Origin of the sequence: Mesorhizobium sp. M0676 (assembly GCF_040320535.1) — a bacterium.
In the GTDB taxonomy this organism is placed as follows: Bacteria; Pseudomonadota; Alphaproteobacteria; order Rhizobiales; family Rhizobiaceae; genus Mesorhizobium.
In genome coordinates, this window is sequence record NZ_JAMYPU010000020.1 from 1 (window position 1) to 114,667 (window position 114,667).

A 114,667-nucleotide genomic window follows, 5' to 3' on the forward strand; every position below is an offset into this window, starting at 1 on the left:
CCCGGCGGGCGTGGGGTTTGGTTTGGGCCCGGCCGCCCCCGTTGGACAAGTCCGGGCGTATTTCCGCTGTTGGGGGGGGGTGGCGGCGTACGCTTACTGCCCCGGCGGGGGCGACTTTCGCCAGCACGCCGCAACCCACCCCGCAATAGGGGCAGGTGGTCCTCACCTCGCGCGCTTCGCCCAGTTCCATGCTTCAGGCCGCGCGGCTGGCCAGCGCTTTCAGCGCAATGAACAGGAGCTCGCCCTCGATCCGCACAGGAATGGTGCGCACGGCGCCCTCGTCGGCGCCGAGCGCCTTGCCCGTCTCCAGCGAGATGACCCAATTGTGCAAGGGACAGGTGACGGCGGTGCCGTGGACGATGCCTTGGCTCAGCGGCCCACCTCTGTGCGGGCAATGATCGTCGATGGCGTAGACCTGATCGTCCTGCGTGCGGAAGACGGCGATCTTACCCTCGGGTGTGTCGACGCAGCGCGCGCCACGCCGCGGGATGTCGGAGAGTGAGCCGATCGATATCCAGTCCATTTTGATCACTCCGCCGCCTGCGCAAACCCGACAGAAGCCATTGGCCGGAACTCGTGCTTGTCCTTGCCGGAGACGCGTTCCGACCACGGGTCGACCTGGGCGAATTTCTGGCTGAAGACGAAGCGCTCGTAATAGGCCTTGCGCTTTGCACCGTCGTCCATGATCTGGCGCTTGATCTCGGGGATGCCGATGCGCTTGGCCCATTTGTAGATGCGCTCGAGATAGCGGCCCTGCTCGCGATACATCTGCGTCAGCGCCACGATATGCTCCAGCGCCTCGTCCTCGGTCTTGACCAGGCCAAGCACTTCGGTGCCCTTGATGTCGAGGCCGGCGGCGCCGGCGAAATGGATCTCGTAGCCACTGTCGACACAGATCACGCCGACATCCTTGCAGGTCGCCTCGGCGCAGTTGCGCGGACAGCCCGACACCGCCATCTTAACCTTGGCCGGGGTCCACGAGCCCCACATGAATTTCTCGATGCGAATGCCGAGGCCGGTCGAATCCTGCGTGCCGAAGCGGCACCAGTCGGAGCCGACACAGGTCTTCACCGTGCGCAGGCCCTTGGCGTAAGCATGGCCTGAGACGAAGCCGGCCTGGCCGAGATCGGCCCACACCGCCGGCAGATCCTCCTTGCGGATGCCCAGCATGTCGATGCGCTGGCCGCCGGTGACCTTGACCACCGGTATCTCGAACTTGTCGACGACGTCGGCGATGGCGCGCAGTTCGGCGGCGTTGGTGACGCCGCCCCACATGCGCGGCACCACCGAGTACGTGCCGTCCTTCTGGATGTTGGCGTGGACGCGCTCATTGATGAAGCGCGACTGGTAGTCGTCGGCATAATCGTTCGGCCAGTCGCAGACGAGGTAGTAGTTGAGCGCCGGCCGGCATTTGGCGCAGCCGCAGGACGTCGTCCATTCCAGCTCCTGCATGACGGCGGGAATGGTCTTCAGGCTTTTGGCGATGATCAGCCGGCGCACCTCGTCGTGACCGAGCGTGGTGCAGCCGCACATCGGTTGCACGGCGGCCGGGTTGTACTTGTCGCCGATGGTCAGCACCATCAGCTTCTCGACCAGCCCGGTGCACGAGCCGCAGGAAGCCGATGCCTTGGTGTGCGCGCGCACGTCGTCGAGCGAAGCCAGGCCCTTGGCCGTGATCGCGCCGGTGATCTTTCCCTTGCAAACGCCGTTGCAGCCGCAGATTTCCGCATCATCCGGCAAGGCTGCAACGGCCGCCATAGGGTCCAGCGGGGCACCTCCCTGGTAGGACTGGCCGAAGATGAGCGTGTCGCGCATCTCCGATATGTCGGTCTGCTTCTTCTTGAGGTCGTTGAACCAGGCGCCGTCAGCCGTCTCGCCATAAAGCACGGTGCCGATGATGCGGTCGTCTTTCAGGACAAGGCGCTTGTAGACGCCGGCGGCGGCATCGCGCAGCACGATCTCCTGGCGGTCCTCGCCTTCGGCGAAGTCGCCAAGCGAGAACAGGTCGATGCCGGTGACCTTGAGCTTGGTCGGCGTGTCCATGTGGACGAAGGCCGCTGCCTCGTTGCCGGCCAACTGGTTCGCGGCAACGCGCGCCATCTCGTAGAGCGGCGCGACTAGCCCGTAGACCTGGCCGTAGACCTCGGCGCATTCGCCGAGCGCGTAGATGTCGGGGTCGTTGCTGCGCATGCCGGCATCGACGACAATACCACGATTGACGGCTATGCCGGCCTCCCTGGCCAGCGCCGCATTCGGCCGGATGCCGACCGCCATCACCACCAGCGTTGCCGGGATAATAGTGCCGTCGGCAAGCTCCACCTGCCCGACCTTGCCGTTGCCGGTGATCGCCTGGGTGTTGGCCTTGGTGATGACCTTGATGCCGCGCTGTTCCACCGCGCGCTGCAGGAGATAGCCGGCGGCTGGATCGAGCTGACGCTCCATCAATGTCGGCATGACATGCAGCACGGTGACGTCCATGCCTTGGGCGTTCAAACCTGCTGCCGCCTCCAGCCCGAGCAGGCCGCCGCCGATGACCACGGCCTTGGCGCGCGACTGGGCGGCAAGCATCATGGCCTGAACATCGTCGAGGTCGCGATAGGTCAGCACCCCCGGAAGATCATGGCCGGGCACCGGAATGATAAAGGGCACCGATCCGGTGGCGATGACGAGCTTGTCGTAAGGCTCGGTGACGCCGTGATCGGAGGTGACTGTCTTGGCCGCCCGGTCGATGGCGACGATCTTGTGACCTTTGTAGAGGGTGATGTTGTTGGCGATGTACCAGCCGTCGCCGTGGATGATGATTTCCTCATAGGCCTTTTCGCCGGAGAGAACCGGCGACAGCATGATGCGGTCGTAGTTCACCCGCGGCTCGGCGTTGAAAATGGTCACGGTGTAGCGGCCCGGCGCCTGTTCGAGTAGATGCTCCAGCATGCGCCCGGGGGCCATGCCGTTGCCGATGATGACGAGTTTTTCGGTCATGGCGTTACTCCGCGGCTTCGACGAAGCGGTGGCGTTCATAGAGGAACTTCAGCACCGCTTCGCGGCAGCGCAGGAAGGTGCGGTCGGAAGAGAGTTCGACGCGTCGACGCGGCCGCGCCAGCGGCACCGCAAGCACCTCGCCGATGGTCGCCGCTGGACCGTTGGTCATCATGACGATGCGGTCGGACAACAGCACCGCCTCGTCGACATCGTGGGTGATCATGATCGTCGTCGAGCCGAGCCGGGAATGGATGTCCATAACCGCATCCTGCAGATGGGCGCGCGTCAGCGCGTCGAGTGCCCCGAACGGCTCGTCGAGCAACAGGATCTTCGGCTCCATGGCAAGCGCCCGGGCAATGCCGACGCGCTGCTTCATGCCGCCCGATATTTCGGCCGGCCGCTTGTCCTTGGCATGGGCCATCTGCACGAGATCGAGATTGCGCATGATCCAGTCATGTCGCTCGGTCCTGCTCTTGGAACGACCAAAGACTTTCGATACCGCCAGGCTGATGTTTTCGTAGACGGTGAGCCATGGCAGCAGGCTGTGGTTCTGGAACACCACGGCGCGCTCGGGTCCGGGGCTGTCGACCTCCTTGTTTTCGAGCAGCACGGCGCCGGCGGAAACCTTGGTCAGCCCGGCGATCAGATTGAGCAAGGTCGACTTGCCACAGCCGGAATGGCCGATGATGGAGACGAATTCGCCCTTGTCGATGGTCAGCCTGATGTCCTTGAGCACCTCGCTGACCTGACCGCCGCGGGCAAAGGATTTGTCGATATGGTCGAGCTTCAGATAGGCCGTCATCGCCCTTCTCCTCACTTTGCCGTTGTGCCGCGGGTGACGAAAGAGCCGACTGCCGCGACCAGGCGGTCGAGGCAGAAGCCGGTGACGCCGATATAGGCGAGCGCGACGATGATGTCGGGCAGCCGCGACGAGTTCCAGGCGTCCCAGATGAAGAAGCCGATGCCGACGCCGCCGGTCAGCATTTCGGCGGCGACGATGGCGAGCCAGGACAGGCCGATGCCGATCCTTAAGCCGGTGAAGATGTAAGGTGCAGCCGCCGGAACCATGATCTTGACGAAGAATTCGAACTGGTTGAGCCGCAGGATGCGCGAGACGTTGCGGTAGTCTTCGGGAATGTTGCGCACGCCGACGGCGGTGTTGATGATGATCGGCCAGATCGAGGTGATGAAGATAACGAACAGCGCCGACGGGCTGGAATCGCGGAAAGCAGCCAGCGACAGCGGCAACCAGGCCAGCGGCGGCACGGTGCGCAGTATCTGGAACACCGGATCGAGGCCACGCATGGCCCAGATCGACTGGCCGACCAGGGCGCCGAGCGCGACGCCGACGATCGCCGCCAGGCCGAAGCCGATGGCGACGCGCTGCAGAGAGATCAGCACCCGCCACGCAAGGCCGATATCCTGCGGGCCGTTGTTGAAGAACGGATGCGCGATCAGGTCATAGGCCTCGTTCCACACCTGGCTGGGCGGCGGCAGGCTGGCGGTCGGCGACGAGCAGGCGATCTGCCACACAACCAGCATGAAGGCGATAACGATGACCGGCGGCACCAGGGCGGTGGCCAGCCTGCCGGCGATCGCGATCGGGTCGAAGCGGCGCCGCGCTTTGGCGGTGAAAGCGATGACCGCGGCAGGCTTCGCGGGGAACGCCTTCACCGTGGTTTCCTCAATGGCTTGGATGGACATGTCTGAGTATAACTCCGGGGTCGATGCGGGCGACAAGCGGCGAAGCGCCGTTGCGCTGGGGGCGACAAACGGCGCAACGCGCCGTTTGCGCCGGTCAAGCCGATGCCTTGATCTTCAGGCTGTCGAGATAGGCCGACGGGTTGGCCGGGTCGAAAATCTTGCCGTCGAAGAATGTCTCGACGCCACGCGACGACGAGGCCGGAATATCGGCTGCGGCAACGCCGAGATCCTTCGCCGCCTCGCGCCAGATATCCTCGCGATTGACCTGATCGACCAGCGTCTTGATGTCGGTGGTCGGCGCGAATTTTCCCCAACGGATGTTTTCGGCGAGGAACCAGCTGTCGTGGCTCTTGTAGGGATAGGAGACGCCACCCTTCCAGAATTTCATGTAGAGGTCAGTGCCGATGGCCACGCGGCCATTGCCGTAGTTGATGTCGCCCTTGAGGCGGCCGACAATGTCGGCGACAGGCACGTTCATCCATTGCCGCTTGCCGATGATGGCGGCCATCTCGTCCTTGTTCTCCGCGGCCTCACACCATTGCTGGGCCTCCATGACGGCCATCACGATCGCCTTGGTGGCGTTCGGGTATTTGTCGATGAATTCGGCGCGGAGGCCGAGCGCCTTTTCGGGATGACCCTTCCACAGTTCGCCGGTGGTGGCGGCGGTGAAACCAACGCCCTGGTGGACGAGCTGTTCGTTCCACGGTTCGCCAACGCAGAACACGTCCATGTTGCCGACTTTCATGTTGGCGACCATCTGCGGCGGCGGCACGACAATGGTCGAGACGTCCTTGTCGGGATCGATGCCGCCGGCGGCCAGCCAGTAACGGAGCCACAAATCATGGGTCCCGCCCGGGAACGTCATGGCGGCCTTGATTTCCTTGCCGGCCGCCTTCTTGGCGGCGAAGGCGTCCTTCAGCTTGGAGGCGTCGAGGCCGACACCGGTGCCGGCGTATTCCTGCGCAACCGAAATGCCCTGGCAGTCGTAGTTGAGCCGCGCCACGATAGCCATCGGCATCGGCTGGTTGTTCTGCGTCACCTTGCCGGTGTGCATGAGATAGGGCAGCGGCGTCAGGATGTGAGCGCCGTCGATGCCGTTGGCTGCGCCGCCGAGCATCAGATTGTCGCGCGTCGCGCCCCAGGAGGCCTGCTTGAGCACCTCGACGTCGGGCATGCCGAACTTGACGAACAGCCCCTTCTCCTTGGCGATCATCAGCGGCGCCGCGTCGGTCAGCGCGATGAAGCCGAGCTTGGCGCCGGTGACCTCCGGAGCGGTCGTGGCGGCATAGGCGCCCGAGGGGAAGAGCTTGCGGGCCGCCACGAACAGGCCGGCCGTCATGGCGCTGCTGACAAGAAAATCGCGGCGCGTCACATCCTTGAGCGATGTTCCCGTCCCGATCCATTTCCCTATTTTTTCTTCCATCGTGATCTCCGGTTGAACGCTTCGTCGAGTGGCCCAAAACAAAAAAGCCGCCGTCCAGGCCTCGCGCGTCCGTACATCCGGGATCGCGTCGTTGACCTGAGCGGCAGCTTTGCCTGTGGCGCCCGCCATTGGACGCCTGTTCCGTGACCCGCGAAGGGCCTGGCTAATTCAAAGCAGGAACCGTGCCAGTTTTGGGTGAAACGAAAAACCTAAATGAAATCAACATTACGCGCCAGACGCCGGCACGCGAGGCGACATCGCAAGCAGATCAAAGATTGTTCACTACAGCAATCGCACGCACATTTTTTGTGCAATGCACAAGAATGGCGCGAGAATGATCAGGCTTCCGCGCGAGCGTTCTGGCGCGCTATATAGCCGTCGATCTCGTCGGGGTCGAAGGTCTGACCGTCGAAGAAGCCGTCTGGCCCAAGCACCAAGCCTGCCCCGGTCGCACCGACAGCCGTGGCGACCTTAAGCGCGCCCTCGACCTTCGCATTGGCGCCGGGAAGTGCAACGCCAAGCGGCTTTAGCGCCGAGCGGTAGAGGTCGGGACGGTAGCAGTCACGGGCGATAGTAAGGTTTTCCGGCGTGTGCTCGACATGCCCCCAGCGCACCATCTGCGTATAGAACCACAGCGCATGGCTCTTCCACGGAAAGTTCGCCGCCTTGTCGAAGGGCAGGAAGAAGTCGTCGACATCCAGTTCGGCGCCGCCGCCCAGTTCAAGATGGCCGGTCAGGATCGGCATCTGGACAGCTGGTGGCAGGCCGAGGAAGCCAGCTTGAGCCATCACACCAGCCAGTTCGGCGTGGTTGCCCCGATCCTGGCACCAGCGCGCCGAATGATGCAGCGCGCGCAGCAATGCTGCCAGCGCGACCGGGTTCTCCTGCGACCAGGCCTTGCGCACGCCGATCACCTTCTCCGGACTGTTGCGCCACAGCAGCGCCTTGACGGTGACGATATGGCCGGTGCCGGCAGCGACCGAGGCGCTGTTCCAGGGCTCGCCGACGCAGTAGCCGTCGATCCGCCCAGCGGCCAGCGCATCGGCCATGAAGGGCGGCGGCACGATGACGATCTCGATCTCGCGCTCCGGATCGATGCCGCATCCGGCAAGCCAGTAGCGCAGTTCGTAATTATGCCCCGAATGCGGGTGCACCACTGCAAAGCGCAGCGGATCGCCGCCAGCCCCGGCGCGCTCGCGAATGAAGGCACGAAGGGCTGCGCCCGCGCGCGCGGGCTCGAGATCGGGTATGGCGCCGTGTGCCGCCATGCCTTCCCAGACGGCGTTGGAGATGGTGACGCAATTGCCGCCAAGCCCGAGCGAAAACGGCACGATGGTCTCGGAAGCAAGCGGCGTTAGCCCGAGATTGCAGGCGAGCGGCATCGGCCCCAGCATGTGCGCCAGGTGGAAATGGCCGATGGCGATGCGGTCGCGGATGTTGGCCCAGGAGGTCTCGCGGTGCAGTGTGAGATCGATGCCCTCGCGCGCGGCAAATCCAAGCTCACCCGCCGCAACCAGCACGGCACTGTCGAAGAGCGGCATGAAGCCGGCGGTGATCTGGTGCTCGGCGCTCATGCTCATTCGTCCTCCGACGGCCCGAGCAGCCCGGCGGCAGTCACCAGGCTCTGGGCAATGTCGCCGATCTTGCGGTTCTGGTTCATCGCCGTCTTGCGCAGCAGCGTGTAGGCGGCCTCTTCGGTCAGGCCGCGCGACTTCATCAGGATGCCCTTGGCACGGTCGATCACCTTGCGGCTCTCAAGCTCCCCTCGAACCTCTTCCAGCTCGCGCGCCATGCGCGAGAAAGCGTTGAAGCGGCTGACCGCCATGTCCAGGATCGGCTTGACGCGCTCTTGCCTGAGGCCGTCGACGACATAGGCCGAAACGCCGGCATCGACCGCCGCTTCGATCGATGCCTGGTCCGATCGGTCGACGAACATGGCGATCGGCCGCTTCACCGCACGCGACAGCTGGAACATGTTTTCCAGCATGTCGCGGTTCGGGTTTTCCAGGTCGATGACGATGACGTCCGGCTCGATCTCCGCGATGCGCCGCGCAATGCCGGTCACGTCGTGGATGACGGTGACCCGCTCATGGCCGGCCTCGCGCAAACCTGCCTCGATGATCGCGGCGCGGATACGGTTTTCGTCGATGACCAGGACGGCGAGTGAGCTGCGGACCATGCGTGCATTGTGGGCAAGGTCGCAAAATTGTGCAATGCGGCATGGTCACAGGCTCCCGCCGCGGAGCAACCGACGACCGACAACGACCCGGTCTAGGTGGTCGGGACAAGGAACGCAGCGCAACGCTGGCGCTGGTGATGACAGCCTTGCCGGTCGCCTGGTGCCCTACCCAACGGTCTAGGTGCGATGAGACTTGCACCGCAACATCGGCTTGTTAAAGGTGGGGGCAACGACGGACATAGCTGTCCTTGCTCGCCGATCTGACCGGAAGGTTACCGCACGATGCTGCTCATGAAACGACGATTGGGGGCCAGGGAGCCGGCGCGCCCAGCACGGCGTCCCGGGAACCTGACGGCGATGTTCGTCCTGATAGCCGGGCCGCTCGTCCTTGGCATCGCCCTCCTGTTGGCTGGTCCGGCACAGGCCCAGGCACCGGCCGCCGTCACGCCCGACAAGGTCAAACAGCTGTTCGAGCTTCTCGACGATCCGTCGGTGAAGGCCTGGGTGGCCGAGCAACGAAATCAGGGCGCAGGATCGACGGAAGCGCCTGCCGAGACTAGCGCTCCGCCGGCCGACGCCGTGGCCGCACCGGGCCAGATGAATACTATGGCATCCTCGACGCTCGATCGGATCAAGCATCACATCGAAAAGATCGTGCGAACCTTGCCTTCGCTGCCGGACCAGTTCGCGCGCGTCCGGGCCAATACCATGGACGATATGTCCAGCAAGGGCCCCGTCAGCATATTGGTGCTGATTGCGATCTTTATCGCTGCCGGCCTGGCGCTCACCTGGGCAATATACAAGCTCACCCGTCCATTTCGTCTTTGGATCATCGCGCAACCCAGAGATACGCCCATCGGGCGGGCCAAGAAGATCGGCGGCCGCACGCTTTATTCCAGCATGATGATCGGCTCGTTCGCGCTGGGCAGCGCCGGTGCGTTCATGCTGTTCGACTGGCCAGCGCTCATCCGCGAGATTGTGCTGACATTTCTGATGGCTGCGGTCTTTACGTGGGCTGTGCGCCTGTACGTGATGGCCACGCTCGTCCCTTCTTTCATGGAGGTCGAGCACGCCATCGAGGTTCGTGCCCTGCCGATCACCAACGGAGCTGCTGACCATTGGGCTTATTGGCTGCCCCGGATCGTCGGCGTTTTCGCCTTCTTCGCCGCCGCTTTTGTTCTTTTGCCGGGTCTCGGCATCGACCATGACGGAATGATGGTCCTGTCGGTGGGCGCCGATTTCATATTGCTGTTGTTCTTCCTGCTGGCCATCTGGCGTCGGCCAAGACCACAACGTGACGGTGCGCGTCACAGCGGTCACACGGCATTGACATGGGTGTTGACGGCCTATTTCGTTGTCCTGTTCCTCGAACGCATCGCCGGCCTCTACACCTTCTTCTGGTTTACCTTCGCCTCTTTCTTTCTGCCTTTGGCAATCGTGCTGACGGAGCGCGGGGTTAATTTCGTCCTGCGGCCGGGTTCGGAAGATGTCGGCCGGCCGACGATCCCGGCGGTGACGATCGCTGTCATCGATCGCGGTATCCGGATGATTTTCATCCTCGCGGCGGCTTACCTTCTCGCACGCGTACTGGGCCTGGACATGCAATCCATGCGCGGCAGCGATACGACGACCATGCTCATATTGCGCGGCTTGATCAACGTCGTGGTCATTGCCCTTGCTGCCGATTTCGGCTGGTCGATCATCAAAGCCTTGATCGAACGAAAGCTGGGCGTCGCGATACCGCAAGCGGTGGTGAGCGAGGAAGAAATCCTCACCCTCGATCCGCATCAGGCGCGGCTGCACACGCTGTTGCCGATCATCCAGAACATTCTGCTAGCAGTGATCATCGTGATGGCGGTGCTGATGATGCTCGCTTCGATCGGCATCCAGATCGGCCCGCTGATCGCCGGCGCCGGCGTCGTCGGCGTCGCCGTGGGTTTTGGCGCGCAAACCATCGTCAAGGATGTGATCTCTGGCGTGTTTTATCTGCTCGACGATGCTTTCCGTGTCGGCGAATACATTTCATCGGGCAGCTACAGGGGTACGGTGGAGAGCTTTTCGCTGCGCTCGGTGAAGCTGCGCCACCATCGTGGTCCGCTGTTCACGATACCTTTCGGCGAACTCGGCGCCGTGCAGAACCAGAGCCGTGACTGGGTCACCGACAAATTCAACATCACCGTTGGCTATGACACCGATATCGACTTCGCTCGCAAACTGATCAAGCGAATTGGCCTGGAACTGGCGGAAGATCCGGAGTTCAAACACTGGGTGATCGAACCGATCAAGATGCAGGGCGTGCAGGAGTTCGGCGAGTACGGCATCGTCTTGAGGGTCAAGGTTACGACCAGACCTGGAGGCGCCTTCAGCATGAAAGGCAGGTTCTTTTTGCGCCTCCGCCAGGCCTTCAAGGAGCAGGGCATCGAACTCCCATTCCCGACCGTCCACGTCCAGGGGCTGCAAGACCCGCATGGGACAGAGAATGCGCCTTTGGAGATCACACCCGAATTACGAATGGCCGTCGCCCAGTCGCACACCAATCGGCGCAGAAAAAAAGCGAGCACAACGGAGTAGGACGCCATACCGGCCGGCCGCAACACGGCTTTCCGCGCAAAGCCTGGACCCACGACACCACGCAGTCGGAACTGCCGATAGCGGTGACGCGATCGCCGCCAACCAGCACCAGCGTGGCGTTTCTGAGGCCAAGCTTGACGAAAAGAGCAGATACGCTGGCCTTTCCGCAAGGCTCAGAGCGCAATCCAGGCGGTCTTGAGGTCGACAAATTTCTCCAGCCCATGCAGCGACTTGTCACGGCCGAAACCGGACTGTTTGACGCCGCCAAGCGGCACGGTGATATCGGCTCCGCCATAGGTGTTGACGTGGACGACACCGGCGTTGATGGCGCGCACCATGCGATGGGCCGTGGAAAGATTGGCGGTCCACACCGCCGAGGCAAGTCCGTAGACAGTGGAGTTGGCGAGATGCACCGCCTCCTCCTCGGTCTCGAAGCGCATCACGCCGAGCACCGGTCCGAACACCTCCTCGCGCGCCAACTGCATCTCTTGCGTCACGTTCTCGAAGATCGTCGGCGCCATGTAGCTGCCGCCGGTCTCGGTCAGTATCCGTTCGCCGCCGGCGACGAGACGGGCGCCTTCGGCTTGCGCCATGGCGACGAAGCCGAGATTCTTATCCAGCTGTTCGGCGCTCGATACCGCACCGATATCGCTGGCGAGATCGAGCGGGTCGCCGATCTTGAGCCGCGTGGTTGCCGAGACAAGTTCGTCCATGAAAAGATCATAGACCGACGACTGGACGAGCAGACGCGAGCCGGCAACGCAGACCTGGCCTGAATTGCGAAAGATGCCGTTGGCCGAGACGACCGCCGCCTGCTTCAGGTCCGGAGCGTCGGCAAAGACGATGTTGGGCGACTTGCCGCCAAGCTCGAGGAAGACCCGCTTCAAATTGGAACGGGCTGAGTATTCGAGCAGCCGCCGGCCGACCGGCCCCGATCCGGTAAAGGCGATGGCGTCGACATCCATATGGAGGCCAATCGCTTCGCCGGCGACAGCACCATGACCGGTAACGACGTTGAACACGCCTTCGGGAAGTCCAGCCTCGCTTGCGAGTTCGGCCAGCCGCAGCAAGGTCAGCGAGGCGATCTCCGGCGGCTTGACGACGACGCTGTTGCCGGTGGCCAGTGCGGGCGCAATCTTCCAGGCGCCGATCATCAGCGGGAAGTTCCACGGCACGATGACGCCGACGACACCGAGTGGTTCCCTGTGGATCAGCCCGAGCACATTGTCGGCCGTCGGCGCGATCTCGCCATAGACCTTATCGATCGCCTCGGCGTAGTAGCGGATGGTGCCGGCCGCCGACAGCGGCTCGGCCTTGTAGGCCATGCCGATCTCGGTGCCGTTGTCGCGCACGCCAAGCACGGCCAGCTCATCGACATGTTTTTCGATCAGCTCGGCAAATTTCGTCAGCACCTTCTTGCGAAAGGCAGGGGCGGCGCGCGACCATAAACCCTTCTCAAATGCTTTTCGCGCCGATCGGACCGCGCGATCGATGTCGGCGGCATTGCCGTCGGCGATGCTGGAAAAAGGGCGGCCGTCGATCGGCGAAATCACCGCCAGCGTCGCGCCGCTCGTCGCTGCGGCCTGTACGCCATCGATAAACAAGCCCCGATCGCCGATCTCCGTCTTGCGCAGCGCGTCGATGGCATTCTGGCTGATCATTGGTGGCGGACTCCCAGGGAAACATACAACGTGGTTGGCGCTCGGAATTCCCAGCCGCGAAACACCGGCACCTTGCCCGGCACCAGGCTGAGATCGGGGAAGCGCAGGAGCAGCAGCCTTAATGCAAGGCACATCTGCTCGCGCGCGAAAAACCGGCCTGAACAGAAATGATGACCAAAGCCGAAGGCGGCATGATTGCCTTCCCTGCGGTTGATGTCGAACCGGTCTGGATCGGCAAAGCGGCTCTCGTCGCGGCTTGCCGAGGAGACAAGTGCAGCGACCGCGGCGCCGGCAGGGATCGTTACGCCGCCAAGCTCGACCGCCCGCGTCGTCTGCCGCGTCTGGGTGCCGATCGGCGCCACCCAGCGCAAGCCTTCATCGACAGCCCTGGGCACAAAGGTCTCGGGATCGGCGAGCACCTGCCGCAATTGTTCGGGATGCGCAAGCAGGCCGGCGAGGATCGAACCGGCACCATGTCCGGGCTCCTGCATGCCGCCAAGCAGAATGACCTTGATGCTCGGCATCAAGAAATCGATCGGCCGCGTCGTGCCTTCCGGCATGCCGTCATGCAGCATTTGCGACAGCGCCGAGTGGTCGGGAGCGCGCGCCAGTCTATCCAGAGTCGGCCGGATGGCTGCGCCGACCTCGGCGCTGATCGCGTCGGCGATCTCTTGCCGCTTCGGGTCGTTCTCGAAATTGATGGCGCCCTGCGCAAGGCCATAGAACCAGCGGCGCAGCGTCGGCATGTCGATGTCGGCAAGGCCAAGCGACCACGCCAGGCTGAGCGTCGACACCGGCTCGAAATAATCCGCCATCAGCTCGGCGGAGCCTTGTTCGGCGATCCGGTCGAGAAAAGGTTCGGCAATAGACCGCACGAGGTCGCCGGCATAGGCGGCGACGGTGCGCGGCCGGTATTTCGGATCGACGCCTTGGCGCAGCTGTCTATGCGTTTCGCCGTCGGTGGTCAGGATGGTCGGCTTGCCGAACGAGCGTTCGACCGGAGACGTACCGACGACGGCGGAGAAGATGTCGGGTGACTTTGCGACGGTCTCGACGTCCTTCCAGCGGGTGACGAACCAGAGATTGACCGCCGGCACGAAAGCGACAGGCGCGCTGCGCCGCAGTTCCGCATAGATCGGATACGGATCGGCTTCCAGCGCCTCAACGGTGATGCTCTCGGCAAAGCTCAACGCCGGTACTCCCTTTGCGATGGAAAGGGGCGGCGCCGAACGCGCTACCCCCTTGTCCTTTGTCCTAGTCCTTCAGCGGCACGCCGAGATTTTCGAAGGCAACCGGATCCCGGCTCTTCAACGCACCGGCAAGCAGCAGGCCGACCACCGCGGCAATCAGCACCAGTCCCGGCAGGAACACGCCAAGGAAGCCACCGGCCCCTGACAGGCTGCCGAAATTGATGACGATCAGGTAGATGATGACGACGAAAGCGATGAAGGCCAGCCCAGGCAGGATGGTGGTCTTCAGCGCATTCTCCTGCGTCGACGGGTTGGCGCGGAAGTACATCACCACGGCGAGCGAGGCCACCGCCATCATGACGATGACTCCCAGCGTCGCGACATTGGTCAGCCAGGAAAACAGCGCCAGCACCGGATCGAGGCCGAGTACCGCGAACAGTCCGATGACGATCGCGGCCAACACGCTCTGGATGACGGAAGCGACATGCGGGCTCTGGTGCACTGAATGCGTCACGCCGATCGCTTCGGGCAACAGCTTCTCGCGGCCCGAGACGTAGATGTAGCGGGCAACCGCGTTGTGGAACGCCAGCACGCCGGCAAACAGGCTCGACACGAACAGAATGCCCATGGCGTGCGACAGCATGGTTCCGGCGTAGCGGTCGGACAGGCCGAACAGGAAAGTCGTCGGATCCTGAAGCGCCTGCAGTGCGGGCAACAATTTGTCGACGCCGGCGCCGACCGCCATCAGCCAGGCCGTGACCATGTAGAAGACGCCGATCAGCAACACTGAGAAATAGGTGGCGCGCGGAATGGTCACCTTGGGGTCGCGGGCTTCCTCGGCGTAGATCGTCGTCGCCTCGAAACCAATGAAGGCGGCGAAACAGAACAGGATGGCGATGGCGGGCGAGCCGCTGGCGATCTGGCTCCAGCTGAACGGCGCCGCCGAGAGACCACTGTCGCCACCGGTCTTGAGGATGGCGAGGTCTAGCACCAGCACCACGATGTATTCGCACAGCACCAGCACTGTCAGGATCTTGGCCGACAGGTCGACCTGGCGGTAGCCCAACACCGCGACGATGGCGACGGCGATGAAGCTCCACACCCACCAGGGCAGGTCGATGCCCCAGCCGGCGAACAGGCCGGCGGTCGCGGCCCCCAGCAGGCCCATGACCCCGATCTGCATGGCGTTGTAGGACAGGATCGCGATGATTGCGGTTGCGCCGCCGGCAAAACCGCCGAGCCCGCGCGCGGCATAGGCATAGAAGGCGCCGGCATTGCCGACATGGCGCGACATGGCGACGTAGCCGACCGCAAACAGCAGCAGCAACACGGTCACGATAAGATAGGTGCCGGCAAAGCCCGCCCCATTGCCCATAAGCATGCCGAGCGGCGTGCCGCCGGCGACCGCGGTGAGCGGCGCCGCCGCCGAAATCACCATGAAGGTGATAGCGCCGACGCCAAGACTGTTCTTGCGCAGCCTGTTGGCGGGCGCCTGTTCCGAAACTGCTGACATTTGTCCCTCCAGTTTACGAACCCCTGGGTTCGCGGCCGCTCGGCCTGTTCCCTGAATGCCATCGGTTCATTATTTGAACCCTTATTTTGAATAGAGACTTGCAAAGAATGCCGATGCCTGTCAAGTTAATTCACACATTAAGTTTCTATCCGAGCGGGAGGCTGGATGGGTACGGTCGGCAAGGCGATTTCACTTCTGGAGCTGTTCACGGCGGACGGGCCCGAGCTCGGACTTTCCGATCTCGCGCGGCGGTGCGCCTTGGACAAGGCCACGACGCGGCGGCTGCTGATGGCGCTGGGCGGCCATGGCTTCGTCGAGCAGGATGCCGGCACGCGGCACTATCGCCTCGGCGCCGGCCTGTCGCGGCTGGCGCGTATCCGCGAAGCCTGCTTCCCGTTCCTGCAAACGGCAATTCCCGTGGCGCAGGATTTGGCGGGTTCGACAACCGAGACGGTGCATCTGTCGGAATTCGGCGTCGACAGGCTGATCACCGTCCATGTCGAGAATTCAAGCTGGGCAAACCGGGTGAACATCGATGTCGGCCAGCTTCTGCCGCTGCATTCCACCGCCTCCGGCATCGCCTATCTGGCCTTCGCCGACAACGCGACCGTGAAAGCATGCCTGACAGGTTCGCTTGAGGCCTTCACCGATCATACCCTCGTCGAGCCGGCCGCTATTTCAAAGTCGATCGGCGAGGCGCGCGACCGCGGCTATTCGATCTGCGACCGGGGCCATGAGGACGGCGTGATCGGCGTCGCGGCTGCAATCCGCGCCGCCGACGGTCTTGCGCTGGGGACAATTGCGGTGGCAGCCCCGAAGGCCAGGACGACACCGGCTGCGATCGTGGAACGAGGGCTTGCGGTTGTGACCGCGGCACGGGAGATTTCGATGCGCCTCAATGGCGAAAACCTGCAAACCCTGAGGAGGCAGGCCTGATGTCTGCAGATATGGCGACGCCCCGCATCCTGGTCATCGGCACGGGCGACACCAAGACCGACGAACTGCTGTTCATGAAAGCGTGTATCGAGGCATCCAGTGGCCGCGCCGTGATGATGGATGTCAGCGTGCTGGGCGCCCCCGCCTATAGTCCCGATCACGACAAGCATGCCGTTGCGCGGGCCGCTGGCGTGACGATGGCCGAAATCGTCTCGAGCGGCGATGAAAACACCGCCATGACATTGATGGCCGTCGGCGCCGTTCAGCTGGTGCGCCAGCTTCACCAGCGCGGCGAGATCGACGCTTTCATCGCCATCGGTGGTTCGATGGGAACCGATTTGGCGCTCGATGTCGCGCTGTGCCTGCCGCTCGGCGTGCCGAAATTCGTCGTCTCGACCATCGCCTACTCGCATCTCATTCCGCCCGAGCGTGTCGCGCCCGACCTGATGATGATCCTGTGGGCAGGCGGGCTCTACGGCCTCAACACCATCTGCAAGCTGGTCCTTTCCCAGGCCTGCGGCGCGGTCGTCGGTGCGGCGAGGATCGTGCTTGCATCCCGTGCTTCGGCCCCGGCGGTCGGACCGACCATCGGCATGACTTCGCTGGGCAGCAGTTGCCTGCGCTATATGAAGACGCTGAAGCCGGCGTTGGAGCAGCGCGGCTATGATGTCGCGGTCTTTCACACCACCGGGATGGGCGGCCGGGCCTTCGAATCGATCGCCAGCCAGGACCATTTCTGCGCGGTGTTCGACTTCAGCCTGCAGGAGATCACCAATCATCTTGCCGGCTCGGTCGTCAGCTCCGGCGCCGACCGGCTCGAGAATGCCGGCGCCCGCGGCATTCCGCAGATCGCAGCCCCTGGCGCCGTGGACATGGTCGATTTGCCGACCTGGCAGGCGCTGCCGACAAAGTTCGCGCAGCGGCCATTCCATGCTCATAACAGGTTGATCGGCTCGATCACCGTCGATGCCGCCGACCGCCGTGAAGTCGCCAGGACCATCGCCGCCAAGCTCGGTGCGTCGAAGGGGCGCTCCGCTTTCATCCTGCCCTCCGGCGGCATCCAGGAATGGGATGCGCAGGGCGAGCCGCTGTACGAACCCGAAGCCCTCGCGGCGTTCACCGATGAGATGCGCAAGACCATTCCCGCCGGCGTCGAGTTCCACGAGATCGACGCCCACATTAACAGCGACGAGTTCGTCGGCAAGGCGCTCGAAATCTTCGACCGCTGGGTCGAGGAAGGCATCATCCCGCGCGGCATGCCGGCCAAGGGAGTGGCTGCGTGAGCGCTGTTCCTGCCCAGGCGCTCGTCCTCGATTTCGGCGGCGTCGTCACCCGGACCCTTTTCGAGACCCATGCCTTGACCGAACAGGCGCTCGGCCTCGCGCCGGGAACGCTGCAATGGTACGGGCCGTTCGACCCGGATTCAGATCCGCTGTGGCGCTCATTGCAGGCCGACGAGATCAGCGAGCGCGATTATTGGCGCACCCGCACCAGCGAAGTCGGCCGGCTCGTCGGCGAGGACTGGCAGGCGATGGAGACATTCGTCCAGCGTGCACGCGGAGCCGAGCCGGAAAAGATCGTGCGGCCCGAAGCCGTCCGCGCAATCCGGACCGTGCATGCGGCGGGATTTCGCCTGGCGATCCTGTCCAACGAGCTAGATCTGTTCTATGGCGCCGGCTTCCGTCAGCGGCTGCCGCTGCTCGAGCTGTTCGACACCATCGTCGACGCCACCTATACCCGCATCCTCAAGCCCGATCCGCGCGCCTATGCCTTGGTGACCGAGGCGCTCGGCCTGCCTGCCGGCGCCTGTGTGTTCGTTGACGACCAGCAGCGCAATGTCGATGGCGGCCGTGCCGCCGGCATGCGCACCGTTCATTTCGACGTCGCGCGGCCGGCACTTTCCTATGCCGAGGCCCTCGGCCATTTCGACCTCATCCCCTGAGACGTTTGCGGAGCCTTGCGATGCGCGACATCAATTTCCTCACCGAGAAAAACGCCAAGCCGATCTGGCATCCGATGGCACACCCGGCCGAGATGCGGGCCAACCCGCCAAAGGTGATCATGAAAGGCGAAGGCGTGATGGTCACCGACATCAACGGCAACACCGTGCTCGATGCGGCTGGCGGCCTGTGGAACGTCAATCTCGGCTACTCCTGCGACCCGATCAAGAAGGCCATCGCCGACCAGCTCAGCGCCCTGCCCTACTATTCCGGGTTTCGCGGCACGTCGACCGGCCCGTCGATCGAGCTCGCTTACGAACTCGGCGAATGGTTCGAACCGGAAGGCATGGTGCGGACCTTCTTCACCTCGGGCGGCTCGGATTCGGTCGAAACCGCACTGCGGCTCGCCCGCCAATACTGGAAGATCCGCGGCCAGGGCGACCGGACAAAATTCCTCGCGCTGAAGAAGGGCTATCACGGTACCCATTTCGGTGGCGCGTCAGTCAACGGCAACGCCAATTTCCGCCGCAACTATGAGCCGCTTATGCCCGGCGTCTTCCACATTCCCGCACCCTGGACCTTCCGCAATCCGTTCGATGAGACCGATCCGGCGCGGCTGGCCAAACTGTGCGCCAAAGCGCTGGAGGACGAGATCGCCTTCCAGGGCGGCGACACCATTGCCGCCTTCATCATGGAGCCGGTTCTCGGCGCCGGCGGCGTCATCGTTCCGCATGACAGCTTCATGCCGCTGGTCCGCGAGATATGCGACCGCCACGAAATCCTGCTGATCGCCGACGAGGTGGTCACGGGCTTCGGTCGCACCGGCGCCTGGTCGGGTTCGCGGCTATCCGGCGTGAAGCCGGATTTTATGACCATCGCCAAGGCGATCACCTCGGGCTATTTCCCGCTCGGCGCCACCTTGATCGGCGCCAAGGTGGCCGACGTCTTCGAGGCCGACAAGACCAGCTTCGGGGCGATCGGTCATGGCTATACCTATTCCGGCCATCCTGTCGGCTGCGCGGCAGGGCTGGCTGCACTTGCCGAGACCAAGCGGCTTCGCCTGGACGAGAACGCAGCCGCGCGCGGCATCGAGCTCGCGGCGACGCTGGAGGGGCTAAAAGCCAAGCACGCGATCGTCGGCGACATCAGGTACAAGGGCCTGATGGCTGCGCTAGAGCTGGTCTCCGATCGCACGACGAAAAAGCCGGTGGACAAGAAGACCATGGCCGTGGTTTCGGAAGCCACTTATGACGCCGGCGTCATGCTGCGCGTGTCCGGCAACAACATCATCCTGTCGCCGCCGCTGATCATCGGCGCCGCCGACGTGGCAAAGATCGGCGAGGCCATCGATGCAGGTCTGTCGAGGGCCTGATAGACCCGCTGACGCAATGGAGTTTGGTACGCAATGACCCAATCTGAGAAGAACCCGAGCGAGGAAGCGCTCGTCAAGCGGCGTGCCCGCCTGCTCGGCGCGAAATCGCAATTGTTCTACGACGAGCCCGTGCACCTGGTGCGCGGCGAAGGCGTCTGGCTCTACGATGCCGACGGCCGCAAGTATCTCGATGCCTACAACAACGTCGCCCATGTCGGCCATTGCCACCCGCATGTGGTCGAGGCCTTGTGCCGTCAGGCAAGCCTGCTCAACACCCACACACGCTATCTGCACACCGCAATTCTCGACTATGTCGAGCGGCTGACGGCGACCTTCGATGCAAGCCTCGCCACCGCAATCCTGACCTGTACCGGCAGCGAGGCCAACGACATAGCGCTGCGCATGGCGCAGGCCGCCTCCGGCAATATGGGCATCATCGCCACCGACGCCACCTATCATGGCAACACGGCGGCGGTTTCGCAGCTCAGCACGCGCATGCCTCCGATCCGCGGCCGCGCCCCCCATGTCAGGCTGGCGCCGGCCCCCGACAGCTATCGCCATCCCGATGCGATGGCCAATGGCAAGGCCTTCGGCGACGCCGTGCGTCAAGCGATCGCTTCGCTGGCACAGGACGGCATTGGCCTGTCTGGCATCATCTTGTGTCCGCAACTCGCCAATGAAGGTTTCCCGGCTCTGCCCACCGGATTTTTCGACGACGCCTTGGGGGCCGTGCGCGAAGCCGGTGGTCTGGTCATCGCCGACGAAGTGCAGCCCGGCTTCGGCCGCACCGGCAGCCATTTCTGGGGCCATCAGCGCGCCGGCTTCGTCCCCGACATCGTCACCATGGGCAAGCCGATGGGCAATGGCCATCCGATCGCGGCCGTGGTCACCACCAAGGAGATACTGGCGACCTTCCGCGACGCTTTCCGCTACTTCAACACCTTTGGCGGCAACCCGGTCTCCTGCGCAGTCGCCAATGCCGTCCTCGACGTCATCGAACAGGAAAACCTTGTCGCCAACGCGCAAGACGTCGGCGCCTATGCGCTTGGCCTGCTGCGCCCGCTGGCCGATCGGCATGAGTGCATAGGCGAGGTCAGGGGGGCCGGACTGTTCTTCGGCGCCGAGCTGGTCCACGACCGCGACACGCGCGAACCGGCGCCCGACATTGCCGAGCAGGTCGCCAATCGCATGCGCCATCGCGGCGTGCTGATGGGCAAGACCGGCATCCACGGCAATGTGCTCAAGATCCGCCCGCCCATGCCGTTCTCGCGCGACAATGCCGAGTTCCTGATCGGCCTGCTGGACGAGGTGCTGGGCGAAGTCGGCGGAGTGCCGGCGTGAATTCTGTTTCCACCCAATCCGAGCCCGAAACGGCCGCCGATGTCACGGAGCTTGCCAGGCGTGCGCTCGAACATTGGGGCGTCCGCAATTTTGAGCCGGAACTTCTGAAGCACCGCGAGAACGCCGTCTTCCGCGTGCGGCTGCCGGATGGCCAGCCGGCAGCCATGCGCATCCACCGGCTCGGCTACCACACGGACGCCGCGCTGCGTTCGGAACTGCAATGGATGGGCTTCCTGCAATCCGCCGGCGTAGCCACGCCGTCTTGCGTCGCAACACAGGCCGGCGATCCGTTCGTGCTTGTCAGCACGGCCACCTCGGAGCAGCCCCGGCAGGCCGATTGCCTGAGCTGGCTGGAGGGCCGCGCCGTGGGCGCACGCGGCGTGCCACTGGTCTACACGCCCGACCAGTCGGTCCAGATCTTCACGGCGATCGGGCGGACCATTGCCCATATGCACAATGTCACTGCCTCCTGGACGCCGCCCGCGGGCTTCGCGCGCCATGCCTGGGATTTTGGCGGCTTCTTCGGTGCGAACCCGGTCTGGGGCCGGTTCGAGACCTCGCCCTTTCTCGATGGTCCTCGCCGCGCGCTGGTCCTGCAGGCGCGCGAGAAGGCGGTGAAGGCGCTGTCGCAACATGAGCGCAGCGCGCGCAATTTCGGCATCATCCACGCCGATCTGGTGCGCGAAAATGTGCTCATCCATGATGGTGCGGTGCGCATCATCGACTTCGACGATTGCGGCCATGGCTGGCACATGTACGACCTTGCCGTCGCGCTCTACCAGAACCGCGAGGAGGCGATCTACCCGCTGATCGAAACCGCTTTGCTTGACGGCTACCAGCAAGAGCGTGCGCTGACCCCGCAGGACATCGCCGCATTGCCTCTATTCGCCGCCTTGCGTGCCTTCGCGTTTCTTGGCTGGGTGCAAAGCCGCGTCGAAGGCGACATCACCAGGGATGTCGGCTTGCGCATGTCGACCATCGCAGCCGATGTGGTGATTGACTACTTGCGCGGCGAACAGCCCAACTGACGAGCCGATGAGAGCCGTCAGCTCTTGGCGAAATGGATACTGACCGTTCCCGAGCTGCCGAAGTCGGCGACGATCGTATCGCCGGGCCGCGCCTCGACCGGGCGCACGAACGATCCGGACAGCACCACCTCGCCGGCCGCGATGGACATGCCGTGGCGGGCGAGCCTGTCCGCCAGCCAGGCAATGCCCATCGCGGGATGGTTGAGCACGCCGGCGCCAAGCCCGGTCTCCTCGACCTCCGCATTGCGCGAGACGATGGCGCCGATCCAGCGCATATCGGCTTCATCGGGTCGTTGCGGCCGGCCGCCGATGACAATGCCGGCATTGGCGGCGTTGTCGGAAATCGTATCGAAGAAAGTGCGCGCCTTCTTTGTCTCGGCATTGACGCGTTCGATGCGCGTGTCGAGGATTTCGAGCGCCGGCGTGATATAATCGGTGGCGTTGAGCACGTCGAAGATGGTCACGCCTGGACCCTTCAGCGGCGCCTTCATGACGAAGGCTATCTCGGCCTCGACGCGCGGCTGGATGAAGCGGCCGACGGGTATCGTCGCGCCGTCGTTGAAGAACATGTCGTCGAACAGCACGCCCGAATCCGGCGTGTCGATGGCGAGCGCATATTGCATCGCCTTCGATGTCAGGCCGATCTTCCAGCCCTTCGGGGTCAGCCCGGCATCGGTCTTGCGTTTCACCAGCGCTGCCTGGACGCGATAGGCATCCTCCATCGTCGCGTCGGGAAAATCGAGGCTGAGCAGACGGATCTGGCGGCGCGAACGCTCGGCTTCGAACAGCCTTGCCGCGGCATCTTCAACTTGCTCGGGGGTCACGATGCTGCCTCGTCGACGACCCCGTTGCGGAGCACGCCGATGCCGTCGGCTTCGACTTCGATCACGTCGCCCGGCTTCAGCCAGATCGGCGGGTCGAAGCGGGCGCCGGCGCCGGTCGGCGTACCGGTGACGATGATATCGCCTGGCACCAGCGTGGTGAAGGTGGAGACATAGGCGATGATCTTGCGGAACGAGAAGATCATCCGGCTGGTGCGGTCCTGCTGGCGCAATTCGCCATTGACGCGGGTGGTCAGCGCGATGTCGGCAATCTGCGCCTCGTCGGTGAACGGCACCAGCCACGGACCGAGCGAGCCGGTGCGGTCGAAATTCTTGCCCTGCGTGACGTTGAACTTGGCGTGCCGTACCCAATCGCGAATGGTGCCTTCGTTGCACAGGGATAGTGCCGCGATATGGTCAAGCGCATCCCTCTCGGCGATGCGTCGTCCACCCTTGCCGATGACGATGACGATCTCGCCCTCATAGTCCAGCTGCGGCGATTCCGGCGGCCGCACCAGCGGCGCGTCGTGGCCGACGAAGGAGCGGGGGAAGCGGATGAACAGCGACGGGTTGGAAGGCGCGGCCTGGCCGTCCTTGTACTCTTCGTTGCGGTCCGGGTAGTTGACGCCGACGCAGATGATCTTTTCCGGCGACGGCAGAGGGATTTCATAAGCGATGGCGCCGACTGGAAAATCGACGGCGTAGGCTTCGGCCTCTTCCGCCAGCCGCCGTAGCACGCCGGCCTCGATCACTTCGCGCAGCGTCGGCCACTGGCTGTGCCGCGCCGACAGGTCGACGACGCCCTTATCTGTGACCACGCCATAGCGCGTCTTGCCGCCGACGGTGAAGGTGGCGAGCCGCCCAGGTGCAGTCATCCCGGTCTCCGTCAGGTTCGCGTCTGTGGTCACGGTGCGATGATCGGCGACGCCGTCAAATCCGGTTGGCGTGCGGCCGCGCCGGCAAAGGTGCTGCCCTCCTCGAACCAGCTTTTCGGCGCCGGCGCGCCCCACAGCGTCTGGCGCTGCGGGTCCTTGAGGTCCCACTTGATCGGCTCCAGATCCGGATCGACCGTCTGGTAGTCCGAGCAGTAGATCTCGATGCGGTGATTGTCCGGGTCTCTGACATAGAGGAAGAAGGCGTTGGAAATGCCATGCCGGCCGGGGCCGCGCTCGATATTTGCGAGGTAACCCGTCGTCGCCATCAGATCGAGCAGGTCGATGATGTTGAGCGGTGTCGGCACCCAGAAGGCGACGTGATGCAGGCGCGGACCCACACCGTTGGTGAAGGCGATGTCGTGGACGCCGCCCTTGCGGTGCGTCCAGGCCGCCCACAGCTTTCCGCTACTGGCATCCTCGGTGTATTCGGTGACGCGGAAGCCAAGCTCGTTGTAGAAGGCGACGGACTCGTCGACATTGGGCGAGAAGCAGTTGAAGTGGTCGATGCGCAGCGGCTTCACGCCCTTGTAGAGCGCATATTTCTGATGAATCGGCGGCAGCCTTTCCATTTGGGCAAAGAACTCGAGCGGAATGCCGTGCGGGTCGCGGGTGCGGAAGGTGCGCGACTGGTACGGTCGCTCGACCCACTCGACCGGCAGGCCTTTTGCCTTGAAGAAATGCTCGGCCTTGTCGAGATCCTCATCCGAAAAAACCTTGAAGCCGAGATCGCGGGCTTCGGCGCTGCCGGCCTTCTTCAGCACGATGCAGTGGTGTCCGCGCTCTTCCAGGGCCCTTAGATAGATGGCGTCCGATGTCTCGTCGGTAACCTGCAGGCCAAGCGTGTCGACATAGAAGGCGCGGGATTTCGCAAAGTCGGTGACCGCCAGTTCGACATGGCTGAGGCGCACGATGTTGAAGGCGGGATAGAGGTTTGGTTTGGGCAGTGGCATGCGATGTCCTCCGGTCAGCCGCCGAGCTTCTGGATCGTGTGCGCTGAAGTGGCGAAGGCGATGTTCTTCGTGTCCATGTAGAAATCGAAGGAATGGTCGCCGCCGTCGCGGCCGATGCCGGAATTCTTGACGCCGCCGAACGGCGTCGGCAAATGCCGCACATTCTCCGAATTGACCCAGATCATGCCGGCGTCCAGCGCATCGGTGAAGCGGAAGGCGCGGGTAACATCCGACGTCCAGAGATAGCCGGTCAGGCCGTATTGGGTGTCGTTGGCCAGCGCCAGCGCTTCGGCCTCGTCCTTGAAGGAAATGGCGGTCAGCACCGGCCCGAAAATCTCTTCCTGGGCAATGCGCATCCTGTTGGTGGCGCCGGTAAACAGCGTCGGGCTGACATAGCAGCCACCGCCCGGACCGGCGAACTTGCCGCCGCCGGCGGCTACCACCGCGCCTTCCGATTTGCCGATCTCGATATAGGACAGCACCTTTTCCTCGTGCACCGGATGGATCAGCGGACCGACCACCGTTTTGGGATCGAGCGGATGGCCAACCTTGATGCGCTTTGCCTTCTCCGCGACCAGATCCGTGAATGTGTCGTAGACCGAGGCTTCGACCAGCAGCCGCGACGATGAGGTGCAGCGTTCGCCGTTGAGCGAGTAGATCATGAACACGGCCGCATCCGCCGCACGTTCGAGATCGGCGTCGGCGAAGACGATCACCGGGTTCTTCCCGCCCAGTTCGAAATGCACGCGCTTCAGCGTATCGGCGCCCTGTTTCATGATCATCGAGCCGGTGCGGCTCTCACCGACAAAACCGATCGCCTTGATGTCAGGGTGCTCGGTCAGCGCCTTGCCGGCGTGCTCGCCGAGGCCGTTGACCAGGTTCCACACGCCTTTCGGCAGGCCGGCCTCCTCGGCGATCTCGACCAGCAGGCGAGCGGTCAGCGGCGAAAATTCGGCCGGCTTGTGGACGACGGTGCAGCCTGCCGCCAGCGCCGGCGCGATCTTCCATGTCGACAGCATGAACGGCGTGTTCCACGGCGTGATGATGCCGACCGGGCCGATCGGCACGCGCGTGGTGATGTTGACCTGGCCTGTCGTGCGCAGCGTCTCGCCGTCGCGCGCTTCCGGCGCGCGGTCGGCGAAGAAGCGGAAATTCTCGGCGCCGCGCAGCGCGGCCTTGGCCATGAATTTCAGCGCCTGGCCGGTGTCCATGCACTCGACGAAGGCGATCTCCTCGGCGCGCGCTTCGATCGCATCCGCTATCTTGTGCAGCAGCTTCTTGCGCCCGTCGCCCGGCATGGCGGCCCAGGCCGGGAACGCCGCCTTTGCCGCCTTGGCGGCGCGGTCGATATCGGCGGCACTGCCACGCGCGACCTTGGCCAGCGGCTTGAGATCGACCGGCGACATGCTCTCGAAGGTCGAGCCATCCACCGCCGGCACCGCTTCGCCGCCGATCTGGTTCAGCACGCCGTCGCGCTTGAAACGGGCCAGATAGGCCTCGGCCTTTTTCAGATTGCCTTCGAGGTCGGACATATCAGCTTCCGTCACTTGCCGCGCAGTCGCGGATGGATTGCGTTTTTCTTCCAGCTCAGTACCGGCTCGATCTCCCTGATCTCCAGGGAAAGAGCGAAATGCGGGGTCTCGAACAGGGGGCCAAGGTATTCGCTCACCGCGGCGAAGACCGCCTCCCCGGTTCGTTTCTTGTCCTGGGCGCTGCGCCCGGTTCCAATGCGAAACGACATGTCGAGGAAAGCGTTTTCCGGCAGGCTGTCGGCGACGGCATAGGCTTCCGCGCGGAAGGCCCGCACCCGCACCGCGCCGGTTTCAAACAGCCCGGTGCCGAGCACGGTGCGCAACACCAGCGCGCACAATTCGCTCATGTCGACCTTGGCATCGAGGTTGGCCGAATACTCGATGGAAAAGTGAGGCACCGCGTCTCGTTCCCCGGATTGTTCCACTGTTGTAGTTAACGCGTTAATTACATGCAGCATCACTGAAGTCAAGCCTTGCATCCAAGTCGAGGCGACGATACGGGATGGAAAGGTCAGGTTTTGGCGTGCGGTCCCGCCGACCGCCCGCATCATTGGGGACGCTGCTTCTTGCTGCCTGAAAACACCCGTCGTTCTCTGCCGATGGCGCTGCTCCATGCCCGCGAAGTGGTGATGGCGCGGTTTCGCCCTATGCTGGCGGCGCATGACGTGACCGAACAGCAATGGCGTGTGCTGCGCGTTCTGAGCGAGGCCGGCCCTGTCGAGGCGACGGAACTTGCCGATCGCGCTTCGGTGCTGCCGCCCAGCCTGACACGCATCATCAAGACGCTCGAGGGCCGAAAATTCATCACCCGCAACAAGGCGGAAGGCGATGGCCGCCGTGTCGTGCTGACGATCGCCCCGGCGGGCTCCGCCCTTATCGATGCCTTGTCGCCGGAACGCCTCGTCATCTACCGCGACATCGAACAGCGCTTCGGACATGAGAGGCTCGAGCAATTGCTCGATCTGCTGGAGAGCCTGATCGCCGGCGAGAACTGACTGCTCCCGCTCAGCCGCCAAAACTGCCAAGCCGCGTCGGCTGCGTGTAATTGCGGTCGACATAAAGCAGCGCCGAGCCGCCGCTGCCGTGCCTGACATCGATAACGCGGCCGATCATGACATTATGCGTGCCGACGATGTGCACATCCTCGATCTCGCAATCGAAATTGACGATCGCATCGGACAGCGCCGGCGTGCCTGAGGCCAGCGTTTGCCAGCGCGCCGCCGAATAGCGTGCCTCCATGTCCCTGGTCGCGCCGGCGAACTTGCCGGCTAGGTGCATATGGTCATGCGTCAGCACGTTGACGCAGAAGCGCCGGTTGGCGAGGAACATGGCGGCCTGCGTCGAGCGGCCGTTCATGCACACCAGCAGTGTCGGCGGTTCGTCCGACACACTGCACATGGCGGTGGCGGTGAAGCCGCCGCGCCCGGCCGGGCCATCTGTCGTGACGATGTTGACCGGCGCGCAGACCCTTGCCATGGCGTCGCGGAAATCGGCCTTCGAAATCTGCGTGGCCATCTGACATCACCCAGCCGATGAAGCTAGCGGATTGAGCCAGGTATCTCCCGTCCAGCCATTCTCGTCATAGTCGGCCATGCAGGTATCGACCAGTTCTTCCATGGCCTTCAGCCGGCCGCCGCGTTCGGCGCCCTTCAGCACCTGCAGCCGCACCTCTTCCGGCGCACCGGCATAGTTGAGTTCGTAGAGCGCGTGGCGGCCGCCGAACTCGGTGCCGGTCGCGTCCCACAACAGTTTCATGATCTTGATGCGCTCGACATGGCCCATGTCGTTGGAACCGCGCACATACTGCGCGAGGTATTTGTCGATCTCGGGATTGTTGAAGTCGCGCACCGATGACGGCAGGTAGATCAACCCAGAAGCGATCACCCGGCGCACCGTGTCGATGACGCGCGGATAGGCTTCCGACATGAAAGTCCGGTAGGCAAGGGCTGCTTCCAGGTTGGGCAGGACAGCGCCATTCGCCCAGGGGATCGGATTGTAGGCCATGGCGTTGGAGAAACTCCAGAACATGTGCCTGAGCGCGATCACCTCGCCCAGCGCCGCCTGGTTGCCGCGGAAGGCATCGCCGCCGGTGGCGCGCAGCGCCTTTGCCAGCAGGCCGGCGAGGAAGTCGAGCTTGACGGCAAAGCGTGTGCAGCCCTGGAAGCAATAGCCATGCATGAAGCCCGAAGCCGGATGGAAGGACAGGATTTTCTGCGCCTCGCGCAGCACCAGCACGTCCTCCCAGGGGATGAAGACATTGTCGAGCACCAGGATGGCATCGTTCTCGTCGAAGCGCGACGACAACGGATAGTCGAACGGAGCCGCCGCCGTGTTGGCCGTCTGCTCATAGGAGACGCGGCAGAACATCTTTACCCCCGGCGCATTCATCGGCACGATGAACATGACCGACAGCGACGGATCTTCGGTGACCGTCGCCGAACTCTGCGCCAGGAAATTGTAGTGGGTCAGCGCCGAGGACGTCGCCACCACCTTGGCGCCGGAGACATAGATGCCGGCGTCGGTCTCCTTGGTGATGTGGACGAAGACATCCTTCACCTGTTCGGCCGGCTTGTGGCGGTCGATCGGCGGGTTGACGATGGCGTGGTTCATGAACAGCACGGCTTCCTGCGCACGCTTGTGCCAGGCGAGCGCATTGTCCTTGAACGGGCCGTACCAGTCGGCATTGGCGCCGAGCGTGTTCATCAGTGCCGCCTTATAATCGGGCGTGCGGCCCATCCAGCCATAGGACATGCGTGACCACTCGGCGATCGCGGTCTGCTGGGCCGCGAGTTCGCCGGAGGATTTGGCGACGCGGAAATATTTGTGGGTGTAGCCGCCCGAACCGGTATCGGTAGGCGAGGTCAGCGTGCCCTGCCGCTTGGGATCGTGCAGCGCATCATAGAGGCGCGCCAGCGACCGCGCCGAATTGCGCATCGCCGGATGGGTGGTGACATCGGCAATGCGCTCGCCGTTGATGTAGACCTCGCGGCCGTCGCGCAGGCTCCCCATATACTCGGCCCCGGTGAACGGGCGCCCATTGTCGGCACGAAAGTCTTCCGATCGCATGATGTTCCTCCACTTATGGCATCAACTCTAGCGCTCCTGGCAAGGATCGGTTAGGACGTAACGGCAAAACCGATTGGACTTTTTCCGGCGCCATGAGCCTCAATTCCATTCCTGATTTCTTTGTCTATGGCGAGCCGGTGCGGCCGCTCGATGTCGGCTTCCTGCATGTCGAGACGGTGCTTGCGCGCAGCAATATTCATCTCGGCCAGGTTGCCGCGCACAAGCATCCGCAAATGGGCCAGATCACCTACTGGACCAGCGGCTCCGGCACCTACCGCATCGAAGACCAATCCTGGGACTTTTCGGCACCGGCCGTCAGCTTCGTGCCGAGCACCATCGTGCATGGCTTCTCGATCGGGCCCGGCACCGACGCCATCGTCGTTTCGGTCGCCGATGATGCGCTTGCGGCAATAGCCGCTCACAGCCTGCTGCCATTGGACCGGCCGGTCTTTGCCGATAGCCTTCCTCAGCACGTCGCGTGGAAAAGGCTTGCGGCGGTGCTGGAGATGATCGCCACGGAATATGCCGAGGCGCAGGCCGGGAGTGACAAGACCCTGCCGGCGCTGATTGCCGTCGCGCTCTCGCAGATCGCGCGCCTTGGTCCCGAGGTGAAGGATGCCACCGGTTCTTCCGATGCTGCATTGGCGCGCGGCTTGCGCCGTCTGGTCGATGCGCATTTCCGCGACAACTGGCCCGTCGACCGCTACGTCGAGGCGCTGGCCACGACACCGCATCTTCTCGACAAGGCCGCCCATAGGGTGCTTGGCAGCGGCGTCAAGCGACTCATCAGCGAGCGACGGTTGCTGGAGGCCAAGCGCTTGCTGCTGTTCACCGTGCGCACCGTCGAGGACATCGCCTACGAAATCGGCTTCGACGATCCGGCCTATTTCTCACGCTTCTTCCGGGAGCGGGTTGGCCAGGCGCCCGCCGCCTGGCGCCGCGCGCAGCTGGGGCAGAGTTGAAGCTTCCGCGCCGGCCAGGATCAGGCGTTTGGGCCGACACGCCGGCCAGGCACGGCGCCGCCGAGTTGATCCACCTGTTGATAGGTGTTGCCGCGCAGCATCACCCCCCGCACGGCGCGCGCATCGAGATTGATGTCGCCGCGAAACTTGCTGGTGTTTTTTGTCGCTTCCATACGGTTCGTTATTTGAACCACCATTTTATGTGCTATGAGCGGACTGCAAGGTGGATTGGCTTCCGTCCCATGCGAAGTATCTTGAGGATGCACGATGAGCACAGTCGGCAAAGCGATATCGCTGTTGGAACAGTTCACGCTCGGCGAACCGGAGATCGGCCTGTCCGAGCTCGCCCGCAAAACCGGCCTCGACAAGGCGACGGCGCGGCGCCTGCTGATGGCGCTGGCCAACCACCGCTTGATCGAACAGGAGCCGGCAAGCCGCCGCTACCGGCTCGGCGCCGGCCTGTCGCGGCTGGCCCGCTTTCGCGACGCGCATTTTCCCTTCGTGCGCGTGGCAGCACCTGTGGTTCGCGAGCTGGCGCTGGAAACCGGCGAGACGGTGCATCTGTCGGAATTCAGCGCCGGCGCACTGCTGACGGTCCATGTCGAGCTGTCGGCAAAGGCCAACCGGGTCAATGTCGATGTCGGCCAGGTGCTGCCCTTGCACGGCACCGCCTCCGGCATCGCCTTTCTCGCCGCTTCGCCTCGGGGAGCGGCCGAGGCCTATGTCGACAAGCCGTTGCCGACCTTCACGCCACACACGGTGACGCAGCCCGACAGGCTGATGAAGGCGATCCGGCTTGCCGCCAAGCGCGGCTATTCCTCGAGCTCCCAAGGCTATGAAGAAGGCGTGCACAGCATAGCCGCGGCAATCCTCGGCTCCGATGGCCGTCCTCTCGGTGCGCTCGCGGTGGCCTCGCCTGTGTCACGCGCCGATGACAGCATGGCGGCCAGCCAGGGCGAAGCGGTGATCAAGGCGGCGCGGCTGATTTCAGCGCGCCTGGCCGGCGAAGCCTGACATCTCTACCGTCGCAGGGGAGATGATTAGCGGGTTAAGTTCCCAGCGGCGCACCGGCCTTGCCGCGACACCGGAACGCTTCGTCTGGGCATGCGGCTGGAGCGCAGCAAGGAAGAATTGTTGTCGCCCGCCCGAGCGTCGCCCACGATCTCGGAAATCGCCTTTGCTTGCGGGTTCAATTCGAGTGCGCATTTTTCGCGCGCGTTCGAGAGCCGGTACGATGTGGCCCGCGCGGGAGTTGCGCCAGAGGCTGAGGGCGGGTGCATTAAGGGGTGGGCCGTTTGCCGGATCTCGGAGAGCGCCCTAGCTCGCCGAAAGCCGGCATCCGGCAGCAAGTTCTACATATTGGCAGCGGTTGGCCGCACGATCACTTCGTTGACGTCCACGCCATCGGGTTGATCAAGCGCAAAACGGATCGCCCGTGCAATGGCGTCCGGTGTGAGCGACTTCTGCCGCCATTCTTTCAGAGCCGTGGCGACCTGAGGATCGCTGATATCGTCGCCTAGTTCGGTTGCGGTCACTCCGGGGGAGATGATCGTGGCGCGGATGTCGTCATGCTCCTGCCGCAGCCCCTCGGTGATTGCCCAGACGGCATATTTCGTGCCGCAATAGACCGCCGCGGTGGGCAGCACGATATGCGCACCGACCGAGGCGACATTGACGATATGCCCATTCTTCTGGGCGACGAAGCGCGGCAGCACCGCGGCGATCCCGTTCAGCACGCCGCCGATGTTGACATTGATCATGCGAGACCACTCATCGCGCTTCAGCGCGGCAAGCGGCGACAGCGGCATGACGCCGGCATTGTTGACCAGCACATCGATCTGCCCGAATTCGGCATGAGCGGCATCGGCAAAGGCGTCGAAATTCGCCGCGTCAGTCACGTCGAGTTCGCGCCACGCGACGCCTTTGCCTATTTCTGCGGCCAGCGCCTTGAGCCGCTCGGTGCGGCGGGCCCCGATGAACAGTCTGGCGCCGGCACCGGCAAGTTCCCGAACCGTCGCTTCGCCGATGCCGCTGGAGGCGCCGGTGATGAGTACAACCTTGTCTTTAAGTCCCGTCATGATCGTTCCTTTTTCGCTGCGGTGACGGGGAGATAGATGGCGGCGAACCGGCAAAGGGCGGTAGCGTGATCGTCCAAAGAGTTTGCACGATCCTCGAAATGAACTCGAAATGCCTTGCAACATTTCGCGCCATGAAGATTTATGCGGCATGGAGAAAATCAATGAACTCGCCGAGCTGATCACCCGCTTTGCGCCGAAATCTGGCATGGCCGGCACTGCGGTGCCGCGGCTGTCGCTCATTCGCGCCAACCAGCCCAGTGCACCCGTGCCTGCGGTCTACGAGGCGTCGCTTTGCATAATCGCCCAAGGATCGAAGCGCGTCTCGCTGGCCGACCAGAGCGTGGTCTATGACGCATCGAGCTACCTGCTCGTCTCGGTCGACCTGCCGCTGGTCGGGCATGTGTTGGAGGCGAGCCCGGCGGCGCCCTACCTCTGTTGCAAGATAGATTTTGATTCCACCGCGCTGGCCGAACTGCTTGTGAAAGAAGGACGTGCATCCCCCAGCAGGGATCTGCCGGTGTTAGCTGCCTATCCAAGTGACCCCGACCTGATTGATGCCGCCTGTCGGCTTGTCAGGCTGCTCGATCGCCCCGAGAGCATCACCGTGCTGGCGCCGCTGATCGAACGCGAAATCCTTTACCGGCTCCTCGCCGGACCGCACGGTGACACGCTTCGCCAGATGGCGTCGGTGGACAGCCACCTGAACCAGGTCAGCCGCGCCATCGCCACGATCCGCAATCATTTCCAGGCACAACTGCGCATCGAAGAGATTGCGGCGGCATCAGGCATGAGCGCGTCGTCCCTTCATGCCCATTTCAAGGCGATTACGCGCATGACCCCGCTCGAATACCAGAAGCAGCTGCGCCTGCAGGAGGCGCGAAGGATTATGCTTGCCGGCGGCGTAAACGCAGGCACGGCCGGGTTCGCGGTGGGCTATGACAGCCCTTCGCAGTTCAGCCGAGAATATCGTCGCCTGTTCGGTGCGCCGCCCCGGAAAGATATTCACCGCCTTCAGGCGACACCCAGTTCGGCTGCGGCTTATTGAGTTTTCCGAGCGGCATGCGCCAGCGATGGCTGGTCAGGAGCCAGCCGCCTCCAGGTGGCGAAGCATCCGATCATGCTCGGTAGAACTCCCGGTACCATTCGACAAAGCGCGGAACCCCTATTTCGATCGGGATTTTGGGCTTGAAGCCGGTCGCCTCCTCGAGCGAGCTGACATTGGCGAAAGTTGCCGGAACGTCGCCTGGCTGAAGTGGCCTGAGGTTGCGGTTTGCCTTGCGTCCCAGCGCGTCTTCGAGCACCTCGATCAATCGGTTCAGTTGAACGGGCGAATTGCCGCCGATGTTGTGAATCCTGAACGGGGCGTTGCTGGTCGCTGGGTCTGGCGCGACACTTTTCCACTCAGGATTGGGTGTCGCGGGTTGCTGCATGACGCGGATAATACCTTCGACAATGTCGTCGATATAGGTGAAATCCCGCTGCATGTTGCCATAGTTGAAGACCTCGATCGGCTCGCCGGCGAGGATAGCCTTGGCGAAGATGAACAGCGCCATGTCCGGCCGCCCCCACGGACCATAGACGGTGAAAAAACGCAGCCCGGTGGTCGGCAGTCCAAACAGATGGCTGTATGTGTGCGCCATCAGCTCGTTCGCCTTCTTGCTTGCGGCGTAAAGGCTGAGCGGATGGTCCGCCGGATCGTGCACGGAAAACGGCATGCGGGTGCTGCCGCCATAAATCGAACTCGACGATGCATAGACCAGATGGCCGACGGAGGCCTGCCGGCATCCTTCCAGGATGTTGACAAAGCCGCTGAGGTTGCTTTCCACATAGGCGTGCGGATTGCTGATGGAATAGCGTACGCCGGCTTGCGCCGCGAGATTGACGACAACCTCCGGCGCGGCCGAAAGGAAGAGCTCCGAAATACGGTCCCGCTCCGTGAGATCGGCATGCTCGAAACAAAAATTCGAAAACGCTTTCAGCCGCTCGAGACGAGCCTGCTTCAGGCTGACGTCATAATACTCGTTCATGGAGTCGAGGCCGATAACCTGGCGTCCTTCGGCAAGCAGCCTCAGGCAAAGATGAAACCCTATGAACCCGGCTGCGCCGGTGATCAGTATCGGCCTGCTTGATGTCACTGCATATCCTAGCGTTAATTTCAGGCGAGCTTTACAAGCTCCAGTATTTTATGTTGTCGGGAACTTCATTGGGCTTGATGGCCGACTTGACATCGAACAGTGTCCCCCCCGGCCTGATCATTTGAAAAAGACGCGCTCTTTCGTTGGTGAGATATTGCCTGTGAGGCACCGCCAGAACAAGCGCCTGCAAATCGTTTATCTCATCGAGCGGCAGGATTGTTTCGCCGTGATCACGCCGAGCGGTTTCGACATCGGCAAGGGGATCATGGACTTTAGGGATAATTCCGAACTGCCTTAGTTCCTTGACCATGTCGAAAACGCGGCTGTTGCGCAAATCCGGCACGTCCTCCTTGAATGTCAGCCCGAGAATGCCGACAGAAGCCCCTTTGACGGGCGTGTCAGAACCAATCAGCCGTTTGACAACCTGCTGGGCGACGAAGGCCCCCATGCCGTCATTGATGCGACGTCCGGCGAGGATGATCTGCGGATGGTAACCTTCGGCCTCGGCCTTGGCGGTCAAATAATATGGATCGACGCTGATGCAGTGGCCGCCGACGAACCCCGGTTTGAAGGGAAGGAAGTTCCATTTCGTCGACGCAGCATCAAGAACATCCTGCGTCCGGATATCGAGCCGCTCGAAGATCATTGCCAGTTCGTTCATCAGCGCGATGTTCAGATCGCGCTGGGTGTTCTCGATAATTTTCGCTGCCTCGGCCACCTTGATCGACGGGGCGCGGTAGACGCCGGCATCGATGATACGGCCATAAACGTTCGCGACGCGCTCCAGCGTCTCGTTATTCTCGCCGGAGACGACTTTGACGATCTTTTGCAGCGAGTGTTCTCGATCGCCGGGGTTGGCGCGTTCGGGCGAATAGCCGAGGGCAAAGTCGCGGGGATGTCGCAGGCCGGAAACCTGCTCGATGATCGGCCCACAGAAATCTTCGGTCACACCTGGATAGACTGTCGACTCAAAAACGACGACGGCGCCTTTGCTCACCGCCTCGCCGACGAGTTCGGACGCCAGTTTCAAAGAAGCTAGATCGGGAGCGCGATTTGCGTCGATAGGGGTTGGCACGGCAACGATGAAGAAAGTAGCGCCTTTCAACATCTCCCGATCGGTGGTCAGCCCTATCGAGGTCTCCTTGAGCGCCGTTGCGTCAACTTCCCCCGTACGATCGACGCCGCCACGCAATTCCCCGATCCGACGCTCGCTGATGTCAAAAGCTATGGTGCCGGGGAAAACCTTCCCAAAGGCAATGGCTACCGGCAGGCCGACATAACCCAGGCCGATAACTGCAATGCGTTCGGACATCCGTGGGGTTCCTCGAGCCACCTGTTGAGCCGACGTGCTTGTATGGCAGGCTGTTGGCCAATTCAACGATGCTCTATCGCGAAGAGGAATGTCTCACGCAAATAGGCGTCACCGTTTTTTTCATGTTGCCATCCGCCGATGTCATCGATGTTGTGGATAAAATCCAGCAGGATCGGGTTTCGAGCCACTCTCTGCTGCGGATTGGGGTGAACCGTCAGGTTCTGCCGGCCATCTACGCAGCGGCGGCCCTGACGACAGGGCTGATATTCTCTGCTGCCAATCCATAGGCCACTATCGGCCTCAATCGTGCCTTCTGATCAAACCAAATGCCCGGATCGGAATTCGCATCGGCACCGAGCGGATCTGCGAAATTTCAGTTTGGTCCTTGTGCATTGGCTGCGGACACGTCGTATCCTGCGTGTGGCGACCGATATCTGGTCGATCAGCATTTGCCTGGGAGCAGAAATTGGCCAGACTCTATGACAGCCGCAGACGCATTCTCGTTACCGGGGGCGCAGGGTTTATCGGCTCGCATCTTATTGACCGCCTGTTGGAACGAGGCGACGAAATCTTGTGTGTCGACAACCTTTTCACCGGATCAAAGCGCAATATCGACCATTTGGCCAAGCATCCCCGCTTCGAATTCATGCGCCATGACGTGACCTTTCCGCTCTACGTCGAAGTCGATGAGATTTACAACCTGGCGTGTCCGGCCTCGCCTGTTCACTACCAGTACGACCCGGTTCAGACGATCAAGACCGCCGTGCACGGCGCCATCAATGTTCTTGGACTGGCAAAGCGGCTGAAATGCAAAGTCTTTCAGGCCTCCACCAGTGAGGTCTATGGTGACGCGTCTGTGCATCCGCAGCCCGAGAGTTACTGGGGCAATGTAAACCCGATCGGGCCGCGCTCATGCTACGATGAAGGCAAACGCTGCGCCGAAACGCTGTTCTTCGACTATCACCGACAACATGGCTTGTGGGTCAAGGTCGCGCGGATTTTCAATACGTTCGGGCCGCGCATGCACCCGGCAGACGGCAGGGTTGTCTCAAATTTCATCGTGCAGGCGCTTCGTGGTGAACCGATAACCATATTCGGCGACGGCTCACAGACAAGGTCGTTTTGCTACGTCGACGACCTGGTGAGCGGCATGCTGCGCCTCATGGATACGGGGCCGGAGGTGACCGGTCCAGTAAACATCGGCAATCCAAGGGAAGTAACGATCAGGCGCTTGGCCGAACTGACGACGCAGATGACCGGATCAGGTTCGGATATAATTTACCGCGATCTTCCGCAAGACGATCCGCGGCACCGCCAGCCCGATATCACCCTTGCCAAAAGGCTTGTCGGCTGGGAGCCGACGGTGACTTTGGAAGCCGGGCTGCAACAGACGATCGACTATTTCAAAGCCCTGCTGCCGAAGGTTTCCACAAACTCGCCTTGACCCGGCACCGCAGTGCAACCGTCAAGTCTGACCGATCACCGTCGTGGTAGCGACGCCTTTTGCAGTCCACTCCGGTAGGCTTGAAGTTTTTTGAATTCTAATTATTTTAAGCTTGAAATTATTTGAAGAACCCCATGGCTCTTCATCCGTCCGAGCCGGGACACCGGCATTTGGCGGAGAGCAGAAGGAGGAGGAAGATTTGCCGTCGTTCCGGGATAAAACTCCCATGAACACAGCACGATTTTCCGAGAGTGTCACAGGCAAGATCGTCGATGGCGTTCTCGTCGTCACGATCGAAAATCCGCCGGCCAACGCGCTGTCCTTCCATGTCAGGGCCGGACTGATGGCTGCGCTTGGGCGTGCGGCGTCGGATGAAGTGTCTGCCGTGGTGCTGACCGCCATTGGGCGCACCTTCATCGGTGGCGCCGATATCAAGGAATTCGGCAAGCCCGCTATCGAGCCCACACTGCCTGAAGTGATCGAAGCGATCGAGAGCTTCGCGAAACCGGTCGTCGCGACAGTTGGCGGCGCGGCGCTCGGCGGCGGCTGCGAGATTGCGCTGGCCTGCCACTACCGGGTGGCCAGCAAGGCGGCCAGCTTCGGCCTGCCCGAGGTCAAGCTCGGGTTAGTGCCTGGGGCCGGCGGAACCCAACGCCTGCCCCGCCTCATCGGCACGGTCGCCGCAATCGACCTGATCGGCACGGGTCGGCCCGCGAAAGCCGACGAAGCGCTCACTCTCGGTCTGATCGATGCCATTGCAGACGATCTTCCCGAAGGCGCGCTCGATGTCGCCCGCCGTCTCGTTGGCCAACCGTTGCGGCGCACGGGCGCGCTTTCCGTCCCACGCTCGCAACCCGAAGCCGAAGCGGCAGCCGCAAGAAAGGTGCTTTCCCGCAGCCGTGGACAGATCGCGCCTGCAGAAGCCGTGAGATTGGTCCAGGCTGCGTCCATGGCCAAACTTGAGGACGGTCTTGCGGACGAACGCGCGACCTTCCTGCGCCTCCGGGATTCTCGCGAAGCGGCAGCGTTGCGCCACGTCTTCTTTGCCGAGAGGCAAGCCAGCAAAGTCGACAGGCTGGAGGGTATCACGCCTCGCAAGGTCGAGACCGTCGGTATCGTCGGAACCGGCCTGATGGGTGCAGGCATCGCGGTCTCGGCCTTGAATGCCGGCTATCGCGTAATCGGCATCGAGCAGAACGACGGCGCCGCGGCAAAAGGATACGAGCGTATCGCCGGGCTTCTCGACAAGTCGGTCCAATCCGGCCGTCTCACCGATCATGCGCGCAGGGAGGCGCTGAGCCGGTTTGAAGCGGCCAGCGACGCCGGCAGGCTGGTGCAGGCCGATCTGGTCATCGAGGCAGTGTTCGACGATCTCGCGGTAAAAACCGAACTCTTCCGGAAGCTCGAACGTATCGTCCGCCCGGACGCCATCCTTGTGACCAACACCAGCTACCTCAACCCCGACGAGATCGCCTCTGCAACCGCCCGGCCCGAACGGATCGTCGGCCTGCATTTTTTCTCCCCGGCCAACGTCATGCGGCTCACCGAAGTGGTGGATTGCGCGGCGACGGCGCCCGATGTGCTCGCCTCGGCGATCGCCTTCGTCAGGAAGCTCGGCAAGCTGCCTGTCGTGTGCGGCGTTACCGAGGGTTTCATCGGCAACCGCATCTATTCGGCCTACCGCCGCGAGGCGGAGTTTATGGTGGAGGATGGCGCAGCACCCGATGAGGTGGATGCCGCGCTGGAGGCCTGGGGCTTCCCGATGGGGATCTTCGCGGTCAACGATATGGCTGGGCTGGAGATAGCCTGGGCGCGGCGCAAGCGACAGGCGGCGATGCGCGATCCGCAAGCACGTTATGTCGAAATCGCCGACCGGCTGTGCGAGGCCGGCCGCTTCGGCCGCAAGACCGGGCGCGGCTGGTACGATTATTCGGACGGCGAACGCAGGAGCGACCCGCAAGTAACGGCGCTGATCGAGGCCGTGCGAGCGGCCAACGGCATCGTGCCGCGCCGCTTTTCGTCCGATGAGATCGTCACGCGCTTACTGGCGGCAATGGCCGAAGAGGGCAAGGCACTGCTGGCCGAAGGCATCGCGGCGCGTGCCTCCGACATCGATCTGGTGATGATCAACGGCTATGGCTTCCCGGCCCACAAGGGCGGGCCGATGTTCCACGCCGGAGACATCTGACGATCGAGCTAAGACAGCTTGGCGATGACGGCGCGCAGGGCTTCGCCGAAACGCCTGACCTCGTCGACCGTGTTGTAATGAACCAGCGAGGCGCGGATGGCGCCGCTGTCCATCGACAGGTTGAGACGCTTCATCAGCCGGGGCGCATACATATGGCCGTCGCGGATGCCGATCTGCATGTCAGCCATTTCCTCGACGATCCGCTGCGGCGACAGCTTGCCGATGTTGAAGCAGAATGTCGGCACGCGTTCGTTGATGCGGGCTTCCTCGGCGACGCCGTAGATCGTGGCATTGCATCCCTTGAGCACGGCGAGCATCTCACGCGCCAGGAGCACTTCGTAATCGCGGATGGCGCCCATGCCGGCAACGATGTTGTCGCGCCGCGAGCGGTTGTTGGAGGGCGCCAGATTGCGGCCGATCAGTTCCAGGTACTGCACTGCGGCATCCATGCCTGAGACGTTCTCGTAGATGAAGGTGCCTGCCTCGACCTTGTAAGGCGGCTCGTCGGGGATGAAATCCTCGCGGAAGGTCGGCAGCCGCCTCAGCGTTTCGAATCGGCCCCACAGAAAGCCCATATGCGGCGAGAAATTCTTGTAGCCGGAGCAGACGAGATAATCACAGTCCCAGGCCTGCACGTCGATCAGCCCGTGCGGTCCGTAATGCACGCAGTCAAGGAACACTTCGGCGCCGGCCGCATGCGCGATCGCGGCCACCGAAGCGACGTCGACGATCGAGCCGATCGAATGCGCGGTCACCGTGCAGGCGACGAGACGGGTGCGATCGGAAACCAGCGGCTTGAGGTCGTCGACATGCAGGTTGCCGTCCTCGCGCATGCGCCACCATTTGAACTTGGCTCCGGCGGGCTCCAGCGCCAGCCACGTGGCGATGTTGGCGTCGTGGTCCATATCGGTGATGACGATCTCGTCGCGCTCTGTGTCCTTGGCCAGCATCTGGCTGATGCCGAGGCTGACCAGGCGAATGAACGAGGTGGCGTTCATGCCGAAGCAGATTTCCGACGGACTGTAGGCGTTGATCAGCAAGGCCACGCTCGTCCGAGCATCCGCAACCGATTGGTCGACCGTGACCGAGCGCCCATAGCGACCACCACGCTGCACATTGTGCGAGACCAGGTGATTGGTCACCGCGTCGAGCACGCTCTGCGGGATCTGCGCGCCGGCGGCGTTGTCCATGAAGATGAAATCACCGGCGCGCTGCAAGGCCGGAAACATGGCGCGGATGGTGTCGACCGGAAAGCCGCCGGCGGCTTGGGAATTGCTCAACTGTATCTCCTGCGAATGGCTTGGGAAGCGGGACGGTTGATGAGGTCAGCGCGTCTTCTCGGTCTTGAAGCGGTCTTCGAGCAGGCTGACGAGGCGGACCATGGGCCAGAGGAAGATGAGATAGACCAAAGCGGCGCCGATCAGCGGCGAGGGATTGGCATAGAGCGATTGCGCGTTGGTCGCTTCCTTCAACAGTTCAGGCAGCGCAACGGTGGAAGCGAGCGACGTGTCCTTGAACATCGAGACGCAATTGCTGGTCATCGGCGGGATGACGACTCGGATCGCCTGCGGCAGCACCACCTTGCGCAAGGTCAAAAGGAAAGGCAGGCCGAGCGCCTGTGCTGCCTCGAATTGGCCTTTCGGAATGCTCTCAATGCCGGAGCGGAACACTTCTGCTGAATAGGCCGACATGATGATGGCGAACGCCGTCACGGCGGAGGCCCAGGACGACAGACGGATGCCGAGGAAGGGCAGCGCATAATAGATCAGGATCAGCACCACCAGCACCGGCAGGGCCCGGAAGATGTCGGTGTAGCCGACCGCCAGCCAGCGCAGCGGCTTCGGCGCATAGAGCCGCAACAGGCTGATCCCCAGGCCGATGGGAATGCCGATGCCGATACTCAAAATGCCGAGCAGCAGCGTGTTCAGGAAGCCACGCAACAGCGCCGGCAGGCTGGACATGATCACGTCAGGATTGAAGAAGGTGTCGATCAGCGACATGGGAGCGTTCCCGAACCCCAGAGCAAAGGATGCTCAAGTTAAAACCAATCGACCTTGCCTCCGATGAGGCTATCCGTGTGGCAGCAGGCGCCGGAGCGTGAAATGAATCGTGCCGGCCTGGGAGCCGGCACGATTTAAGTGCATTGCCGGTCAGGCCTTGGGCAGCGGCATTTCCTTGACCGTCGAGGAATCGGCTGGCGCGTCGCTGCCGAACCACTTCTTGTGGATCGCGGCCAGCGTTCCGTCCTTCTTCATCGCGGTCAGCGCGTCGTTCAGCTTGCCGAGCAGCGGATGGTCCTTGCTCATCATCAGGCCGTACTGTTCGCCGGTCTTGATGCGCTGCTTAACCTTCAGGTCCTTCATCTTGGTGAAGGAGTATTCCATGCCCGGAATATCGCTGACGGCGGCGTCCACGCGGCCCGCGCTGAGGTCGAGCAGAAGATTCTGCTGCGTGTCATAGCCCTTCACGTCGCTGTAGCCGTCAGCCTCCTGATGCGCCTTGACCCAGGTCTCGCCGGTCGAGCCTGAAAGCACGCCGACGATCTTGCCCTTGAGGTCGGCCTCGGTGTTAACAGCGCTATCGGTCTTCGTCGCAATGCCCATGTCGGAGTCATAATAGGGCTGGGTGAAGGACAGCGTTTTCAGTCGCTCCGGCGTGATGGTGATCGAGGAGATCGCGACATCGATGCGGTTGGAACTGACAGCCGCGAACAGCGCCTGGAAGCCGAGGTCGGCAATGTCGGTGGTCATGCCGGCACGCTTGGCCGCTTCGTTGACGATGTCGACTTCAAAGCCCTCGAAAGTGCCGCTCTCGTTCTTGTATTCGAAGGGCGGATTGGTCGGGTAGGCGCCGACATTGAGCACATCGGCGGCAAAGGCGGTGGCCGGGCCGGCAGCGATGCCGATCGTGGCGGCGAGAAGAAGCAGGTTGCGACGAGTGAAGCTCATTTTGTGTTCCCTCTGGTTGTTGATCGGGCGGGTTTGCTCCCGCACGGTTTGTTGCCGTCCCACCTCCCAGCGGGGCGTCAATTCATGGCGGCGACCATGCGCTCGAGCGCGGTCGCTATCTGGTCGCGTTCACGGCACACGCACATCCGCAGGAAGGCCGCTGCCGAATTTCCAAAGAGGTGGCCGGGAGCCAGCCCGACGCGCGCCGTCTCCAGTATCCTGGCGCAGGCCTGCCGGGCGTCGCTTTCGCCGTCCATGGCAAAGAAGGCATACATGCCTCCGCGCGGTTTCGTCGGCAGGATGATGCCGGGAATCTGGGCCAGCCTGTCATAGGCAAGGTCGAGGCCGGTTTTGATCCGCTGTCTGATCTCCTCGACCAGCGGCTCGCCTTGGCGAATGGCGGCGACAGCGCCGGCCTGGATCGGCGCGGCGGTGCCGCTGTTGATATACTGCGTCATGGCGCCAAGCTGGTCGGCTACCCCCGACGGATGCGTCAGCCAGCCGATGCGCCAGCCGGTCATCGCCCACGCTTTCGAAAAACTGTTGACCGACAGCACCCGGTCGCCATCCTCGGCGATCTGCAGGATGGAAGGCGCAACATTGCCCTCGAAATAGAGCCGGCCATAGACCTCGTCGGAGATGATCCAGATGCCGGTGCGCCGGCTGAAGTCGAGCAGCGCCTGCATCTCATCGCGCGACGCGGTCCAGCCGGTCGGGTTGGACGGCGTCGACAGGAAGATCGCGCGGGTACGCGCATCGCAAGTGGCGAACAGCCGGTCGAGATCGAGATGCCAGTCGCCCTTGAAGTCGAGCGAAAACGGCCGTGGCTCGCCGCCGATCAGATGGATGGCGTTGTGGATGTTGGGCCATTGCGGCGCGACATAGACGACGTTGCTGCCGGTATCGACCAGCAGTTCCAGCGCCAGGTACAGCGCCTGCATGCCGCCGGGCGTGACGGTGGTGCGCGCAATCGGGATCGACCGGCCGTGGATGCGCGTCTGATACTCGGCCAGGGCTTCGTTCAGTGGCCCATGGCCACGCATGTTGGGGACGTAGAACGTCTGGCCTTCATCGAAGGCGGCCTTCGCGGCATCGCGGATGAAGGCCGGCGTCACCATGTCGCCTTCGCCGTACCAGAGCGCGATCACGTCGCCCAGTTCTCGGGCGCGCACGGCAAGGTTGGCAATGTTTTCGGTGTGCAGGTCACGGATCTGGGCACGTACGCCGTCGAAAGCATAACGCGCGCTGGACGATGACTGGGGCAGTATGAACGACAAGGACTGAAACCCCTCCCACCCGGAGCACCGCGACGGACTGCCCGGCAAGCCCCACCGGCACGACAGTCGCCATCGAGTTTGGATGCTATCCAATGTGCTGCGCTTTTCAAGGAAAAAGTTTTAAGCTTAAAAAGTTTTTGCCCGATCCCGCCCGTCTACCGCAGCTCGGCGCGCGCAGCGGTGCAGTTGGCCGCAGCGCCGGCGCCAAGAAACATCGTATCGCTGGCCAGCACGAAGAAGCTCGCGCCGATAGCGGCCCACTGGCTGATCGTCTGTGGGCTGGCGCAAAATAAGCCCGATGTCCTGCCATGCGCGACGGTCGCGCGGATGATCCTTGTGATCGCCTCATTGAGCTTGTCCACGCCTTTCGGCCCGATCGCATCGATCGACACGGAGAGATCGCCGGGGCCGACGAAGACCACATCGATGCCGTCTATGGCCGCGATCGCCTCGATGTTGGCCAGCCCCTCCGATGTCTCGACCTGGACCGCGACGACCACCCTGTCATTGGCCGCGGCCAGATATTCGGGAATGCGATAGCCATAGCCGGCCGCGCGGCCAGGCCCGACGCCGCGCTCGCCCAGCGGCGGATAGCGCGAGGCTTTCACCGCCGCCTCGGCCTGAGCAGCGGTCGAGACGCGCGGCACGAGCACGCCTTGTGCGCCGCTGTCGAGCGCCGCCTGGATAGCTTCCGGCGCATGACCGGGAACACGCACCATGACCGGCACGCGATGCACGTCGGCCGCGCGCACCATGGTTTCGATCGTGTCGCGCGCGATCTGGGCATGTTCCCAGTCGATGCAGACGAAGTCGAGGCCGGTGAGCGCCATCACTTCGACGGCGACGGGATGGGGAATAGCGGCGAAGGAGCCGACGAGATTGGTCTTGCCGATGCACTTCTGACGGAACGCGCTCATATCCATCCCCTTTTTCCCCTCCAAATTCATATCCGCAATCGGCGGCGAGGCGAAGCTATTTCAGGCTTGAAATATTTTTGCGCGGGCCTAGCGTGTCGGTCTCCCGCCACGAGTTCCCATGATGATCAAAACGCATCCCCTGCACGGCTTGAACAAACTGAAGCTCGGCGTCTTTTCGACCAATGCCGATGGCGGTCTGGCCATCACCGATGTGCCGGAACGCTGGACGGCAAGCTGGCAGGACAATCTGACGGCGGCGCAGATCGCCGACCGCGCCGGGCTGGAATTTATGCTTCCGATCGCGCGCTGGCGTGGCTTTGGCGGCCGCAACAAGGTGCGCGAATGGTCGTTCGAGACCTTCACCTGGGCAGCAGCTCTGGCGGTGGCCACCGAGCAGATCGGCCTGTTCATGACCGTGCATGTGCCGCTGGTGCATCCGCTCTATGCCGCCAAGGCGCTGGCAACTGTCGACCATATCAGCCAGGGCCGCGCCGGCTTGAACATCGTCTGCGGCTGGAACCCGAAGGAATTCGGCATGTTCGGCACGCCTTTGGTCGAGAAGGGCTACGACCAGGCCGCCGAATGGATCGAAATCCTGGAAAAGCTCTACGCCTCGGACCAGCCTCTGGACTATGAAGGCACATACTATCGCCTCAAGGAGGCGGTGAGCCGGCCGGCGAGCCTGCAGGTTCCACGCCCGGTGACCATGAACGCTGCTTTCGGTGGCCCGGGCCGGGATTTCGCCGCCGCCCGATGCGATTATCTGTTCACGACCTTTTCGGAAATGAGCGATGCCGGCAAGCATGTCGCCGACATCAGCGAGCGGGCCGACAAGGTTGGCCGCAACGTCGGCGTCTACACGGTGGCGCATGTCGTCTGCCGTCCAACCATGGAAGAGGCGCAGGCCTACTACACGCGCTATGCCGTCGATCTGGTCGACCACGATGCGGTCGATGCTCATATGGCAGGCAAGAAGGAGTTCTCGCAGTCGCATGACCCGCATGCCTATGACCGCTACCGGCAGCGTTTCGCCGGCGGCGCCGGCACCTACCCGCTGGTTGGAACGCCGGAGACGATTGCCGCCGAGATGGCTGCCATTGCCGGGCATGGCTACCAGGGCATCGCGCTGTCGTTCGTCAACTACACCCAGGAACTGCCCTATTTCTGCGACCACGTATTTCCGCTGCTGAAGCGGGCGGGGCTGCGCTGCTGATCATTCCGGGAATAACGAATTCGTTAATCCGGAATGACGGCGGTGGCCTGAATCTCGATTTTGGCGCGATCTTCCACCAGCGCCACCACCTGCATGGCGGCCATCGCCGGAAAATGCCGGCCGATCACCTCGCGATAGGCTTCGCCGATGCCCTTGAGGTTGCCGAGATATTCGGCTTTGTCGGTGAAATACCAGGTCATCGCGGTGATGTGGCGTGGCTCCGCGCCGGCTTCCGCCAGCACGGCGACGATGTTTTGCAGCGTCTGCCGCACCTGGCCGGCGAAATCGTCGGTCTCGAACTGGCACTGCCCGTTCCAGCCGACCTGTCCGCCGACGAAGACGAGCCTGCCGCGCGCAGCAATTCCGTTGGCGTAGCCGACCGGTTTCGCCCAGCCCTCCGGCTGCAGGATCTCGTGCATTTTCAAGCCTCCCCGGTATTCTTAAAGATCAATCTCAAATCAAATACATCGCCGTCAGGCCGCGCCCATCACCTGCCGCGCGATCACCACCTTCTGCACGTCGGAAGCGCCCTCGTAGATGCGCAGCGCGCGGATTTCGCGATAGAGGCTCTCGACGATGTGGCCTTTGCGGACGCCGTCGCCGCCATGCAGTTGCACAGCCTTGTCGATCACCTCTTGCGCCTTGTCGGTGGCGAACAGCTTGGCCATCGCCGCCTCGCGGGTTACACGCGCCGCGCCCATGTCCTTGGTCCAGGCAGCGCGGTAGACCAGCAGCGCCGCGGCATCGACGTCCAGCGCCATGTCGGCGATATGGCCTTGTACCATCTGCAGCTCTGCCATCGGAGCGCCGAAAAGTTTGCGCTCGGCCACCCTGCTGATGCTTTCGTCCAGCGCCCGGCGGGCAAAGCCGAGTGCCGCCGCGCCGACCGTCGAGCGGAACACGTCAAGCACCGACATGGCGATGCGGAAGCCGTCTCCCGGTTTGCCGATCAGCGCCGAAGCCGGCACCCGCACCTGATCGAAGGAAAGCCGCGCCAGCGGATGCGGAGCGATCACCTCAAGGCGCTCGGCGATGCCAAGCCCCTTGGTATCAGCGGGTACGAGAAAGGCGGAAAGTCCCTTGGCGCCCGCCGCCTCGCCGGTGCGGGCAAAGACGACGTAGAGATCGGCGATGCCGCCATTGGAAATCCAGGTCTTCTCGCCGCTGAGGATATAGAAGTCGCCATCGCGGATCGCCGTCATTTCGGTGTTGGCGACATCCGACCCGGAGCGTGGCTCCGAAAGCGCGAAGGCCGAGATCGCCTTGCCGGCCGTGGTCTTTGCCAGCCATTGCTGCTGGTCAGGCGTGCCGAACAGGCTGAGCGCGCCGGTGCCGAGCCCCTGCATGGCGAAGGCAAAGTCGGCCAACCCGTCATGGCGCGCCAGCGTCTCGCGCATGATGCACAAAGTGCGGACATCGAGCGGTCCCGGATTGTCCGTATCGAGCGCCGTCGGCTTCAACCAGCCGTCGCGGCCAAGCTTGGCCACCAGCTCGCGGCAGGCGGCATCGACGTCATGGTGATCGACCGGCAGGTTCCTGGCGCACCATGCTTCCAGCCTTTCGGCCAATTCGCGGTGGCGATCTTCAAAGAACGGCCAGTTGAGGAAACTCCTGTCAGCCATCAATTGCCCTCGAACACCGGTTTTTTCTTGGCGACGAAGGCCTTGTAGGCGCGCTCGAAGTCACGCGTCTGCATGCAGATCGCCTGCGCCTGCGCTTCCGCTTCGATCGCCTGGTCGAGGCCCATCGACCATTCCTGGTTCAACTGCGTCTTGGTGATGCCGTGCGCGAAGGTCGGGCCGGAGACGATGCGCGCCGCCATCTCGAGCGCGTCGGCCTCGAGCACTGCGGCATCGGCCAGCCTGTTGTAGAAGCCCCAGCGCTCGCCTTCCGCAGCCGTCATCGTGCGGCCGGTGTAGAGCAATTCGGCGGCACGGCCCTGGCCGATGATGCGCGGCAGAATCGCGCAGGCGCCCATGTCGCAGCCGGCAAGGCCAACGCGGGTGAACAGGAAGGCGGTCTTGGCCTCCGGCGTGGCGATGCGGATGTCGGCGCTCATGGCGATGATGGCGCCGGCGCCGACCGCGACACCGTCGATCGCCGCGATGATCGGCTTGCCGCAGTTGAGCATCGCCTTGACGAAATCGCCGGTCATGCGGGTGAAGGCAAGCAACTCCTTCATGTCCATCTTGACCAATGGGCCGATAATGTCGTGGACATCGCCGCCCGAGCAGAAATTGCCGCCATTGGACAGAAACACCACGGCGTCGACGTCGTCGGCATAGACGAGGTCGCGGAATGTGTCGCGCAGTTCGGCATAGCTGTCGAAGGTCAGTGGATTCTTGCGCTCCGGCCGGTCTAACCGCACCCTGGCGATCCTGCCTTCGACCTCCCACAGGAAGTGCTTCGGCTTGAGGCCGGCCATCGAACTCATTCGCGTCCCTCCCAGTTGCTGCGGAACGAGGTCAGCATGCCGGTCAGCCGGCGCGCATCCTCCTCGCTGACCTTGGCCAGCAATTCGCCGATCCAACCCTCATGCGCCGCGGCCATTGTGGCAAAGGATCTGGAACCCTCATCGGTCAGTCGCACCATGGATGTGCGGCGATCGCCATTGCGGCGCGCGCGCGCGACCAGGCCTTCCGAAACCAGCCGGTCGACAATGCCGGTGACATTGCCGTTGGAGACCAGCAGGAAGCGCGACAGATCGCTCATCAGCATGCCTTCCGGCGCGCGGTAGAGGGCGGCCATGACGTCGAAACGCGGCAGTGTCGTATCGAATTCTTTCTTCAGCCGCTCGCGCAGTTCCGCCTCAATCGTGCGCGAGGCGCGCAGCAGCCTGATCCAGAGACGCAGCCGGTCCTTGCCGGGTCCCGACGGCGCGGGCAATGGGCCGGCTACCATGTTTCGCCTCCTGAGATCGAAATCGCTTGTCCGGTAATCGACGCAGCCGCATCGCCGCACAGCCAGAGCACCGTCGCGGCAACTTCCTGCGGCTGGATGAAACGGCCTTGCGGGTTGGTCGAGGCAAGGCTCGCCCGCGCCTGCTCGACTGAGCGGCCGGTCTTTTCGACGACGCGCTGAATGGAGTCCGCCAGCATGTCGGTCTCTACGAAGCCCGGGCAAACGGCGTTGACGGTCACGCCGGATTTCGCCGTCTCGGCCGCCAGTGCCCGCATCAGCCCGACCACCCCATGCTTGGCCGCCACGTAGGGCGCGACATAGGCGTAGCCTTTCAGCCCTGCGGTCGAGGCGACGAAGACGATCCGGCCCGCCTTGCGCGCGGCCATGCCGGCCAGCGCCGGCTTCACCGTCAGGAAGGCGCCGGTCAGATTGACGTCGAGCGTCCGCTGCCAGTCGGCAAGCGAGGTCCTGTGCGCCGGCGTGCTGCCGGCAATGCCGGCATTGGCGACGACGATGTCGAACGGGCCGCGCACGGCTTCCGCTTGCGCGTAGAGCGATGTCACCGCCGCCTCGTTGGCAACATCGGCTGACATGGCGTGGATGCGGTCGTTCTCGCCAGCCACCTTGGCAAGCTCGGCCTCGCGCCGCCCGCATATGGTCACCTCTATGCCGGCCTCGGCCAGCACGAGTGCTATGGCCCGGCCGACGCCGGAGCCGCCGCCAGTGACCAGCGCATGTTTGCCTGAAATCGCCAAGGCCGTCGTCATACTTTCAGCCCCGCCGCCGCATCGCGCTCGGCCAGCCGGTAGATCTGGTCGCGTCCGGGCAGATAGGGATCCGGCCATTTGACACCACGATCACCGAGCGTCACGGCCGCATGCAGCGTCCAGTAGGGATCGGCGAGATGCGGCCGTGCCAGAGCCACCAGGTCGGCGCGGCCGGCCATCAGGATCGAATTGACATGATCCGGCTCGTAGATGTTGCCGACCGCCATCGTCGCCATACCGACCTCGTTGCGGATGCGGTCCGAGAATGGTGTCTGGAACATGCGGCCATAGACAGGCTTGGCGGCAATCGAGGTCTGGCCTGCCGAGACGTCGCATATGTCGACGCCTTCCAAATGCAGCATCCGCGCGATCTCCACCGCATCGGCCGGCGTCACACCCTCGATGCCGACCCAGTCATTGGCCGAAATGCGCACCGAGATCGGCTTTCGCGCCGGCCAGGCGGCACGCACCGCATGGAAGATTTCCAGGGGATAGCGCATGCGATTTTCCAGCGAACCGCCATACTCATCCGTGCGCCGGTTGGTGACCGGCGTGATGAAGGACGACAGCAGATAGCCGTGCGCGGCATGGATCTCCAGCATGTCGAAGCCGCAGCGATCGGCCATCTGTGTGGCGGTCACGAACTCGTCGCGCACCTTGTCCATGTCAGCACGGTCCATGGCTTTCGGCACCTGATTCTCAGGTGACCATGCAATCGCCGAGGCCGCCATGACCGGCCAATTGCCCGAGGCGAGCGGCACGTCGGTGCCTTCCCAACCGATACGGGTCGAGCCCTTGGCCCCGGAATGCCCGACTTGGGCGCAGATTTTCGCCTCGGTCTCGGTGTGGACAAAATCGACCAGCCGCTTCCACGCCACCTCATGTTCGGACGCATAGAAGCCGGGACAACCGGGCGTGATGCGTCCTTCCGGGCTGACGCAGGTCATCTCGATATAGACAAGCCCGGCGCCGCCCTTGGCACGCTCGGCATAGTGGGCGAAATGCCAGTCGGTCGGGCAGCCATCGACTGCCTTGTACTGCGCCATCGGCGAAACGACGATGCGGTTGTTGAGCTGCATGTCGCGCAGTTTGAACGGCGCGAACATCGGTGCCCGGCGCTGCCTGTTGCCGCCTGCCCCTGCCTGGCGCTGGAACCATTCCTCGGCGCTTTCAAGCCATTTGGCATCGCGCAGCCGCAAATTCTCGTGGCTGATGCGTTGCGAGCGGGTCAGCAGCGAATAATTGAACTGCACCGGATCGAGGCCGAGATAGCGCTCGACCTCCTCGAACCACTCCAGCGAATTGCGCGCCGCCGACTGCAGCTTCAGCACCTCGGTGCGGCGCGCATCCTCATACTTGCGGAAGGCGGCGTCGAGGTCCGGTTCGGTTTTGACATATTCGGCCAGCGCCACCGCGCTTTCCAATGCGAGCTTGGTCCCGGAGCCGATCGAGAAATGTGCCGAGGCCGCCGCGTCGCCCATCAGAGCCAGGTTCTTGTAGGACCAGCGTTCGCACAGCACGCGCGGGAAATTGATCCAGGCCGAACCTCTGATGTGATTGGCATTGGTCATCAGCGCGTGGGCGCCGAGATGTTTCTCAAAGATGCGCTCGCAGACGGCGATGGATTCCTGCTGCGACATGGCGCCGAAGCCGAAGGCAGCCCAGGTCTGTTCGCTGCACTCGACAATGAAGGTCGCTGTCTCGTTGTCGAATTGATAGGCGTGCGCCCACACCCAGCCATGCTCGGTCTTCTCGAAGATGAAGGTGAAGGCGTCGTCGAATTTCTGGTTGGTGCCGAGCCAGACGAATTTGCATTTGCGGGTGTCGATGTCGGGCTTGAAGACTTCGACGAAGGTGTTGCGCGCCCTTGAGTTCAGCCCATCGGCGGCGACGACCAGATCATGCGTCTCCATATAGGGCTGAGGGTCGGCGATATCGCTCTCGAACATCAGCCTCACGCCAAGTTCGCGCGCGCGTCGCTGCAGCAGGACCAGAAGCCGCTTGCGGCCGATGCCACAGAAACCGTGGCCCGACGAGACCGTGCGCACGCCGTCATGGATGACGGCGATGTCGTCCCAATAGGCGAAATGCTTCTTGATCCAGACAGCGCTGACCGGGTCGTTTTTGGCAAGGTTGTCGAGTGTTTCGGCCGACAGCACGACGCCCCAGCCGAACGTATCGTCGGCGCGGTTGCGCTCGAACACCGTGACCTCGTGGGCGGCGTCCCGCAGCTTCATTGAAATGGCAAAGTAGAGGCCGGCTGGTCCGCCACCGAGAACCGCAACCTTCATCCGTGCGATCTCCTCTTCGCTTGCTGTATCTCAACTATCGCGCCGGAGATAAAATATTTCAAGCTTAAAGTTTCATGTTGGAACGATTGCTGAACACGGGTGGCGCGCCTGCGGGTTGGCCCCGCAAGCGCGCTCTGGAAATCACTTCTCCGGGTTCTTCGGGCTCCACAGCACAGTCTCGGCACCTTTCTCATAGGCCATCCCGTCGGGATAGCTGATCGCCTCCAGCTGCAGCCCCCATGGCGCCTGGAAATAGAGAATGGTCTGGCCGGCCGCCGGACCTTCTTTGACCGGCAGCGGCCCCATCCGCGTCTTCACGCCCTTGCCGTCGAGATAGGCTTTCGCCGCGGCGACATCATCGACATACAAGGCAATGTGGAAGCCGCCGATATCGCTGTTCTTCGGCGTCAAATCCTTCTGGTCGGGCGCGGTGTATTTGAACAGCTCGATGTTCGATCCATAGCCGCAGCGGACCATGGTGACCTGCTCGATGACAGCCTTCGGATCGACACCCAGAAGATCCTGCATGAAGGTGCCCTTGTCATCGGCGAACGGACCGAACGACATCGCCTTCTTGCAGCCGACCACTTCGGTGAAGAAGTCGACCGCCTGCTTCATGTCGGGCACCGTGATCCCGGTGTGGTCGTGGCCGCGCATCCCCGGGATCGCATCGGCCGAGGCCGCTCCCATCGAGCCGAACAGGATCGCGGCAAGCATTATGGCGCCGGTTGCGTAGTTCATGTCACCCTCCGTTCGCGGGCTGGTTTTGCCCATCATGCACGTCCGAAGCCCGCTGTTCGGCGTGGGGGGTGAACAGTCCTATGCCGGCGCTTTCGTTGCTGGCCGCAACCAGTCCGCGTCGATCTCAGGCAGCGGGATGGCGGCAAGCAGGTCGCGCGTGTAGGTCTCCTTGGGATTGTCGAACAGCGCATCGGTGGCGCTCGCCTCGACGATCATGCCCTCGCGCATCACGATCACTTGTTGGCACAGCCGCCGGATGACCGACAGGTCGTGGCTTATGAAGGCGACGGTCAGCCCCATCTCCGCGGCCAGTCTCTCCAAAAGGGTGAGGATCTGCGCCTGCGTCGATACGTCGAGGCCGGAGACGATCTCGTCGGCCAGCACGAATTTCGGCGAAAGCGCCAACGCGCGCGCAATTCCGACGCGCTGGCGCTGCCCGCCCGACAGTTCATGACGATAGCGACTAGCGAAGCTTTGCGGCAGGCCGACGCGATGCAATGCCTCGGCGACGCGTTCCCTAAGCCTGTCGCCAAGCCCATTCTGCTTGAGCGGCGCGGCAATGATGCCGGCGATGGTGCGACGCGGGTTGAGCGACGACATCGGGTCCTGGAAGATCATCTGCAGGTCGCGGCGCAGAGGTCGCAGCTCCGCATCCGGCAGATGGGCGATATCGCGGCCCTCGAAATGGATGCTGCCGACGCTCGGCTCCAGAAGTCTGACAAGCGTGCGGCCGAGCGTCGATTTTCCGGACCCGGATTCACCGACGATGCCGGTCACCGAACCTCTCGGCAGATCGAAGTCCAGGCCTTTCAAAATCTCGGCCAGCGGCGCGCGGCCGATCAGCGGCTTGCGGGTCATGTCGGGCAGCGCCACCTTCAGCCCGCGCACGGAAAACAGCGGCTCAACCATGCGGCCGCCTCCACGCCTGGTCTGCCGCGCCGATCTCGGCGGCAAGCCCGGCCAGCACGGTCTCGTCCACCGGCTTCAGCGAGGCCAAGGGATGGGTGTAGCGTGGCGTGGCGGCTATCAATGCCCGCGTATAGGGATGCTCAGGCGCGGCGAAGAGAGCGGCTGTATCAGCCTCTTCCACCACCTTGCCAGCGTAGAGCACAGACACTTGCTGGCTGATCTTTGCAACGACGCCGAGATCGTGGGTGACGAACAGGATCGCGGTGCCATGCTCGCGTTGCAACTCGGCGATCAGGCGCAGGATCTGCTTTTGCACGGTCACGTCGAGCGCGGTTGTTGGCTCGTCGGCAACGATCAGCCGTGGCTCGGCGGCGAAGGCGGCGGCGATCAGCACACGCTGGCGCATGCCGCCGGACAGCTCGTGCGGATAGCATTTCAGCACCCGGTCGGGATCGCGGATCTGCACCTCATCCAACAATTGCCGGATACGCTTGTCCGCCTTGTCACCGTTCCAGCCGAGAATGCGCACCAGCCGGTCAGTCATCTGCGGACCGATGCGGCGCGACGGGTTGAGCGCAGTCAACGGATCTTGCGGGATCAGCGCCGTGCGAGCGCCGATCAGCGTGCGCCTTGCCTTGGGCTGCAGCCTGCCGAGGTCTTCGCCTTCGAGCTGCATGGCGCCTTCGACGATGCGCACGCTTGACGGCAGCACACCGAGCACCGCCTTGCCGATCATCGTCTTGCCGGCGCCGCTCTCGCCAACAAGAGCACGCACCTCACCCGGCTGCACGGAGAGCGACACCGAGCGCAGCACGCGCTGGCCGTTCGGCAGCACGGCGCTCAGATTGGCAATATCCAGGCAAGCGCTCATCGCAGCACCGGATCGAAGCGTGTCTTCAGCGCATCACCGAACTGGCTGAACGACAGCACGGTGAGGATCAGCGTGACAAGCGGAAACACCAGCACCCACCAGGCCTGATGGATCGACAGCCGGCCCTCGGCGATGATGCCGCCCCAGGTCGGATCGTCGGTCGAGATCGACAGATTGACGAAGGACAGGATGGCCTCGACGATGACGGCGATGCCCATCTCCAGCGACAGCAGTGCCACGATCGACGGCACCACATTGGGCAGCACCTCGCGCAGCATGATGCCGATGCGGCCATAGCCGGCGATGCGGGCGTTCTCGACATAGTCCATGCGCGACTGGCCCATCGCTTCGGCGCGGATCACCCGGCAAAAGCGCGTCCAGTCGATTATGACGATGGCGAGGATGACGGAACTGAGGCCGGTGCCGAGCACCGCGACCAGCAGGATGGCGAACAGCACCGGCGGGAATGCCATCCAGACGTCGACGATGCGTGAAATGATGCGGTCGGCCCAGCCGCCGAAATAGCCGGCGACCAGTCCGAGCGTCGAGCCGACAAGGCAGGCGGCGATCGCCGCCGCGAAAGCGACGATGAAGGCGATACGGCCGCCGAAGATCAGCCGCGAGAGGAGATCGCGGCCGAGGCTGTCGGTGCCCAGCCAATAGCCGGATTCCGCACCACTCATCCAGAATGGCGGCAGCCGCTCCAGCATCAGATCCTGCGCCAGCGGGTCCTGCGGCGCCACCAGCGGCGCGAACATCGCCGCAAGAAGTACCAGCAGCAGCCAGCCGCCGGCCAGCCACAGCCTCGGGCCCAATCCGCGCCGGGCCATGCGTGCCTCACCCATGGCGCAGCCTCGGATTGAGCAGCGCATACATCATGTCGACTGCAAGATTGATCAGCACGAACAGCAGCGCGAACACCAGCACGATGCCTTGGATCAGCGGCAGGTCGCGGTTGATGACGGCATCGATCGCCATGTTGCCGAGCCCTTCGTAGGAAAACAGCCGCTCGACGATGACCGTGCCGCCGACAAGGAAGGTGAACTGGACGCCGACGAGAGTCAGTGTCGGCAAGGCAGCGTTCTTCAGCGCCTCGCGCAGGATAACCTGCGTTTCCGAAAACCCCTTCACCCGCGCCAGCACGACATAGTCGAGGTCAAGCACTTCCTTCAGCGACTGTTTCAGCAACTGCGCGATGATTGCCGCCAGCGGCAATGCCAAGGCTACTGCCGGCATCAGCATGTGTTTCAGCAGATCCCAGGTCAGGTCGAAGCGCAGCCGAAGCAAGCTCTCGAAGAAATAGAACTGGGTGACGAAGGGCAGATCGAGCTGCGGCGACACGCGGCCGGAAATGTCGAAGATCGGCACCAGCACGCCAAACAAAAGGATCAGCACGAGGCCCCACAGGAAATCGGGAATGGAAAGGGCGGCGCCGCTGGCGATATCGATGCCGGCTTCGACCGCCGTGCCGCGCTCGCGGGCTCCGAGGATCGCCGTCGTGCCGCCGAGCCCAACCGCCATGACGAGCGCGATGATGGCAAGTTCCAGCGTTGCCGGCAAACGATTGAAGACAAGGCTGAGCACATCTTGCCTGAGCGAAATCGAGGTGCCGAAATCGCCCCTGACGACGCCGGACAGCCAGATGAAGAATTGCTGCACGATGGTCTTGTCGAGCCCGTAGAGTGCACGCAGCCGGTCGATGTCGGCATCTGTCGCACCGGGGGGCAGCATCATGGCGATCGGGTCACCAGGCGCGACGCGGATCACGACGAAGACGACGACGGCCACGCCGAACAGCGTAATCAGCATCGTCAGCAGACGGATCAGGAATCGTTGCAGGAGCATTCTGGTGTAGGCCCAGTGCGTTTCTAACGAAGAGCCCCCTCATCCGTCCGCTTCGCGGCCACCTTCTCCCCGAGGGGAGAAGAGGTCACGGACGGCTGAGCTGGTCTCTTCTCCCCAGGGGGAGAAGGTGGCCCGAAGGGCCGGATGAGGGGGCCACCCAGCGAAGAATGGCGCCCACAAGCCGATATCAGGCCGGGGTCATCAGCGCCGGCAGCAGCGCGCCGGACACATGCTGCACCACGTTGACGCCCTTGGCATGCACGATCGGTTGCGCATACTGAATCAGCGGCAGCACATAGGCCTGCTCGGCGATGTACTTGTCGACAGCCTTCCAGCCGGCGATCCGCTTGGCCTCGTCCTTCTCGCCCCACAGCGGATTGATCATGTCGATCAGGTCCTGGCTGTCCCACACCGAGTGCGGGCTCGGGCCATACATGGCAAAACCGGTCGACGTCGTCGGATCGCCGATGGCATTGCCCCAATTGTAGAAGGCGGCCGGGGCCAGCTTGTCGGCGGCGCGCAGTTCATAGTGCTTGGCGATCTCGTAGACCTCGATCGTCGCCTCGATGCCGACCTTGCGCCACATGCCGACGATTGCCTGGATCATCTCATAATCCTTGGGCTTGAAGCCCTTGGTCGTCTGGATGGTGAACTTGACCGGTTTTTCCGGCGAATAGCCGGAAGCCGCGAGCAGCTCCTTGGCCTTTTCCGGATTGTGCTCGACCTTGATCGACGCATCGAAGGCCGTGTACTCCGGGGTCTCCAGCGTAGCGATCGGCTGGCCATAGCCGCGCAGCAGCCGTTTGACCAGAAGCTCCTTGTCCACAGCCATGACAGCGGCCTGGCGGACGTTCTTGTCCAGCATCGCTTCGATGTCATTGAAGAAGATCATGCCGATGTCGGAAACAGGCTTGCACGAGCCGGCAAGCCCGTCCTTGGCGATCAGCCGGTCATACTCTTCATAGGGGACCTCCAGCGTCACCTGCGAGGAACCGGATTCGATCTCGGCAACGCGGCTCGCCGCGTCGGTGACGAACTTGATCGTCACATTCTCGAAGGCCGGCTTGTCGCCCCAATAGTGCGGGTTGGCCTTCAGTCGGAGGAAAGCATTTCGCTCGAATTTTTCCACCATGTACGGGCCGGTGCCGATCGGCGCCTTCTCGAAACCTTCCGCGCCAACCTTCTCGTAGTAGGCCTTCGGCAGGATGTAGCCGGTCAGGAACGACATCCATTTGAAATAGACCGGATCGAACTGCACGACGTCGCCGGTGATCTTGTTGCCGTCGATCTTGAAATTGTTGACGTTCTTCCAGACGAACTGGATCGGATTGCCGGTCTTTTCGTCGCCCGCCCGCTGCAGCGACCAGACCACGTCCTCGGGCGTGAAGGGCGAGCCGTCATGCCAGGTCACGCCTTCGCGCACCGTCATCGTCACCTTGGTGCGATCCTCGTTCCAGCCCCATTCGGTGAGCAGGCCAGGCGCAAAGGACAGGTCCGGCTTTTGCGGAATGAACTGGTCGAACACCGACTGGTAGAGACCCTGAATGGTCGGGTTGACCGCCGAAGGTCCGGTGGTCGGATCCCAGGACGGCAGATTGACGTTATAGGCGATGGTCAGCTCGCCCGCTGCCGCCTTGGCGATCTCAGGCAGGCCGATCGCCGCCACCCCAAGTGCCGCGGCACTGTATCCCAGCAATTCTCGTCTGTTGATTGTCATGGTCGTTCCCCTTGTTGGTTTTGTTGTCTTTGCGCGGCACTATCAGTTTATCGATCCGGGCTTCGTGGGCAGCAGCGCCTTGCCTCTCGTCGCCTTCATGAAATCTTGCGAGCTACCTCCCGCCAAGCTGTTGCGCGAGCATGAAGCCGGAGGCCGCGCCGGTGCCGGCGCCGGGCCATGTCGCGGCGCCTATGAGATGCAGATTGCCGACCGGCGTGTTCCAGCCGGCATAACCGCGCGCCGGGCGGAACAGGAAATTCTGTGCCAGATGGTGGCTGCCGCAGACCTGGTCGCCGCCGACGAGATTGGGATTCTCGCGCTCGAGGTCGATGGGTGAGAACACCGCGCGGCCGAGGATTTTTGTACGCAGGCCGGGCGCGTAGGTCTCGATGATGTCGAGCACGCGCTCGGCGTAGACGTCCTTGACCTGATCCCAATGCGCGGGCGCGATCTTGCCGGCCGCATCGCCCAGGATTTCGGCGGGCAGCATGCGCACCTGCACCCACAGCACATGCTTGCCCTGCGGCGCGCGTGACGGATCGACCGCTGTCGGCTGGCCGACGACCAGCACCGGTTCGTCCGGCAGCATGCCCGCCATCGCCTGCTGATAGGTGCGCGACATCGCGTCGAGCGAGGGCGACAGATGCACATAGGCGAACTGCCGCAGCTCGGCCCCGGCGCGCCAGTCCGGCAGGTCGTCGAGCGCCAGATGGATCATCATCGTGCCCGGCGCGTGCCGGAACTTCTGCATAGCCGTGTCGAAGCCGGCGTCGCCGGAACCGTTGGGCAGCAACTTGCCGGTCAGCGCCCTGGGCGCGACGCCGGCAATCACTGCCTTGGTGGCCGTATGTGTCTCACCTGAAGCGAGTCGCACGCCCGATGCCTTGCCGCCGGCAACGGTGATCTCGGCAACTTCCGCCCCGGTGACGATCGTGCCGCCCGCCGAGGTGACCATACCTGCCAGCGCCCGGATGATCGTGTCGGCGCCGCCCTTGCCTAGCACCATGCCAAAGCTCTGGTTGGCGATCGATTCCAGATAGGGGAACACGGCGCCGCCGGCGATGTCGGGTGCGAAATCGAGATGCATGCCCCAGGTGGCAAGCGTTGCCCGCACATAAGGCGACTCGAAGGTCTCCTCCAGCCAGGCGCGAGGTGACGACAGCAAAAGCCGGCCGGTATCGAGCGCGCCTGACATGCCCTTCTTGCGCCACAGGTTCCAGGCGGTGCCGGCAAGCGCGCGGGCACTCATCGGCGATCCCAGCAGCCGGAACAGATGCTCGGCCTCAGCAGGAAAGGCGGCAACGAGCTTGCGCCACGTCGCGGCATCGGCGGCGGAGAACGCGGCCAGCCGCGTGGCAGTCCTTTCCAAGTCATTGCTGACGCCGAACCAGCGTCCGTCCGGAAAGGCGCTGGCGAAACAGTCGGCGACCGGCGCGAACTCAAGACCCTGCGCTTTCAATTCATTTGCATATTTCCGGTGGAAGGCGGAGCCGGCAAACAGGCTCAGATTCATTGCACCGAAATCGTGCCGGAACCCTGGGAGGGTGTATTCGTGGGTCTGGACGGCACCGCCGATTGCTGCGCTGCGCTCGAAAATCCCGGTTTTCCAGCCTTTCAGCGCCAGATGCGCGGCGCATGCCAGACTGTTGTGGCCCGCCCCGACAAAGATGGCGTCGAACTCGCTCACGCCCCGTTCCCATTTCCTTTATGCTTAAAGATAATTGCAGATGCATATGTTTTCGTCTAGTAGGATATTAAGGGCCGAGACGAGCCTTGATCTTCACCGACAAGAGGGAACTTCAGACCATGGACACGCAAAAACTCCTCGGCGAAGTCGCCGGCCAGCTGCTTTCAGGCGCCATCAAGGTGGTCGACCTCTCTGCGCCGCTCGGACCCGACACGCCGCTGATCAAGCTGCCGCCGGAGCTTGCCGTCGACACGCCGAAGGTCGAGATCCACAACATCTCCCGTTATGACAAGAACGGCCCGTGGTGGGCATGGAACTGGCTGAAGCTCGGCGAGCATTCGGGCACGCATTTCGATGCGCCGCAGCACTGGATCAGCGGCAAGGACTATCCGGACGGCGCCACCGACACCATTCCGGCGCAGAATTTCGTCGGCCCGGTCAACGTCATCGACTGCACGAAGGAAGCCGCCGCCGATCACGATTTCCTGCTCACCGTCGACCACATCAAGGCGTGGGAGGCCAAGCATGGCGCCATCAGCCCTGGCGAGTGGGTGGTGATGCGCACCGACTGGTACAAGCGCAATGGTTCGGAGGCTGAGTTCCTCAACGCCAATGAGACCGGCCCGCATACGCCAGGTCCGACGGCCGAAGCCATCCAGTATCTGATCAGCAAGGACATCAAGGGCTGGGGCTCGGAGACGATCGGCACCGATGCCGGCAAGGCCGGCGGCATGGAGCCGCCATTTCCAGCCCACACGCTGATGCACAAGGCGAACCGCTATGGCCTCGCCAGCCTCTGCAACCTCGACCAGTTGCCTCCAAAGGGCGCCATCCTGATCGCCGCACCGCTCAAGATCGAGCATGGCACCGGCAGCCCTATCCGCGCGCTGGCGCTTGTATCCAACGGCTAGGTGAAAGCACGCCAAGGTGAGCCAGCCGGATCACATCATCGTTGGCAGCGGCATCAACGCGCTGGTCTGCGCGGCGATGCTCGGCGGCAAAGGGGCGCGTGTGCTCGTCCTCGAGCGCAACGACCGCATCGGCGGCTGCGTGCGTACCGAGGAGATCACCGCTCCCGGCTTTATCCATGACGTGATGGCAACCACCTTCGTGCTGTTCGTCACCTCGCCGGCTTTTGCGGCGTTGGGCGGCGATCTCGCGCGGCACGGGCTGGAGTTCTGTCACACCGGCACGCCAACCGGCGTGCTGCGGCCGGACGGCAGCCATGCCGTGCTCACCACCGACCGCGCCGCCAACGTCGCTGCAATCAATGCGATCGCCCCCGGCGATGGCGACCGGCACGCCGACGATGTCAGCGGCATCGAGCGCAATGCCGGCCTGTTGTTCGGCCTGCTCGGCGGCAGCCTGTGGTCCTATCCGACGGCGAAACTGCTGGCCGGCGATGCCTGGCGGCGCAGCCCACGCGGCCTTGCCGCCTTTCTCGGCGAAGCACTGGTGCCGGCGCGCAGCTGGCTGGAAAGCACCTATCGGTCCGAGACAATCCGCGCGCTGTGGGCGCCCTGGGTGCTGCACGCCGGGCTCGGACCGGAAGACGCCTTCTCAGGGCAGATCGCCAAGGTCATTGCCTTCGCGCTGGAAGCGGCCGGGGCGCCGATCGTCAAGGGTGGAGCGAAGACCCTGCTCACTGCCTTCGAAGCTCTGATAAGGGAACGTGGTGGCGACATCCGCACCGGCGCCGATGTCGCCTCGATCGTCCAGAGCGGTGGCCGCGCGACCGGCGTACGGCTCGCCTCGGGCGAAACGATTACAGCAAACAAGAGCGTCATCTGTTCGGTCACGCCGACGCAGCTTTACCACCGGTTGCTCGGCAGCGAGGCTCCCAAGGCCGATGTCGAAGCGACACAGAAATACCGCTACGGCAAAGGCAATTTCCAGATTCACTATGCGCTGAACAAGCCGCCGGCATGGCGCGGTGATGGCCTGGACCAGGTGGCATTGTTGCACCTGACGCCGGGGCTCGATGGCGTCTCGAAAGCCTGCAACGAGGCGGCGCGGGGCATGCTGCCCGAAGTGCCGACCATCTGTGTCGGCCAGCCACATGCGCTCGACCCATCGCGCTGCCCGCCTGGCAAAGCAATACTGTGGCTGCAACTTCCCGAGGCGCCCCGTCACATCAAGGGCGATGCTGCCGGCACGCTCCAGGCACCCACCGACGGGCAATGGACCGAGGCGTTGCGCGAAGCCTATGCTGATCGTGCCGAAGCCATCCTGGCCAACCACATCGATGGTTTCAAGGACAGCGTGATTGCGCGGCGCGCCTATTCGCCGGCCGATCTCGAAGCGATGAATATCAATCTGGTCGGCGGCGACCCCTATGGCGGGTCCTCGACCATCGACCAGTCGTTCCTGTGGCGGCCGTTCAAGACCAGCCGCAACCATCAGACCGGCATCAAGAACCTCTATCACATCGGCGCGTCCACCCATCCGGGCGCGGGCCTCGGTGGCGGTTCCGGCTTTCTGCTGGCGGGGAGGCTTTGATGGAGCAGAAGGTTCCGGAAAAGCGCCAGCGCATTTCGACGCTTGGCCAGATCGGCCTGCAGCAATTCGCGCCCTATCTGATGAACCGCATCATGGGGCGCTACAACGCCACCTTGCGCGACGATTTCCGCAAGCAGGGCCTGACCATTCCGCAGGTCCGCACGCTGGCCGTGCTGTCGGTCACCGACGGCGTCACCGTCAACGACCTCTCGGTCTACACCGTCATCGAGCAGTCGACCTTGAGCCGCACGCTCGACACGCTGGAGGGGCAAGGCTTCGTGCGGCGCGAGCAGGGCGTTACCGACAGCCGCATCCGCCATGTCTTCCTGACCGACGAGGGCCGCGCCGAGTTCGCGCGCGCCTGGCCGGCCATGCATGACGCGTTCGAGGCGATGTTCGACGATGTCGACGACGCCGAATACACGGCGCTGATCGCCACATTGCAGAAGATGCTGAAGAACATTCGCAAGCACGACATCTAGACGTTAGGCGCCGGCCGCACCGCCGGCAACGGAAGGTTGGAAAAATGGCCGAACGGTCTTTTGCCAAGGAAGTCGAAAAACTCAGGCTCGGCGCCGGCGAGGAATTTGCGGGCGAAGGCATTCTCGCCATCACCAAGGCGCTGCTGCAATGCGGCGTCGGCTATGTCGGCGGATACCAGGGCGCGCCGATCAGCCATCTGATGGACGTGCTGGCCGACGCACAGGACATTCTGGGCGAACTCGGGGTGCATTTCGAGGCGAGCGCCTCGGAAGCCACCGCCACCGCCATGCTCGCTGCCTCGGTGCATTACCCCATCCGTGGCGCGGCGACCTTCAAGTCGACTGTCGGCACCAATGTCGCGTCCGACGCGCTCGCCAACCTTGCCTCCGGTGGCGTTACCGGCGGCGCGCTGATCATCGTCGGCGAGGATTATGGCGAGGGTTCCTCGATCATGCAGGAGCGCAGCCATGCCTTCGCCATGAAAAGCCAGGTCTGGCTGCTCGACCCGCGCCCGAACCTGCCTTCGATCGTCAAGGCGGTCGAGGATGGCTTCGAGCTGTCCGAAGCGTCCAATACGCCGGTGATGCTGCAGGTGCGCATCCGCTGCTGCCACGTCCACGGCCACTTCATAGCCAAGGACAACAAGCGCCCGCCGATGACGGTGGCCGATGCGCTCGACGCGCCGCGCCGCGACACCGGCCGCATCGTGTTGCCGCCCGCCTCCTTCCTGCACGAGAAGGAGAAGGTGCAGAAGCGCTGGCCGGCGGCGGTGGAGTTCATCGCCAAGAACAAGATCAACGAATTCTTCGGTTCGGACCATGGCTCGGTCGGCATCGTCATGCAGGGCGGCATGTACAATTCGGTCATCCGCGCCTTGCAGCGGCTCGGCCTTGCCGACACCTATGGCGAGACGGATGTGCCGCTCTACGTTCTCAACGCCGTCTATCCCCTGATCGATGACGAGTTCCTCACCTTCTGCGAAGGCAAGCAGGCGGTGCTCGTGGTCGAGGAGGGCCAGCCCAACTACATCGAGCAGGCCTTTGCCGCCATGCTGCACAAGGCCGGGCGCGGCACCAGGCTGGTCGGCAAGGAGTATCTGCCGATGGCCGGCGAATATACCGGCCAGGTCATGCTGGACGGCATCGGCGCCTTCCTGCGCGCCGAGGCCCCGCATCTCTTGCCGGGTGAGGTGCGCGCGCCCAACAAGGTCGGCGACGGCGTTGACGCCGCGGACCTGATCAACGTCGTGCCGGGACGTCCGCCAGGCTTCTGCATCGGTTGCCCGGAGCGGCCGATTTTTGCCGCGACAAAGCTGGTCGAGCAGGAACTCGGGAACCACCACATCGCATCCGACATCGGCTGCCATTTGTTCTCGATCATGCCGCCTTTCGAGCTCGGCGCCACCACCATGGGCTACGGGCTGGGGCCGGCATCGGCATCGGCGTTCAATTCGCCTGACGCCAAACGGCGGTCGATCTCTTTCGTCGGCGATGGCGGCTTTTGGCACAATGGCCTGACCTCCTCGATCGGCAACGCGGTCTTCAACAAGAACGACGGCGTCATCGTCATCGTCGACAATTTTTACTCCGCCGCCACCGGTGGGCAGGACATCCTGTCGTCGCGTGCGGGCAACAAGACCAAGTCGACCAAGCATCCGATCACCGAGGCGGTGAAGGGCATGGGCGTCAAATGGCTGCGCCATGTCGACCGCACCTATGACATCACCAAGATGCAGGACACGTTACGTGAGGCGCTGACGACGGACGAAAAGGGTCCCAAGGTCATCGTTGCCTCGTCTGAATGCATGCTCAATCGCCAGCGCCGCGAAAAGCCGCTGGTCGACAAGGCGATCAAGGGTGGGACTCGCGTCGTCAAGCCGAAGTTCGGCGTCGATGAGGATATCTGCACCGGCGACCACGCCTGCATGCGGCTGTCCGGCTGCCCGTCCCTGTCGGTGAAATCGCTCGACGATCCCTTGCGTGACGATCCGGTGGCATCGATCGACCAGAGCTGCGTCGGCTGCGGCAATTGCGGCGAGGTGGCGGACGCCGCCGTGCTGTGCCCATCCTTCTACCGCGCCGATGTCGTGCACAATCCGGGCCGCTGGGACCGCTTCCTGGAAAGCGCTCGCCGCGCCGTGATCGGCCTGATGCAGCGCCGCCGCGAGAGCCGTAGGTTGACGTTCGCCGATGCTTGACCAGGCTTCGCCCTTGCGCCCGAAATCCGGTGCCACCGATACCGAGCCGGTGATCAAACTCGCTTTGCTCGCGGTCGGCGGCCAGGGCGGAGGCGTGCTCGCCGACTGGATCACCGATGTCGCCGAGCGCAATTCCTATGTCGCGCAATCGACCTCGGTCGCCGGCGTCGCCCAGCGCACCGGCGCTACGATCTATTACGTCGAGATGGCCCGCGACACCGGCCGGCTGCCGGTCTTTGCCCTTTCGCCTTCGCAAGGCGATGTCGACATATTGATCGCCGCCGAGCTGATGGAAGCCGGCCGCGCCATCATCAGGGGCTTCGTCACGCCCGATCGCACCACGCTGATCACCTCCTCGCACCGTATCGCCGCGGTGTCGGAAAAGATCGAGCCGGGTGACGGCCGGGCCTCGTCTTCCAAGGTACGCGCGACGGCGGAAGCTGCATCGAAACGCTTCATCGCTTTCGACATGGAAAAGATCGCCGCGGACAATGGCTCAATGATCTCGGCCAGTCTGCTTGGCGCGCTGGCCGGCTCCGACGCATTGCCGTTCACGCGTGAAAGCTATGAGCAAGCGATCGGCGCCGGCGGCCGAGGCGCGAAAGCCAGCCTCGCTGCCTTCGCCGTCGCCTACGACCGCGCGCGCGGTACGACGGCCCCCGCGCCACAGCCGGCAGAACCGGCCACGGTCGACCCCGCTCCGGGTGCAGGGCGCGTGAGCGGTCCGCAGAACCTGCTGCAGGGTTGGCAGGCGCTGGCCGCCCGCATCGACCTGATGCCCGCGGCGGTGCGCGACATGGCGCTTCGGGGCCTGAGAAAGGTCGTCGACTACCAGGACATCGCCTATGGCCGCGACTATCTCGACCGGTTGGACAAGGCCGTTGCGCTTGATGATCCCGGCCATGCCCATGCATTGTCCATCGCTGCCGCCAAGCATCTGGCCAACGCCCTGTGCTATGACGACATGATCCGCGTCGCCGATCTCAAGACTCGCTCGACCCGCGCCCAGCGCGTGCGCCGCGAGGTCGGCGTCAAGAACGGCTCCATCCTGCAGGTGACCGAGTATTTCCATCCGCGCATCGAGGAGTTCTGCGGCACCTTGCCGGCGGGGCTGGGCAACTACATTGAGAGCCGGCCGAAACTCGCTGCTTTCCTTGATCGTCGCATCAACCATGGCCGGCGCATTCGCACCGACAGCTTTGCCGGCTTTGCGGTCCTCTGGTTCATCGGCGGCCTGCGCCGCTGGCGACGGCGCCTGTTGCGCCACAAGGTCGAGACGGCGCATCTGGAGCGGTGGTATGCATTGGCAATTGGATATGTGCCCCAGGATTACGCGCTCGCCGTCGAAATCCTGAACTGCCGCCGGCTGATCAAGGGCTACAGCGACACCCACGTCCGCGCCCAGTCCAAATTCGATCGCGTGCTGTCGGCGCTCGATCTGGTCAAGGGCCGCGATGACGCTGCCGACTGGATCAGACGGTTGCGCGAAGCTGCGCTGAAAGACGAGAAAGGCGACATGCTCGATGGCGCGCTGAAGACGGTGGCATCGTTGTCTGATCATGGTGTGGGAAGAGGTCGAGCTTAGGCTGGTACCTCTACGCTACTGCCGCCGTTTCCTACTCCCACTGGATTCGCGGATTGAACACGCCGCTTCAGGCGATCGCAGCTCGGCTTCCACCCGGATGCGGGAAGCGTTGCCGGCGGACCTGCCGGGCGTCAGTCGCGCGATATGGACAGCCCCGAGAGAAGCGGAGCGTACGCGGCGAGCCTGCGGGACACGAACTCCGTGAAGAGCCGCACCCGCTTCGTCTTGCGTGTCTCGCCTTGCGTGAGAAGCCACAGGGTCCCATGCATGGGCACGTCGATCCCCGGCACCCTCACCAGCAGGGGGTCGGCATCTCCGACGAAGCACGGCAGTTTCGTTATCCCAATCCCCTGGTGCGCCGCGATGATCTGCGTCTCGGCGTCAGGTGTCCTGAACGGTACTCCCGTGACGCGAACTTCTCCCTCGCGCGCCCAGTCCGGAATTCCATGATTGTCTATCCCTATCCACCGGATGGGATCAGGCGTGCCCGCACGCCACGCGGCTAGTCGATCGCGAGACATGTAGACGCCGCTGAACAGCTCCGGTCCCTTCAGGCCGTGAAGATTGAGCGGCAGGGTCTTGCGGTCGGCGACAATGCGGATCGCGACGTCGGCCTCTCGGTTGGTCAGATTTGCCAGCTCACCGGACGACAAGATTTCCATCTCGATGTCGCGATGCAAACGCGCGAAGTCGGCGAGATCCGGCATGAGCAGGTGTGTGGCGAGGAACGGTGGAAGCGTCACCCGCAAAAGCCCGCGCGCGCTCTGGTCACGACCGAAGACTCGCGTCTCCAGTTGGTGCGACGACGCTTCCATCTGGGTCGCGAGATCGAGGACCTCCTCGCCCGCAGCCGTCAAGCGGTAGCCGGAAGGCAGCTTTTCGAACATCTGCGCCCCGAGGCGTTCCTCGAGCTGAGCGATGCGTCGCAGCACGGTCGAGTGGTTCACACCGAGGTGTGCGGCGGCAGCACGCACCGAGCCTACGCGCGCGGCGGCAAGAAAGTAGCGAACGTCATCCCAGTCGATCATGGTGCATTCCTGCGCAGCGAAGTGCGGCTTGCAAAGCCCATACTAACACGATCAGCCGTAGTTCGTGCGGTCGCCGCGGCGTTCAATCATCTAGCTGGATCGTTTTCGCACCAGCGATGTGCGCGATTGCGCACTCACCGCCCGACTTCGGCGAACCCATCTTGAGGCTCTCGCGGGACTTTCCCGTACAGCCAAAGATACGAGACGGCGAAACAAAGGATGCATGACATGAACAGACTGAATGGAAAGACCGCTGTGATAACTGGCGGCGCTACGGGCATCGGCCGCGCCGCAGCCAAGCGCTTTATCGAGGAGGGCGCCTTCGTCTTCATCTTCGGCCGCCGGCAGGAAGCGCTCAACGCCGCCGTGGCTGACCTTGGGCCTAGTGCCCGCGCGGTTAAGGGCTCGGTCTCGGATGAGGCCGACCTCGACCGACTCTACGCTGCGGTGAAGGCCGAGCGCGGAAGCCTGGATATCGTCTTCGCCAATGCCGGGGCGGGAAGTCCGCTTCCGCTCGGGCAGATCACCGCCAGGCACATTGACGAAACCTTCGACACTAATGTGAAGGGTACGATCTTCACGGTCCAGAAGGCGCTGCCGCTGATGAGCCAGGGCGGTTCGATCATCCTGACCGGCTCGAGCGCCGGCACCACGGGCGCTCCGGGGTTCACTGCCTATAGCGCGAGCAAGGCGGCAGTGCGCAACCTGGCGCGGACCTGGGCGGAGGACCTGAAGGGCACCGGCATCCGGGTAAACGTGTTGTCGCCCGGGGCGACGGCGACCGAACTCGCGAAGGAGGCGTTGGGCGAGGAAGGCCAGAAGGCCTACGGCGCGATGACTCCGCTCCAGCGCATGGCCGATCCGGCGGAGATCGGGGCCGTGGCCGCCTTTCTCGCGTCGCCGGACAGCAGCTTCATGACTGCCAGCGAGGTCGCCGTCGACGGCGGCCTGGCTCAACTCTGACCCCCAGCGCGGTCCGTACCTGGCCCGTGCGCAACGAAAGACAAAGAATTATGAAAAAACTCAAAGGCAAGATCGCAGTCATCACGGGCGGAAGCAGCGGGATCGGGTTGGCCACAGCCAAGCGCTTCGTAGAAGAAGGAGCGCACGTCGTGATTACCGGGCGAAGAGAGAAAGAGCTGAACGAGGCCGCAGCCTTCATCATGAAAAACGTTACGACGGTCGTGGGTGACGTGTCGCTCCTGGAAGATCTGGATCGCCTCTATGCCGTCGTGAAGGAGAAACATGGTCATATCGACATTCTTTTCGCCAACGCCGGCGCGGGGACGATCGCACCGCTCGCCGTCGCTACCGAGGCACATTTTGATCAGACCTTCATGTGAACGTGAAGGGTCTGTTCTTTACCGTGCAGAAGGCCCTTCCCCTGTTCAAAGACGGCGGTTCGATCATCCTGAATTCTTCAGTGTCGAACGTGTTGGGGCTTCCAGGGTTTAGTACCTACGCCGCGAGCAAGGCGGCTGTACGCAACTTCGCGCGCGCTTGGACACTGGAATTCAAAGACCGCAAAATCCGCGTCAATGCAATGAGTCCGGGACCAATCGAGACGCCGGCCTTGGAGACAACGACTGGCCTTACTCCTGAGCAAGCCGAGCAAGCGGCCGCCAAGTTTGCGTCACAGATCCCAATGGGTCGCAGGGGCAAACCAGAGGAAATCGCGGCTGCCGTAACGTTCCTCGCCTCCGATGAAAGTTCTTTCGTCACCGGCGTGGATCTCGCCGTCGACGGAGGCATGGCGCAAGTCTGACCCCAACATTAGCACCAGATCGGAGAAGTACTATGAACTATGCAATCGTAGGATTCGGCAATATCGGACAGGCCCTTGCCAAGGCGTTTGCCCGAAACGGCATCGAAGTTTCCGTTGCAACCACACGCGACCCGGAAAGCTTTGCCGCCGATGCGGCCGCGATCGGACCCACGATCATCCCCAAAAACTGGCGGAAGCCATCAAGGCGGACATCATCTTTTTGGCTGTCCGCTTCGAGGCGCACCCGAATGTCGCGAAGGCGCTCCCTACCTGGCAGGGGAAGACGATCATCGATGTGACCAATGCCTATGGCGTGCCCCCTGAGGAACTGGGAGGACAACCTTCTTCCAAGTTCATCGCGCAGGCCTTCTCTGGCGCAAAACTGGTCAAGGGCTTCAACCATCTGGTCGCCCCGGTGCTTGATCAGGATCCGGCCGTACATGGTGGCCGGAGGGTCGTGTTCCTGGCAAGCGACGATGACGCTGCCGCAACACAGATTGGGGAGCTTGCGGAAAATCTCGGTTTCGCGCCGATCAAGCTTGGCGGGGTGTCGGAAGGTGGCCTGCTGGTCCAGGCGCGCGGAAACAGCTGGGGTCATCTGATCTTCAAGGACTTGGTCAAATTCGACTGACGAGCGCGACGTCCTCGGCAAAGAGACGACGCACGCGATCGGAACTCGGATCGGATCAAGCCCGATCCGATCCGAGCAAATGGAGAAATCACTATGAGCACCGAGAAGAATATCCACTCCTAAGGAGATTTCGATGTACGACCAATCCAAGGTGTCCGAATTAATCCGGTTCGCACGAATCGAGGCGGGCTCCACCGTGATCGACGTTTACCCTGGCGACGGAGACTGGACGCGCCTCTTCTCCGACATCGTCGGATCAGAGGGGCGGGTCTACAGCTTTGTGCCGGCCGAAGTCGCCCACTTCAAGAACGATCCGGTCGGCCTCATGCGGACGCTCGCGAAGGAGCTGAGCCGAGAGAACGTCGAAGCCACCTCGGCGGATCTCGTCGCGATGCCGGAGATTACGCCGCCAGCCGATGTCCTATGGCTGCACCTGTTTTACCACGATCTTCACACCGCCCTGGTCCAGAAGAAGGGTGCGACGGCGGCCGACTTCAATCGAGCTGTCTACAAGCGGCTGAAACCCGGTGGGTCCTACGTCATCGTTGACCACGCCGCTGCCGCCGGGTCGGGCACGAGCGACACCCGGTCGCTGCATCGGATCGACCCTGCATTCGTCCGCGAGGAGGTGGAGGCGGCCGGCTTCGTACTGGACGCCGAAAGCACCGTGCTGGTGAATAAGGATGACCCGCACTCGACCAAGGTGTTCGATCCCGCGATCACGGGCGAGACCGATCGCTTCGCGTTTCGGTTCGTGAAGCCCTGACAGCTCCCGGGCGCCGACTTCATGTCGACCTCCCATTGAGTCCATCAACTCGGGTTCGCATCCGTCAAGCTGGGAAAGCTCAACGAGGATGGCGCGCTGGTGCACGCACGCGATGCGGCAGCGCCTTGAAGGCGTCCGAGGTGATGATGGCACAAGGTTCTGGAGCACACCTGCCGCAGGTTCCTGATCTGAACTTGATGAAATGACGGAAGTCGCCGCGCCGTTGAGGGAGCCGGCGCATCCCTCAGGTGATGCGCCGGCTCAACGGTTCAGGAATGGTGGATTTCCGTTCCCAGCACCTTCAGGCATTCACGGATGAACGCCGCAAGCGCGGTCCAGCCTTTGGCTGAAACCATGGTCCCATCGACATAAGCGTCGGTGGGAGACAGATCGATATAAGTGCCGCCGGCAAGCGTCACCTCCGGCTCGCAAGCGGCGAGCGCCGCCACCTTCTTGCCGCGCACGACGCCGTCGACCGCGATCAGAATCTGGACGCCATGGCAGATCGTGAAGATCGGCTTTTTCGCCTCGTGGAAATGGCGCACCATTGCCTGTATCCGCTTGTCGGTGCGGATGTATTCGGGGCCACGACCACCGGCGCAATAGACAGCGTCGTACTGGCTCAGCTGCTTCTCGGCGTCGGCGAAGGTCTTGTTGATCAGCGCGTTATGGCCGGGCTTTTCGGTGTAGGTCTGATCGCCCTCGAAATCGTGCAGCGATGTCTTGATCATGTCTCCGGCGCTTTTGTCGGGGCACACGACATGAACGGTGTGTCCCACCGCTTCCATCGCCTGCTGATAGACGAAGATTTCATACTCCTCGGTGAAATCACCGGTCAGCATCAGGATTTTTTTGGCTGGCATGTCTTTTCCTCTCGGCTTGTTTCAGGGGCGAGGTGCACTGCGCGCCTCGCTTCCCGGGATCGAAATCGGCTCAGAACGGGGAATAGAATTCGTAGGCGGCAGGCTGGGCGGACAGCGGCGCGCCGCGCTTGAGGGTGCCTCTGACAAGCAACATCACCAGGCTACTCGAACGCAGGCAGGAGCCTGTCCCGCGAATTTTCGATGTGCGCACGCATGGCTTTTTCGGCGGCGTCCGGATCGCCTGCGGCAAAGGCAGCGAGAATAGCCTCGTGCTCGTCGAGCGCCTCTTCGGTCACCCTGGAGTGATACATCAGCCGGAAGATATGGAAGTGGGTATGCTGGTGATTCAGTGTCTCGCGAATGAGTTCGTTTTGGGCGAACTCGACGATCTTGTCGTGGAAGATCGCATCCTGACGGGCGAAGTTCGAATAGCGCAGGCGTTCGTCTTTCCCCACCCGCCGAGCCATGACGCCGGCCGCCGCCTGCAGCGCGGCAAGGCGCTCGCCGTCCATTGTTGCGGTGGCTTTGGCCGCGGCGGCAGGTTCAAGCATTAGACGCAGCTCGTAAAGCTCGTCGAAGCGCCGGCGGGTGATTTGTGGGGCGGCGCGATAGCCGATCAGGTGAGTTTTCAGAACCAGCCCTTCCCCCTCCAGCCTGCCAAGCGCTTCACGAATGGGGGTATGTGAGACGTTGAATTCCTTGACGAGATTGTCGACGGTGATGCGCGATCCCGGAACAATCCTCAAGGACATGAGCTGCGCGAAGATTGCTTCGTAAACGTGCCCGGCCAGACTGTTGGCGCGCTGGATACGACCCCTGGCACGGGCTTCATTGTCAACCGTCAGGTCCGTGTTCTGCATCGTTTGCCTCTTGACAGAACCACCCACTAACACGATGCTCCGCGAAACTCAATCCTATATCCTATACGATTTTATTAGAGGGCATCGCATGATCATGACCTGCAGCGCCGAGGTCGGCCTCTGGACCGAAGCCAAGCCTGTCGGCTTCCAACCCGTCTTCGCAGGATCTTGTGCATGAGCTTGTTTGCAGCGGCGCGCCTGCCGAGCGAGATTCTGTTCGGCAAAGGCCAGTGCCATGTCCTGCCTGCCATCGCCGCCAAATATGGGCGCCGCGCGTTCGTCTGTACCGATGAGCGCTTCGCGGCGACGTCGCAGTTCGCCGAGATTCTGGCTGGCTTGCACAACGCGGCGATCGAGACGTTGGTCTTCGACCGAACGCTGCCGGATGTGCCGCGCGACAGCGTCGCCGCCTGCATTGCGCAAGCGAAAGATTTCAAGCCGGACATGGTGATCGGCATCGGGGGCGGCAGTTGCCTCGACATGGCCAAATGCGCTGCACTTCTGCTCAGCCACGGCGGCAAGCTCGAGGACTATTATGGCGAGTTCAAGGTACCCGGCCCTACCCTTCCGGTGATCGCAGTGCCGACGACGGCTGGAACAGGCTCCGAGGTGACCCCCGTCGCCGTGATCTCCGACCCGGATCGGACGCTGAAAGTGGGTATCGCCAGTCCGCATCTCATCGCAGCAGTGGCGCTTTGCGATCCGGATCTGACGGTGACCTGTCCACCATCCTTGACGGCGATCGCCGGCGCCGACGCGCTGACGCACGCAATCGAGGCCTTCACAGCGGCCAAACGCGGCGCCGACCCTCATTTGCCGCAACAGCACGTGTTCATCGGCAAGAGCGCTCTGACCGATCATTTCGCGCTTCTGGCCATCAGGCTGCTCGGCCGCAGTCTGGAAAAGGCATATCGCGACGGATCGGACGAGGATGCGCGCGCCGACGTCATGATGGGAGCGCTGGCCGCCGGTTGCGCCTTCGGTACGGCGGGAACGGCCGCCGCCCATGCGGTGCAGTATCCCGTTGGCGCGCTTACCCACACCCCGCATGGCCTGGGAGTCGCCACGATGCTGCCCTATGTGATGACCTACAATCTGGCCGCAGCAGCCGCGGAGATTGCGGAAATCGGCACTGCTCTCGGCCTTTCCCATCAGGGCGGCGGCGGCGCCGATGCCTTGGCGCACGCCACCATCCGTGAGGTGAGCCGGCTGTTTGGCGCCATCGGCATCACACCGACATTGGCCGAACTGGGTCTTCCCGAAGACAAGATCGACTGGACGGCTGAGCAGGCGCTGGGCATCGACCGGTTGATCAAGAACAATCCCCGCCCGTTCGACCTTGCCGCGATGCGACAGCTGGTCAGGGCTGCCTATGACGGCGACATGTCCGCCACCATGATGTGACCGACCAGGAGTTCATCCAATGAACATTGTCGCAGGCATATCCGACGAGGATCAAGATATGTTCGACTACGCCACGGTCTCGCACGGTCTCTACATTGGCGGACGCTGGCGGCCTTCATCGGAGGGTCGCGTGATCGAAGTGGTCGATCCCTCGACCGAAGCGGTGATCGCTGCGGTTCCCGACGCCACGCTCACTGATGCCGCCGCCGCCGTCGACGCTGCCGCGAAGGCGGCGGCCGGCTGGCGCGAGACCCCGCCACGCAGGCGATCGGAAATCCTGCGGCGCTGCTTCGAACTGATGACGGAACGGGCGGAGACGTTGGCCGCGCTGATCTCGCTGGAGAACGGCAAGGCGCTGCGCGATGCGCGCGGCGAAGTCGCCTATGCGGCGGAATTCTTTCGCTGGAACGCCGAGGAGGCGGTCCGCATCAGCGGCGAGTTCGGCCTTGCACCCTCGGGCGCGAACCGGATCATTGTCGACTACCAGCCCATCGGCATTTGCGTGCTCATCACGCCATGGAATTTTCCGGCCGCCATGGCGACGCGCAAAATCGCGCCGGCGCTGGCGGCCGGCTGTACGGTGATCCTGAAGCCCGCCAGCGAGACACCGCTGACGGCCTATGCGCTTGCGGCGCTCTACGAGGAAGCCGGCGTGCCGCCCGGCGTCGTCAACGTCCTGACGACCTCGACCCCCGGACCGGTGACGGCGGCCATGCTGGCCGATCCGCGCGTGCGAAAGCTGTCCTTCACCGGCTCGACCGGCGTCGGGCGCGTGCTGCTGGCCGAAGCCGCGAAACACGTCATCTCCTGTTCCATGGAGCTTGGCGGCAACGCACCCTTCATCGTCTTCGACGACGCCGACCTGGAAGCCGCCCTCGACGGTGCGATGGTTGCCAAGATGCGCAACGCCGGCGAAGCCTGCACGGCCGCCAACCGGCTTTACGTCCAGGCCGGCATCCATGATGCTTTCGCGGAAGGCTTGAGCAAACGCATGGCGGCACTCAACGTGGGCCCGGGCACAGACTCAGACACAGAATGCGGGCCGATGATCACCAGGAAGGCTGTGCACAAGATCGACCGGCTTGTGCAGGACGCCGTTGCCCGCGGCGCCAAAATCCTGTGTGGTGGCGGCGTATCTGAAGGCAGAGGCTTTTTCTATCCGCCAACGGTGCTCAAGGACGTGCCGGCCGACGTTGCCATGGCTCACGAGGAGATCTTCGGTCCCGTGGCGCCGATCAGTCGCTTCGAAAGCGAGGCGGATGTCATCTCCAAAGCCAATGACACCGAATACGGTCTCGCTGCCTACATCTATACGCGCGACCTGGGCCGGGGGATGCGCGTGGCATCGAAGATCGAGTCCGGCATGATCGCGCTCAACCGCGGCCTGATGTCGGATCCGGCGGCGCCTTTCGGAGGTGTCAAGCAGAGCGGGCTAGGCCGCGAAGGCGGTCAGAAACACGGCGTTGCCGAGTTCATGGAGGCCAAGTACATCGCCGTGACCCTGTGAGCGGACATCACGCCAAAGATCCGTTTCGCATTCGCGATCATGTGGTCGAGTTCGATGACATCGTCGCCGAGATCGTTCGCAGAAGCGAGGAGACCAGGGCGAACGTTCCCATGGTCGCCGATGTCGCCTACGGGGCTGACGCCACGAAACCATGGATCTGTTCTTTCCCGAGGGCAAACGGGACCGCCTGCCGGTGCACATGTTCATCCACGGGGGCTATTGGCGCATGTTCTCCAAGCGCGACTATTCCTACGTCGCCGAGACCGTTACGAACGCAGGTGCGATCGCGGTCATTGTCGACTACGCGCTGATGCCGACCGTCAGGATGGCCAGGATCGTCGACCAGGTGCGCCGCGCCAAGCGATGGGTATTTGACAATGTCGCACACCATGGCGGCAATCCCGGCCTGCTGACCGTTAGCGGTCATTCCGCCGGTGCGCATCTGGCAACAATGCTTTTCGACGGTGACGAGCGGCCTTCCGGCATCAAAGCTGCGCTGCTGCTTGGCGGCCTTTACGACCTGAAGCCATTGCAGATGTCGTTCCTTGCCGCCGAGATCGCGATCACCAACGAGGAGGCCCGCCGATTCTCGCCGATCGATCACAGTTTCGATCCATCCGTGGACGTAGATATCTTGGTCGGCGCCGATGAAACGCCGCCGTTCCACAGCCAGGCCGCACTCTTCACGGACCACCTTGACACACAGGGACTGACTGTTTCGCGTACGACCCTTGGTGGGGCCAATCATAATGAGCAGCGTCCGCGACCTTGGCTTGGCTGGCACCAAGGCCGCGTCACTGTTGGCCCGCGTCGTAGCCGCCTGAGACTTCCGCCAGAAGCGCTGCTGGGCGCGACCGTTCTTCAAAGTAGCGTCGCAGCATCGAGGTGCCGACAGCGGTGGCAAATCTTCCGCCACCGGTCGCCATACCGTAAGCCCGCTGGCGATGTCGACGTCGACGTGGTTCATGCTTTCCAGCGTGATTGAGCTTGACAACCGATGTCGGCGATCGCCGTCATGCAGGCAGCCCAGTTGAGTTCTCAAGGCTGGCCGGCCAAAGACGCCCCTCAGGAGAGAGCGGGCCGACGTTCCGCAACACCGGCCCGCAACCTTCAGAATATGATAGCCCGCGGCACCCCGGAGAAGGGAATCTGCGCTCTCACACCAGCATCGACTGCTGGGCGAAGATGCCCGCCATCGCGCCGTGCGATATTGCCAGGGTGACCGATGGCGGCGTGAGGGGGTTGGCGAGGTCGCCCGCGGCGTAGATGCCGGGCATGCTGGTTTCGCGGCGCTCGTCGACCTTGAGGATTAGGCCGAGGGGCGTATCGACCGTGGCGAGGCCCAGTGATTCATGCAGGCTTGCGGACGGCTTGTTGCGCGGATGCGCGAACAGGATGTCGACCGCGACATTGGGGCCGGTATCGAGCTTGACGGTGGCGTTATGCCCCCCGTGATGGGCGATCTCGCTGATCCGGCCGTCGACGACAGGTATGTTGCGGCGCGCCAGACCGGCCCGGATATCGGGCGGAATGTCGTGACCATCAGCGAAGACCGTCAACCTGTCGGTCCAATCGTGGAACAGCCTGACCTGATTCATCGACTGTGGGCCGGACCAGACGAGGCCCCAATGCTGGCCGGCGACTTCAAAGCCGTCGCAATAGGGGCAGGGCACGATGGACGTGCCCCAGCTTTCGGCAAAGCCCGGAACATCAGGCATCTGGTCGGCGACGCCATAGCTCAGAATCAGCCGGCGCGCGCCCAGGCTTTCGCCGTCGCCAGTGAGGACGGAGAAATCGTCGATGGCCCCGGAGAGGCTGTCGGCCCGGGCATTGACCAGCTTGATCGTGGGATAGCGCGCCAGCTGCCGCCGCGCCTCGGCCAGGATGTCCAGCGGTGGCTTGTGATCGTGGCCGAGCAGGCCATGCGAGTGGCCGGCGAAGCGGTTGCGCGGCAGGCCGGTATCGAGAACGGTGACCTTGCGGCGGGCACGGCCGAGTTGCAGGGCGCCGGCGAGACCGGCAAAGCTGCCGCCGATGATGATGACGTCATCCATGATGGGCTCCGTGTTGTGGATGAGGGGCTGGTTGGACCTGGTTGAAACCTACCCATCGGCTTGCGCATTTCAGAAACTACATGGTATCGTAATCCGAGAATTAGGATACTGTCAAGGACTGGAATTGTCGTGACCGAAAATAGCCAGGGCCGGCGCGGCCGGCCCGCCAACGAGGCGCTTGGCCAAACGATACTCGACGCTGCGTCCGAACTCTTTGTGGAATTGGGTTTTCAAGCGACGACATTGGACAAGGTCGCCCAGCGGGCGAAGATATCCAAACTCAGCATCTATCGGCACTTCGAGAACAAGGAGGCGCTGTTCAGCGCGGCGATGGCGGCCGGCTGCCATCAGTTGTTTGCGCCACAGGCCCTTCTTGAAGGCGTCGGCGGTTCGGTCGAAGATCAGCTCATGGCGGTGGGATCGTCCCTGCTTCGCACGCTGTTGAGATCAGACGTCCGCAGTGTCGAAGCCATGGTCATGGCCGACCAGACGAATCCAAGGTCGTTAAGCAAGCTCCATTTCGAAGCCGGCCCCGCCCATGTCATCGCCCAAATCGAGGTCCTGTTGCGTCAGTTGCACGCGAAGGCGGTTCTGAACGTGCCCGATCCTCTCCGGTCCGCCCGCTTGTTTGCCGCGCTTTTCAAAGGATCCGATCTTTTGATTATCGCACGCTTCGATCAGGCGAGAGCGGCGGACGACAACGAAATCGAATCCTATTGCCGGTCGGCCGTCGCCATGTTCATCGCTGCGCACGGCTAGCACTCTGCCCTGCCCGCTAATCATTGTATTTCTGCGAAATACTCCGCTAGAGCCGCCGTCGCGATGGCGCCCATCCACCTCATGTCGATCGCGTCGGGGTCGGACTGCGCGCCCGCCGGTGAGCGGCATCTCCTACCTGCTCCGGTCACAGCGCTGCTTCGGCCGACCCTGTGCGGGCGAGGAAGAGAATGCCGGTTATGGCCCGCGAGAATCGAGCAGATGGGGTATCAGCCGCCGCGAAGGACACCTGCGGACGGAACCTTCTTTGGTACACTTGAGTACGTCCATTCGTGGCTCGGGCTCCAGCGGTTCGTGCCCCGACGCGCCTGGGAAGGCCGCTGGTGCCCGCGACAGATCCTTCCAAGGTGCAGGTCTGGAATGGCCCAAAAATTCTCTCGAGCTCCCGGAACATCGGTCCGCCCCTGTGGTTCGACAAGCAGCGGCACAGTCGATCCAACCAGGCATCGGCCCGCTTAGGACAGGCGCGAGGTCCCTACCCACAGATCTTGCGAAAATAGGAGCAAGCTATGCGAGCGTTGGTCTGGCACGGCAAGGAAGACATACGCTGCGATCAGGTTTCGGACCCGGGAATTGAGGATGAACGTGACGCGATCATCAAGGTGACGAGTTGTGCGATATGCGGCTCCGACCTTCACCTCTACCACAACTATGTGCCAGCCATGCTGCCCGGCGACATCATGGGCCACGAGATGATGGGAGAGGTCGTCGAGGTCGGCAAGGGCGTCAACGGCGCTCTGAAGGAGGGAGACCGCATCGTCGTGCCGTTCACCATAATCTGCGGTGAGTGCGACCAGTGCAAGCGACAGAACTTTTCGGTTTGCGAACGCACAAACCGCAAGAAGAATCTTGGTGACAAGGTGTTCGGGCACACCACCGCGGGTCTGTTCGGCTACACTCATTTGACCGGCGGCTATCCCGGGGGACAGGCGGAATACATGCGTGTGCCGTTCGCCGATGCCACGCACGTAAAGGTGCCTGACAGCCTTACCGACGAGCAGGTTCTCTTCCTCGGCGATATTTTTCCTACCGGATGGCAGGCGGCGGCACAGTGCGACATTGAGCCCAACGATACGGTTGCGGTGTGGGGCTGCGGCCCAGTCGGGCAGATGGCCATACGCAGCGCCCTGCTGCTCGGCGCGAAACAGGTGGTGGCGATCGATTGCCTGCCGGAACGGCTTTCCATGGCCGCGGCCGGCGGCGCCATCGCCATCAATTTCGCCGAGGAAAGTGTCGTCGAACGACTGCGGGAACTCACCGGCGGAAAGGGCCCGGAGAAGTGCATCGATTGCGTCGGCATGGAAAGCCACGTCTCGCTGGCCCAGCCCGATACCGTCTACGATCGCGCAAAGCAGTTGATGCTGATGGAAAATGATCGACCGCACGTTTTGCGTGAGATGATCTATGTCTGCCGGCCGGCCGGCGTGATCTCGATCCCCGGCGTCTACAGCGGGCTGGTCGACAAGATTCCGATGGGACAGGCAATGAACAAGGGGCTCACCTTCCGAATGGGGCAGACCCATGTCAACCGTTGGACCGAGGATCTGTTGCGCCGCATCGAAGATGGCCAGATCGACCCATCCTTCGTCATCACCCATATCGTGGGGCTCGAGCAGGGACCCGAGATGTACAAGGTGTTTCGCGACAAGCAGGACAGCTGCATCAAGGTTGTACTGAAACCGTAGGGAAATCGTCATGAACGTGATTGCCAAACTTACCAACATCACCCGATCGCCTGGCGATCCCAAAGTGCTGAAGACTGGGCAGAGTGCGGTCGGGGCCTCCGATGGCCTTGCCCGCAAGCTCGGCTGGTTCAGCATCGCGCTTGGCGTCGCCGAGTTGGTTGGCGCCGCGCGGATTGCCGGCGCGCTCGGCATGCGCGGCAAGGAAGATCTGATCCGCGCTTATGGGGCGCGGGAAATAAGCAGCGGCATACTCTCGCTTTCAGTGGACAAGCAAGCGGGGCTGTGGAGCCGGGTGGCCGGCGACGGCCTGGATATCGCGACATTGCTGACAGCGTATCGGCATGGCAACCCAAAGCGCGATAATGTGGGCCTTGCGCTTGCGATGGTCGCCGGCATCACATTGCTCGACATCATCGGTGCGAAAAGCGTGACTGCGCGCCACTCTCGGAGGGGGACCAAGCCACGCGACTACAGCGATCGAAGCGGCTTTCCCGGAGGCACTGCCGCAGCCCTCGACCGTGCCCGCTCGCAGCGCAGCCAGAAGGCCGGCGCAGCCTGATAGAGATTGCGGAACCCTGGCGGCATGCGACCTGGACAGGTGGCATCTCGTCAGGCCCTAACGCCAGAGGTGGTAGCTCTCGGCGAGCCGAGTTTGCTGGAACAGAGTGGACCGTCGCGCGGCCGTTCTCGCCGTCTCCTGGGTCACCGCCGCGCATGGGTTGTGTGGCCGGTGCGTTAAAGGCACGAAGCAAGCAGCGATCCGACCGGCGTCGAGCCTTCCATGTCTCTTGCCTTGGCAAGGTTCCGGCGATCCTCAGGCCGAGCCGCGTTCGGGAAGCTCGGTCTCTTCCGCCACCCCTTTCCGCAGGTCTCGGCGCAAGCGTTCCGCTTCGTCGGAATTATTATCGTCGTCTGTCCGCTCGAGTTCGCGATCGATTGTCTCGCGCGACCCCTCTGCCGGATCCTGTTGCGGAGATGTGTTCGGGCCGGTTTCGATCTTGCCGTCGCCGGGAACGGTGCGGTCGCGAGACTTCGTCATCTTCAGCTTCCCTTTCATCTGTCATCTGCCTCGGCATCTCCGATGGCATGAATTTTGGCCGCTTCCCTGCCGAACCGGATCGTCGACGCTTTGTTCCGGGAAAGCCCCCGCAGGTTCGTGCTGGTCGGCCCCGGGGCATTGGTCGATGCCCTTGCCGGGAAGCATCCTATGCCAACGAGGTCGGCGGCAGCCTCATCGATGTCGTTATCAACATGTGGGCTGTGAAGGCGTTTTCGGCCCGGACACGCGAGCACGCCAGGCTCGCGGCGAGTTTTCGAACCGAAGCAGATGCGCAGCGTAACAACTGGATGTATACGGAAAAGGCTGCCTCATCCACGACATCGCGCTTTCGGTAATGGCCGGCGGCATGCTTGCCTGGGCGGTCCGGCAGCTGGTAGCGAACTGGTCATAGGCCTTTGCAAAGCCGCGTCGATTAAGCGGGTGCGGTAGCGCTGGTCGGTGTAGCGTCGAGGCATCTGTCAATCGGAGACAAGCGCGACCGCTTTTGGGACCTCACTGTTTTTTCCACCGGGACTCGACATCTCACTATCATAGTTGATTGTGGCTGCCGGTGACCCTGCGTAATGGATAGCCATTCAAACTCTCCAACAGGAAAACGGTATGTTGTATCCGGGTCGGTTTTTGGGGCCAAGCGAGATTGAGATGCTCGCCCAGGTTTGTCACACGGTCTGCAAAGAGCGCGCCCTACCTCTTGCTTCGCAGAACGGAGAGCGCATAGCTGCGCATATACTCAGGCTGTTTATGAATGGCTTGATTGAGCAGAATGAACTGCTCGATGCTGAGAGGAACTGGGCTCTTCGGCTTGACCGTTCGGTCCAGCAGACGATGTCAACTACGCGCACATGAGAGGCCGCGGGACCCAGTCTTGGTAGTCGGAAAGCCGCCAAGGCCAGTTGGGAACAAACCTGACGTTTAAGCGTTTGTAGAGCCCTTCCACCGGGCAACTCACCGAAATGCTTCTTGCCGTGCATGATGCGATGTCGACGGCCGTTTTGGCGGGCAGGAGCGCCAATGCGGAAATAGTAGGCGTGGTCGACCTCACCAACAAAGCTGAGGTCGACATCGGCATCACCAGCTTGGGAAGAGCCATCCAGTTCGTGGCCAACGCCTCGGTGCTTGGATACGACATTCGCGGCGCCATGGTCTTCTATGGCGCGCCCGGTACCCCGAGCCTAAGGGCGAGAGAGTGCGAGCGCTTGTGGGCGCAGTTTGGCGGCGCGCTTCTACAGCCGTAGCTCTATCAGGACGTTCGCCCCGCCCGTTCTTGGTATGAACGCGTACGGAACTGAGGCGCTGCCCTGCCGCAGCGGGAATGGCTCAGTGGTAGCTCTAGCTGGCGACCGCACTAAGCAGCTTTTCGGTGATGGGCTTTGAGCGGCTGAGCCAGCGTGAGAACGTTCGGCCGCATATCTGCCGGTGCCTGCTTTCATGTGACTGGGCGAGGCTATTGGGGAGCCGGGTTGACCACTGGCCCTTAGCCGAGGGAAGCACAGTACGGCAACCTCGCTCTTTGCTGGCTAACATCCTTCCGCTCTCAGGGACCGGACCATGCGCACAACAACAGGGTCATACGGTTTCTTTTCGGATTTCCGATAATTCATTGTGAAAAGCGCGGCACGCTGGTTGCAGACCATAATTGCACGGACGTAGCGAATCTCGCCATTCTTGACCCCGGAGTAGCTGGCCCATTTCGGGGCTAGGCGCCGATAGGTCAGTCGCCAACCGGCCTTTTCGTCCTCGATCATGCGATGTTCAATCTCGGCGCGAAAACTTGCTTTGCCCAGTCGCGCGCCCCAAACGACCAGAAACGCGTCTCTTGGGCCCTGAAAAGCCGCGCCCTGCTCCGAATTCTGGGTCAGGACGAAATTCGAAGGAATATCGAAACTAAAGCCAAGCTGTCGGACGCCGAAGGGCTGCCACGCCTCGGCCTGAAGCAACGTGGTCCAAAAGAGAAAAACTGTAAGTCCCAGCAGGAGGCGTCGCATTGCTCTGATTTAGCGCTGGCTAACATGGTGTCCAGACGGACAGAGGTCCGTGACATAAAAAATATGCATCATGGCCGCGCAGCATATGGACGCGGGATTCGCGATTGACGGCGTGCGGTCGAAACGGCTTCCGTCCCACGAAAGGAGAGGACGCAGAGGGAATTGGTGGTCGGTATGATCGACTGGCAGAAAATTGGCGAGGCCGAATGTCCAACGTTCATTGCCCGCAAAAATGGGCGCCGGCTTCCTCTTGTGCCTAGGGAAGAAGAGCCGAAATTATTCCCTGACGAAGACCCTGATCTACCTCAGACGGGGGGCATGCCCTGTAACTTCGCCGTGACCTGATCCCCTTCGGGGAACAATCAGATCGAGTTCCAGTTTGGCCTTCCAAGCGAAGGCACTGATGGAGCATGCCATGAGATTTCCACACAGCACGACGGCCGCGGCCGCCGTTTTCATTGCCCTGACCTCCCCCGCGCTCGCCCAGACAAGCGGAACACCATCACCCTCGACACCTGCACCCGCTCCGGCAACCGAACCGCCGGCCGCCGGACAGTTGCCGGATGCGACCGGACAAGCGGATGGACCAACACGCGAAATGATCCGCCAGATGGTTGAGCAAGCTGTCCGTGAGCGACTGCAGCAGGATCGCGGTTCCGAAGAGGGTTTCCGCGAGGAAGATAGTCGCAACTATCAAGGCGATCGCAACGAGGATGCTGACCGCCACGATGAAGATGGCGACCGTTGGCAGAACCACGGTGACCGCGATCGTGGACACAGAATGGCTGGACGCTGGCATCATCAGATGATGCGCGGTGCCGGCATGCGACTGATGTTCGGGCTGTTGGACACCGATGGCGACGGATCGGTGTCCGAGGACGAGGTTCAACGCGCGGTGGGCAGGATGTTCAGTAGCATTGACGAGAATGGTGATGGCAAGATCGATGTGAACGAGATCCAGTCCTTCATGCATGGCTCCAGCATGCATGGCACTGATAGCGAGGACACGCCGTAGCTGTCTTCAAAGGGAATGCCCTCCCTCGGACAAAGCGGGCGCGTGGCGGCCGATCCCGAAGCGGTGTCTCTTGGCTGTTAGGCGCCCGGCCAGCACCCTTTAGGCTTGAGCTATTCCCGCAGTCCCGCGAGACGCCAGCCGTGACAAAAAAGGCTTCGCATTGCTGATCGAGGAACGATCGAAGCCGACCAACGCAAGGTCACTCGGGCGCTCGGTCTTCCAGCAGAACGAAGGATGCGGCGATCAAGTCGTCGCCATTGATACGTCCTTGGCTGTCCTCCAACATAGTTGCAACCTTGTGGAAGGCCATCATTTCACCCGCGTCAATCTGCGCTTCACGCATCTTGGCTGTGAGATCAGCCACGCGATTTCCTAACGAATGTGATTTTGCAGTCTCGCAATTCGACATGATTAGTCATCCTTTGCCTTGGGGTTTCAGGCTGCCGAACGCAATGCTTCAGCGGATGTTCCGAATTTGGCCATCAGTCTTATGGGATAGGACTAGCGTCTGATTGCGGTTGGAAGAAGCCCGAAGGGCGGAACACGCAGCCGGACGCCGAATTGGAAACCCACCGTCGATCGAAGTCCCTTGTCGCCGGTTGAGATCCCGCCATCTTCACTGTCGAGAGGGTGGCGGGATCGCCTTCCGAGGAGCGAGCGCATATGAGGTAATAGATATTTGGCAGATGTACTCACGGCCATCCTGCTCGCTTCTTTTGTCTGCGCATGTTCATTCTTTTCGGGAAACCCCATCTCTCCAACAACACGCAACAACCGCGTTGCTACCCACGATTGATGCGATGACAATTGCATCAACAAAGCAAAGCCTCTTCGCCTAAGGTGCGATTGCCGCGGGCTTTTTCGACTTGAAGGTCGTCCAACGCGCCCGGTGGTCAGGCCATGGCGTTCAGCGGGAGCCAGGTAGACTCATCGCGAAAATCCCGCAGCGAGGCATGTCGCAAGTCCTCCTCGCCGCGTGCGGATACTGGAATCCGCCTGGCTCGTTGTGACAGGCATGCGAAGATGAGTGTCGGCGCATGGACGCGGAAAAACCCGCCAGCTTGAGCCAGCGGGCCTTGTGATGGGATGGCCCGCGCGTGCGGTCATGGCTGCGCGGGCCGACCATGATGAATGAGGGGACATCTTGGTCACCGGCACGACCGATGAAGAACGAGCCGGGTGTGACAGAACACCCTTGGAGCGAGGATGTTCCCGTCCGCGCAAAAAAACCCGCCGGCGGGCAGCCGCTATTTTGCCGTCAAGAGGACAGACCGCTTGCGGCCCACCCACTGCAGCATTTTTCCACTTTGAGCCGAAATCATTCTCAACTATGGTTCGCCAGGCTTAAGGCATGGGGGATTGCCGATGGTTTTATCACGCAGGGGTGTCGTGCTCGGCGGTCTGGCGCTGGTCGCGGTCGGTGGAACCGGCAATATTGTTCAAGCCGCGGCGGCAAAATCCTTTTTCGCCGGTACCGCAAGCGATAACGATTTCGTCTATCGCAAGACCAACTTCGCCAAGATCGACAAGAGATGGCATCGCCAAATCGTCAAGTATTTCAGCAGCGAGCCGGTCGGCACCGTCGTGGTCGATACCCGCCACCACTTCCTCTACCTCATCATGGAAAACAAGACTGCCATCCGCTACGGCGTCGGCGTCGGCAAGGAAGGCTTCAAATGGTACGGCCGCGCGACGATCGATCGCCGCGCGCTGTGGCCGCAATGGGTCCCGCCCCCCGAAATGCGTGAGCGCAAACCGGACTTACCGCCCATGATCGCAGGCGGCGCGTCCAACAATCCGCTCGGGCCGCGCGCGCTCTATCTGTACCGCGACGGCGCCGACATCGGCTACCGCCTGCATGGCACGCTGGAGCCATGGAGCATCGGCACCGACGCTTCCAGCGGCTGCATCCGCATGTTCCCCGAAGACATCATCGACCTCTACCAGCGGTGCCCGATCGGCACCGCGGTGGAGGTCCTGCCGCACATCGCCGACCAGGCGCCCGCTTCCACCACTGTCGAATGATTGGCGCATCATGAACCGCATGATTGAAAACACGTGCCGGCTGCTCGCAGCCGGCCTGCTGGTTGTGGCCGCATCCTGCTCGACCAGCAACACGCTGGCCCCGTCCACGCCTGACGTCACCAACGCCGAGATTGCCGGCTTCCAGAACGTGCAGCCGGGCAGCGAGGAGGATTTTATCCTCAATGTCGGCCGCCGCACCTACTTCACGAAAGGTTCGGCCGCGCTCGATTCTGTCGCCAAGGCCACCCTCGACACCCAGATCGCCTGGTTGACAAAGCATCCGCGCTGGCTGCTCAAGCTGCAGGGTTTCGCCGACGATCCCGGCGCAAGCGAAACGGCGCTGTCACAGCAGCGCGCCGATGCGGTGATGGACTACCTCGCCGCCGGCGGCATAGACCGGAACCGCATGTGGGCCAAGGGCTACGGCAAGGACAGGCTGGTCCGCGACTGCCCCGACTCCGCCTGCAGGTCGCAGAACCGCCGCGTTGTGTCTAATTTGCGCGATGAGAGGGACGAGTCGTAGAGACTGCTGTTTTGCTGGTCGCCAAATCAGTCTCACAACGCGACGGCGGCATGGCTGCAATGCGCCTATCGGGGACATTCACCCAGCGTTTGCCCCTCCCCGAAAGCTGACGCTCCGGTTGAACCCGGAATGAAGTCAGCTTCGCGTCTACCAACCTCCGGTTCAGGGTCTGGTGGGGAGGCTTCGGCATGCGCCTCAACCAGTTTGCGGACGTGGCGGTTGTCCGCGATCCTGATCGCGCATGAGCCTCGCCACATGTGGGTGCGCTACCGGGAGTGGGCGCCGTGGAGCTGGCAGGTACGCTGGCTCAAAGCATCGGCCGTCCACCGGTGACCTCGTAGAGTGCGCCGGTGGTGTAGCTCGATCCTTCCGAGGCAAGCAGCACATAGGTCGCTGCAAGCTCTGCCGGTTGCCCGGGACGCTTGAGCGGTGTGTTCTTCCCGAACTCCTTGACCTTCTCAGAGGGCATTGTCGACGGGATCAGCGGCGTCCAAATCGGCCCGGGAGCGACCGCGTTTACCCGAATGCCGCGTTCAGCTACCAGTCCTGCAAGTCCGGCGGTGAAGTTGGCGATCGCTCCTTTGGTAGTGGCGTAGGCAAGCAGTGCCGGCGATGGACTGGTCGCGTTGATTGAGGATGTGTTGATGATGGTTGAGCCGGGTTCCATGTGCTTCACTGCTTCCTGGGACAGATAGAACATCGCATAGACATTGGTGCGAAAGGTGAGATCCCATTCCTCCGCGCTGATGTCCTCAAGCTTCTCGAACGACGCCTGGTGGGCTGCATTATTGACGAGGATGTCCAGGCGCCCGCATTCATCGATAGCTCGCTGCACAAGCGACCGCGCGAAGATTTCGTCCGAGATGTCGCCGCGTGCGAGCACCGCCTTGCGCCCCGCTTCCTCGACCAAGTGCGCCGTCTCCTGCGCATCTTGGTCCTCCTCAAGGTACGAGATAATGACGTCGGCGCCTTCGCGTGCAAACGCGATAGCCACCGCCCGGCCGATGCCCGAGTCCGCGCCGGTGATCAGCGCGACGCGGTCCGTCAGCTTACCGCTGCCGCGATAGCTCTCCTCTCCGTGGTCGGGCCGTGGATCCATCTCGTCGGTATAGCCGGGCATGTCCTGCTGCTGTTCGGGAAGCGGCGGCTGAGGATATTTCTGCTGGGCATCCTGCATGTCAGGTCCTTTTTTGGTTGGAGTTGCGGTTGTGTCGATCCGGTTCCGTGATCGGTCCCTTGGCGGCTTTCGAGCCACCGCCCCATTCCTCGGCCTTGCACGCTTGGTCGCCGCCCATGAGGTCCGGCGAACCGCGATTTGCGGTGCCGCTGTCGGTCTTGTTCAACTCGTGCTCCTTCTTGCGTGTGGTCAGTCTTTCTCGCCGGCGGTAATCATCGACCTCAGCGGCTCTTGCGCCACATTCGCCTCGATTTCCGCGCGTCCGGGGGTATCCGGTAGCGCCTTGCGGAAATTTCTCGCATAATCCGGTGGCATCTTCGGTGGCATCATCGGTTCGTACGGATCGACCACGGCCTCGATGACCACCGGACCCTCAGCAGCCAGGGCAGCGTCGAGAACGCCTTCCACCTCCTCGGCGCGAGAGACGCTGTAGCCAATGCCGCCCATGGCTTCGGCGGCCATGGCGAAGTCGATGGGCTGGAGTTCGCAGGCGAATTGCGGGTTGCCGAGAAACATCATCTGCTCCCAGGCGATCTGATTGAGCATGCCGTTCTTGAGCACGAGCACCTTGAGTGGGATCCGGTACCGAACTGCCGTCGAGAACTCGCCGAGTTGCATCGCGAGACCGCCGTCGCCGACGACCGCGAAGACCGGCCGGCCGGGAAAGGCCAGGCCCGCGGCGATCGCGTAGGGCAGTCCGCATGCCATCGAGGCCAGCGCGCCCGAGACGCCGAAGGCCTGCCCGTCACGCAGTTCGATATGGCGGGCCGCCATCTCGGTGTTCTGGCCGGAATCGGCAACCAGGATCGCATCATCGGGCAATCGTTTCCCAAATGCGCGTGTGACCACCTGGGGCTTGAGCGAAGTGGCGGGCTTTTGCTCCGACTGCGCCATCATCTCGCGCCAGCGTCGCATGCCCGCCTGCGCCTTCTCGATGAAGCTGCGATCATCCTTGCGCTTCAGGCGCTTGTTCAGCAATCGCAGCGTCACGGCGGCATCGCCGGCAAGGCCGGCCTCAACGGGATAGCGCAGGCCAATGCGCTGCGGATCGCGCTCGATCTGCACCCCGCGCGCCTGTCCCGGCTTCGGGTAGTATTCGATGTAGGGAAAGGTCGAGCCGACGACGAGCAGCGCGTCACATTCGTCCATGATTTCCTGCGACGGCAGCGTGCCGAGAATTCCGATGCCGCCAGTCGTCAGCGGGTGATCGTCGGGCAAGGCAGCCTTACCGAGCAAGGCCTTTGCGACGGGGGCACCAAGCAGCTCCGCCGTCTCTTCCAACTCGTGCCTGGCAACAAGCGCGCCCCGACCGGCGAGGATCGCGACCTTCGTCGCCCCGTTCAGGATCTCGGCGGCTTTCGCAAGTTGTTCTTCGTCGGGAAGCCTGCTTCCTTCGAACCAACGATCCGGCGTATGCGACGGTTTGTTGCGCTTCGAGCGCTTGGCCTGGTCGAGCGTGTGCTCCTGCACATCGCTGGCGATCGACAGATGCGCAACGCCGCGACGTGCCAGCGCCGACCTGCAGGCGAGACCGGCCAGGCTTTCCATATGCGCCGCGTCGGAGACCTGCGCGTTGAAGACGGCGACATCGCTGAAGACGCGCGTCAAGTCGACATCCTGCTGGGTGAAGGTCTCGATGAGGTCGTGGAACTGCATGCCGGTAATGGCGAGCACCGGCGCTTGGTCGAGCTTGGCATCGTAGAGTCCCGTCAGGAGGTGTGTGCCGCCAGGGCCGGAAGTTGCGAGGCAGACACCGAGCTTGCCTGTCCATTTTGAGTAGGCGCACGCCATGAACGCCGCGGATTCCTCGTGCCGCACCTGAATGAAGCGGATACGGTCCTGCCGCCTGCGCAGCGCCTCCATGATGCCATTGATGCCGTCGCCCGGCAGGCCAAAGATGATATCGACGTTCCAGTCGATCAGCGTCTCGATGAGGATGTCCGCGGCGGTCGGCATGTCTCAGTCCTACCGCGATGCGGATCCCGCCGCCTGGCTGCTCTTGTTCGCGGTCTTGTCAGTCTTACGCTGGTCCTTGTCGCCGCCGCGATTGCCGCCAAGCAAGTCGTCGGAAGACTGAGCGGTCTTGCCGTCTTCCAAATTAGTGGCCATGCCGCAAAGCTCCCTTCATCCGGCCTGCCTAACCAGAAAGTCGGTGAGATGTTCCGTGCCCGAAGGCAAGGCCGCCTAGTCAGGTGCCGAAGGCAAACGTGTCATACCACCCGATGAGGCGCTGTTCGGCAGTCAGCGGCTGAACAGGCGAGGTGCGATCGAACAGACGAAGGCATCGAACTGCTGCGAGGCCGAGCTTGCATGTAGTGGCTGAGGCTGCCTGATCGCCAAAAGCGCTCGCGGCAGAGCTGGCCGATGTTCAGGTCGCGTCTTCGCAGGTCCCTATAGCCAGAGCGCAACGCCGCCCGGACCGTCCCCATAGGCGAACTCCTCGCACCCCTCGTCGACGAATTTCCCGCGCGGGATTCCGCCTCAGTGGCGAAAGGACTCGTTCGTCGCGCACACCGCGGCGGGCGATGTGCGCCTCGACCATGCGGTGCCTGGCGTGCCGGTAGTCTGGCATGGCTCCTCGATAGCCTTAAAGACGACAGGCTTAGTCGTCCTGCCTGCGCTTGTGGTGCTCGCTCTCCTGGTTTTCGCCGCGGATCATCTGGCGATCGTCCTTGTCGGTCAATTCCACGCCCTCGTCGCGCAGATTGGCGCCGTCTTGCCGCGCCTCGCGCTCCTGCTTGGTTCTCTTCAGCTCATCCTCGGCATTGAAATCGTCGCCGGCATTGCTGGTGTTCTCGCGCTTTTCGATGATGCGCAGCTGCTGCTCGTGGGTCTTCCGGCCGGCCATGGCAAGGCGCCTCCTACTTGTTCGTGCGTCCGGTCTGGTCAGGATTGATGCCGCCCTGAGGCGTGACATCGTTCTCGACATCGCCTTCGAACGTATTGTCCCCATCGAGAGCATCGTTCTCGGTGAGCATATCGCCGCCCTTGACCGCGCCTTTCGAGGTGCCGATTCCCGGGTTGTCTCGCAGATCCTTGTCCGTGGGCTGTTTAGTCTTGGGGTGTTGGTTGGTCATGGAATTTCTCAGCGCTGGTTGAGCTTGGACGAACGACGGTCCTGGCGCTGTCCAACTTCAACGTGGAGAAAATGTTCCGGAACATATTCGCTTGTCAGGTGCGCGTAAGCGGCCAGGCGGCCGCCGTCTCGGCTAGCGAAACTCCAAGCATGCCACATTACATCCCATTCCGAGGCGAATTGGCAGGCTAAAGTGAAAATCGAGACGGTCGAAAGCTTGCAAGGAGTGGGTGCTCTGTTCCGGTGGCGATCTCGGTTGCAAGCAGTTCGCCGGCAATCAAGCCAAGTGTTGCGCCGCTGTGGCTGAAGGCGACGTAATACCCCTCGATCTCCCGCAACTGGCCGAAGACCGGCTCGCCGTCTCCGGGGATCGGCTTGGGCCCGACACCGTAGCTCTCCAATTCCAATTTCGGATGACCGTCGAGAACATTCGACGCTTCGTCGAGAAGCCCCTGGATGGTCGATGCTTTTACGCGATAAGTCCCGTCCGGATTGACTACCACCTCTTTTTCCGACCAGGCAGAATCGAGCGCCAGGGCGCCATCAGGCGTCGGCCGGATGGCGACGCGCGGCGTGTTGAGCACGGCGCGTAGAGGCAAGTCGACTGGCTTGGTCCTGACCAGCAGCGCGATTGGTGTCCCATCGGCAATACGCTGACCGGCCACGGCAACCATTCGCGGCACATCCGCACCGGTCGCCAGAAGCACCGCGTTGGCGGCGAAGCTGATCCCGCTGGTGGTGGTGACGCCGGTGGCGCGGCCGTTGGCGACGGTGACGGTAGCGCTTCCGGCCTCGGTGACCACCTGGCCGCCCCGCTCCACGAATTCCGCGATCAATATTTCGATCAGCGACGGCAGGTCGACCCAGCCCTCACCCGCGTTGAAGATCGCGCCTTGAGGCGTGACAGCGCTTGCGCAGACACCCGGCGTGACCAACCTTATGGCGTCCGCGGACAGATGCTGCGCATCATAGCCGAGACGTTTTTCGTGAGCGAAGACATCGGCGATCTCGTTTGAGGTATCGTCCGCATCCCACGTCAGGCCACCGTCGAAACGCAGCCAGGCGGCATCCGGGCATCGCGCCGACAAACTGCGGTAGCGGTCGATACCGATCATGCGCAGGCGATGATATTCAGCCGAGCGCCTGCGCGCCGAATTGATCCAGGCGAGCGAGCGGCCGGAAGCTCCCTTGGCGAGCGGTCCATCATTGACCAGCACGGTCTCGATGCCGAGCCTTGCAAGATGAACGGCCGAGGAGACGCCAAAAATGCCGCCGCCGACAACAACGACCTTGGAAACCTGATGTGATGCAGCCATGAGATATCTTTCACTGGTGGAGGTTGGTTTGGGCGGCCGTCTTGAAGGGCTCATGCGTGATCAAAGCACTTCGGCAAGGAAGTGCTTCAGACGCGGGCTTTTCGGCGTGTCGAAAATCGCGGCAGGCGTGCCGGCCTCGATGATGCGGCCTTCATCCATGAAGACGACCTGATCGGCGACCTTGCGGGCGAAGCCCATTTCATGCGTCACCACGACCATTGTCATGCCGCGCCGGCCGAGATCCGCCATGAGGTTGAGCACACCCTTCACCAGTTCTGGATCGAGTGCGCTCGTTACCTCATCGAACAAGATGACCTCCGGGTCCATCGCCAATGCACGAGCGATTGCCACACGCTGCTGCTGGCCACCGGAAAGGCTCCCTGGACGATGGTGTTTGCGGGTCGCAAGCCCGACGTCGGCAAGGCGTGCCTCGGCGATGCGCTCAGCTTCCTGTACAGGGAGCCCCTTTACCTTGGTCAGCGACAGCATGACGTTTTCGAGCGCGGTGTGGTCGGGAAACAGATTGAACTGCTGGAAAACCATGCCGACACGCCGGCGCAGTTTTTCAGGCTTCATCGCCAGGATGCTCGCACCATCGAGCAACACCTCACCGCCCTTGGGCTCGACCAGGCGGTTGAGGCAGCGCAGCAGGGTCGACTTGCCCGAACCTGATGGGCCGATCACGCATGTGACCGTGCCAGGCTTGACTGCCAGGCTGACGCCTTTGAGAACATCGAGGTCGCCATAGGCCATGTCGAGATCGGTGATGGCGAGACTGCCGCCCTTGAAGCGGGGCAGCGCTGAGCGGGCATCCGAGCCGGCCTCCGAAGGTGCACTGCCGGTGGCGCCCTCCAGTTCGCTCACTTCGGCCAGGCCGCTGACGACGAGGCCGGCCTTTTGCTTTCCGACCCGCAGCGAGTTGTCGATATAGTTGACCACATGGGTCAACGGCACGGTGATGATGAGATAGAACACGCCGGCCAGAAGCAATGGCGAGAGGTTTCCGGTGACCACTGCCTGGTCCTGACCGACACGGAAGACCTCGCGCTCCGAGGCGAGCAGACCGAGGAAGTAGACAAGGCTTGAATCCTTGACGTTGCCGATGAACTGGTTGACGAGGGCCGGCAAGACGCGGCGGATGCCTTGCGGTATCACGATCAGGCGCATGCCTTGGCCGTAGCTCATGCTGAGCGCCCTGCAGGCCTCCATCTGCCCGCGCTCGACGCTCTGGATGCCCGAGCGGAATATTTCGCCGATATAGGCGCCGGCGATCAGGCTCAGCGCAAGAATGCCGAGCGGAAAGGGCGAAGGGCCGAAGATTTCACGGCCGATGCGGGCAAAGCCCTGGCCTATCAGCAGGATGGTGACGATCGCCGGCAGCCCACGGAATATATCCGTGTAGACCCGCGCCGGAATGCGCAGCCAGCGCGATTGCGAGATGCCCATGACCGCCAGGATCATGCCGAGGATGACACCCAGTACTGTCGACGCGGCGGCGAGGATCAAGGTGTTCTTCAATCCGATGGTGATCATGCTGGGCAGCACGTCCGCCATTGCGTGCCAGTCGAGGAAACTGCGCCGCAGGTTTTCGAGCCAGTTCATTCGCCCCCCTTTTGGTTGCGCTATTTACATCGTCCGCATCAAGGACGGAGGCGTAATCCGGCCGCCGGCATGAAAGCCAGCGGCCGGGTACGGTCTACTTCTTGGGAAGATACTGGTCGGGCATCGGCGAGCCGGGGAACCACTTTTCATAAAGCGTCTTCCAGGTGCCGTCCTGCATGGCCGCGTGAAGGGCGGTGTTCAGCGCATTGCGGAGCTTGTCGTTGCCCTTGCGCAGGACAAAGCCGGCCGGCGCGTCAAAGGAAGGAATATTGACCGCGATCTTCAGGTTCGGGTAGCGAAGGCCATAGTCCTTGGCGGCCTCGTAATCGAGGAAGTGGGCATCCACGGTTCCGTTGTTAAGCGCCGAAACGGCGGAGTTGTTGTCGGGGAATTTGACGAGATCGGTTCCGACAAAATTCTTCGCCGCGTAGATTTCCTGGAGCGTGCCTTGTACGACGCCGAGACGTTTGCCCTTGAGCCCGTCCGCCGCCGTGATCGCCTTGTCGGCGGTAAGCACGGAGAGATAGCCTGCGATATACCCGTCGGAAAAGTCGACGGTCTTCTTGCGTGCTTCCGTCGTGCCGATTGCCGCGACCGCGACATCGAAGCGCTCGTTTGCAACCGAAGGCATCAGCGCCGAGAATTCCTGGCCGGTGAAGATCACCTGGTCGGGCTTGAAGCCAAGGCGGCTCGCGACGTTGCGGAACAATTCGATGTCGAAGCCGGTGAACGACCCATCGGCCTGGGTGAAAGCGTAGGGTTTGGCATCGCCCATGGTTCCGACGCTAATGACCTTCGCATCAATAAGGCCATAGGGATTGTCATCCGCGGCGGCCGCTCCTGAAACCAGCCCGGCGCCGAGGCACATCGCCATAAGAGCCATTGCGCCGGTTCTGACCGGGCACATCAACGACTTGAGAATTTCTTTGCTGCTCATGTCTTTCTCCACTCTGAAGGTCTGTTCTTCTTGGTATTTCCGTCGAGCCGCCATCTGGCGCCCCGACATGCCCTTGCCGAAATCACGGTCCGTCACGCCTCTCGGCTCCACTCCTTCTAAAGAGACCGGTCTCATATTGTATGAGACCGGTCTCTTTGTTAATCGTTATCGCCACGTTGACCTCCCGTCAACAACTCTTGTAGTCGTCATCCGATGAAAAGAACCGCCCCCAAGACCCCGTCGATAACGGTCAGCGACGTCGCCCGTGCGGCCAATGTTTCGAAAGCGACAGCCGCGCGCGTGCTCGGCGGATACGGCGTCGTCAGCGACATGATCCGCGCGGAAGTCATGGCCGCGGCCAAGGCCTTGGACTATCGTGCGAACGAGCTCGCCCGCAGCATGACGACCGGCCGCTCCGGCATCATCGGCGTGGTTGTCGGCGACATCGAGAACCCGTTCTTCAGCCTCGCGGTACGCGGCATCAGCGACGCGGCAAAGGCAGCCGGGTTCAACGTCATCCTGGCCAATTCCGGCGAGAAGATCGAGGCGGAAAAGGCGGCCGTGAAACTGCTCATCGGCAAGCGCGTCGACGGGCTGATCGTCACGCCGTCGGAATCGCGCGACATCGCGCACCTGCGCGATATCCACCGCTCGGGCCGACCGCTTGCCCTGCTGGATAGGGCGCTGGCAGATCTGGATGTCGATACGGTCACGACCGACGATCGCGGCATCGCCATGCTGGCGACCCGCTTTCTAGCCGATGCCGGCCACCGCAACATCGCCTATGTGACCGCGGTCGACGCCGAAGGGCACGAGTACCGCGATCTCGGGCAGATCTACACCTCGTCGGTCCGTGAGCGCATCGACGGTTTCCTCACCGTGTGCCGAGAGGCCGGACTTGATCGGCCAGAACGCTTTGTTCGCCTTGGCGCGACAAGCCCCACCGAAACGCGCAGGGTTGCCGGCGAGATGCTGTCGGCGCCGGATCGGCCGACGGCGATCCTCGCCTCCGACAGCGTCATTGCGCTGGAGATCTTCAAGGTGACCCGCGAGCGCGGCCTGCGGGTTCCCGACGACATTTCGCTCATCACTTTCCATGATGCGGACTGGACGAGCGTCACCACGCCGCCCATCACCGTTATCGACCAGCCCGTCTACGCGCTTGGCAAGAGCGTCGCGGAATTGCTCATCCGGCGATTGAAGGGAGATTCCCGCCCGGCGGAAAAGCTCGTTTTGCCGACCGCCATCATTGCACGCGGATCCGTTGGCCCGCCCTCGAATGGAAAGCCGCAAGTGCGCCAAGCATAGGTGTGACGGCGATACGGCCCACATGAATACGTTAGAACAAGGTCGACGCACTCCGCTTTAAGAATGTACGTCGATCAACCCAGCAAGCACCCTGATCGCAATGCCGCGTCCACCGTCATCGGGACGGCACGTGCCGGCTCATGGTTTGAAGAGCGTGACGATGAGCCAGATGCCCGGCTACTTCTTGGGCCTGCCTGGCTTCAGGGCCGCCAGAAGATTGGTGATCCTGCCCGCCTTTCGGTTGCGGATCTCGGCCTCGTTCTTGCGGCGCATCGCGGCGCGGACAAGCCTGGCGCCGAGATAACGCAAAGGCTCGGGCGGCAGCGACATGCGCCGCTCGATGCCGACCAGACCACTTTCGCTCCAGCGATCCTTTCGCTCGAGCACCAGGCTCGCCAGAATGCGTCCGGCTATCGGCGTCTGCGCGATGCCGGTGCCGTTAAATCCCATGCCGTAGAAGATATTGGGATGATCGCGCAGGTGGTCGAAGACAGGAACGTGTTCAGGCACGCAGTCGATCGGCCCCGACCAGTCATATTCGATCGCCACACCGCGCAGCGAGGGGTAGACCCGGTGCAGCTCTCGCATATTGTCGCGACCGTGCTCCGGGCTGCGGTTGAAGCTGGCGCCGAAATTTCCACTGAAGGCGACGTTGCCGCTGCCACGACCGAAGACCACCCTGCCCCCGATGGTGCGCTGGTAGTAGAGCACCTGGGCCTGGGAATCGCAGATCGAGGCACCGTCGCGCCAGCCGATGCTGTCGAGCAGTTCGGGAACGGCGGCAGTGGCAATCACCTCGCTGCCGACCACATAAAGATGCCGCCGCAGTTCCGGCAGCGCGGAAAGCCAGGCGTTGGCGGCAAGCACGATTTTGTCAGCCCGTACCGCGCCATGCGCCGTGCGCACCGTGCATGTCATGCCGGGTTCGATGGCGAGGACCGGGCTGCGCTCATGGATGATGACGCTGCGTGCCAGTGCCAACTTGCGCAATCCGATGGCAAGTTTGGCGGGATGGACCGTGCCGGCAGTGGTCTCGACCACGCCGACATAGGAGGCCGATGAACCGGTGCGGCGTTGAATGTCCTCGGCTGTCAGCGGGCTGAAACGGTTTTCTCCAACAGCCGCCGTCAAGGCCACGGCGGTCTCCCAAGCGCCTTCCTGCGCAATGGAGCTTGCTGTCCACAACCATCCGTCCAGCCTCAGGTCCATGTCTATGGTGCCGTTTTGCTGCAGCGTCTTCAGCTCCGCGATCGATGCCACCGTGTCGGCGCACAGCAGGCGCGCTTCCTCGAGACCGACGACCGCACTGATCTGGTCGATTTCGGCGAACCATGAATGGACCTGACCGCCGTTGCGCCCCGAGGCCCCCGATCCGCACAGATCGGCTTCAAGGATCACCACCCGCGTTTGCGGCGCAAGTTCAAGGATCCGCAGCGCCGTCCACAGACCGGTATAGCCGCCACCGACGATCACCACGTCGGCGCGCTCGTCGCCTCGCAATGGCTCGGTCGCAGGGGCGGCGGCAATGTCCTGCAGCCAAAACGACCGGTCAGATGCAAGCGCGACCGCAGGCTGCCGCAAACGAATTGTACTCACGCTTGGGCTCCCTGCGCATCGACAATGAAGCTGGCATATTTGGCTGGCAGCCAATCGGGTATCGGACGCGGTCTCTGGGGAAACCCGCCAAGATGGGTGCAGGTCTGCGCCGCCGCGATCGACGCCCTGTGCAATGCCTCCAGGGCGCCGAGGCCGCCGAAATGGAAGCCGGCGAGGAAAGTGGCAATGAAACTGTCGCCGGCGCCACACGTATCCACGACATCGACAAGCGTCGCCGGCGCATGCACGACATTCGTGCCATCGTCGAAGTAGGAGCCGCGTCGACCACAGGTCAAAACTACCTGCCTTGCGCCGGCCGCCCTGAGCGCGCCCAGCGATGGCTCGATGGGAACATCGACATCGTCCGGTCCGGACGCAAACAAAAGCGGGACACCGTCGAGCGGCAGCGCCATATGGGCGGTCGATAGATCGATGCTGAACGGCACATGGTCCGTCACCAATCGTTGAACAAGGTGCTTGTTGGCGTTGGTGCCGAGATGCACCCAGTCGGCCGCGGCGATGACCGCATAATGCGCGGGCGCCGGCATGTAGTTTTCGCCCACACCGAAGGATTCGTGCAGGAACTTCCGGTCGCCGGATTCATCGCGCAGCAAGGTGACGGCCGTATCGCCGGGACGCCGTTCGACGTCGTCCGGAGATAGGCCGGCACCTTGCAGTTCGGCAAGCACCACGTCGCCTTCGGGATCGTTCCCGACGGCGCCGAAATAGCGCGCGGACCAGCCGTTGCGCCGCCATTGCGCCGCGACATTCAAGGCATTGCCGCCCACCGTCATCAAGTTGTTGGTCAAATAGGCATCAAGGCAATTGTCCCCGACCGCGATAAGCTTTTTCGACCTCATGCCGGCACCGTTGCGCGATCGATATACGGCGCGATGGCGCCAAGGCAGCGTGTCCAGGCTTTTACCGGATCGAGCGCGTAGGAGCCGTTGCCGAACGGCTCGAAGGTGAACTTACCGGCATAGCCGAGGCGCGCGAGTTCGCTGACATAGTGGTCGAGCGGCAGCGTGCCCTCCCCCCACACCAGATGCCCGCCTGGCGTGCCGTCGACCAGATGAACATGCGCCAGCCGCGAGCCGAACAGGTCGACATAGCCGGCCACGGTGTCGCCGGCCGTGGCCATGGCGACAGTGTCGAGCACGATATCGATATTGCCGGCGCCCACCTCATCCAGCATTTGGCGCAGGCCTGCCGCATTATTGACGAGGTTGCTCTCGAACCGCTGCAACGGCTCGAGCAGGCAGCGCACCCCGTTTGCGGCGGCGCGCCGGGCGATCTCGCCGATCGAACCGACCGCGCGGTCCCATGCCGGTTGCCGGGGTTCGCTCTCGTAGCCCCGGCCGGGCGTCAGGAAGAGATAGCGGGCGCCAAGCGCCGCGCAGATGTCGGCTGCACGCCAAAACCGCTCGATGCTGTCCTGGCGCAGTGCGGCGTCGCCGGAGGCAATGTTGATTGGATACAACACCTGCTCAGGCGTAAAGCACCAGGCCGACAGCTCGTTGTCGGCGAGTACCCGGCGAACGGATTCGACACGTGCGTCCGTGGCGTGGAACAGGTCCAGATGCTGGGCAATCCCCCACAGCTCGATCTCGCGCAGGCCAAAGCCTCGGATCGTCCTGGCGACCTCATCGAAGGGGAAGTGCTGGAAGCTGAAATTGGCTCCGATCAGCTGATGAGCAGCGAGCTGCGGCATGAAGGCTCCTTTCGGGAATTGTTATTTGCCGATGCCTTCGGCCAAGCCACGGATGAAGTAGCGTTGCGCGCCAAAGAACACGATCACGATAGGCAGCGCCGAGATCGTCATGGCCGCGAACACCACGGCATAGTTGGTCCCGTGGGTTGCCATGATCGACGTCAGTCCGACCGGCAGCGTCTGCACATCCGAGCCGCTCGTGAAGATCATGGCGAAGAGATATTCGTTCCAGGCGAACAGGACGTGCAGGATGACGCAGGAAATGATGATCGGCCGGCACAGCGGCAAGGTGATGCGCCAGAAGATCTGACCCTCGCTGGCGCCATCCATCGTCGCCGCCTCGTCGATGTCTTCAGGCAGATCCAGCATGTAGGCGCGGATGAGGAAGGTGGTGAACGGCACACGGAACGCCGTGTAGAGAATGATCAGCGCCCAGTAGGTGTTGTAGAGACCGAGCGCCTGCAACATCTTCACCAGTGGAATGATCGCCACCGTGGGGCTCAGCATCAAGCCGCCCAGAACGATGGCGATAACCAGCGGCTTTGCCGGCATCTTGGTGCGGGTCAGGCCGAAAGCCGTCCAGGCGCTGATCAGCACGGTGCATATGGCCGAAGCGACGGTCACCAGCACCGAGACTGTCACGTAGCCACGCACGCCCTGGTTCCACGCTTGCACGTAATTGTTCCACGACCAATGGGTGGGCAGGGCGAAGGGATCGCCGAAGATCTGCGCATTGTCCTTGAAGCCGCTCAGCGCCATCCAGATCAGCGGATAGATGACGACGACACCAAGGCAGACCAGGAATGAATAGAGCAACGTCCTGGCGATGACCGACCACACATTGACGTGCCGGCTGCGACCGGCTGCGACCATCGCACTCATAGCTGCACCCGGCGGCGCTTGGTGTACCAGAGCTGTGCCGCACCTGTGAGCATGGTCAACATGAAGATGACGGCGGCGATCGCCGCGCCATAGCCGAAATTGTCCTCGATGAAGGCCTTCTGGTAGAGCCACGTGCCCAGCACCTGGCTGCTGTTGTTGGGCCCGCCTGCGGTCATCACCATGACCTCGTTGAACACCTGGAACGCGCCCGTGATGGTGACGATGATCATCAACCCCGTCATTTCCCGGGTCAGCGGAAAGGTGATGCTCCACAGGCGGCGAAGAGGACCCGCGCCGTCGATCGTTGCGGCATCGTAGAGGTCGCGCGGGATCTTCTGGATGGCGATGGCGAACAGCAGCGTCGAATAGCCAAAACCCTGCCATTGGCTCATGGCGATGATGGCATAGATGGCGGTGTGCTCATTGCCGAGCCAAGGCATGACGAGCTGGCTCAGTCCAACACGGCTGAGCGCGGCATCCAGCAAGCCGATCTGCGGCTGGTAGATGAAATAAAACAGCAGGCCGGTCACCGTGATCGAGATTGCCGACGGCACGAAATAGACGGCGCGCCACAGCCGGCGCCAGCTTTCGCTTTTCAGGTCCTCGATAATGGCCGCCAGCAGGAACGCGCCGAAGACCTGGAAGATGACGGAGATGAGAGCGTAGAGGCAGTTGTTCCACAGCGCCAGCAGCACGACCGGGTCATGCAGCAGCCGGTCGTAGTTGGCGAGGCCGACATTGGTGACCTCGCCGGTGTAGATGTCCTGGTCGGTGGTGCTGACGATGAAATTGTCGACGATCGGATAATAGACGAACCAGCCGATGAGGATGAGCGCGATCGCCGCCCATCGCAACGACAACAGGTTGGCGAAGCAGGCCCGCCGGCTCTTTGGCCGTTGCGGCCTGGCGACGCCGATGTCGGCGCCGCTGTCCACTGTGTCCGAGGCCCTTGCCATGCTCGCCTGCTTTATTTGGCCGCGGATGCGGCTTTGCGCACCTCGTCCATCACTTGCTCGGGAGTCATCGAGCCGCCCGCCAGCGCCTGCAGGCTGGACAGCCAGACGGCGGCGACGCGCGGTGGGTTGGCCGTATCCAGCCAGGGCATGAGGTATGAGGCGGCGTTGATATCCTTGAGGCCATCGACCACAGCCGCGCTCATGTTCGATTCCGAGGCGCCGCCGATGGTGGCGCTCGGCTGGCCATAGGGTGGCGCAGACAAGACCTGCGCATTTTCCTTCGAGGTCACGAACTTCATGAAATCGATCGCCAGCGGGATGTTCTTCGATGCCGCATTGATCATGTAGCCCTCCGGCGCGCCCTCGATCGACTTGGCGTCACCCTTGGCGCCGGCGGGCACCGGCAGCCGGAAGAATCCGAAATCGGCGGGCTTTAACGCCGACTCCGGCGTGGCGGCCTGATCGAACTCGATGATTTCCTGGTAGTACATGGCCGACTGGGCGTTGGTGAAGGCCTGGAGAGCCGAGGCATAGGATGTGCCGTTGACGCCGGCGCCATCGGTGCAGCGCTCGACAAGCTGGCTGAACTGCTTGAGTGCTGCGACATAGCCTGGATCGCTGTATTGGGCGGTGGCCGGATCGAAGTCGCGTTCCAGCGTTGCCTGCGGCACGTTGTAGGCGAGCAGCTGGCCTGCAAAGTGGATCGCCGGCCAAGCCTCCTTGTTGCCGAAGGAGATCGGTGTCACGCCGGATTTGCGGATGGCGTCGCAGCTGGTCAGCAAGTCCTCGAAAGTGGCGGGTGCCTTGAGGCTGAGCTTGGCGAAGATCTGCTTGTTGTAGCCCATGAACTTGGCATCCTGGTAAAGCGGAATGCCATAGAACTTGCCGTTGTACTGGAACGCCTTGACGGCGGCTGGAGACAGCGACTTGCCCCACTCGGTATCGGCAGCAATGACGGGCGTGAGATCAACGGCGCGATTGCCGCGCACGAAATTGCCACCCCAGCTGCCTGTCCAGGAGAAATAGATATCGGGCAGCGAGTTGGAAGCGACCAGCGTCTTGGTCTTGCCCTTCACGCTGTCGTCGCTCTCCTGGATAAGTTCGACCTTCACATCCGGATGGAGCTTCTCATAGGCCTGTGCCAGGTTGACGAAATAGGGCGACAGCTGTTGCAGCCCGAACTTGGTCAGGACCGAAAGCGTGCCGGTGTATTCCACCTTGGCGTTTGGGTCGGCCGTGACAGCCGGCGAAGCGGCGGAACTGCCGCTTATCGACAACCCCAATGATGATACCGCGGCCACCGTGACCGCCACGACTTGCAGCGAACGTTTCATGGATAGCTCCTTCAGAGGTAAGAGGGGATCAATATTCCACGCGTTTGTAGTAGCGACGGGTGGTCAGCGGGTGGTTGCGCAGCACCTCGAGATGGGCGCTCAGCCGCTCGAGCAAGGTGGCGAGCAGAACCGGCGAGATCATGCCGCGGACCTTTGCGGAGATGCCCGGCAACTTGACCGAGGCCGCGTCCAGCGTGCGAACGCGGTCCGTGTAGCGCCTGGCGAAGTTCTCGACCCGGTCGGCCAGGGGCCGAAGGGCATCTTCGCCCTTGAACACGAAAACGCTGACGCCCGGCTCGACCAACTCGAGCGTACCGTGGAAGAAGTCGGCGGCGTGCACCGGGCGGGTGCGAATCCACTGCATCTCTTCGAGGATGCACATGCCGTAATAGTGTGCCTCCGGCCACACCGAGCCGGCGCCGGTGAAGATGTGATAGGTATCGTCCTTGATTGTCTGGGCCAGTTCGGCCGCCCTGTCCTCAAAGGCAGCCTTGGCGTCGGCAAGCAGATCCGGCAGCAGTTTGAGTTCGGCGACAGTGCCATCAAAATCATCATATTCGCCGCGCTCTTCCAGCAGGGCCAGGACGATCAGCAGCGTCTGCAGGTAGAAGGATTCCGACGAGGTGTCGTCTTCGGCGAAGTTCGTGAAATTGTGGTCAGCCTCCCGTGCGATTGGCGTATCCGAATGGCCGGTGAGCGAAATCGTGCGCACACCACGTTTTTTCAGAAAGGCCATGAGCTCGACGCCTTCCTTGGTCGTGCCCGACAAGGACGGGATGACCACCACGGCCTTGCTGTCGAGACCGGCGGGCGGATCGATCACGACCTGCGCCGGATAGGCACCGCTCACCGGGAAGGTAGAACAGCGCTGCGCCAACTCGATCGCGGGCAAGGTTAGAAGCTGCACGCCGCCGGTGCCCATGAAAAACAGCCGCTCGACGCCATCTGCCAGCAGTGTGCGCATGAGTGAGCGAACCTCACCTGCGACGGCGACGGCCCCGCTTTGGATCTTCACGAAGCGGTCCCTATCGAAGTTCAGCATGACGTTTTCCTTGTATTTCGCATGTGACAGGCCTCTAGCCCGCCTTAGGCGTCGGTGGGCCGTCTAGCTCGTTTTTCCGATGTGAGATCGATCTCACAAGCAATAATGGGCACGCAATTTCGCCAATGGCAAGTCCTTTAGACGAAATTCTCCGAAATCGAGGGGTTTGCTCTTTAGCGCACAGCGCGCCGGGCAACCGATCCGCGTACGATCAAGCGGGTCTGAAATCGGGTACGGCGCGGTGCAACCTTTTTGCCGGCAAGCCGCTCCAGCAGATATCTGGCGGCGAGCGGTCCGATCTCGGAGATGGGTTGCGCCACGACCGTTATCTGCGGATCGGTGAACGTGGCGAGGTTGAAGTCATCGAAGCCAACCACCGACACATCATGCGGAATCGAGAGCCCCATTGAACGCAGGCCAAGAAGCGCGCCTTGCGTCATGAGGCTGTCCACCGTGAACAGTGCGGTCGGGCGATTGCGCCGGCTGAACAGGCGGATCGTGGCTTCGATGGCGTGCTCGACGGTCGAGCGCGATACGCCGATGAGCGCTTCATCGATTGCGATCCCATGCGAGTGGAGCGAGTTTTGGTAGCCAGCCAAGCGTTCCTGTGCCGTAAAGATGCGTGACTCGTCGCGCAAAAGACCGATCCGGTGGTGACCGTTGCCAACTAGATAGTCCACTGCCTCGCGTGCCCCGCCCTCGTTGTCGACGACGACGCTGTCGCATTGCAGGTCCTTTACCACGCGGTCGATGAGCACGATCGGTGCGCCTTCGCGGGCCAGTTGCACAATATGCTGGCTGTCGGTTGCAGACGTTGGGGCAAGGATGAAGCCGCGAATGCTGAGCGAGCGAAGGCTCTCAAGCAGTTCTTTCTCCTGTTCTACATTCTCCTCGCTGCTGGCAATCAGAAGATTGTGGCGGTGCTTGCGCAGTTCCACCTCTATGTCGTGCGCGATTCGGGCGAAGAACGGATTCTGGATATCGCCGGGCACGAAGCCTATGATCGGCAATTGTCCGCTGCGCAGCGCCTGCGCGACGAGGTTGGCCCGATAGCCCAGCCTTTCGGCTGCCTCAACCACGCGGAGCGCCGTCTCGTCGCCAACGTAACCATAGCTGTTGAGCGCCCGGGCGGCCGTGGCGCGCGACACCTTAGCCGCTGCGGCAACGTCCTTTAGTGTGATTCCTTTCTGGGCCACAGGTAACCGTCCTTCTTGGATCTGAACATTGCGTCAGATCATTCTCGGCTCGTCTTGCCGGCATCGTTGTGCGGCATATCGGACGATTCTCAAACTGCGAACATAGCTTTCGCAACTCCTTGCCACCTAATCGAGATACGCGCGCTGTTTGGCTATCTGGAAATTTGATCCACGAATGCACCTACATGTTGTGCAGTCAGTTCATTGCCTTGCACTGCCAGCATGCGGCAATGAGTTCACGCCATGGTCCAGGCGGCCTCCCTGGCATCGATCATAACACCGATGGAGACGACTAGCCTTGCCGCCAAACTCGTCCAGCGATTGGAGGCGAGCTTTCAAAAAGGTCGAGCTAGACTCTCAAGGCCCGCTGTACAAAGAGCCACAGGCTAGGGGACTCTGAGCAAATCGGAAATCTGGGTCGCTTGCTCTGAACCGTGCGCGTCATGCTGCTAACCGGTTTTGATCCTCCAAGGCTCCGCATGGGCAATAGCGACGAAAATGCTGTCGAGCAGATCCTTGTCGCGGAAGGAACTTGCCAAGCAAAGACACGTCGGCCAAGTACGCAAACAACGCCCGGCACTCTTGCGATAGCCGCGGAATATGCGGAAGGTTCAGCGCGTTACGTCAGATTGGCGTGTTTTCGGCGGCGTTTGAGTGGGCCTGAATCATTCCCACTCGATTGTTTATACAGCCTATAACCATTGAACGACTGTCAGTGTTTTCCATCAAAGCAAAAAAGTCCGCCACCAGAACCGTCAAAAAATTACCCTTTTGATTTAAAGGAAAAATCGGCGCAAAAAATATTTTGAGGTTTCACCAACTATCGGGATCAATCGGACGATTTTTTGCAGTTTGTGGCGTTCGACAGCCGCGCCAAACACTTTTCGAAATTACCGTCACTGCTCCAGGTGCATTTGCGCGTTTCAAAATCAATGGCTATGGTAGGCCCGGAGGGCGAATGAAAATCGTTGATTTTGTTGAGTTCTTCGTGGGCCAAAATCTGAAAGCTTCCCGTATGCTCCCGCGACCCCGAACTGCCGACCATAGCTGACCTCGTTTTCCAAACCTTGGGAGACCAGGTCCAGAACGTCGGAAATTGGGGCCGGTTGCAGATCGGCAGCTGTGGCAACAGCCGCGCGACCAGCTGACGGTCTAGCGTCTCGATATGGCCGATGAGACTTGGGAAGTACGAACATGCGGCAGCTTGCAGGCAGTTGTAATCCGTGGAACGGATTTACGAGTCGACGCGCCGGATTAGGACGGGCTCACTTGCCTCGAAGTTCATCCTGTTGCCAACCAATTGCCATGTGGGCTCGCAGATGAATATGCGCCCCAGAAATAGTCAGGCTATCTGAGCAGATTGGTTGTAAGTTGCCACTGCGGTCCCTTCCCGGGGAGCATTCTCCTTTGCCTGCGCGAACCCGGATGGCTGTTGCCAGAAACCGCACCTGAGTATCTTTATGTGCTATTTTTGCTACATTCCTTAGATTTATGGCTTGAACTCAGCGTTTTACCGGTCACTAAATCAATAAGCGCTCACATATTTTGTAAATTTGTGAACAATCACGCTTGAGTTGTAGCGCCCGGGGATAAGGGCGCGGGGAAACGTTGGGATGGGCAAAATGAAAACAATAGTTATGCCGGCCATTGGCAAGCGCCTTGGCCTGCTGACGACGGTCGCCATATTGAGCTGTGGGAATGCTCACGCGCTCACTCTCCAGGAGGCGATGGCGGTTGCGGTGGAGTCCAACCCCGAAATTGGCCAAGCGATCGAAAACCGCGAAGCAATCGAATTCGAGCTGCGCCAAGCGAAGGGACTCTATCTTCCCAGCGTCGATGTCGAGGCGTCGGCAGGGGTTCGTCGTCTCGACAATTCCTCCCGGCGTTCGCTGTCCATAGAGGATGACGCGCTCTATCCGGCGGAAGCCGATGTCGTTGTCACGCAGACGCTTTATGACAGCGGGGCCAGGCGGGCGGAACTGAACCGTCAGGCGTCGCGGGTCGACGGCGCATCGTTCCGGGTGCTGGAACGGTCTGAATTCATTGGACTGTCTGTCGTCCAGGACTATCTCGAATACATGCTGCAGGCTTCGATCGTTTCAGAAGCGAAGAAGAATCTGGGCTTTCACCAGGCAATCCTCGGCGACATCCGGCAAGGTATTGCAGGCGGCGCGTTGAACGAGGCTGATCGCCAGCAGGCCGAGGAGCGGCTGTTCGCTGCCAAGGCACGTATGCAGGAGGCGACCGAAGAACTGGAGGCTTCCAAGATACGGTTCTTCAAGACGGTCGGTAAGCCGCTGACCAACGCGTCAAGGCCAGGCGATGTCTCGAGCGCGCTGCCAAGGTCGCTCGACGACGCGCTAGGGCTGGCGCGACAGAACAATCCGCGCGTCCACATGGCCAACAGCGATATCGACGCCGCCGCCTCCCTGGTGGATGCGGCGCGGGCGAAATTCGGGCCCTCCGTCATCGCCGAAGGCCGCGCCCGCGGCGGCTATGACATCGACGGCGACGATGGCGACGCCAGCGACCTGCAGGCACGGCTGGTGCTGCGCTGGAACCTCTATCGCGGCGGCATCGACAAAGCCAACGAGCAAGAGCAGGTTCGCCGCACCAGCGAGCAGCGCCTTGTGCTGCACCAGGTTCTGCGCGAGATCGAGGAGGCCGTCCGTACGTCGTGGGATCGCCGCTTCCGGCAGGCCGATCTGGCAAAGACATTGAAGCTTCAGGCTGCCGCCAACGAAAGGCTGGTGGCGTCCTATCGCGAGCAGTTCAAGGTCGGACAGCGCTCGCTGCTCGATGTGCTCGACGCGCAGAACACGCGGTTCAACACAGCTACGCTTGCCGACACCGCATCCTACGCGTCGCTTTTCGCGCAGTACCGGCTGCTGGCGGCAACCGGGCAGTTGCTGAAGACCATGAATCTTCAGCCGGCAAAACAGGCCACCGCCTATGCCAAGGCCGAGTTCAATGCACCTGAAACGGCCGACACCGAAACCTATGCGCGCACGCCGTCGGAGCAGACGAACGATCTGCCTTTCGACATCCTCGCACCGGTAAGAAAGAAGTAGGAAGGTCAAGGACGAACGATAGTCCTGCGGGCCGATCGTGAACCCACAACCCAAAATCCTCTCCCCAAAAGAGGCGTTCAAGGCCTGCTTCTCCGCTGTTGCCGGGTACCTCGGCAGGCCGAGTTCCGAGACCGTGCTGTTTGCCGGCGTGCCGCTGTCAGACACCCGCATCGATATCGACGCCATCCGGCATCTTGCCGAACGCATCGGTCTTGAAATCACGGAATTCAGCCATCGCGACTTTCTTCGCGGACGCATCGACCTTCCCGCCATTCTGTTTCGCGTCAGCCAGTTGCCTGTAGCGCTGCTTGCCCAGACCGAGGACGGTGGATTTACGACCGCTCCCCAGGAAGACGGGCGCACGACAATTAGCAAATCCGAGTTTTCCGGAAGTTATATTAGTGGCGGCGTTTCCTTCTCGATAACCTATGCCAACGCAGTAGAGGCGATGAGCGTCGGTTCGGCGGCCAAGATCGAGCGGCGTCATTGGCTGACCGGCACGATGGGGCCGTTCTGGCGCACCTATTCGAAGGTCATCCTGTCGGCGGTATTCATCAATCTGCTGGCTCTTGCCTCACCGATCTTCACCATGAACGTCTACGACAGGATCTTGCCGAACAAGGCGATATCGACGCTCTGGGTGCTGTCGATCGGGATCGGCGCGGTCATTCTGTTCGACCTGCTCTTGAAGACCGCCAGAGCGTCACTGATCGACTATGCCGGGCGCAAGGCCGATCTTCGCATCTCCTATATGCTTTTCGAGAAGGTGCTGAACTCGTCCTTGTCGGCAAGGCCCGGCTCAACCGGCGAATATGCAAATCGGGTGACCCAGTACGAGTTCGTGCGCGAGTTTTTCACGTCGAACACCATCAGCGTCTTCATCGACACAGCCTTCGTCTTCGTCTTTCTTCTTGTCATCTATGCGATAGGCGGTTGGCTGGTCGTCATACCGGCCATTGCCTTTGTCGCCTCGGTGATCGTCGGGCTGATCACGCAACGGCGCATCGGCAAACGCGTTGCCGCTTCCATGAACGAGGCTTCGCAGCGCCAGGCCCTGCTGGTGGAATCCATCTCCACGCTGGAAACGATCAAATCGCTGCGGGCAGAGGCGTACCTTCTGCGAAAATGGGCGGAGCATTCCAAGAACGCATCCAACACGTCCGAGAAGATCAAACAGCTTTCGGCTGCCGCCGGCAACATAACGCAAGCCATCCAGCAGATGGTCACCGTCGCTTTGATCGTGGCCGGCGCCTATGCCTTTTCGGAAGGGCATGTCTCGACCGGCGCCATCATCGGCACCGTCATGCTGGCGGGCCGGGCGGTGGCCCCGCTTGGGCAGATTGCGATCACCTTGTCCAGACTTCGCCAGGCGATGCTGTCCCTGCGAATGGTGAATTCGATCATGGCGCAGCCTGAGGATCGGCCGGACACGGTTGGTTTCGTCAACCGCCCCATTCGCAACGGTGCAATGGCATTCAGGAATGTCGGCTTTGTCTACCCGGGTTCCGAAAACGAAGTGCTGACCGGCCTGAATTTCTCGGTGAAGCCCGGTGAGCGGATTGGCATCATCGGCCGCATAGGCTCGGGAAAGACGACCATGGGGAGGCTGATCGGCAGGCTTTTCCTGCCGACCTCCGGCGAGCTGCTGCTGGACGGGATCGACATCCGCCAATACCACCCATCTGAGGTTCGCGCCGCGGTCGGGATCGTCGCGCAAGCCAACGATCTGTTTTCGGGCACCATCAAGGAAAATCTTCTGATGGCGTGCCCGGAGGCGACCGATGAGCAGATCGTCGAGGCGGCCAAGGCTGCCGGCGTCGACGACTTCGTCTCCCGCCATCCGCGAGGCTACGACATGAATGTCGGCGAGCGCGGCACCAATCTCTCGGGCGGTCAGAGGCAGACAATGGCAATTGCCCGCCTGTTGCTGACCAAACCGAAAATCGTGTTCCTGGACGAGCCGTCCGGCTCGATGGACCTGGCTTCCGAGCGCCAGCTGATCAAGCAGCTCAAAGTGGCCTTCGATCGCAACACGACCCTGATCGTATCGACGCACCGCTTCAGCATGCTCGAGCTGGCCGACCGCCTGATTGTCATCGAGCAGGGCAAGATCGTTGCCGATGGACCGAAAGACCAAGTGATACAGGCGCTGCAGAAAACAAGCGCCTGACGAACAGAATTATGCGTGAATACAGCACGTTGGGACGTGGTAAATGCTAGCCAGGGAAGATCGTCCGCCGCTTTTTGCGTCGGCTTCGATATTCATTATCGGAGCGCTTTTTGCGAGTTCGGTAGCCTGGGCATCCTTCGCCGAGGTCGATGAAATCGCACGCGGCGACGGCAAGATCATACCGGCGTCGAAGACCCAGATCATCCAGGCCAGCGAGCCGGGCGTGGTTCAGGAAATCGCCGTGACGATCGGTCAGGTCGTCAAGAAGAATGACCTCATCATTCGTCTCGACAACACCTTCAACACTTCCAGCCTTGGCGAGCAGCAGGCCAAGGCGCGGGCGCTGCAGACGCGCATTGCGCGGCTCCAATTCGAACAGACCGGCAGCCTCGAGGGCGCGTTTCCCTGTCCGTCCGAGATCCAGAAGGTGGCGCCGGAAATCTGCGACAACGAGCAGAAGCTGCTAATCGCGCGGCGCGACAACTTCGAAGTCAAACTGTCGGTTCTAAAGTCGCGGCTCGATCAGCGTGAGAAGGAACTCGACGAAGCCAACGCCAATGCCGATCGCCTCACCAAGAACCTGGCCGTCAGCGACCAGGAGGCGAAGCTGGTCGAAGCGATGGTCAAGAAAGGCCTGATGGCGCGAACCGAGCAGCTCCGCGTCGAGCGCGAGCAGACCGAGCTCAATGGTCAGCTGACGCTTGCCGGAGAGACCATCAAGAAAGCCAGGTCTGCCATCACGGAAGCCAAGCTTCAGGTCGACGAACTTGGCCTGCAGCTGCAACAGGAAGCGCTCAGCGATCTGACGCAGGCGCTGGCCGATCTCTCGGTGGTGGACGAGACGATACGCGGTGCCACCGACAAGGTGGCGCGTACCGATATCCGTTCGCCTGTCGATGGTATCGTCAACACGCTTGACATCAACACGGTCGGCGCCTTCGTCCAGCCCGGCGCGGTCGTCGCGGGTATCGTGCCGACGTCCGAGACCCTGCTGGTCGAAGCCCGGGTCTCACCGCGGGACGTCGCCTTCATCCGGCCGGGCCAGGATGCCCTGATCAAGGTGACCGCCTATGACTTCTCGATCTTCGGCGGCATCGAAGGCAAGGTGTCGAACATCACTGCCGACAGCCTTGTCGACCAGAAGACCGGCGAACCGTACTATCAGGTGCGTGTCGCCACCGACAAATCGACCCTGACACGCGACGGCAAGACCTATTCGATCATCCCCGGCATGATCTGTTCGGTCGACATCAAGACCGGACGCAAAACGATTCTCACCTACCTTCTGAAACCAATCAACAAGGCGCGGGAGGAGGCAATGAGTGAGCGATAGTGCGATCTCCCGCCCGGTCGATCGCGACCGGCTGCTGCCACCGCTGGCGAGTGAGGATTTCGGTCTCGAGTTCCGGGTTGTGGCGCGTGGCGGCACGCGCCGCGGCATTCGTCTGGAGAGGGCGTTCTGGACTTCGCTGAAGCAGATGGCGGAAAGCCGCAAATGCACGATCGGCACACTGATCGAGGAAATTGCAGAGAGCCACGCCAACGCCGGAAACCTGACATCGGCAATTCGCGTAGCCTGCATGCGTGGATTGGCCGACCAAAACCTCACCTTGCAGAGGCTCGCGTCGATCAAGACCATCAGCGCCATTCTCGTCGCCTGTCCCTCGCCGGCCTTTGCCCTGGCATCGTCGAAGAAGATCCTGACCTTCAATGCGCCGTTCCAGCAACTGGTGCGGCGGCAATTGCCGGTGGCGCCGAACGAGGACGCGCGCCAGGATCTCAAGCTGGCGCTGGACCTCAATGTCGCCGACATATTCGCTAGGCTCGACGCCAATGGCGAGACGCCGGTCGCGACCGGTTTCGTCATAGGCGCCGGCGACCGCCGCTACCGCGGTCAACTGAGCGCGGTGCGGGCGCCGGTGGTCGAGCCGGAACTGCTGATGGCGTTCGTCTTCGGCGGCTAGAGCAATTCCGGGAAAAGTGTGAGCGGTTTCCGTGGAAAATTGCGTCAAACAAGAGATAGAGCGCTCAAGACTCTCTGATGGGAGCTTACGGCTGCACACCTTCACCAGGCGCGACCGTCGAAAGGCCGCCCTTGATATCGGCTATTTGAGCAGAACCGGTCTTCGCGCCATGGATCCACGCGCGATCGGTGCTGAACGAATACAGCGGCACGTAGGTCGGCAGGTCTGTGTCGCGGGAAACTACATTGCTCAAACTGTCGAGAATGAAGACGCCGCTGCCGGTGCTGACCGACAGCACGGCATGAAAGAAACCGCGCTTGCGATCCTGCAAGACGACCAGCGACATGCTCTGCGCCGGGATGCCTGCATGCAGCAGCGCGGCCATCTTGAGGATGGCGAAATCCTCGCAGTCCCCTGCCCGCCGCTCAAGGATTTCCCGGGGCTTGGCCCAGTAGTCGAGCTTGCCGTAAACCACGCTGTCCTTCTTGTAGGCGATGGCGCGATTTATACTTGAGTTGACGAAGGACAACTTGTCGATGAAGCGCTTGTTCCCGGCTGCCTTGACTATCTCGGCAAAGGCGCTGTTCTTGCGTTCGCACGCGCTGCTCGCGGTACAGTCGACAATTGCCTTGTAGACCGGCGCCCAGCGCGCCGAAACCGGGAAATTGCGCATCGACAGGGCAACAGAACCGAACACGCCGGGAATGATCGCCGCCGTCTGGATCAGGTCGATCCCGGCGGCGGGCGGCGCGATCGAAGAACCACGCTTTTCATCAACGGCAACAGAGCTGCTGAAAATCATGCCGATCCGGTAGGCTGAAACCGGCTGCCATGGCTGCGGCCGAGCCAGCGAAACGCCGCCGAGACTGGAAGGGGTTTCGACCGCCGCCAGAACTCCAGCGGCAGCGCCGGCATTCACGGTAATTGCTTTCGCGGATGATGGCTGCGGCAGGCTTGTGATCGCCATTGCCAGCAGGATGAGCCTGAGCCCGGTTATTCCCAGGGCAGATTTTTCTTTTTTCATAACGCCCACCTCTTGACTGTGGACGGTACCAATCTTGTCTCAAATTACTGGAAAGGAAGGTGGATAAGTTTCCTTCAATCGGGAATACCTATTTTGTGTAAAACTTTATTCAAACTTATACTTCTGTTTACCAATCCAGCTCAGCCGGCGGATATAAACGAAGCGCGGCGCGGTCAATGTATATCAGATTATATCTTCCGGGTTTACCACACGTAAAAAATGCCGAGACTTGCATACCGGGATATATGAAATTGATTGCGGGACAGTTGCAAAGCAGAAGTCGTCACTGTCTCTATCCGGGAAATGCCGGAGGGGTTTGGCGATGACGACCAGTAACGATTTGGATACCGTCTCGAATTCTTGGGACGAGCACTCTTCACATGAACATGGCGGCTCGCCATCGCAGGCAGGCATCCAGGTAGCGCAGGCCGCTCAGGCGGCGCCTGCCGAGCCGGTGCCGGTCGATGTCGGCAGTGGCGCACCCGTTCAGCCGGCAGCACCCGCGGAGGCGAAAGCGCCGGCGGCAGCCGCGCCGCATGAATACGTGGCCGACGCCAGCAACATCGTGAAGCTTCCGGCGGACGTCTCCATCGACAACATCAAGGTCGACGGCCACAATCTGTTGCTGGAACAGGCCGACGGTTCAGTCATCCTCATCAAGGATGGCGCGCTCAACGTGCCGACCTTCATCATCGGTGATGTCGAAGTTCCGCGCGTGGCCTTGCTGGCCGCTCTTGAAGCGAGCCACGTCGATGTCGCCTTCGGTGCCGATGGTTCGATATCGGCCGGCCCGGGCGGTTCGAACCCAAGCGCCGGCGCAGACTTCTCGGTTCCCCCCGGTGGCATCGGCGACGGGTTCGGTCTTTCGGCGCTGTTGCCGCCCACGGCTCTGGCGTTCGGCCAGCCGGATAACCGCGAGCTGTTTCCGAGCCTGCGGCCGGATTCCACACCGACCATCCTCGACCTGACGCCTTCCGTCAATGGCGGTGACACCATCGTCAATGAAAAGGGCCTGCCGGCAAGCTCGGGGTCGGAAGGCTCGGGCGAGGCGCAAGATCCTGCTCCCAATACCGACCAATCCGAGGTCAATACCGGCACCTTCACCATCACATCGCCCGACGGTGTCGGCTCGCTGACCATCGCCGGCCAGGTGATTTCGGGCGCTGCCCTTGCCAACAGCGCATCGACGCCGATCGACATCACCACGCCGCTCGGCAACACGCTGACCGTCAACGGCTACGACGCCAGCACGGGCCAGGTGAGCTACAGCTACACGCTCGTCCATAGTGCGACTCACCCCGACGCGGGGATCGATTCCATCTTCGACGACATGACAGTGACGGTCACCGACTCTGACGGAGATGTCTCCCTTCCGGGTACGCTGTCCGTCCAGATCACCGACGACGTGCCGACGGCGCTTGCCGATACTGACAGCGTCGCGGCCGGCCAGTACTCGGCCGGCGGCAACGTGATCACGGCTGCCGGCACCACCACCGTGGTGCCCGGCGTCGACGTGCTCGGCGCCGACGGCGCCTCGGTAGCCGGCGTGGCCCCCGGGACCGGCGGCAATCTGAACGACGCCACGACCGTCAACGCCGTCATCCACGGCACCTATGGCGACCTGGTGCTGCAGTCGAACGGCGACTACACGTATACCCGCAATGCCGGCTCGCCTGGCGGCGTCAACGACACCTTCACCTACACGCTCAAGGACGGCGACGGCGACCTGTCGCACACGACCTTGACCATCCACATCGACGACAGCGGCGTGACGACGACGGTTCCGGCGGCAGGTGCTGCCGGGGCACTGGTCTCGGAAGTCGGCCTGCCCCCGCACGACGGCCTGCCGGCGGGCTCGGGCGAGAGCGCCGACGGCCTGCCCAACAACAACTCCAACACCTCCGAGACGACGGCGGGTTCGATCACCTATACGGCGCCGGACGGTCCGGCGACGGTGACCATCGGCGGCGTCGCGGTGACTGCGGTCAACCAGACCTTTGCCGGCAGCTTCGGCACGCTCACCATCACCAGCATCGCCAACGGCACGGTCGGCTACTCCTACACGCTGACCACCAACACCTCCGGCGACACCACCCATGACGACTTCGCCGTCGTCGTCACCGACCAGGACGGCGATCACAACGACAAGACGCTGGTCATCAACATCACCGACGACGTGCCGACGGCGCTTGCCGATACTGACAGCGTCGCGGCCGGCCAGTACTCGGCCGGCGGCAACGTGATCACGG

The 114,667-nt window shown here is 62.5% G+C and carries 101 protein-coding genes and 5 pseudogenes; 41 read left to right on the forward strand and 65 right to left on the reverse strand.

Annotation, left to right across the window (positions count from 1 at the left end; all coding sequences use genetic code 11):
* Positions 1–75: 75 nt before the first annotated feature.
* The 8 genes and pseudogenes from NKI35_RS21230 to NKI35_RS21265 all read right to left on the reverse strand — a co-directional run.
* A pseudogene (locus NKI35_RS21230) lies at positions 76–190 on the reverse strand (hypothetical protein); the annotation flags it as partial.
* A 3-nt stretch (positions 191–193) separates the two neighbouring features.
* The gene (gene nirD / locus NKI35_RS21235; protein ID WP_023686954.1) at positions 194–523 is read right to left on the reverse strand and encodes a nitrite reductase small subunit NirD; all 330 of its coding nucleotides are present in this window, start codon (positions 521–523) and stop codon (positions 194–196) included.
* A 5-nt stretch (positions 524–528) separates the two neighbouring features.
* Positions 529–2,979, reverse strand: a complete 2,451-nt coding sequence (gene nirB / locus NKI35_RS21240; protein WP_352741399.1) for a nitrite reductase large subunit NirB — start codon at positions 2,977–2,979, stop codon at positions 529–531.
* A 4-nt stretch (positions 2,980–2,983) separates the two neighbouring features.
* Positions 2,984–3,781 carry an ABC transporter ATP-binding protein gene (locus tag NKI35_RS21245; protein ID WP_023682696.1) on the reverse strand — a complete coding sequence of 266 codons (798 nt, stop codon included), beginning with the start codon at positions 3,779–3,781 and terminating at the stop codon, positions 2,984–2,986.
* Between the two features lie 11 nt (positions 3,782–3,792).
* Positions 3,793–4,683 (reverse strand): nitrate ABC transporter permease, encoded by an 891-nt coding sequence (gene ntrB, locus NKI35_RS21250; protein ID WP_023692255.1) that lies wholly within the window; start codon positions 4,681–4,683, stop codon positions 3,793–3,795.
* Positions 4,684–4,777: 94 nt separating this feature from the next.
* On the reverse strand, positions 4,778–6,106 hold the full coding sequence (locus NKI35_RS21255; RefSeq protein WP_352741400.1) for a CmpA/NrtA family ABC transporter substrate-binding protein: 1,329 nt from the start codon (positions 6,104–6,106) through the stop codon (positions 4,778–4,780).
* Positions 6,107–6,444: 338 nt separating this feature from the next.
* Positions 6,445–7,680, reverse strand: coding sequence for a CmpA/NrtA family ABC transporter substrate-binding protein (locus NKI35_RS21260; RefSeq protein ID WP_352741438.1), 1,236 nt, complete (start codon positions 7,678–7,680; stop codon positions 6,445–6,447).
* A 2-nt stretch (positions 7,681–7,682) separates the two neighbouring features.
* A complete protein-coding gene (locus NKI35_RS21265; RefSeq protein WP_023667842.1) occupies positions 7,683–8,285 on the reverse strand; it encodes an ANTAR domain-containing response regulator in 603 nt (200 codons plus the stop codon).
* A 282-nt stretch (positions 8,286–8,567) separates the two neighbouring features.
* Between NKI35_RS21265 and NKI35_RS21270 the strand changes: the two genes are divergently transcribed.
* The gene (locus NKI35_RS21270; protein ID WP_352741401.1) at positions 8,568–10,856 is read left to right on the forward strand and encodes a mechanosensitive ion channel family protein; all 2,289 of its coding nucleotides are present in this window, start codon (positions 8,568–8,570) and stop codon (positions 10,854–10,856) included.
* A 173-nt stretch (positions 10,857–11,029) separates the two neighbouring features.
* Here NKI35_RS21270 and NKI35_RS21275 read toward each other — a convergent pair whose 3' ends face one another.
* The 3 genes from NKI35_RS21275 to NKI35_RS21285 form a co-directional block, all read right to left on the reverse strand.
* Entirely contained in the window at positions 11,030–12,517 is a 1,488-nt protein-coding gene (locus NKI35_RS21275; protein ID WP_352741402.1) for an aldehyde dehydrogenase, read from the reverse strand.
* On the reverse strand, positions 12,514–13,707 hold the full coding sequence (locus tag NKI35_RS21280; RefSeq protein WP_352741403.1) for a cytochrome P450: 1,194 nt from the start codon (positions 13,705–13,707) through the stop codon (positions 12,514–12,516). Before NKI35_RS21280 ends, NKI35_RS21275 begins: the two co-directional genes overlap by 4 nt.
* A 64-nt stretch (positions 13,708–13,771) precedes the next feature.
* A complete protein-coding gene (locus tag NKI35_RS21285; RefSeq protein ID WP_352741404.1) occupies positions 13,772–15,220 on the reverse strand; it encodes an APC family permease in 1,449 nt (482 codons plus the stop codon).
* Positions 15,221–15,385: 165 nt separating this feature from the next.
* On the opposite strand from NKI35_RS21285, the gene NKI35_RS21290 reads away from it, so the two are divergent.
* From NKI35_RS21290 to NKI35_RS21315, 6 genes are read left to right on the forward strand one after another with little or no spacing between them, the layout of a single operon-like run.
* Complete coding sequence (locus NKI35_RS21290) at positions 15,386–16,156, forward strand: IclR family transcriptional regulator (protein WP_352741405.1); 771 nt, start codon at positions 15,386–15,388, stop codon at positions 16,154–16,156.
* Positions 16,156–17,439 (forward strand): Tm-1-like ATP-binding domain-containing protein, encoded by a 1,284-nt coding sequence (locus NKI35_RS21295; RefSeq protein WP_023740567.1) that lies wholly within the window; start codon positions 16,156–16,158, stop codon positions 17,437–17,439. Before NKI35_RS21290 ends, NKI35_RS21295 begins: the two co-directional genes overlap by 1 nt.
* Positions 17,436–18,098, forward strand: a complete 663-nt coding sequence (locus NKI35_RS21300) for an HAD family hydrolase (protein WP_352741406.1) — start codon at positions 17,436–17,438, stop codon at positions 18,096–18,098. Before NKI35_RS21295 ends, NKI35_RS21300 begins: the two co-directional genes overlap by 4 nt.
* A 20-nt stretch (positions 18,099–18,118) precedes the next feature.
* The gene (locus NKI35_RS21305) at positions 18,119–19,468 is read left to right on the forward strand and encodes an aminotransferase class III-fold pyridoxal phosphate-dependent enzyme (protein WP_352741407.1); all 1,350 of its coding nucleotides are present in this window, start codon (positions 18,119–18,121) and stop codon (positions 19,466–19,468) included.
* Positions 19,469–19,501: 33 nt separating this feature from the next.
* Positions 19,502–20,809: an aminotransferase class III-fold pyridoxal phosphate-dependent enzyme gene (locus tag NKI35_RS21310; protein WP_352652839.1), complete on the forward strand. Its 1,308-nt coding sequence runs from the start codon at positions 19,502–19,504 to the stop codon at positions 20,807–20,809.
* On the forward strand, positions 20,806–21,837 hold the full coding sequence (locus tag NKI35_RS21315) for a phosphotransferase enzyme family protein (protein ID WP_352652838.1): 1,032 nt from the start codon (positions 20,806–20,808) through the stop codon (positions 21,835–21,837). Before NKI35_RS21310 ends, NKI35_RS21315 begins: the two co-directional genes overlap by 4 nt.
* Positions 21,838–21,854: 17 nt before the next feature.
* On the opposite strand, the gene hpaH is transcribed toward NKI35_RS21315, so the two are convergent.
* Genes hpaH through NKI35_RS21340 form a run of 5 tightly spaced genes read right to left on the reverse strand, consistent with a single transcriptional unit; the run spans position 21,855 to position 26,473 of the window.
* Positions 21,855–22,664 (reverse strand): 2-oxo-hept-4-ene-1,7-dioate hydratase, encoded by an 810-nt coding sequence (hpaH, locus tag NKI35_RS21320; RefSeq protein ID WP_352741439.1) that lies wholly within the window; start codon positions 22,662–22,664, stop codon positions 21,855–21,857.
* Complete coding sequence (locus tag NKI35_RS21325) at positions 22,658–23,533, reverse strand: fumarylacetoacetate hydrolase family protein (RefSeq protein WP_023704726.1); 876 nt, start codon at positions 23,531–23,533, stop codon at positions 22,658–22,660. The genes hpaH and NKI35_RS21325 overlap by 7 nt, the downstream gene beginning before the upstream one ends.
* A gap of 29 nt (positions 23,534–23,562) precedes the next feature.
* Positions 23,563–24,543, reverse strand: a complete 981-nt coding sequence (hpaD, locus tag NKI35_RS21330) for a 3,4-dihydroxyphenylacetate 2,3-dioxygenase (protein WP_352741408.1) — start codon at positions 24,541–24,543, stop codon at positions 23,563–23,565.
* Between the two features lie 14 nt (positions 24,544–24,557).
* Positions 24,558–26,075: a 5-carboxymethyl-2-hydroxymuconate semialdehyde dehydrogenase gene (gene hpaE / locus NKI35_RS21335; RefSeq protein WP_352741409.1), complete on the reverse strand. Its 1,518-nt coding sequence runs from the start codon at positions 26,073–26,075 to the stop codon at positions 24,558–24,560.
* Between the two features lie 11 nt (positions 26,076–26,086).
* Positions 26,087–26,473 (reverse strand): 5-carboxymethyl-2-hydroxymuconate Delta-isomerase, encoded by a 387-nt coding sequence (locus NKI35_RS21340; RefSeq protein WP_352741440.1) that lies wholly within the window; start codon positions 26,471–26,473, stop codon positions 26,087–26,089.
* A gap of 201 nt (positions 26,474–26,674) precedes the next feature.
* On the opposite strand from NKI35_RS21340, the gene hpaR reads away from it, so the two are divergent.
* Entirely contained in the window at positions 26,675–27,070 is a 396-nt protein-coding gene (gene hpaR / locus NKI35_RS21345) for a homoprotocatechuate degradation operon regulator HpaR (protein WP_023695202.1), read from the forward strand.
* A 10-nt stretch (positions 27,071–27,080) separates the two neighbouring features.
* Here hpaR and NKI35_RS21350 read toward each other — a convergent pair whose 3' ends face one another.
* The gene (locus NKI35_RS21350; protein WP_023692271.1) at positions 27,081–27,590 is read right to left on the reverse strand and encodes a flavin reductase; all 510 of its coding nucleotides are present in this window, start codon (positions 27,588–27,590) and stop codon (positions 27,081–27,083) included.
* A gap of 6 nt (positions 27,591–27,596) precedes the next feature.
* A complete protein-coding gene (locus NKI35_RS21355; RefSeq protein WP_023738346.1) occupies positions 27,597–29,141 on the reverse strand; it encodes a 4-hydroxyphenylacetate 3-hydroxylase N-terminal domain-containing protein in 1,545 nt (514 codons plus the stop codon).
* A gap of 92 nt (positions 29,142–29,233) precedes the next feature.
* Here NKI35_RS21355 and NKI35_RS21360 point away from each other — a divergent pair, with 92 nt between their 5' ends.
* Positions 29,234–30,103, forward strand: a complete 870-nt coding sequence (locus tag NKI35_RS21360; RefSeq protein WP_023682718.1) for a helix-turn-helix domain-containing protein — start codon at positions 29,234–29,236, stop codon at positions 30,101–30,103.
* 20 nt (positions 30,104–30,123) lie between these two features.
* On the opposite strand, the gene NKI35_RS21365 is transcribed toward NKI35_RS21360, so the two are convergent.
* Complete coding sequence (locus NKI35_RS21365) at positions 30,124–30,276, reverse strand: hypothetical protein (RefSeq protein ID WP_023682719.1); 153 nt, start codon at positions 30,274–30,276, stop codon at positions 30,124–30,126.
* 94 nt (positions 30,277–30,370) lie between these two features.
* On the opposite strand from NKI35_RS21365, the gene NKI35_RS21370 reads away from it, so the two are divergent.
* Together NKI35_RS21370 and NKI35_RS21375 are read left to right on the forward strand one after the other, a co-directional pair.
* Positions 30,371–31,117, forward strand: a complete 747-nt coding sequence (locus NKI35_RS21370) for an IclR family transcriptional regulator (RefSeq protein WP_023682720.1) — start codon at positions 30,371–30,373, stop codon at positions 31,115–31,117.
* A gap of 90 nt (positions 31,118–31,207) precedes the next feature.
* Positions 31,208–31,516, forward strand: coding sequence for a helix-turn-helix domain-containing protein (locus NKI35_RS21375; RefSeq protein ID WP_084633926.1), 309 nt, complete (start codon positions 31,208–31,210; stop codon positions 31,514–31,516).
* On the opposite strand, the gene NKI35_RS21380 is transcribed toward NKI35_RS21375, so the two are convergent.
* Positions 31,456–32,181, reverse strand: coding sequence for an SDR family oxidoreductase (locus tag NKI35_RS21380; RefSeq protein ID WP_023682721.1), 726 nt, complete (start codon positions 32,179–32,181; stop codon positions 31,456–31,458). The two genes, NKI35_RS21375 and NKI35_RS21380, sit on opposite strands and share 61 nt — an antisense overlap.
* A 148-nt stretch (positions 32,182–32,329) precedes the next feature.
* Between NKI35_RS21380 and NKI35_RS21385 the strand changes: the two genes are divergently transcribed.
* On the forward strand, positions 32,330–33,226 hold the full coding sequence (locus tag NKI35_RS21385) for an AraC family transcriptional regulator (RefSeq protein ID WP_352741410.1): 897 nt from the start codon (positions 32,330–32,332) through the stop codon (positions 33,224–33,226).
* A 70-nt stretch (positions 33,227–33,296) separates the two neighbouring features.
* Here NKI35_RS21385 and NKI35_RS21390 read toward each other — a convergent pair whose 3' ends face one another.
* The gene (locus NKI35_RS21390) at positions 33,297–34,316 is read right to left on the reverse strand and encodes an NAD-dependent epimerase (protein ID WP_023695199.1); all 1,020 of its coding nucleotides are present in this window, start codon (positions 34,314–34,316) and stop codon (positions 33,297–33,299) included.
* Between the two features lie 31 nt (positions 34,317–34,347).
* Complete coding sequence (locus NKI35_RS21395) at positions 34,348–35,628, reverse strand: nucleotide sugar dehydrogenase (protein WP_352741411.1); 1,281 nt, start codon at positions 35,626–35,628, stop codon at positions 34,348–34,350.
* 38 nt (positions 35,629–35,666) lie between these two features.
* Here NKI35_RS21395 and NKI35_RS21400 point away from each other — a divergent pair, with 38 nt between their 5' ends.
* The 3 genes from NKI35_RS21400 to NKI35_RS21410 all read left to right on the forward strand — a co-directional run bounded on the left by NKI35_RS21400 (position 35,667) and on the right by NKI35_RS21410 (position 39,260).
* Positions 35,667–35,915, forward strand: a complete 249-nt coding sequence (locus tag NKI35_RS21400) for a hypothetical protein (protein WP_023704719.1) — start codon at positions 35,667–35,669, stop codon at positions 35,913–35,915.
* Positions 35,916–36,094: 179 nt separating this feature from the next.
* Positions 36,095–37,072, forward strand: coding sequence for a UDP-glucuronic acid decarboxylase family protein (locus tag NKI35_RS21405; protein WP_023667815.1), 978 nt, complete (start codon positions 36,095–36,097; stop codon positions 37,070–37,072).
* 226 nt (positions 37,073–37,298) lie between these two features.
* The gene (locus NKI35_RS21410) at positions 37,299–39,260 is read left to right on the forward strand and encodes a 3-hydroxyacyl-CoA dehydrogenase NAD-binding domain-containing protein (RefSeq protein WP_352741412.1); all 1,962 of its coding nucleotides are present in this window, start codon (positions 37,299–37,301) and stop codon (positions 39,258–39,260) included.
* Positions 39,261–39,268: 8 nt separating this feature from the next.
* On the opposite strand, the gene NKI35_RS21415 is transcribed toward NKI35_RS21410, so the two are convergent.
* The 5 genes from NKI35_RS21415 to NKI35_RS21435 form a co-directional block, all read right to left on the reverse strand.
* Positions 39,269–40,540, reverse strand: coding sequence for a cysteine desulfurase-like protein (locus NKI35_RS21415; protein ID WP_352741413.1), 1,272 nt, complete (start codon positions 40,538–40,540; stop codon positions 39,269–39,271).
* Positions 40,541–40,585: 45 nt separating this feature from the next.
* A complete protein-coding gene (locus NKI35_RS21420; protein WP_023667812.1) occupies positions 40,586–41,260 on the reverse strand; it encodes an amino acid ABC transporter permease in 675 nt (224 codons plus the stop codon).
* Between the two features lie 150 nt (positions 41,261–41,410).
* Complete coding sequence (locus NKI35_RS21425; RefSeq protein WP_023682726.1) at positions 41,411–42,208, reverse strand: ABC transporter substrate-binding protein; 798 nt, start codon at positions 42,206–42,208, stop codon at positions 41,411–41,413.
* A 77-nt stretch (positions 42,209–42,285) separates the two neighbouring features.
* On the reverse strand, positions 42,286–43,485 hold the full coding sequence (locus tag NKI35_RS21430) for a pyridoxal phosphate-dependent aminotransferase (protein ID WP_352741414.1): 1,200 nt from the start codon (positions 43,483–43,485) through the stop codon (positions 42,286–42,288).
* A gap of 155 nt (positions 43,486–43,640) precedes the next feature.
* Positions 43,641–44,402, reverse strand: coding sequence for an HpcH/HpaI aldolase family protein (locus NKI35_RS21435; protein ID WP_352741415.1), 762 nt, complete (start codon positions 44,400–44,402; stop codon positions 43,641–43,643).
* Between the two features lie 121 nt (positions 44,403–44,523).
* Here NKI35_RS21435 and NKI35_RS21440 point away from each other — a divergent pair, with 121 nt between their 5' ends.
* On the forward strand, positions 44,524–45,615 hold the full coding sequence (locus tag NKI35_RS21440; RefSeq protein WP_352741441.1) for an LLM class flavin-dependent oxidoreductase: 1,092 nt from the start codon (positions 44,524–44,526) through the stop codon (positions 45,613–45,615).
* 23 nt (positions 45,616–45,638) lie between these two features.
* On the opposite strand, the gene NKI35_RS21445 is transcribed toward NKI35_RS21440, so the two are convergent.
* From NKI35_RS21445 to NKI35_RS21505, 13 genes are all read right to left on the reverse strand, one after another.
* Positions 45,639–46,034, reverse strand: coding sequence for a RidA family protein (locus tag NKI35_RS21445; RefSeq protein WP_023667806.1), 396 nt, complete (start codon positions 46,032–46,034; stop codon positions 45,639–45,641).
* 54 nt (positions 46,035–46,088) lie between these two features.
* Positions 46,089–47,237 carry an acyl-CoA dehydrogenase family protein gene (locus NKI35_RS21450; RefSeq protein WP_352741416.1) on the reverse strand — a complete coding sequence of 383 codons (1,149 nt, stop codon included), beginning with the start codon at positions 47,235–47,237 and terminating at the stop codon, positions 46,089–46,091.
* The gene (locus tag NKI35_RS21455; protein WP_023682731.1) at positions 47,237–48,049 is read right to left on the reverse strand and encodes an enoyl-CoA hydratase family protein; all 813 of its coding nucleotides are present in this window, start codon (positions 48,047–48,049) and stop codon (positions 47,237–47,239) included. The genes NKI35_RS21450 and NKI35_RS21455 overlap by 1 nt, the downstream gene beginning before the upstream one ends.
* The gene (locus NKI35_RS21460) at positions 48,046–48,516 is read right to left on the reverse strand and encodes a MarR family winged helix-turn-helix transcriptional regulator (RefSeq protein WP_023682732.1); all 471 of its coding nucleotides are present in this window, start codon (positions 48,514–48,516) and stop codon (positions 48,046–48,048) included. Before NKI35_RS21460 ends, NKI35_RS21455 begins: the two co-directional genes overlap by 4 nt.
* Positions 48,510–49,283 (reverse strand): SDR family NAD(P)-dependent oxidoreductase, encoded by a 774-nt coding sequence (locus NKI35_RS21465; RefSeq protein ID WP_023682733.1) that lies wholly within the window; start codon positions 49,281–49,283, stop codon positions 48,510–48,512. Before NKI35_RS21465 ends, NKI35_RS21460 begins: the two co-directional genes overlap by 7 nt.
* Entirely contained in the window at positions 49,280–51,574 is a 2,295-nt protein-coding gene (locus NKI35_RS21470) for a bifunctional salicylyl-CoA 5-hydroxylase/oxidoreductase (RefSeq protein ID WP_352741417.1), read from the reverse strand. Before NKI35_RS21470 ends, NKI35_RS21465 begins: the two co-directional genes overlap by 4 nt.
* 141 nt (positions 51,575–51,715) lie before the next feature.
* Positions 51,716–52,315 carry a VOC family protein gene (locus tag NKI35_RS21475; RefSeq protein WP_352741418.1) on the reverse strand — a complete coding sequence of 200 codons (600 nt, stop codon included), beginning with the start codon at positions 52,313–52,315 and terminating at the stop codon, positions 51,716–51,718.
* 78 nt (positions 52,316–52,393) lie between these two features.
* Positions 52,394–53,224 (reverse strand): ATP-binding cassette domain-containing protein, encoded by an 831-nt coding sequence (locus tag NKI35_RS21480; RefSeq protein WP_352741419.1) that lies wholly within the window; start codon positions 53,222–53,224, stop codon positions 52,394–52,396.
* Positions 53,217–54,095 carry an ABC transporter ATP-binding protein gene (locus tag NKI35_RS21485; protein ID WP_023695186.1) on the reverse strand — a complete coding sequence of 293 codons (879 nt, stop codon included), beginning with the start codon at positions 54,093–54,095 and terminating at the stop codon, positions 53,217–53,219. The genes NKI35_RS21480 and NKI35_RS21485 overlap by 8 nt, the downstream gene beginning before the upstream one ends.
* A complete protein-coding gene (locus NKI35_RS21490) occupies positions 54,092–54,940 on the reverse strand; it encodes an ABC transporter permease (RefSeq protein WP_352741420.1) in 849 nt (282 codons plus the stop codon). Before NKI35_RS21490 ends, NKI35_RS21485 begins: the two co-directional genes overlap by 4 nt.
* The gene (locus NKI35_RS21495; RefSeq protein WP_023667796.1) at positions 54,933–55,940 is read right to left on the reverse strand and encodes an ABC transporter permease; all 1,008 of its coding nucleotides are present in this window, start codon (positions 55,938–55,940) and stop codon (positions 54,933–54,935) included. The genes NKI35_RS21490 and NKI35_RS21495 overlap by 8 nt, the downstream gene beginning before the upstream one ends.
* Before the next feature lie 187 nt (positions 55,941–56,127).
* Positions 56,128–57,657: an ABC transporter substrate-binding protein gene (locus NKI35_RS21500; protein WP_023686913.1), complete on the reverse strand. Its 1,530-nt coding sequence runs from the start codon at positions 57,655–57,657 to the stop codon at positions 56,128–56,130.
* 112 nt (positions 57,658–57,769) lie between these two features.
* Positions 57,770–59,344 carry a phytoene desaturase family protein gene (locus NKI35_RS21505; RefSeq protein ID WP_352741421.1) on the reverse strand — a complete coding sequence of 525 codons (1,575 nt, stop codon included), beginning with the start codon at positions 59,342–59,344 and terminating at the stop codon, positions 57,770–57,772.
* Positions 59,345–59,463: 119 nt separating this feature from the next.
* Here NKI35_RS21505 and NKI35_RS21510 point away from each other — a divergent pair, with 119 nt between their 5' ends.
* From NKI35_RS21510 to NKI35_RS21530, 5 genes are read left to right on the forward strand one after another with little or no spacing between them, the layout of a single operon-like run.
* The gene (locus NKI35_RS21510) at positions 59,464–60,255 is read left to right on the forward strand and encodes a cyclase family protein (RefSeq protein WP_352741422.1); all 792 of its coding nucleotides are present in this window, start codon (positions 59,464–59,466) and stop codon (positions 60,253–60,255) included.
* A gap of 16 nt (positions 60,256–60,271) precedes the next feature.
* Positions 60,272–61,843 carry a phytoene desaturase family protein gene (locus tag NKI35_RS21515; protein ID WP_352741423.1) on the forward strand — a complete coding sequence of 524 codons (1,572 nt, stop codon included), beginning with the start codon at positions 60,272–60,274 and terminating at the stop codon, positions 61,841–61,843.
* The gene (locus tag NKI35_RS21520) at positions 61,843–62,325 is read left to right on the forward strand and encodes a MarR family winged helix-turn-helix transcriptional regulator (RefSeq protein WP_023753949.1); all 483 of its coding nucleotides are present in this window, start codon (positions 61,843–61,845) and stop codon (positions 62,323–62,325) included. The genes NKI35_RS21515 and NKI35_RS21520 overlap by 1 nt, the downstream gene beginning before the upstream one ends.
* Before the next feature lie 44 nt (positions 62,326–62,369).
* The gene (locus tag NKI35_RS21525) at positions 62,370–64,523 is read left to right on the forward strand and encodes a thiamine pyrophosphate-dependent enzyme (RefSeq protein ID WP_352741424.1); all 2,154 of its coding nucleotides are present in this window, start codon (positions 62,370–62,372) and stop codon (positions 64,521–64,523) included.
* Positions 64,516–66,108 (forward strand): indolepyruvate oxidoreductase subunit beta family protein, encoded by a 1,593-nt coding sequence (locus NKI35_RS21530; protein ID WP_023692298.1) that lies wholly within the window; start codon positions 64,516–64,518, stop codon positions 66,106–66,108. Before NKI35_RS21525 ends, NKI35_RS21530 begins: the two co-directional genes overlap by 8 nt.
* A gap of 131 nt (positions 66,109–66,239) precedes the next feature.
* Here the strand turns inward: NKI35_RS21530 and NKI35_RS21535 are convergent, their stop codons facing one another.
* Positions 66,240–67,136: a LysR family transcriptional regulator gene (locus tag NKI35_RS21535; RefSeq protein ID WP_352741425.1), complete on the reverse strand. Its 897-nt coding sequence runs from the start codon at positions 67,134–67,136 to the stop codon at positions 66,240–66,242.
* A gap of 228 nt (positions 67,137–67,364) precedes the next feature.
* Between NKI35_RS21535 and NKI35_RS21540 the strand changes: the two genes are divergently transcribed.
* The 4 genes and pseudogenes from NKI35_RS21540 to NKI35_RS21555 all read left to right on the forward strand — a co-directional run bounded on the left by NKI35_RS21540 (position 67,365) and on the right by NKI35_RS21555 (position 70,298).
* Positions 67,365–68,099, forward strand: a complete 735-nt coding sequence (locus NKI35_RS21540) for an SDR family NAD(P)-dependent oxidoreductase (protein WP_352741426.1) — start codon at positions 67,365–67,367, stop codon at positions 68,097–68,099.
* Positions 68,100–68,149: 50 nt separating this feature from the next.
* Positions 68,150–68,901: pseudogene (locus tag NKI35_RS21545) on the forward strand (SDR family NAD(P)-dependent oxidoreductase).
* Between the two features lie 32 nt (positions 68,902–68,933).
* Positions 68,934–69,532 (forward strand): annotated as a pseudogene (locus NKI35_RS21550) (NADPH-dependent F420 reductase).
* Between the two features lie 133 nt (positions 69,533–69,665).
* Positions 69,666–70,298 carry a class I SAM-dependent methyltransferase gene (locus NKI35_RS21555; protein ID WP_352741427.1) on the forward strand — a complete coding sequence of 211 codons (633 nt, stop codon included), beginning with the start codon at positions 69,666–69,668 and terminating at the stop codon, positions 70,296–70,298.
* Positions 70,299–70,567: 269 nt separating this feature from the next.
* On the opposite strand, the gene NKI35_RS21560 is transcribed toward NKI35_RS21555, so the two are convergent.
* On the reverse strand, positions 70,568–71,161 hold the full coding sequence (locus tag NKI35_RS21560; RefSeq protein ID WP_023667783.1) for a DJ-1/PfpI family protein: 594 nt from the start codon (positions 71,159–71,161) through the stop codon (positions 70,568–70,570).
* Between the two features lie 161 nt (positions 71,162–71,322).
* Positions 71,323–72,021: a GntR family transcriptional regulator gene (locus NKI35_RS21565; RefSeq protein ID WP_352741428.1), complete on the reverse strand. Its 699-nt coding sequence runs from the start codon at positions 72,019–72,021 to the stop codon at positions 71,323–71,325.
* Positions 72,022–72,195: 174 nt separating this feature from the next.
* Here NKI35_RS21565 and NKI35_RS21570 point away from each other — a divergent pair, with 174 nt between their 5' ends.
* The 3 genes and pseudogenes from NKI35_RS21570 (at position 72,196) to NKI35_RS21580 (ending at position 75,756) form a co-directional block, all read left to right on the forward strand.
* Positions 72,196–73,425, forward strand: a complete 1,230-nt coding sequence (locus NKI35_RS21570; protein ID WP_352741429.1) for an iron-containing alcohol dehydrogenase — start codon at positions 72,196–72,198, stop codon at positions 73,423–73,425.
* Positions 73,426–73,483: 58 nt separating this feature from the next.
* Positions 73,484–74,932: an NAD-dependent succinate-semialdehyde dehydrogenase gene (locus tag NKI35_RS21575; RefSeq protein ID WP_352741442.1), complete on the forward strand. Its 1,449-nt coding sequence runs from the start codon at positions 73,484–73,486 to the stop codon at positions 74,930–74,932.
* A gap of 110 nt (positions 74,933–75,042) precedes the next feature.
* Positions 75,043–75,756: pseudogene (locus NKI35_RS21580) on the forward strand (alpha/beta hydrolase).
* A 333-nt stretch (positions 75,757–76,089) separates the two neighbouring features.
* Here NKI35_RS21580 and NKI35_RS21585 read toward each other — a convergent pair.
* Positions 76,090–76,986: an NAD(P)/FAD-dependent oxidoreductase gene (locus NKI35_RS21585; protein ID WP_023751771.1), complete on the reverse strand. Its 897-nt coding sequence runs from the start codon at positions 76,984–76,986 to the stop codon at positions 76,090–76,092.
* 129 nt (positions 76,987–77,115) lie between these two features.
* Between NKI35_RS21585 and NKI35_RS21590 the strand changes: the two genes are divergently transcribed.
* The 3 genes from NKI35_RS21590 to NKI35_RS21600 all read left to right on the forward strand — a co-directional run bounded on the left by NKI35_RS21590 (position 77,116) and on the right by NKI35_RS21600 (position 80,007).
* Complete coding sequence (locus NKI35_RS21590; protein WP_023667776.1) at positions 77,116–77,745, forward strand: TetR/AcrR family transcriptional regulator; 630 nt, start codon at positions 77,116–77,118, stop codon at positions 77,743–77,745.
* A gap of 527 nt (positions 77,746–78,272) precedes the next feature.
* Complete coding sequence (locus NKI35_RS21595) at positions 78,273–79,448, forward strand: zinc-dependent alcohol dehydrogenase (RefSeq protein WP_352741430.1); 1,176 nt, start codon at positions 78,273–78,275, stop codon at positions 79,446–79,448.
* 10 nt (positions 79,449–79,458) lie between these two features.
* Positions 79,459–80,007, forward strand: coding sequence for a hypothetical protein (locus NKI35_RS21600; RefSeq protein WP_352741431.1), 549 nt, complete (start codon positions 79,459–79,461; stop codon positions 80,005–80,007).
* 255 nt (positions 80,008–80,262) lie between these two features.
* On the opposite strand, the gene NKI35_RS21605 is transcribed toward NKI35_RS21600, so the two are convergent.
* Positions 80,263–80,487, reverse strand: a complete 225-nt coding sequence (locus NKI35_RS21605) for a hypothetical protein (protein ID WP_155922421.1) — start codon at positions 80,485–80,487, stop codon at positions 80,263–80,265.
* Between the two features lie 998 nt (positions 80,488–81,485).
* Here NKI35_RS21605 and NKI35_RS21610 point away from each other — a divergent pair.
* Positions 81,486–81,743, forward strand: coding sequence for a hypothetical protein (locus tag NKI35_RS21610; RefSeq protein WP_245260390.1), 258 nt, complete (start codon positions 81,486–81,488; stop codon positions 81,741–81,743).
* 282 nt (positions 81,744–82,025) lie between these two features.
* Here NKI35_RS21610 and NKI35_RS21615 read toward each other — a convergent pair whose 3' ends face one another.
* Positions 82,026–82,493, reverse strand: coding sequence for a hypothetical protein (locus tag NKI35_RS21615; RefSeq protein WP_352741432.1), 468 nt, complete (start codon positions 82,491–82,493; stop codon positions 82,026–82,028).
* A 415-nt stretch (positions 82,494–82,908) separates the two neighbouring features.
* Between NKI35_RS21615 and NKI35_RS21620 the strand changes: the two genes are divergently transcribed.
* The gene (locus NKI35_RS21620) at positions 82,909–83,508 is read left to right on the forward strand and encodes an EF-hand domain-containing protein (protein WP_031205277.1); all 600 of its coding nucleotides are present in this window, start codon (positions 82,909–82,911) and stop codon (positions 83,506–83,508) included.
* 199 nt (positions 83,509–83,707) lie between these two features.
* Here the strand turns inward: NKI35_RS21620 and NKI35_RS21625 are convergent, their stop codons facing one another.
* Positions 83,708–83,872 carry a hypothetical protein gene (locus NKI35_RS21625; RefSeq protein WP_023667766.1) on the reverse strand — a complete coding sequence of 55 codons (165 nt, stop codon included), beginning with the start codon at positions 83,870–83,872 and terminating at the stop codon, positions 83,708–83,710.
* Between the two features lie 1,001 nt (positions 83,873–84,873).
* Between NKI35_RS21625 and NKI35_RS21630 the strand changes: the two genes are divergently transcribed.
* Positions 84,874–85,533, forward strand: a complete 660-nt coding sequence (locus NKI35_RS21630; protein WP_023686888.1) for a L,D-transpeptidase — start codon at positions 84,874–84,876, stop codon at positions 85,531–85,533.
* Between the two features lie 10 nt (positions 85,534–85,543).
* Positions 85,544–86,056, forward strand: a complete 513-nt coding sequence (locus tag NKI35_RS21635; protein ID WP_023686887.1) for an OmpA family protein — start codon at positions 85,544–85,546, stop codon at positions 86,054–86,056.
* Between the two features lie 307 nt (positions 86,057–86,363).
* Here NKI35_RS21635 and NKI35_RS21640 read toward each other — a convergent pair whose 3' ends face one another.
* The 9 genes from NKI35_RS21640 to NKI35_RS21680 form a co-directional block, all read right to left on the reverse strand.
* A complete protein-coding gene (locus NKI35_RS21640) occupies positions 86,364–87,233 on the reverse strand; it encodes an SDR family oxidoreductase (protein WP_352741433.1) in 870 nt (289 codons plus the stop codon).
* 1 nt (position 87,234) lies between these two features.
* Positions 87,235–87,399, reverse strand: a complete 165-nt coding sequence (locus NKI35_RS21645) for a hypothetical protein (protein ID WP_023710084.1) — start codon at positions 87,397–87,399, stop codon at positions 87,235–87,237.
* Between the two features lie 23 nt (positions 87,400–87,422).
* Positions 87,423–89,189, reverse strand: a complete 1,767-nt coding sequence (locus NKI35_RS21650; RefSeq protein WP_352741434.1) for a thiamine pyrophosphate-dependent enzyme — start codon at positions 89,187–89,189, stop codon at positions 87,423–87,425.
* A gap of 9 nt (positions 89,190–89,198) precedes the next feature.
* Complete coding sequence (locus tag NKI35_RS21655) at positions 89,199–89,342, reverse strand: hypothetical protein (RefSeq protein ID WP_023818614.1); 144 nt, start codon at positions 89,340–89,342, stop codon at positions 89,199–89,201.
* Positions 89,343–89,835: 493 nt separating this feature from the next.
* On the reverse strand, positions 89,836–90,081 hold the full coding sequence (locus NKI35_RS21660; protein ID WP_023667758.1) for a hypothetical protein: 246 nt from the start codon (positions 90,079–90,081) through the stop codon (positions 89,836–89,838).
* A gap of 13 nt (positions 90,082–90,094) precedes the next feature.
* On the reverse strand, positions 90,095–90,310 hold the full coding sequence (locus NKI35_RS21665) for a hypothetical protein (protein ID WP_352741435.1): 216 nt from the start codon (positions 90,308–90,310) through the stop codon (positions 90,095–90,097).
* A gap of 187 nt (positions 90,311–90,497) precedes the next feature.
* Positions 90,498–91,625, reverse strand: coding sequence for an NAD(P)/FAD-dependent oxidoreductase (locus NKI35_RS21670; protein WP_352741436.1), 1,128 nt, complete (start codon positions 91,623–91,625; stop codon positions 90,498–90,500).
* Positions 91,626–91,685: 60 nt separating this feature from the next.
* Positions 91,686–93,227, reverse strand: a complete 1,542-nt coding sequence (locus NKI35_RS21675; RefSeq protein WP_352741437.1) for an amino acid ABC transporter permease/ATP-binding protein — start codon at positions 93,225–93,227, stop codon at positions 91,686–91,688.
* Positions 93,228–93,321: 94 nt separating this feature from the next.
* Positions 93,322–94,164 (reverse strand): ABC transporter substrate-binding protein, encoded by an 843-nt coding sequence (locus NKI35_RS21680; RefSeq protein WP_023732310.1) that lies wholly within the window; start codon positions 94,162–94,164, stop codon positions 93,322–93,324.
* A gap of 213 nt (positions 94,165–94,377) precedes the next feature.
* Here NKI35_RS21680 and NKI35_RS21685 point away from each other — a divergent pair, with 213 nt between their 5' ends.
* Complete coding sequence (locus NKI35_RS21685) at positions 94,378–95,472, forward strand: LacI family DNA-binding transcriptional regulator (protein ID WP_352654952.1); 1,095 nt, start codon at positions 94,378–94,380, stop codon at positions 95,470–95,472.
* 177 nt (positions 95,473–95,649) lie between these two features.
* On the opposite strand, the gene NKI35_RS21690 is transcribed toward NKI35_RS21685, so the two are convergent.
* The 8 genes from NKI35_RS21690 to NKI35_RS21725 form a co-directional block, all read right to left on the reverse strand.
* A complete protein-coding gene (locus NKI35_RS21690; RefSeq protein ID WP_352627022.1) occupies positions 95,650–97,122 on the reverse strand; it encodes an NAD(P)/FAD-dependent oxidoreductase in 1,473 nt (490 codons plus the stop codon).
* Positions 97,065–97,928 (reverse strand): PfkB family carbohydrate kinase, encoded by an 864-nt coding sequence (locus NKI35_RS21695; RefSeq protein WP_023686873.1) that lies wholly within the window; start codon positions 97,926–97,928, stop codon positions 97,065–97,067. The genes NKI35_RS21690 and NKI35_RS21695 overlap by 58 nt, the downstream gene beginning before the upstream one ends.
* Positions 97,925–98,779, reverse strand: a complete 855-nt coding sequence (locus NKI35_RS21700) for a sugar phosphate isomerase/epimerase family protein (RefSeq protein ID WP_023686872.1) — start codon at positions 98,777–98,779, stop codon at positions 97,925–97,927. Before NKI35_RS21700 ends, NKI35_RS21695 begins: the two co-directional genes overlap by 4 nt.
* Positions 98,780–98,800: 21 nt before the next feature.
* Entirely contained in the window at positions 98,801–99,661 is an 861-nt protein-coding gene (locus NKI35_RS21705) for a carbohydrate ABC transporter permease (RefSeq protein ID WP_023686871.1), read from the reverse strand.
* A complete protein-coding gene (locus tag NKI35_RS21710; RefSeq protein ID WP_023682778.1) occupies positions 99,658–100,617 on the reverse strand; it encodes a carbohydrate ABC transporter permease in 960 nt (319 codons plus the stop codon). The genes NKI35_RS21705 and NKI35_RS21710 overlap by 4 nt, the downstream gene beginning before the upstream one ends.
* Before the next feature lie 11 nt (positions 100,618–100,628).
* Positions 100,629–101,951, reverse strand: coding sequence for an ABC transporter substrate-binding protein (locus NKI35_RS21715; protein ID WP_023686870.1), 1,323 nt, complete (start codon positions 101,949–101,951; stop codon positions 100,629–100,631).
* Between the two features lie 28 nt (positions 101,952–101,979).
* On the reverse strand, positions 101,980–102,993 hold the full coding sequence (locus NKI35_RS21720; protein WP_023686869.1) for an SIS domain-containing protein: 1,014 nt from the start codon (positions 102,991–102,993) through the stop codon (positions 101,980–101,982).
* Between the two features lie 173 nt (positions 102,994–103,166).
* Positions 103,167–104,189 carry a LacI family DNA-binding transcriptional regulator gene (locus NKI35_RS21725; RefSeq protein ID WP_023686868.1) on the reverse strand — a complete coding sequence of 341 codons (1,023 nt, stop codon included), beginning with the start codon at positions 104,187–104,189 and terminating at the stop codon, positions 103,167–103,169.
* A gap of 1,622 nt (positions 104,190–105,811) precedes the next feature.
* Here NKI35_RS21725 and NKI35_RS21730 point away from each other — a divergent pair.
* The 4 genes from NKI35_RS21730 to NKI35_RS21745 are packed head-to-tail and all read left to right on the forward strand — an operon-like array spanning position 105,812 to position 111,394.
* Complete coding sequence (locus NKI35_RS21730; protein ID WP_023704343.1) at positions 105,812–107,260, forward strand: TolC family protein; 1,449 nt, start codon at positions 105,812–105,814, stop codon at positions 107,258–107,260.
* A 37-nt stretch (positions 107,261–107,297) separates the two neighbouring features.
* The gene (locus tag NKI35_RS21735; protein ID WP_023691465.1) at positions 107,298–109,430 is read left to right on the forward strand and encodes a type I secretion system permease/ATPase; all 2,133 of its coding nucleotides are present in this window, start codon (positions 107,298–107,300) and stop codon (positions 109,428–109,430) included.
* Between the two features lie 43 nt (positions 109,431–109,473).
* A complete protein-coding gene (locus NKI35_RS21740; RefSeq protein WP_023667951.1) occupies positions 109,474–110,763 on the forward strand; it encodes an HlyD family type I secretion periplasmic adaptor subunit in 1,290 nt (429 codons plus the stop codon).
* Positions 110,753–111,394 (forward strand): ribbon-helix-helix domain-containing protein, encoded by a 642-nt coding sequence (locus NKI35_RS21745; protein WP_023667950.1) that lies wholly within the window; start codon positions 110,753–110,755, stop codon positions 111,392–111,394. Before NKI35_RS21740 ends, NKI35_RS21745 begins: the two co-directional genes overlap by 11 nt.
* 85 nt (positions 111,395–111,479) lie before the next feature.
* On the opposite strand, the gene NKI35_RS21750 is transcribed toward NKI35_RS21745, so the two are convergent.
* A complete protein-coding gene (locus NKI35_RS21750; RefSeq protein WP_023687774.1) occupies positions 111,480–112,418 on the reverse strand; it encodes a transglutaminase-like cysteine peptidase in 939 nt (312 codons plus the stop codon).
* Between the two features lie 322 nt (positions 112,419–112,740).
* Here NKI35_RS21750 and NKI35_RS21755 point away from each other — a divergent pair.
* Positions 112,741–114,667 (forward strand): annotated as a pseudogene (locus tag NKI35_RS21755) (hypothetical protein); the annotation flags it as partial.

Excerpts from the sequence above, each read along its gene's own strand:
- nirD (WP_023686954.1), bottom strand. The coding sequence starts at position 523 with ATGGACTGGATATCGATCGGCTCACTCTCCGACATCCCGCGGCGTGGC.
- nirB (WP_352741399.1), bottom strand. The coding sequence starts at position 2,979 with ATGACCGAAAAACTCGTCATCATCGGCAACGGCATGGCCCCCGGGCGC.
- NKI35_RS21245 (WP_023682696.1), bottom strand. The coding sequence starts at position 3,781 with ATGACGGCCTATCTGAAGCTCGACCATATCGACAAATCCTTTGCCCGC.
- ntrB (WP_023692255.1), bottom strand. The coding sequence starts at position 4,683 with ATGTCCATCCAAGCCATTGAGGAAACCACGGTGAAGGCGTTCCCCGCG.
- NKI35_RS21255 (WP_352741400.1), bottom strand. The coding sequence starts at position 6,106 with ATGGAAGAAAAAATAGGGAAATGGATCGGGACGGGAACATCGCTCAAG.
- NKI35_RS21260 (WP_352741438.1), bottom strand. The coding sequence starts at position 7,680 with ATGAGCGCCGAGCACCAGATCACCGCCGGCTTCATGCCGCTCTTCGAC.
- NKI35_RS21265 (WP_023667842.1), bottom strand. The coding sequence starts at position 8,285 with ATGGTCCGCAGCTCACTCGCCGTCCTGGTCATCGACGAAAACCGTATC.
- NKI35_RS21270 (WP_352741401.1), top strand. The coding sequence starts at position 8,568 with ATGCTGCTCATGAAACGACGATTGGGGGCCAGGGAGCCGGCGCGCCCA.
- NKI35_RS21275 (WP_352741402.1), bottom strand. The coding sequence starts at position 12,517 with ATGATCAGCCAGAATGCCATCGACGCGCTGCGCAAGACGGAGATCGGC.
- NKI35_RS21285 (WP_352741404.1), bottom strand. The coding sequence starts at position 15,220 with ATGTCAGCAGTTTCGGAACAGGCGCCCGCCAACAGGCTGCGCAAGAAC.
- NKI35_RS21290 (WP_352741405.1), top strand. The coding sequence starts at position 15,386 with ATGGGTACGGTCGGCAAGGCGATTTCACTTCTGGAGCTGTTCACGGCG.
- NKI35_RS21295 (WP_023740567.1), top strand. The coding sequence starts at position 16,156 with ATGTCTGCAGATATGGCGACGCCCCGCATCCTGGTCATCGGCACGGGC.
- NKI35_RS21305 (WP_352741407.1), top strand. The coding sequence starts at position 18,119 with ATGCGCGACATCAATTTCCTCACCGAGAAAAACGCCAAGCCGATCTGG.
- NKI35_RS21310 (WP_352652839.1), top strand. The coding sequence starts at position 19,502 with ATGACCCAATCTGAGAAGAACCCGAGCGAGGAAGCGCTCGTCAAGCGG.
- NKI35_RS21325 (WP_023704726.1), bottom strand. The coding sequence starts at position 23,533 with ATGACTGCACCTGGGCGGCTCGCCACCTTCACCGTCGGCGGCAAGACG.
- hpaD (WP_352741408.1), bottom strand. The coding sequence starts at position 24,543 with ATGCCACTGCCCAAACCAAACCTCTATCCCGCCTTCAACATCGTGCGC.
- hpaE (WP_352741409.1), bottom strand. The coding sequence starts at position 26,075 with ATGTCCGACCTCGAAGGCAATCTGAAAAAGGCCGAGGCCTATCTGGCC.
- hpaR (WP_023695202.1), top strand. The coding sequence starts at position 26,675 with ATGGCGCTGCTCCATGCCCGCGAAGTGGTGATGGCGCGGTTTCGCCCT.
- NKI35_RS21350 (WP_023692271.1), bottom strand. The coding sequence starts at position 27,590 with ATGGCCACGCAGATTTCGAAGGCCGATTTCCGCGACGCCATGGCAAGG.
- NKI35_RS21355 (WP_023738346.1), bottom strand. The coding sequence starts at position 29,141 with ATGCGATCGGAAGACTTTCGTGCCGACAATGGGCGCCCGTTCACCGGG.
- NKI35_RS21360 (WP_023682718.1), top strand. The coding sequence starts at position 29,234 with ATGAGCCTCAATTCCATTCCTGATTTCTTTGTCTATGGCGAGCCGGTG.
- NKI35_RS21365 (WP_023682719.1), bottom strand. The coding sequence starts at position 30,276 with ATGGAAGCGACAAAAAACACCAGCAAGTTTCGCGGCGACATCAATCTC.
- NKI35_RS21370 (WP_023682720.1), top strand. The coding sequence starts at position 30,371 with ATGAGCACAGTCGGCAAAGCGATATCGCTGTTGGAACAGTTCACGCTC.
- NKI35_RS21375 (WP_084633926.1), top strand. The coding sequence starts at position 31,208 with ATGCGGCTGGAGCGCAGCAAGGAAGAATTGTTGTCGCCCGCCCGAGCG.
- NKI35_RS21380 (WP_023682721.1), bottom strand. The coding sequence starts at position 32,181 with ATGACGGGACTTAAAGACAAGGTTGTACTCATCACCGGCGCCTCCAGC.
- NKI35_RS21385 (WP_352741410.1), top strand. The coding sequence starts at position 32,330 with ATGGAGAAAATCAATGAACTCGCCGAGCTGATCACCCGCTTTGCGCCG.
- NKI35_RS21395 (WP_352741411.1), bottom strand. The coding sequence starts at position 35,628 with ATGTCCGAACGCATTGCAGTTATCGGCCTGGGTTATGTCGGCCTGCCG.
- NKI35_RS21410 (WP_352741412.1), top strand. The coding sequence starts at position 37,299 with ATGAACACAGCACGATTTTCCGAGAGTGTCACAGGCAAGATCGTCGAT.
- NKI35_RS21420 (WP_023667812.1), bottom strand. The coding sequence starts at position 41,260 with ATGTCGCTGATCGACACCTTCTTCAATCCTGACGTGATCATGTCCAGC.
- NKI35_RS21425 (WP_023682726.1), bottom strand. The coding sequence starts at position 42,208 with ATGAGCTTCACTCGTCGCAACCTGCTTCTTCTCGCCGCCACGATCGGC.
- NKI35_RS21435 (WP_352741415.1), bottom strand. The coding sequence starts at position 44,402 with ATGAGCGCGTTCCGTCAGAAGTGCATCGGCAAGACCAATCTCGTCGGC.
- NKI35_RS21440 (WP_352741441.1), top strand. The coding sequence starts at position 44,524 with ATGATCAAAACGCATCCCCTGCACGGCTTGAACAAACTGAAGCTCGGC.
- NKI35_RS21445 (WP_023667806.1), bottom strand. The coding sequence starts at position 46,034 with ATGCACGAGATCCTGCAGCCGGAGGGCTGGGCGAAACCGGTCGGCTAC.
- NKI35_RS21450 (WP_352741416.1), bottom strand. The coding sequence starts at position 47,237 with ATGGCTGACAGGAGTTTCCTCAACTGGCCGTTCTTTGAAGATCGCCAC.
- NKI35_RS21455 (WP_023682731.1), bottom strand. The coding sequence starts at position 48,049 with ATGAGTTCGATGGCCGGCCTCAAGCCGAAGCACTTCCTGTGGGAGGTC.
- NKI35_RS21460 (WP_023682732.1), bottom strand. The coding sequence starts at position 48,516 with ATGGTAGCCGGCCCATTGCCCGCGCCGTCGGGACCCGGCAAGGACCGG.
- NKI35_RS21465 (WP_023682733.1), bottom strand. The coding sequence starts at position 49,283 with ATGACGACGGCCTTGGCGATTTCAGGCAAACATGCGCTGGTCACTGGC.
- NKI35_RS21470 (WP_352741417.1), bottom strand. The coding sequence starts at position 51,574 with ATGAAGGTTGCGGTTCTCGGTGGCGGACCAGCCGGCCTCTACTTTGCC.
- NKI35_RS21475 (WP_352741418.1), bottom strand. The coding sequence starts at position 52,315 with ATGAACTACGCAACCGGCGCCATAATGCTTGCCGCGATCCTGTTCGGC.
- NKI35_RS21480 (WP_352741419.1), bottom strand. The coding sequence starts at position 53,224 with ATGGTTGAGCCGCTGTTTTCCGTGCGCGGGCTGAAGGTGGCGCTGCCC.
- NKI35_RS21485 (WP_023695186.1), bottom strand. The coding sequence starts at position 54,095 with ATGAGCGCTTGCCTGGATATTGCCAATCTGAGCGCCGTGCTGCCGAAC.
- NKI35_RS21490 (WP_352741420.1), bottom strand. The coding sequence starts at position 54,940 with ATGGGTGAGGCACGCATGGCCCGGCGCGGATTGGGCCCGAGGCTGTGG.
- NKI35_RS21495 (WP_023667796.1), bottom strand. The coding sequence starts at position 55,940 with ATGCTCCTGCAACGATTCCTGATCCGTCTGCTGACGATGCTGATTACG.
- NKI35_RS21500 (WP_023686913.1), bottom strand. The coding sequence starts at position 57,657 with ATGACAATCAACAGACGAGAATTGCTGGGATACAGTGCCGCGGCACTT.
- NKI35_RS21510 (WP_352741422.1), top strand. The coding sequence starts at position 59,464 with ATGGACACGCAAAAACTCCTCGGCGAAGTCGCCGGCCAGCTGCTTTCA.
- NKI35_RS21520 (WP_023753949.1), top strand. The coding sequence starts at position 61,843 with ATGGAGCAGAAGGTTCCGGAAAAGCGCCAGCGCATTTCGACGCTTGGC.
- NKI35_RS21525 (WP_352741424.1), top strand. The coding sequence starts at position 62,370 with ATGGCCGAACGGTCTTTTGCCAAGGAAGTCGAAAAACTCAGGCTCGGC.
- NKI35_RS21530 (WP_023692298.1), top strand. The coding sequence starts at position 64,516 with ATGCTTGACCAGGCTTCGCCCTTGCGCCCGAAATCCGGTGCCACCGAT.
- NKI35_RS21535 (WP_352741425.1), bottom strand. The coding sequence starts at position 67,136 with ATGATCGACTGGGATGACGTTCGCTACTTTCTTGCCGCCGCGCGCGTA.
- NKI35_RS21540 (WP_352741426.1), top strand. The coding sequence starts at position 67,365 with ATGAACAGACTGAATGGAAAGACCGCTGTGATAACTGGCGGCGCTACG.
- NKI35_RS21555 (WP_352741427.1), top strand. The coding sequence starts at position 69,666 with ATGTACGACCAATCCAAGGTGTCCGAATTAATCCGGTTCGCACGAATC.
- NKI35_RS21560 (WP_023667783.1), bottom strand. The coding sequence starts at position 71,161 with ATGCCAGCCAAAAAAATCCTGATGCTGACCGGTGATTTCACCGAGGAG.
- NKI35_RS21565 (WP_352741428.1), bottom strand. The coding sequence starts at position 72,021 with ATGCAGAACACGGACCTGACGGTTGACAATGAAGCCCGTGCCAGGGGT.
- NKI35_RS21570 (WP_352741429.1), top strand. The coding sequence starts at position 72,196 with ATGAGCTTGTTTGCAGCGGCGCGCCTGCCGAGCGAGATTCTGTTCGGC.
- NKI35_RS21575 (WP_352741442.1), top strand. The coding sequence starts at position 73,484 with ATGTTCGACTACGCCACGGTCTCGCACGGTCTCTACATTGGCGGACGC.
- NKI35_RS21585 (WP_023751771.1), bottom strand. The coding sequence starts at position 76,986 with ATGGATGACGTCATCATCATCGGCGGCAGCTTTGCCGGTCTCGCCGGC.
- NKI35_RS21595 (WP_352741430.1), top strand. The coding sequence starts at position 78,273 with ATGCGAGCGTTGGTCTGGCACGGCAAGGAAGACATACGCTGCGATCAG.
- NKI35_RS21600 (WP_352741431.1), top strand. The coding sequence starts at position 79,459 with ATGAACGTGATTGCCAAACTTACCAACATCACCCGATCGCCTGGCGAT.
- NKI35_RS21605 (WP_155922421.1), bottom strand. The coding sequence starts at position 80,487 with ATGACGAAGTCTCGCGACCGCACCGTTCCCGGCGACGGCAAGATCGAA.
- NKI35_RS21610 (WP_245260390.1), top strand. The coding sequence starts at position 81,486 with ATGTCGACGGCCGTTTTGGCGGGCAGGAGCGCCAATGCGGAAATAGTA.
- NKI35_RS21615 (WP_352741432.1), bottom strand. The coding sequence starts at position 82,493 with ATGCGACGCCTCCTGCTGGGACTTACAGTTTTTCTCTTTTGGACCACG.
- NKI35_RS21620 (WP_031205277.1), top strand. The coding sequence starts at position 82,909 with ATGAGATTTCCACACAGCACGACGGCCGCGGCCGCCGTTTTCATTGCC.
- NKI35_RS21630 (WP_023686888.1), top strand. The coding sequence starts at position 84,874 with ATGGTTTTATCACGCAGGGGTGTCGTGCTCGGCGGTCTGGCGCTGGTC.
- NKI35_RS21635 (WP_023686887.1), top strand. The coding sequence starts at position 85,544 with ATGAACCGCATGATTGAAAACACGTGCCGGCTGCTCGCAGCCGGCCTG.
- NKI35_RS21640 (WP_352741433.1), bottom strand. The coding sequence starts at position 87,233 with ATGCAGGATGCCCAGCAGAAATATCCTCAGCCGCCGCTTCCCGAACAG.
- NKI35_RS21650 (WP_352741434.1), bottom strand. The coding sequence starts at position 89,189 with ATGCCGACCGCCGCGGACATCCTCATCGAGACGCTGATCGACTGGAAC.
- NKI35_RS21655 (WP_023818614.1), bottom strand. The coding sequence starts at position 89,342 with ATGGCCACTAATTTGGAAGACGGCAAGACCGCTCAGTCTTCCGACGAC.
- NKI35_RS21660 (WP_023667758.1), bottom strand. The coding sequence starts at position 90,081 with ATGGCCGGCCGGAAGACCCACGAGCAGCAGCTGCGCATCATCGAAAAG.
- NKI35_RS21665 (WP_352741435.1), bottom strand. The coding sequence starts at position 90,310 with ATGACCAACCAACACCCCAAGACTAAACAGCCCACGGACAAGGATCTG.
- NKI35_RS21670 (WP_352741436.1), bottom strand. The coding sequence starts at position 91,625 with ATGGCTGCATCACATCAGGTTTCCAAGGTCGTTGTTGTCGGCGGCGGC.
- NKI35_RS21675 (WP_352741437.1), bottom strand. The coding sequence starts at position 93,227 with ATGAACTGGCTCGAAAACCTGCGGCGCAGTTTCCTCGACTGGCACGCA.
- NKI35_RS21680 (WP_023732310.1), bottom strand. The coding sequence starts at position 94,164 with ATGAGCAGCAAAGAAATTCTCAAGTCGTTGATGTGCCCGGTCAGAACC.
- NKI35_RS21685 (WP_352654952.1), top strand. The coding sequence starts at position 94,378 with ATGAAAAGAACCGCCCCCAAGACCCCGTCGATAACGGTCAGCGACGTC.
- NKI35_RS21695 (WP_023686873.1), bottom strand. The coding sequence starts at position 97,928 with ATGAGGTCGAAAAAGCTTATCGCGGTCGGGGACAATTGCCTTGATGCC.
- NKI35_RS21700 (WP_023686872.1), bottom strand. The coding sequence starts at position 98,779 with ATGCCGCAGCTCGCTGCTCATCAGCTGATCGGAGCCAATTTCAGCTTC.
- NKI35_RS21705 (WP_023686871.1), bottom strand. The coding sequence starts at position 99,661 with ATGAGTGCGATGGTCGCAGCCGGTCGCAGCCGGCACGTCAATGTGTGG.
- NKI35_RS21710 (WP_023682778.1), bottom strand. The coding sequence starts at position 100,617 with ATGGCAAGGGCCTCGGACACAGTGGACAGCGGCGCCGACATCGGCGTC.
- NKI35_RS21715 (WP_023686870.1), bottom strand. The coding sequence starts at position 101,951 with ATGAAACGTTCGCTGCAAGTCGTGGCGGTCACGGTGGCCGCGGTATCA.
- NKI35_RS21720 (WP_023686869.1), bottom strand. The coding sequence starts at position 102,993 with ATGCTGAACTTCGATAGGGACCGCTTCGTGAAGATCCAAAGCGGGGCC.
- NKI35_RS21730 (WP_023704343.1), top strand. The coding sequence starts at position 105,812 with ATGAAAACAATAGTTATGCCGGCCATTGGCAAGCGCCTTGGCCTGCTG.
- NKI35_RS21740 (WP_023667951.1), top strand. The coding sequence starts at position 109,474 with ATGCTAGCCAGGGAAGATCGTCCGCCGCTTTTTGCGTCGGCTTCGATA.
- NKI35_RS21750 (WP_023687774.1), bottom strand. The coding sequence starts at position 112,418 with ATGAAAAAAGAAAAATCTGCCCTGGGAATAACCGGGCTCAGGCTCATC.